Here is a 112040-nt window from a genome sequence, read left to right as displayed (position 1 = left end):
CCTGTTCATCGTCGGCGGCGTCACCGGCGTTTTCCTGGCCGTGATCCCCGTCGACGTCATCTATCACGGGACCTACTACGTCGTCGGTCACTTCCACCTCATCCTCATGGGGATCATCCCACTGATGATGTTCGCCGCCAGCTACTACTGGTTCCCCGTGCTCACCGGCCGGATGTACGACCGTCGGCTCGCGATCTTTCAGTCGTCGCTGCTAGTCGTCGGCTCCGCGCTCACGTTCACGACGCTGATGGCGCTCGGCTTTCTCGAGCTTCCACGTCGGTACGCGACGTACCCGCCGGCGTACTCGGGGCTGCAGGTCGTCGCGACTGTCGGGTCGTTCATCATCGGGCTCAGCGTCCTCATGTGGCTGTATAACCTGCTCTGGTCGTCCGTTCGTGGGACGCCGATCGAGACCGCCGACCCCTGGGAGCTCAAGGCGACCGAACAGTTCACGCCGGAGTGGCAGTGGTTCGAGGACCGTCTCGAGCGCGAGCGTGGCGTGCCGCCGAGCGAGCCCGAGGACATCCGTCCGTCGTACGTGCCCGCACAGGGTGAGCGGCCGCTGTCGATCTACGGCCGGATCAAGCCGGTGGCCCGGACCGTCGCGAACGACGCCGGTATCGGTGCGGTCGGCGGGTTCGTCGGGACGATGTTGATGACGGGCGTTCTGCTTCTGGCAGTGGTACTCGGCGTGTTCGACCTCGAGTCGTTCGCGACCCTCGCGACGTTCGTCGGGTTGCCGGCGAACCTCGGGCTCGGATACGCGCTCTTCGTCGCCGGTGGAACGACGGTCTGGCCGCTCCTGTTCCTGTCGCTGGGCGAGTACCTGCCCGGGACGCTCACGCTCGTAACGGGGCTGTGGTATGCGACGGTCATCGCCTCGGGGTTCGCACTCGCATTCTACACCGGGCAGCCCGGCCTGCAGTTGGTCGCGTACCTGCTGTTCGTCCTGCTCGGTCACTGGAGCTACGGACTCGGGCTCGCCGGCACGATCGCAACTCTCGGCGGTCGGCAACGTCGCCCGTCGGCCGGGGAGGGCGAGTAGCGATGAGCGCCGGCGACGACAGGTCATCCGACCCGACCGAGCCGCCCGCGACCGACGAGGCGGGNTGGAGCTACGGACTCGGGCTCGCCGGCACGATCGCAACTCTCGGCGGTCGGCAACGTCGCCCGTCGGCCGGGGAGGGCGAGTAGCGATGAGCGCCGGCGACGACAGGTCATCCGACCCGACCGAGCCGCCCGCGACCGACGAGGCGGGACCGATCGAGCCGACGGCGTCGTCCGAGTCGCTGGTGTTGACTTACGCCGCGCCTTTTCTGGGTGTCCTCCTGATCGCCGCCGGCATTCCGCTGTCGATCGCGGGGGGCTACGTCGTGATTCAGGACGGGATCGGGCTCTGTGGGGACCCGAGTATCACGGTCGACCCGATCGCCGAGGGTGAGACCCCACCGGAGACCGTCGAGACGCTGCCAGCCACGTCACTTTCGGCGGCCGAGCGAGCGGCCCTCGAGGAGGCGATCGACAGCCCGCTCCGGGAGGCGACAGTCGACGGCGAGATGAGAAACAGGGGGACGCTACTCGAGGGAGCAGTCGTCGAGTACGACGGGGACCGCTACTACGTCCGGATCGCGTCCCAGAACTCCTGTCTCGATGTTGCACCGTTGCTGTTCCCGATCGGTGCGATCGCGATCCTTATCGGGGGGATCGGCGTCTTGACACCCCCGATATACCGGAAAATGGCGGGCTTCGAGGAGCGGATGCAACGCGATCGAACGGACTGAACGGCCGCTCGCAGGCGGCGCGACCGCGGCTGGCGACGACACGATGCGACGGTGTCGCGCTTACTCGTTCGAGTCCGCGGCGTCGGCCGACTGGGTGTCCCTGTTCGGATCGTTGTTCGTCATGGGAGCAGGATCGGGGGCGACGACGTTGCCGTCACCCGGCTGCTCGGCGGCGTAGGAGAACTGGCCGTTGCCGTCCGGTGTCTCTCCCTGGGTCCACGGGTACTCGGGGTTCGGTTGTGCTTCGCGCCTCGTCGAGATGAACGTGTAGTTGACGTCCTGGTTCTCCTGGTCTTGCGGGAAGCTCGCGGGCACTGGGACCGGGTCGTCGAGCGTCTCCAGGACCTGGAGCCACTGGTTTTGGTGCATCGTGTCTCGAGCGATGAGATAGGAGAGCATGTCCTTCATGCCGGGGTCGTCGGTGTACTCCCAGAGCCGCGTCGCGAGGGTGCGGCCGGTCGCCTCGGCCATCACGTTCGCGTAGAGGTCGCCGGCGAGGTTGCCCGACGCGGCGATGTAGCCGCCGGTGAACGGGACGCCGTTACTGTCGACCGGCATCGCCGACTGGCCGGCCGAAAGGAACTGCCGCGGGTTCTGTCCGGTCATCGACGCCGCGGCCGCCGGTTCCCGAGCGTCGGCGTCCATTTCCGTGGACGACCCGCGCAGGTTCTTCGTGACCGCGGTCGCGAGCATCTCGATGTGGCCGAGTTCCTCGGCTGCGGTCTCCATCAGCAGGGTCCGATACTCCTCGTACTCCTCGGGCAGCGCCCAGGCCTGGAACATGTACTGCATGGCGACGCGCATCTCGCCTTCCTGGCCGCCGATCGCTTGCTGGAGGAGTTTCGCGAAGTGCGGGTCGGGTTGGTCGACGGTGACCTCGTATTGGAGTTCCGGTTTTTGGAAGAACATCCACTGGGCCCTGCCCACAGCCAGTCGGATAAACCACTGGGACGATCGCCAGTGACCGTTCCCCGTCCTGTCTGATGACGTGATGTCAGATACTGGGCCAGCCGACTACGGCGTCGTTCGTTCCGGACAGCCCCGTCACCGTCCTCGAGTCGATGCCCGACTGGCTACCGGAGCGGTTCGAGGACACCCATCGAACGACCGTGATCGCCGACGATCACGTGCCGTCGTACCGTGCGTTCCTCTTCACCGAGTCCGATGCGATGTCACCTTCGAGTCGGACCGATCGCTCGAGTTCGGGGCCGTTCGGTGGACGTCCGAATCCGCCGGGCAACAGTTTGTTACCGTCGCCCTCGAGTGGCCACGGACGCGCGGAGAGTCGAACCGCTCTCACCGTGCGGAGTGCGGACTGGCGGCTACCGATCGGACCGGGGTTTTTCGTCGGTGGCTGTGGTATGGCCCAGCCCGAGAGGTGAGCCTAGTGGGAACGAACGACGGGAAACAGCGAGCGGCGGCCGAGTGCGACGGGTGCGGGACGATCGGTATCGTTCAGATCTGGCCCGACGGACGTCTCCAGCCCCTCGGGCAGTCGGATTTCTGTGACTGCGACGCATCGACGCTGAGAGTCCTCGAGACGGAGCTCGACCACGACGAGATACCGTGAGTTCGGTTTTCCGGCGGCGGTCCAATCGGCGGCGGTCCGCCTACACCGACGCGCCGACGTAAAGAACGACGACGAGGAAGAGCCAGACGGCGTCGACGAAGTGCCAGTACAGGGACACGGTCGTGATCGACGTATCGCGATCCCGACCGTAGTGACCGCGGACCGCTCGCCACCAGAGCACGGCGATGCCACCAATGCCCAGCGCGACGTGGAGCCCGTGCAGTCCGGTCAGTCCGAAGAAGGCGGTCCCGAAGAACCCGCTCGTGAGGGTGAACCCCTCGTGAGCGACGAACTCGTAGTACTCGTAGGCCTGCCCGGTGAGGAATAGCAGGCCGAGCGCGAGCGTCGCTCCGAGCAGCCCGAGAAATCGCCGTCGGTTCTCGTGCTCGAGCGCCCTGTGGGCGTAGTGGAAGGTGACGCTGCTGGCGACCAGGAGGCCGGTGTTGACGATCACGAGCGAACCGAGCAGCGGCGGGAGTTCCGCAGGCGGCCAGGCCCCGATTCTGACGACGAAGTAGTAAATAAACAGCGCGCCGAACGTCGAGACGTCAGTCGTGAGGAAGAGCAGCGTCGTCGAGACGTACGACGCCCGTGACTTTCGCGGTCTGCGTTCGTCGCGGGCGGGTGCCAGAAACGCCTGGTCGACCCAGCCCGCGATGCCGGCTAGCAGAACGATCGTTCCGGTGACGGCGAGGCCGACGCCGAACAGCGGCTGGACGAGACCGGTTTCGTCCCCGAAAATGGAGACCGCGACCCCGCCGTAGAGGCCGGCCGCTCCCGCGGCGGCGACGAGCGGCCAGCGACTGCGGTGATCGTGTTCGTCGTGATCGCCGCGATCGCGGTGGTCGCCGTACTCCTCGGGGGCCTGCCCCTCGGGAACGCGGTGGCCGGACCCGTCGGCTCGAGGAGGATGCTCGTCGAGCGGCTCGGAACGTCCACCGGAGTCCATAGGGCCGCCTTCCACGCCGGGCCGGAAAAAGGACCGCTACGTACGGGAGGTGCCGTCATCACGCGACAACGAGTCGCGATCGAAACGCGCTCGCCTGTCCCGCGAGCATGCGAGAGCGCGAATGGCCGGCGGGCCGACGAGCCGGTCGGCTCAGTAGAAGTAGTCGTCCGCCGAGAGCTGTACGTAGTCGCCGTCGCGATAGGTGTACTTCCGGCGCTTGTACGCCGCCATGATCTTCGCCGCGCCGAGGCCGGCGGAGTACGTTTTGTTCACGAGACCGTCGCTCGAGCCGGTGCCCTGCATGTCGTTGATCGTGTCGAACACCCGGTCCCAGTCGTCGGGTCCGTAGTCGGCGACGATATCGGCGAAGGCGACGTTGCGCAGGATTTCGTCGCCGATCGCGCGTTTCCAGACATCGTTGTAGTTCGCGATGGAGTCCGTCGCGGCGAGCCGTCCGGCGATCTTGCCGGTGCGGACGGCGACGTGATAGCCCCCCTCGTGGAAGGCGGAAGTGGTACCCATCGCGCCGCCGGCGACGGCGATGTTCGCGCCGACGGGCGACTCGATCGGTCGCGTCGAGGAGATCGGATAGGTTTCGGTCCCCTTCGACTTGCCGCGGTCCTCGACGCGGGGGATGTCCTCCTCGATGTCGTACTCGTCGCCGAACTCCTGCTCCAGGAGGCGGCTGATGTACTCCGCGCCCGAGGGAATCCCCTCGTCGTCGGGCCGCAGGAGCTTGTAGGAACCGGGATCGTCGACGTCGTCGAGGTCCATGCCGATGGGCATCGTCAGCCCGACGCGGGCGACGGTGCCGTCGTTCGGGAAAATCCACGGGTAGGCGGTCTCGCCGGGCATGTGTCCCCACCAGAACAGCAGTCGATCCTCGAACTCCTCGAACAGTTCGGGCGGGAACTCCCGGTACTCCTGGTAGGCGATGTGGTTGGCCTCCGGCGGCGAGAGGTGATCGGAGACGCTCCGGCCGGGGGCCGTGAACTGGTCGAGCGCGTCGAGCGTGATCCGTCGCTGGGGGCCGTCCGCGAGGACGACGTACTGGGCTTCGAGTTGCTCCCCGTTCGAGAGCGTCAGCGTGTGGATCGGCCCCTTGGGACTCGCGGCCCGCAGGTCCGTCTCGAGGTCCGAGACGCCGGTCCCGACGCGCAGGTCCGCGCCGGCGTCGGCGGCGCGGTCGTAGAGCCAATCGTCCATGCGCGCGCGGTGGAAGGTATATCCGAAGTTCGGATAGCTGGCCGCCATCCCGGTCGACGTCAGTTCGACGTCGCTGTTCGGGCCGACGAACTCGGTCGCCTCGAGTTCCCGGTGGATGACCTCGTCGGGGATGTCCCGGTAGTCAAAGCCCATGATGTCGATCCAGTAATCGAGCATGCCGGCGGCGTCGGTCGAATCCGGCCCCGGTCCCTCGCGGTCCTCCCGCGGGACCCCCTGCTCGAAGAGGACCGTCTTTGCGCCGTGAGCGGCGGCCCGTTCGGCCGCTGACGCACCAGCGGGGCCTCCGCCGACGATCGCGACGTCTACGCGTTCCATACGCCGTTTGGACTCATTGGGTCATTATAAAAACTGCGAGGTGTATTTTCGACGCTCGGCGTCGCCCACCGTCTCCGTCCGGATCGGTAACTGCGGTGGAGCGGTCCGCGCTGTGTCGCGGTGCGCGAGGTCTGACCGAAACGGACTGCGGCCTCCCGAGACGGCCCGGGCGACGGCCGATTACAGCGGTGCGCCGACCAGCACGAGTTTCGCGCGTTCGTCGCTCCGGTTGTGGATCTGCCTGGTTTCCGCCGCGTCGAGTCGGATCGCCTCGTCCGCCTCGAGCGTTACGGTTTCGTCGGCGTCGCCCAGTTCGATGTCGATCGTCCCCGCGACGACGTAGTAGACCTCCTCTTGGCCGGAGTCGGTCTCGTCGTGTTCCATGCCCTTCCCGTCCGGCTCGAGTTCGAGGACCGAAATGCCCAGTTCCTCGGTGTCGAGATCGTCCTTGAGAAACCACATGCCGCCCCACTCCTCGTCGATGACTGATTCCGGATCGGTCTTGGCGACGGTATCGTAGCCCATGATCGATACTTCGCGTTTCGAAACTTAAATCGACGGGACGACGACTCCGCCGTCGCTCGACGGCGGAAGCACATCCCCGTGCGTTTTTGTTCCGACACGCATAGCAAACGAACGATGTACGATCTGGTCCACCGCTATGCCCCCGCGAGTCCCGCGGGCCGGACCCTCGTCGCGATCAGCGCCTCGGTGATCGGGGTCCCGGCGCTGGTGCTCGGACTCCTCGGAGTGGCCGGCAACACCGCTGCGGGACTCCTGTTCCTTCTGATGAGCGTCGTAACCCTGACCGTCGCCGGCCAGTTGACGCGCGGTGTCGTTCGACAGGCCGCCTCCGCGGGCCCCGAGGCGAGCCCACACGAGACCGGGATGCCGGACGAGTCCGACGAACGCCCGGTCGAAACCCTGCGGCGACGGTACGCAGCGGGTGAAATCAGCGACGACGAGTTCGAACGCCGACTCGACCGACTGCTCGAGACCGAACGGCAATCGCGATCGGCGGACGAGCGGGAGCGCCTGGTCGAGTGACTCGGTTCCCGCTGGCCCGTCTCGAGACGCCACCGGGTCCGCCACAACAACTGCTAAACCGCGGCGGCACACAGTGAGACGTGTATGCGATCGACGGCAGGGAACGCACAACTGGCGTTGCTCCTCGAGGTCGCGGCGACGCCCAAACCGGGGAACGTCGACCGCCATCGGGACCTCCCGGACCTGCGGTTCGCCCACTTCATGGCCGGCGCGGTGGGGGCCCGTGAGGGACTCGAGATGGCGGCCGACGGCGCGGCGGTCGGGCCGGCATTCGAGCGGGCCGTCGAGAAGATGGCCGCTCAACAGGGGGGAAACACGCAGTTCGGCGCGCTTCTGTTGCTCGTCCCGTTAGTGCGGGCCGCCCAGCAGGATCTCTCACGGCCCGTCGCCGAGTCCGTCACCCGGGGGACGACCGTCGACGACGCGGCATCGTTCTACCGCGCGTTCGAGCACGTCGACGTCGCCGTCGGCGACCCGCCAGACGACATGGCGGCCCTCGACGTGCGCCGCGGCGCGGACGCGGTCCCAGCCGTCGACGCCCGCGGGTTGACGCTTTTCGACGTGATGGACCGGAGCGTTCCCGGCGACGATGTCGCTCGCGAGTGGGTCCACGGGTTCGACCGCTCGTTCGCGGCGGCCGAGCGACTCGCCGCGGCCGACGGCCCGATATCGGATCGGACCGCGGCCGTCTTCCTCTCGCTGCTCGCCGAGCGACCCGATACGCTCGTCGCGACGCGTCACGACGAGGCGACTGCACGGGCGGTGACCGACCGCGCTGCGGCCTTACACGACGCGGACGCCCTCGAGACGGCCCCCGAAGCCGTCGACTCCTTCGCCGACGATCTCGTCGAGCGGGGGATCAACCCGGGAACGACGGCCGACGTTACCGCAGCCGGGCTGTTCATTGCGCTCGAGCGCGAGGCGGTCGACGTATGATCGACGAGCGAGAGGCCATGACCGACGACGCAGTGACCGGTCGCGAGGACGACCGGGCGGACCTCACGGAGTGGCCGGTCGACCTCTCGGGGGTCACCGAGTCGATCGTGACCACGCTGGGGCCCAACGGGCTGTGGAACGCCGCTGCGCTCGGCCTCCACGCCGGCGATCCCGTCACCGCCCGAACGTGGGGCAACACCCGCACCCGCCGGAACTTCCACCGACAGGGGACGGGCTACGTGCAGTTCGTCGACGACCCCGTCGACTTCGCCGAGGCCGCTCTCTCGATCGTCGAGCGCGAGGAACCGGTTCTGGCGTCCGCGACCGCCTGGGTGCACGTCGCCGTCGACCGGGTCGAGAGCGGTCGCGAGGGCGACACCGACTGGGAGGACTGGACGCTTCGCCCGCTCGAGGCGACGATCGAGCGAGAAACCGTGCCCACGATCGATCGCGGGTTCGGAGCCGTCGTCGAGGCGACCGTCGCCGCGTCGCGACTGTCCGTCTCGGGCTACGACGAGACCGAACTTCGGGACCGCCTCGCGTACTGTGCGTCGGTCGTCGACCGCGCCGGCGGGCCACGCGAACGCGAGGCCATCGAGCGCGTCCGCGAGCGGTCGTCGTGGTAACCCGGAACCGAAACGGCGGGCCGACGGATCGATATCTCGGAGCGCCAAAGAGAAAGGGATTAAGAGCCTCTAGACGGAACCACCCTACATGGCAATCAAACCGGCCTACGTCAAGAAGACCGGGAACCTCCTTCTGGAGCGGTACCCGGAGGCGTTCACGACCGATTTCGAGCAGAACAAAGAGAGCGTCACGAAGCTCACGAACGTCGAGTCCAAGGGCGTCCGCAACCGCATCGCGGGCTACGTAACGCGAAAGAAAGGCGCAGAAGTTCCCGCATAAGTCGATCTTTTCACCTCGAGCGAGTGACCCGACGGCAAGCGACCGCAGTCGATCGTCCGACTCGAGAGCCGGGGCTTCGCCGATAGAGCGGAGCGCTTCGCGGTCGAGCGCGCGCGGAGAACAGTCCGACTCGATACCTGCCTTACTGGTCGAAACCGGGTTCCATGTAGACCGCGGCGACGAACGCGACGGTCGCGATCCCGAATCCGAACAGGAGCCCGATCATGCCGGTCAGAATGCTCAGTTCCAGGCCGAGTACCGGGAGCATCCCGCCGTTGTAGCCCGTCCACGCGAAGGCGACGCCCAGCAGCGCCGCGACGGCCGCGATGGCCGCCGCACCGATACTAAAGCGGGTGTCGAACAGTCCTCGGTCGCTGGTGTTCGCGGTCGAACTCGTCATCGGGACCACCTCCCGTCGGCGGCCTCGAGTCGATCCTGTCGATAATGCATCGGTCGACAACTGGCGCTCCCGTTTCTTAATATCTTCTATCCGTTCACAGCGCTCGCGACGACCGGCTACCGGTCGCACGCGGGCCCGACGCCGGCCAAGTGATTCCGACCATTGACACGCGCTACCGTAAACCCAAACGGTTTTGCGGACACGACTCGGAGTGGCGAAAAATGGCAGTACGAGTAGGCGTACTCGGTGCAACCGGTGCCGTTGGACAGCGACTCATTCAACTACTCGATCCTCACTCGGACTTCGAGATCGCGACGCTCACAGCCAGCGAGGCAAGTGCCGGCAAGACGTATCGACAGGCCGCGAAGTGGCGCGTCGACAGCCCGATTCCCGATGCCGTCGCCGATATGACCGTGACGGCGACCGATCCCGACGCGGTCCCGAACGACGTCGACATGCTGTTCTCGTCGCTCCCCTCGAGCATCGGCGCGGATGTCGAACCCGGCTTCTGTGAGGCGGGGTACGTCGTCTCGTCGAATTCCTCGAACGGGCGTATGGACGACGACATCCCGCTCGTGATTCCGGAAGTCAACCCCGACCACCTCGACCTGCTCGAGGTCCAGCGCGACGAGCGCGGCTGGGACGGCGCGATGGTCAAGAACCCCAACTGCTCGACGATCACCTTCGTTCCCACGCTCGCGGCGCTCACGGAATACGGCCTCGAGAAGGTCCACGTCTCGACGCTCCAGGCTGTTTCCGGCGCGGGCTACGACGGGGTGAGTTCGATGGAGATCATCGACAACGCCGTCCCCTACATCGGCGGCGAGGAGGACAAACTCGAGACCGAGTCGCGGAAACTGCTCGGCGAGTTCGACGGGGCCGAACTCATGCACAACGGTATGGACGTGGCGGCCTCCTGTAACCGCATCCCGACCATCGACGGCCACCTCGAGAACGTCTGGGTCGAGACCGAGGAGGACCTGACCGCGGACGCGGCCGCCGAGGCCATGCGGGAGTACCCGTCGCTGGACCTGCGTTCCTCGCCGGACCCGCTCATCCACGTCTTCGAGGAACCCGACCGTCCGCAGCCCCGGATGGACCGTACCCTCGGCGACGGGATGGCCATCGCCGCCGGCGGCCTTCAGGAATCGCCCTTCGGCTTGCAGTACAACTGTCTGGCTCACAATACGATCCGCGGTGCCGCCGGTGCGAGCGTGCTCAACGGCGAACTGCTGCTCGAGAACGGATACATCTAATCGCGCGAAGCCGTCCCGTGGTCGACGGACGGTCGGCGTCACCGTTCGATCGCCGTCATTTGCCACGGCTCTCGAACCGCTCTCCGGTCGCAGTGCTCCCTCAAAACTGTCGCTCGGCCGTGCTGTGACGGGGTCGGGAGAGTGCGATAATATAAGCCCCAGCGCCACGTAATGAGAGCGTACGCCCCGCATGGTCCTGATCGTCGAGTTCGAAATCGCGACGCCGATCCTCCGGCGAACGGTCGACGACGTCGCGAAGATCGACGTCGATGAGATCTACCAGTCCGAAACGGGGGCGACGAAACTCATCTGCTGGGTCTACGGCGACGACCTCGGGCATCTCGAGGCGGCGCTGGCCGCGGACGATACCGTACGGACCGCCTCGCTGCTCGAGGAGCAAGACGACTGTCGTCTCTACAGCGTCACGCTCTCCGAGCGTGGCGAGGCCCACCTGACGTATCCCACGGCAGCGGAGTACGATATCGGCTACCACGAGATCACGGTCACGAAGGATACGAAGATCCGGGCCCGCGTTCCCACGCGAGCATCGCTGTTCGCGTATCGCGACGCCTGTCGGGAGAAGGGCATCCCGTTTCGGATTCAGCGAATCTTTCGGGAATCGGACCCCTCCGGCGATCGGTACGGAATCACCGACAGGCAGCGAGAGGCGTTGCAGGTCGCCCTCGAGGAGGGCTATTTCGACGTGCCGCGGGAGACGACGTTATCGGCGATCGCCGAGAAACTCGAGATTTCGGACCAAGCCCTGTCCGCGCGCCTTCGACGGGGACAGGCCAATCTCCTCCGCAATACGATGGGTGAACGGTCCCCCATTTAACGGGTTGGCCATTCAATCGTGTTCGCTTCCCGTCTCCGACTGGTATCCGGAGTATGGAAACCGAACCGTCGACCGTCGAATCTCGCCCGCACGACGGGGACAGGACGTATCAGTTCGAACCGGAGACCCCACTCAGCGAAACGGTCATCGCCGCGGTCGCGGCGGAATCGGGGTTAGACGAACTCGAAATCGCCGACGAGTTCGGGCCGCTCTACGACGCGGTCGATCCGACCGCGTTGGATTCGCTGTTTCGGTCGACGCCGCGGACGGACCGGTCCGTCGGGTCCGTTACGTTCGCGTACGCCACCTATCGAATCACGGTCGACCAGACGGGACAGGTGTTGCTCGAGGACCGGGACTAATCGTTCTTTGAACGAGCGATCGGACCTATTCCTCAGGACCGTCGGAAGCGACTGATCGACGAGCGAAGGGTGGCGGTACGTCGCCGCTTAGTCGTCGGTTCGTGGCAACGCGACCACCGGGACCGATGCTTCCGTCACTAACCGTCGCGCCACGTCGCCGGTGAGTAGTTCCACGAACCGGCTCCCGCCGCGGGGCTCGAAGACGACGGCGTCGACGTCACGTTCGGTTGCCGCCTCGAAGATCGTTTCGACCACGTCGGTTCCGAAGAGGATTGCCGTCTCGACCGCGCCGGCTCGCTCCTCGAGCGGCCCGCGAGCGCGCTCGAAGACCGTCCGTGCATACTCCTCGCGCTGTTCGACCGAGGCTTTGTCGGGCGCACCCCCTGCTTTCTCGATCACGTTGACGACGATCACCCGACTCGACGGGGAGAGATGCGGTGCGAGCGCCGCCGCGGTCCGTTCCCCGTCTTCGGGATCGGCCACGGGAACGAGCACTGTCCCGTCGAAGGTCAGCGACACGGGACACCTCCCGCGTTCTCCGCTTGCGCGGCGTCTTTCGTGCGACTGTCGACGACTGCTGTGAGCTTCATACACCTGGTTCGTCACAGGGGGGCAAAAAAGTAGAGTCGATCGACGGCTCGCGCGGCGGTCGTCCGGGATCGTCCGCGGCCGCAGTTCCGTCAGGGGAGGACTACGTTTTCGAGGGCCGCATCGGGTCCGGATTCGTCGAATCGACGGCGGTTTTCCGCGACGATGTCGGCCAGTCGATCGTAGTACGCCGGCGTGTGGCCCGCGTTGTGTGGCGTGATCTGCACGTTTTCGAAGGTCCACAGCGGATGGTCCTCGGGCAGCGGTTCGGGATCGGTTACGTCCAGTGATGCGCCCCGAATCCGGTTCGAGCGCAGCGCCGCGACGAGCGCGTCGGTGTCGACGACCGGCCCGCGGGCGATGTTGACGAGCACCGACTCGGGGTCCATCGTGATGAACGCCTCGCGATCGATCAGACCGCGCGTCGTTTCCGTGAGCGGACAGGCGAGGACGAGGTAGTCCGTCCGTGCGAGTGCGTCGTCGAACGCCGCGTCCTCGAAGCCGATCACCTCGTCCGTCGGCCCACCCTTCGCCGGGGTATAGCGCACGCCGATCGTGTCGACGCCGAACGGCTCGAGGCGCGTACAGACCGACTGCCCGATCGCGCCGAGGCCGACGATGGTTACCGTCGACCCCTGCAGTTCCGTGGCCTTGTAGTGGCGCCACTCGCGGCGACGTTGGCGGCGCTCGCCGACGTGAAACCGCCTGGTGAAGTGGAGGATCGCACCCACGACGTGCTCGCCGATGTTCGGTCCGTGAACACCCGAGGCGTTCGTCACCGTGACGCCCCGATCCTCGAGGTCCGCGAGCGGCAGGTGGCCGGTCCCCGCGTAGGCACACGCGAAGACGTCGAGGGAATCGGCGGCCGCGAGCAGTTCCTCCTCGAGCGTCATGCCGGTGACGAAGCGTACGTTTTCGATCGCCTCGCGCTCCTCGGCCGGCGTTCTCGCCAGGTCGACGGTGTGGTCCGGCAGCCGATCGCGGATCGCGTCGGCGTACTGTTCGATCGGCGTTCCGTGGGTGCCCGTTCGCAGGACGAGCACGTCCGGCGCATCGTCGCTCATGTCACAGTCCTCGACCGATGCCGGCAAAAGCGTTCGTCTCGCGGCACCGCTTGGGTCCCAACGCCGTCGAACCGATCCGGACTGCGACGCACGCTCCGTTCACGCTGGCACCGCGTCCCGCCACGACCACCCGCCGAAGCGGTTCGCCGTTGACGCCCGCGCCGTCCCGGTCTCGCCGGCCGTTATCGGCTCGTCTCGCAGCCCAGTCGTCGCTCCACCGCGTCGCGAACCCGCTCGAGCACGACGGGAGTGTCGCTCGGGCGACCGACGCTGACCGCGTCCGCGCCGTAGCCGACGTACTCGCGGACGGTCTCGTCGTCGCGGACGCCGTTGTTGGCGATCACGAACAGGTCGGTGGCGTCGGCGATGGCGGCGACGACCGATTCGGTATCCATCGCGTCGACGTGGACGAAGGCCGCTCCCGCCGTCTCGAGGCGACGGGCCAGTGCCGGCAGGTCGACGCCCGGGACCTCCGCGCGGACCTTCACGCCGACGGTCGCACCGGTTTCGGCCGCCCGCGCCACGTAGCCAGCGAGTCGCTCGCCGTCCCGCAGGAGCGTCTCGCCACAGCCGACGTCGCGGAGTTCGGCCTGTCGGCAGTGGGCGTTGATCTCGAGGTACGCGTCCCGATCGCGACAGACGCGAGCGGCGTCGACGACGGGGTCGACGGTCGCACTTCGGACGTTGACCCCCGGTTGGATCGGCGTCCCGGCGAGCGACTCGAGTTCGCGGGCGACGAAGGCCAGCGGATCATCGGGCAGGAACTCGGTGCGATCGCGAGCGACGAGTTCGCGGGCGGCCGCGCGGGAATCCGCGTCGATGGCGATGCCGCCGAGGAACGCCGCCCCGGCGTATTCGGCACCGGCCCGTGCCCAGTCGGCGTCTGCCTCGCCGCTGAGGCTCGCGAGCGCGAGCGGCGGCGTAAACGACACTGTCGATGCCATTTCAACTCACGTGTCCGATCGCATCGTCGATCGCGCGGATCACGCGCGCGGCGTCCGCGCTGGAGTCGATCGCGATGTCCGTCCGAACCGTCGGCCGGTCGAAATCGGCGTCGTCGCCGTCGTCGATCACGAACGCGTCCGCGAACGGGTAGGCGGTCGCCAGCCCTTCGGTGCTCGGCTCCGCGTTGACGGCCTCCATGAGGTCGCCAGCGGGCCCGGAGAACGCGTCGTCGCCGAGGAACGGTGAGACGGCGACGACGGTCGTCTGGGCGAGCGCGTCCGCGACGCCCGGGAGCGCGAGCATCGGTCCGATACTGGTGACCGGGTTCGACGGGCCGATGACGACGGTATCCTCGAGCGCCTCGAGGACGCCCGGAGCGGGGTCGGCCTGCGAGGAGCCGCGGAACTCGACGGTGTCGACGGCCGGGTCGCCCCGATGGGCGACCCAGTACTCCTGGAAGTGCATGACTCCCTCGTCGGTGTGGACGAGGCTTGCCACGGGATCGTCGCTCATCGGGAGGAGATCGATCGTCAGTCCGAAGGCGTCGGCGAGTCGCTCGGTCGCCTCGCTCAACGTCTTCCCCTCGTCGATGAGGCTCGTCCGCGTGATGTGGACGGCCCGGTCGCGATCACCGATGGTCATGAATTCGGCAACGCCCGAAAAGCGACGCCAGTTCGCGAGCGTCCGGCCCTCGGTCTGCCTGTCGTCGGGGAGATACTGCGGCCCCTCGGGCAGCCCCGCGGCCGATGCGATATCGGAAAGCGCCGAGTTGGTCCGCTGCGTATCGCCCTCGATACCCCACCACGTCTCTCGGTCGAGGATTCCACCACCCTGAAACAGCAGCGTATCGACGTCCGGCGAGACCAAGAGCCCGCCGATCTCGATGTCGTCGCCCGTGTTGACGACGACCGTGGTCTCCTCCGGCGAGAACGCGGCGGCAGCGCCGTCCAATAGCTTCGGCGTTCCAGTGCCACCGGAGAGGAAAGTTACCATACCTACACCTCTCGAGCGAGGCTACTTAATCGCTTATGGCCGGCGTTCGGGACCCGGAAATATCGTCCCGAACCGCTTCGTCGAACGACGACCGGCGGCCAGGGTGGCGGTTCAATGCAGTAGACCGGGGGGATCGCGCGGTTACTCGACGACGATCGTTCCGGTCATGAAGCGCTCGTGGGGGATGCAGACGTACTCGTGTTCGCCCGTCGTCTCGAACGTGTGGACGTACGATTGGCCCGACTGGACCGCGCCTTTGCCGTTCTCCCATCCCTCGCGAGCACCGTCTTCGCTGTCGAACCCGCCCGACGTCCAGTAGGCCGCGTCGCTCGGGATCCGATCTTCGAAGGCCGTCACCGTGTGCGGTTCGCCGGCCGCGTGTTTCCAGGCGACGGTCTCGCCCTGCTTGACGGTGAGCGTCTCCGGAGCGTACGCGGTCGCCTGCATCTCGACGACGTGGTCGGCGTCGTCGGGGACGCCCTCGACGACGTTCGGTCCGCCCTGGAGGTCCGGCGCTGATTCGGTCTCGTCGGCAGTGTCAGCCGACCCGTCGACCGGCGCTGCGTCGGCCGCGCCGGCGACCGCGAACTGCGCCCGCAACGCCGCCGTCGCGAACGCTTCGGCGGCCTCGTCGACGTCCATCTCCGTCTCGTGGGCGGCGTCGCTCTCGGCGTCGCTCGCCTCGAGCGCGGCGGTGTACTCCTCGAGCGCCGCCTCGAATCCCTCGTAGGCCTCCCGGTCGGCTTCCTCGAGGAGTTCGTGAGCCTGCGCACTCTCGAACGTCTCGTACACGTCATCCATGAGTGACGCGGCGGCGGCACCGAACGAGCCGCCGGCGGCCGCGACGACGGAATAGGTCGCCGCGACCGCGTGCTCGTTGAACGCCCGGGCCGTGGCTCCGACAGCCGCATCGTTCCCGGCGGCGGTCTGCGCGTCGCCGAGCGCGCCCTCGAACGATTCGTACCGGTCGTGATCGGCGTCTTCGAGTGCCTCGTGGAACCCGCCCGCACCGTTTTCGAAGTACTCGAACGTCTCCCCGACGACGGTTTCGGCTCGGTCGGACGCGCCGAGGGCGTCCAGAACGCCGGCGTCGAACACCCGCGCGGTCATGTACCCGCTTTCGACGGCGCTGACCTGTGCGGTCGAGCCGACGGTCGTCTCGAACTCGAGGAGGGTCTCGCGGATCCCCGTCGCGTGTTCGTCGACGGCCGCGTCGTCGCCGTTCTCGCAGGCCTCGATGAGGCCTTGCAGGTGCTCCTCTTCGAAGGTCTCGTAGAGCGATTCGTCAGTCTCCTCGAGCGTTTCGTGGAAGTCGGCTTCGTTGGCCTCGAACGTCTCGAACAGCCCGCGGACGAGTTCGGCGGCGGCCGCGTTCTCGCCGAGCCGATACCGTTCCACCGCGTCTTCGGTTCGAGCTTTGAAGAAGCCAGCCTCGATCAGTGCGGCCTCGCTGCCGGTCCCCAGGGCCTCGATCCCGGTCACCAGCCCGTCGTCGACCGCATCGACGGCGGTGTCGACGCCCGCCGAATCGTCGTTCTCGATCGCCGTCGCGAGTGCGTCCAGACCGTCCTCCTCGAATCGGTGGTAGGCGTCCTCGCTCGCCTCCTCGAGTGCCTCGTGTGCGCGAGCGCCCTCGAAGTGTTCGAACGCGTTCTCGACGACCCGCGCGGCTGCATCGTGCTTCCCGTGCTCGAAGAGCCAGGCCGCGTCGTGGGCCCGCGCCCGATACACGGTCAGGGCAGCGGCGTGAGCGAACGCCGTCGACGGCCCGCCCAGCCCCGCGAGCGCCGCAGCGTCCCAGCCTCGTGCCTGATAGGCGGCGATCTGTCCGGCACCCGCTGCCGACTCGGACGGTGCCAGGGCGTAGCCGCCGTCGATAGCCGCCGCGAGCGCATCGCTCGCGCTCGAGCGGACGCCCTCTACGTCCTCGTCGCCCGCGGCCGTGGCGACGCTCTCCATGGCGTGTTCGAATCGCTCGTAAACGTCGCCGTCGGCTTCCCCGATCGCGTCGTGGACGGCCGCCCCCTCGAACCGTTCGAACGCGTCGTTCGCGACGGTTTCGGCGGCGTCGAAGGCACCGGCCGAGGCGAGCATGACACTATCGGCGACCGTCGTCCCGAACGCCTGCAGATCGAACGCCTGGGCCGTCGGCTCGCCAACGAGGGTCTGCTGGGCCCCGCGGAGTTGCTCGTCCGCGATACCGGTTTCCTCCCGGCCGCGTGCGATGTCGTTCCGCTCCAGCCCCTCCGTCCGGAGTTCGACGAGCGCCTCCTCGAACGCCTCGTAGCGTGACTCGTCGGTTTCCTCGAGCATTTCGTGGGCGTTGTACTCGCCGCTGGCGTGCTCAAAGCGATCGAACGTCCGGCTGGCGATAGCAGCGCCGGCACCGGTCTCACCGGCCTCCCCCGCGGCGAGCGCGTCCCACAGCCGCGCTCGCATCGCGTTCCACTCGGCGGCGACGGCCGTCTTGGCCGGCTCCGCGACCGTCGATCCCTCGTCGGACTCCGGAGATGTCCCGTCTTCCCCCGAGTCCGATTTGGGGTCTTTTTCCTCGGTCGTCTCGGAACACCCGGCGAGTCCGAGACTCGCGATTGCAGCGCCGCTCCCCTTCAGCCACGCGCGTCGTGTCTGTCGCATGGTTTTAGGCTCGCCTAAATATATAAATGCGTTCCGATTTTGGATGGCCTAAAACGGTGCCTCACGGCGTCGCTCGCGCTGCTGTGCTGTGATCGCAGCCCCGTCGGTCCTGAATCCGGTTCGAACGACCGGCCTCCGATCGGAGCGTGGGCCAGTTTGCAGGCGTGCGGCGCGATCCGGATTCCCTCGAGCCGTCCCGTGATCTCCCCGGTTCCGGGCACCCCTCGATGCAACATTATATAATCATTGATGATGGTATCCATATCCGCGAGCGAGGCCTACGACTACCGAGGACCGATGGCAGTAACGACCACACCCGTAGACGACGGTGCAATGGACGGACTCGACGAGGAACTTCGCGGCGAGTTGTTCCGGCCCGGTGATCCGAACTACGACGAGAGGCGAACAATCTGGAACGGCATGATCGACAGGCGGCCGGCGCTCATCGTTCGAGCGACGGGTGTATCGGACGTGATCGCAACGGTGGACTTCGCCCGCGAGCAGAACGTACTGCTCGCAGTTCGCGGCGGCGGACACAACATCGCCGGCAATGCCGTCTGCGATGGCGGCGTGATGCTCGATCTCTCGGCGATGCGGTCGGTTCGGGTCGATCCGGCGGAACGGACGGCTCGCGTCGAGCCGGGCGCAACCCTCGGTGATTTCGACCACGAGGCGCAAGCGTTCGGACTGGCGACGCCGACCGGAATCAATTCGACGACCGGCGTCGCGGGGCTCACGCTCGGCGGCGGGTTTGGCTGGCTGACTCGCAGGTACGGAATGACGGTGGATAACCTGCGCTCCGTCGATATCGTCACCGCGGACGGCGAACTGCGTCACGCAAGCGAGGCGGAAAACTCGGACCTCTTCTGGGGGATTCGAGGCGGGGGCGGTAACTTCGGCGTGGTCACCTCGTTCGAGTTCGATCTCCACGAGGTCGGCCCCGAAATCCTCTCCGGACCGATCGTCTACGCGGGCGACGATGCGCGGGAGGTCATCCGACACGTTCGGGACTTCAACGAGGACGCACCGGTCGAGTACGCAGCCGATCTCCCGTCGCCACTGTCCGAGATCGTCTTCGGGCAACTCGGCGGCGAGATGGCACGCGTCCCGTCGGACGCGATGGCCTACCCCCACCGGGACGCCGCGTACGCGATGAACGTCTACACGCGCTGGGAGGACCCCGCGATGGACGACGAGTGCATCGCCTGGTCCCGAACGTTCTTCGACGCGATGGCTCCGTACGCGACCGGCGGCGTCTACGTGAACTTCATCAGCGAGAACGAGGGCGAGGAAACCCTCGCTTACGGGCGGAACGGGGACCGGCTGGCCGAGGTCAAGGCCACGTACGATCCGGAGAACCTGTTTCGGCTGAGCCAGAACGTCGAACCCGCCCGATAACTCTTTTTTCGAGCCGCTACTCGCCGATCCAGTCCGCGAAGCTCCCCTCGAGCAGCGTCTCCGACTGCCGGCTGACGTATGCGCGTTGCATCGTTGCGATCGCCTCGTCGAAGTCTGCTCCGTCATCGAGAGCGGACCGAACCTGCTCGCGCTTCCAGCCGGCTGGCGTGACTGCCTGCCGGACGCGCCGCCGGAGCGGGTAGAGATACTTCGCGGCGTCTTCCTCGCTCAGACCGCGGTTGGTCAGCCCGTCCTCGGCGTGAGCCAGCAGGTCCTCGTAGAGCGCGAGGCGATCGGCCGTCTGCTTGCCGTCGTTGGTGATCCAGGTCAGGTCGGCCTCGAGACCGTCGACCATCGCGGCGTAGAAGTTTCCGCGAGCGAGCTGCCAGTCGAGTTCGATGACGGGGTGCTCGAGTCGGGTCAGACTCTCCATCAGGCCGGCGAAGGCGGCGAGGAAGGCGATCGAATCGCGAACCGTGGGCTGGGCAGGAATCGGCCGGAACTCGATGCGGGCGTTCGCAGCCGATCTGGTCGGGCCGCCGAAGACCGGTCGGACCCACCGCCAATACGTGCCGTGTTTGCGGCTGAAGTGGGGGAACTGATCGTCGAAGCGCTCGCCGGGCTCGATCGGCATCGGGACGATAGTGTCGTCATCGGCGACCCGGTCGATCGCTTCGTCGACCGTCTCCAGGTCGTGTGGGAAGCGGACCTTGCCGTCTCCCGTTGTGGGATCGTTGAGGACGGTCTCGAAGATGCTGATCCGGTGTTCCATCCAGGCGTCCCGGAGGATGTCGTCAGCGGTGGCGTCGTCGTCGTAGAGGTCGACGGGGAAAAACGGGGAGTTGACCCCGAGCGCGAGCAGCGGGCCGGCGACCCGGAGCGCGTAATTGAAGTACTCGGGGAGATCGGGGGCGTGAGCGACCTGATAGTGGGGCTGAATCGACGTAATGAGGCTCTCGGGCATGACGGTATCGCCCTGCACGGAGACGTTCGGGGCCTCGATGCGCATTCCCGCGGCGTCGGCCTGCTCGGTGTTGGCCATCGCGTGATACCGCGCGGAGTCGCTCATGTTCGTCGCGATGCGGATCGCCCGTTCGGTCCCGTCCGGAGCGGTCGCCGTCCGCTCGACGCTGTCGGTGAGGTAGGTCCCCGCCGCCTCGCCTTCAGGGGGGAGCGTCCAGAGCGCGTCGCTGACTAACCGCATTCGCTCGGACTTCGTCACGTCCAGTGCCGTCTGTAACCGGGCTTTGACCTCCGACTCCTGGGCGGCCAGTCCGGGGGCGTTCAGCGGCTGCGGGCTGGTCGTCATCTCCGCGTTGTGCAGGCCCAGTTCCTTCTCGAAACCGATCAACTCGAGCAGTCGACGCGGGACCCGCCGCAGCGCACAGTCGTCGGCCTTGACCGCGTAGAACTCGTACTCGAGGCCGACGATCGCCTGCGGATTGTCGAAGACCCCCTCCTCGACGGCGTCTTTGATGACCGCCGCGTCCGCCTGGGCCCGCTCCCGGAAGTCGGCGGCGTCGACCGCCAGCACGTCCGCGACCCGTGCGGCGAGTTCCTCCTCTGGCATACCACCGAGTGTGTGGCCGATTGTCTTTAAAGCACGTCTCTCGAGGGGACGGTAGCGGTCCGTCTCAGAACCGTTTTACTCCCGGCGGCGATACACGTCCCCGATGGAGTTCGCCACGTTCGCCGACCGCGCCGCGACGATCGATGCCGAACCCGCAGACCTCGAGATCGTCGCCCACGTCAGGGACCTGCTCGCGGCGGCCGAGGGAGAGATCGAGGTCGTCACGCGGTTCGTTCAGGGGCGGGTGTTCCCCGCCTGGGATTCGACGACGCTCGATATCGGTCCGAGCGCGTGTTACGAGGCGATCGCCCGCGCGGCGGGGCGAAACGTCAGCAGCGACGACATCGAAGAACGACTCGCCGAGATGGGCGAGATCGGCGACGTGGCGGCCAGCTACGAGTTCGGCGGCCAGCAGGGCCTCGGTGCGTTCACGGACGGCGACGGCGGCACCGGTGACGATCTCACCGTCCGTGAGGTCGCCAACACCCTCGCGGAACTGGCCGCCGCCGAGGGGTCGGGCAGCCACGACCGGAAGGTCGACCTCCTCTTTGGCCTGTTCAATCGCGCCTCGAGCGAGGAGGCGCGCTATCTCGCTCGGCTCGTCCTCTCGGAGATGCGCATCGGCGTCGGCGAGGGGACGGTCCGAGACGCCATCGCCGCGGCCTTCGAGGTCCCCGAGGACCGCGTCGAACGCGCCCTACAGGTGTCGAACGACTACGGACGGGTCGCCCGAATCGCACGAGACGAGGGCGTTGTGGGGCTCGACGCCATGGACCTCGCGGTCGGCCGCCCCGTTCAGGCGATGCTCGCCCAAGCCGGGACCGTGACCGACGCGCTCGAGGAGTGGGGGACGGCCGCGGTCGAGTGGAAGTACGACGGGGCGCGGATCCAGTTGCACCACGACCCCGCGGGCATGGACGACGGCGATGGCTCGACGGTCGAGACCCGCGTCTTCTCGCGGAACATGGAGGACGTCACCGATGCCCTCCCCGAAGTCGTCGAGTTCGCCGCGGAAACCCTCGATGCCCCCGCAATCCTCGACGGCGAGGTCGTCGCCGTCGACGACGACGGCTCGCCGCTGCCGTTCCAGGAAGTCCTCAAGCGGTTCCGCCGGAAACACGACGTCGCGAAGGCCCGCGAGGACGTCTCGGTGCGCCCGGTCTTCTTCGACTGCCTGCACGCCGGCGGCGAGGACCTGCTCGAGGACCCGCTGACGACCCGCCACGACGGGCTCCGGTCGGTGCTGGCCGATTCCGGTACCGATGGCGATGCGGGCGACGCGGTCGCGGACGAGGACATCGAGGGTCTCTCCCTGCTCTGGACCACCGACGACCCCGACGAGATCGAGTCGATCGACGCCGACGCGCTCGAGGCCGGCCACGAGGGGATCATGCTCAAGGACCCCGGGTCGACATATTCGCCGGGGCGACGGGGGAAACACTGGCGCAAGCGCAAGCCGGACGTGGAAACGATCGACTGCGTCGTCACCGGTGCCGAGTGGGGCGAGGGCCGACGGGCGACCTTCCTCGGGACCTTCGAACTCGCCGTGCGCACGGGCGACGATTTCGAGACCGTCGGCAAGGTCGCGACCGGGATCACCGACGAGAAACTCGCGGAACTGACCGACCTGCTCGAGCCACACATTGCCGCCGAGAACGGACAGGAAGTCGACCTCGAGCCGGAAGTCGTCTTCGAGGTCGGCTACGAGGAGATCCAGTCCTCGCCGACCTACTCCTCGGGCTACGCGCTGCGGTTCCCGCGGTTTCAGGGCGTGCGATACGACAAGGACCCCGAGGGCGCGGACTCGCTCGAGCGCTTACAGCGCCTGCAGGCGTGACGAGTCGGGGTGGAATCGACGTATCGCCCTCGTTCTCGGACCGAGTCGACGAGTCACGGCGACCCAACTGGGACGGATATATAGAAGAACTAGTTATTTTTATGCTGTCATACGCGGACCGGTGACCTATGCCCTCCAGACGAACGTTTCTGAGTACTATCGGTGCTGTGTCAGGCGGTCTCGGAGCCGGCTGTCTATCGTCTCTCCGTGCTGTCAGTGGATACGTGCAACTGAAGTCGATCGAGGGGTGGTACGCTGCGGCTGACGGCGGGGGAAACGATCCCATCATGTCCGTCCAGCTGAGTTCCCCGCCGGGTGGCGAACCGGAGCTGGGATATCTCGACCCCGAGTGGGAGGACCGCTTCGACACGCCCCGAGAACCGGTCGTTTCCGACGACTTACACGACGACTTCGATCGAACCTACGACACCATCGTCTACACGGTCGGCGTTTGTAGCGAGGAATGGATCGACGGACGGGACGACGACGACGGGGAGGGATGTCATAACGATTCGGTGTCTCGAGAGGAGTTCAACATGGTTCAGGTCCACGATCAGGCGAGCGCGTCGTTCGAGGATCACGATCTCTCCATTCACTCGCGGGAAGGGACGTGGGCGTTCGAATCGGAGTGACCGACGACTCAGCCGGAATGTAGCGTTCGCTGACGTATTCGCGGCGCACCTGTCTGTGAGTTCCACGCTCTCCGCGCACTCCCGAACTGAGCCATCGCCGAGCGGGCGTGTCGTCGGCGGGGCCGCGGGATTCGGACCCGAGCGTTCCGGACCGTGACGATCACCGACGATCCCCCGCGTCGAAGACAGGTAAGCACCCTTAAGACCCACGACCGACAGGATTCCCGTATGCAACCGCGCGACCTGTCCGATCACGTCGCTTACGAGGCGGGTCGAGGCATCGAGGAGGTCGCCCGCGAACTCGACCGGGACCCCTCCGAGTTCATCAAACTCGCCTCGAACGAGAACCCGCACGGACCCTCGCCGGCCGCGGCCGTCGCCATCCGGGAGACGGCCTCGAGCGTGAGTTCGTACCCCAAAGCCGCCCACGCCGATCTCACGACCGCCGTCGCCGGCCGCTGGAACGTCACCGACGACCAGGTCTGGCTGGCAAACGGCGGCGACGGGGCCATAGACTACCTCCACCGGACGACGCTGGACCCGGACGACGCCGTCCTCGTTCCCACGCCCGGCTTCGCCTACTACGGAATGAGTTCCCGCTTTCACCACGGCGACGTTCGGGAGTACGAACTCTCGAAGGCCGACGACTTCACGCAGGAGGCCGACGCGGTCCTCGAGGCCTACGACGGCGAGCGCGTGATCTGGGTCACGAGCCCGCACAACCCGACGGGCTCGACGATGCCCCTCGCGGAAATCGAACGTCTCGCCGACGAGACCGACGAGGAAACCCTGATCGCAGTCGACGAGGCCTACGGCGAGTTCGCCGACGGCGAAAGTGCCATCGCGCTGCTGGACGGCTGGGACGAGTTCGAGGCCCGCGACGATGTCGCGGTCCTCCGGACGTTCTCGAAAGCCTACGGATTGGCCGGCGTTCGGCTGGGCTACGCCGTCGTGCCCGACGAGTGGGCCGACGCCTACGCCCGCGTGAACACGCCCTTCGCGGCGAGCGAACTCGCCTGCCGGGCCGGGCTTGCGGCCATCGACGACGAGGAACACGTCGTCCGGTCCGTCGAAACCACCCGCGAATCCCGCGCATACATGCGCGACCACATCGACGCACACGTCTGGGAGAGCCAGGGCAACTTCGTCCTCGTCGACGTCGGCGATGCCTCGGCCGTCGCCGCCGAAATGCAGGAACGCGGCGTCATCGTTCGTGACTGCTCGAGTTTCGGGCTGCCGGGCTGTGTCCGTATCACCTGCGGAACCGAGGACGAAACGGAGCGGGCCGTCGAGACGCTCAACGACGTGCTCGACGACCTCGACGTCGAGCCGGAGTCGGCGGGCGAGCCCGAGAACCCGGATGCGGAGGTGGCCGATCCATGAGGATCGCCGTCACCGGGACGCCGGGTACCGGGAAGACGACCGCGACGGAACTGCTCGAGTCCCGGCTGGCCGCTGCGGGGACGGATGCCGGCGACGAGTCGCCACCCGAACTCGAGGTGATCCACCTCAACCGGGTGCTCGAGGACGAGGGACTCTACACCGAGGTCGATGCCGACCGCGAGAGCAAGATCGCGGATCTCGACGCACTGACCGAGTGGCTCGAAGGGCGTGACGGGATCGTGATCGAATCCCACCTCGCCCACCACTTCGATGCCGACCGGATCGTCGTCCTCCGGTGTCACCCCGAGACGCTCGAGCAACGCTTGCTCGAGCGCGGTGAAACCGAGGCGAAGGCGGCCGAAAACGCCGAGAGCGAGGCGCTCGACGTGATCCTCTCGGCAGCCGTCGAGGAACACGGCCTCGAGTCCGTCTACGAGATCGACACGACCGACCGCGCTCCCGCAGCGGTCGCGGACGAACTGACGGCGGTCGCGACGGGCGAGCGCGACCCGAGCGCCGGCGAGGTCGACTATATGGAGTATCTGACATGACCCTCGATAGGTTCCGCCCGTACGTCTCGCGGTTCCTCGACCCGTTCGTCAGGGGGTTCGATCGCGTCGGCATGACGCCCAACGGGGTGAGCGTCGTCGCGTTCGGGATGGCGATCCTGGCGGCCGGCGCGTTCGCCCTCGGCGGACTCGAGGAGCCGATCTGGTACGCCGTGGCGGCGGTACTGGTCTTCCTGAACGGCTGGCTGGATATCGTCGACGGCGCGCTCGCGCGCGAGCAGGAGGTCGCCTCGGCCGGCGGCGACCTGCTGGATCACGTCCTCGACCGATACGCGGATATCGTCGTCATCGCCGGGCTGGCCGCGGGCATCGAGGACTACCTGCTTGGCTTCGCGGCCGTGACCGGCGTCGTGATGACCTCGTATCTGGGCACGCAAGCCCAGGCGGTCGGTCTCGATCGGGTCTACGGCGGCCTCGTCGGTCGAGCGGACAGGTTGGCGATCATCGGTCTCGCCGGCTTCCTCGCGTACCCGCTGGCGGACGCGACGCTCGCCGGGTTCTCGCTGGTCGGCTGGCTGCTTGTCTTCCTCGCGGTCGTCGGCCACCTGACGGCGCTCCAGCGCTTTTATTACTCCTGGATCGCCCTCGAGTAGGCCCGTTTCGACCCGGCCTCCGGGTGATTCGACAGCGTGGAGCCGCGCCGCATGCTTTATCCCTCACCGCGATATAGAGTCCGACATGGTTCAGTGCGAGATGTGTGGGGCCGAGACGTCGTCCCCGAACACCATCAAAGTCGAGGGCGCGAAGCTAGACGTGTGTTCGAACTGCACGGACTTCGGCACTGAAGTCAAAGACACGTCGAGTTCGAGCGGCTCGACGAAGTACTCGACCGGGTCGAGTTCGTCCTCGTCGAGCGGGGGCGGCCAGTCGAGTGGCTCGAGTCGGAGTTCCTCCAGTTCGGGCGGCTCGAGCCAGCGCCGCTCGGACATGTTCGACGACATGGACGAACTCGCGACCGATTACGACGACCGCGTCCGCAACGCACGCGAGGACGCGGGGCTCAGCCAGTCCGATCTCGCGAACGAACTCAACGAGAAGGCCAGCCTGATCCGCAAGATCGAGCGCGGTGATACGCTGCCGAGCGACGAGGTACAGACCGAACTCGAGGACTTCCTCGAGATCAGCCTGAGCGCACAGGGGAGTTCCGGCGAGGACTCGGAGTGGTCCGGCGGCTCCTCGACGGGGAGTTACACCCTGGGCGACGTCGTCAAACGCAAGGACTGACTGCGACGGCCGTCTCCGTCCTCGATACCGCCGCCGACTCGCAAACTATTTCTTTCGGGCGGGTGCGGTTGCCGATATGTTCGTCCTCGTTAATCTGAAGACGTATCCGTGTGACCCGGTCGACGTCGCGGAGGCCGTTCGCGACGTCAACGATGCAACTGACGCTCGTCTAGCCGTCGCACCGCAGGCGGCCCACATCGAGCGCGTCGCCGAAACGGGCGTGGAGACGTGGGCGCAGCACGTCGACGCGATCGAACACGGAAGCAACACCGGTCACACGCTCGCCGAGAGCGTCGCCGACGCCGGCGCGGTCGGCACGCTGATCAATCACTCCGAGCGGCGGCTGAAGCTGGCCGACATCGACGGTGCCGTCCGCGCCGCCGAGCGGGCGGACCTCGAGACGGTCGTCTGTGCGAACAACCCGGCCCAGATCGGCGCGGCCGCCGCGCTGGGACCGGACGCCGTCGCCGTCGAACCGCCCGCGCTCATCGGTACCGGGACGCCGGTCAGTCAGGCAGATCCCGACGTCGTCGAGGACGCTGTCGAGGCGGCGGCGAACGTCGACTCCACGGTATCGGTCCTCTGTGGTGCGGGCATCAGTACGGGCGACGACGTCGTCGCGGCGGGCGACCTGGGTGCCGAAGGCGTCCTGCTCGCCAGCGGGGTCGCGAAGGCCGACGATCCGCACTCCGCGCTCGAGGACCTCGTCGAACCGCTCTGAAGCAGGCACCGACGCCGACCGCGTCTCGAAGACGCGGCCCGTCGACCGACTTTTCTCGATCCCCGCCGAAGGGTGCGTATGACTGATCAGGGAAGCGATCCCGGCGTCGGCGACGAGTCCGCGGCGGGGGCACGACCCGTGGCCGTCACGCTCGAGAATCGGCTGATGAGCCACGGGCTCTATCTGACCGCCTTTCGGTGGCTGGACGAGCACGAACCACCCGGAGCAGACGGAGCCGGGATCGAACTCGAGTACGAGGCCGTCTCCGACGCGCCCGCCGTTACGAGCGACGAAGTCGGGGCCGTCCTGCGGACGCTCCTGACGATCGGCGATGAGCGGGAGTGGACGCCGGGCCGTCTCGAGGTCACGTCGCTGACGACCGACGGGGATGTCCGCGGCTGGTGGTACGTCGAACGCGAGTGGTTCGACCGACTCGGCGACGAACTCTCTCAACTCGAGTTCTCCCAGCGCGTGCTAAGCACCGTTAGAAATCGACAGAACTTGTGAGGTCGTCAGCCGATGTACCCGGTAGTGTTCAGATACACTGATTCCATGCGAAGGCGAACGCTTGGAGCCAATTTTTGACGGTATCTGCTTCGGCATGACTGAAATAGTTTGAGAATTGGTCAGTTCGACGCTTTAGTTCTGAAAGACACGTTCAACACTGTTCCGATTCCCGTGTTTTTCGTCTCTGTAATCGAGACTGTATTGATGGAGTGCCGCTTGCAGCCACGGTGCAGAACCGACGAGAGTAGTTGGATAGCGGTGCTGTTTCGTTAAGCGTGAAAAGTGAGGCGGTACGATTTTGTGGTGCTCTATGCCAAAAATCGACCGCCACAGCGGGTATAGCGACTGGATCGATTTGAGTTTTGTGGAGCGAGAACGGACACCGCGTCGGCTGATGGAGCTCGGTATTCGACTCCATCTTGCTGGTCTCTCGCTTTCGAATACCGTTCGGGAATTGGAGAAGTTTGGTGTCAAACGCAGTCGCAAGGCCGTCCACGATTGGGTTCACAAGTGCGATCTACAGCCAGCAGATGACGCAAAGCCGAATCACGTCGCGCTTGACGAAACCGTGATTCAACTTGATCAACACCGCTATTGGCTGTACACTGCTGTTGATCCGGAGACGAACAAAATCCTCCATATACGGCTGTATTCGACGACTACAACCGCGTTGACAGAACGGTTCCTGCAGGAACTCACTGAGAAACATGACCTCGACGATGCCATGTTTCTCGTCGATGGAGCACAACACCTTCAGACTGCACTCCGTCGATCTGGGCTCCGATTTCGATACGAAAAACATGGAAATCGGAACGCTGCTGAACGTGTCTTTCGTGATATAAAACGTCGCACCTCTTCGTTCTCAAACTGCTTCAGTCACGCAAAACCATCAACAGCAGAATCGTGGCTCCAAGCCTTTGCCGTCTGGCACAATGCTACAAACTAAACACGACCGCGTTGGCCCCGCAAAGGTTTAACTCCGCTCGAGGCCTCGTCCTGTACGAGTAGACACATGAGTTCCGACGACACCGACGAGGGCCCGATCGACGGCGCGGACGATCGAGACGAATCGCTCGAGGCACCGGACGAGTTCGTCGACCACGACGGGGACGCTGGCGGTCGCAGCCCGCCCGTCGAGGAACTCGACCAGCGGATCGTCGACCTGCTTTCGTGGATCCTGGACACGGAGACCCGCGCGAAGATCTACGTGTACCTGTTGGCCACCCCCGGAAGCACCTCCGAGGAGGTCGCGAAGGGAACCGGCCTCTATCCGAGCACCGTCCGTGAGGCGCTCGCGGAACTCCACGAGGAAGAGCGGGTCACCCGAGAGAAGCGGGCCAACGAGGGGGCCGGGAACAACCCCTACGAGTACACGGCGATCCAGCCAAGCGACCTCGTCGGTGGCGTCGTCGATCAGGTCCAGCAGGAACTGAACACCATTTTCACGCTCGACCGGGTCCTCGACCGCGAGGCTGAGCGCGAGCCACGAACCGGACTCGAGAACGACATCGAACCCGTCACGATCACCGTCGACGACACGGCTCCGACGGCGGACACCGACGCCGACTCGAACGCCGACGACGCCGATGTCATCGAGTTCGATGACGACACGCGGCTCGAGTCCGCCGACGAGGCGGACGGCGACAGGGCCGAAAGCGACGGCTCGGACGCGCAGACGGACGACGAGTAACAGTAACGCCGCGGCCGTCAGCCCCCTCTCGTCACTCCTCGAGCTCGAGGACGTCGTGTCGCTCGAGTTCCAGTTCGTGCCCGACCGCGTCGACGGTCGTCGTCGGCCAGCGGTCCATCGACGTCAGCACCTCGATGCCCTCCTCGGTGACGAGCGCCGTATCCTCGCTTTTCGCGCCCTGTACCGTCGGATTCCATGCGTAGGCCATCGGTGCGTCGACCGGCGCATCGTGGCCTGGCGTGGCGATCCACTCCCGGCCCGCGAACCCGGCGGCACCGCCCTGATGGTGGCGCTCCCACTCGCCCTCGTAGCCGACCGCGTCGTATGCGTCCTGAATCGCGGCGAAAACGTCGCCGGCGGTGCCGGCGCGTTCGGCCCCGCTACCCCCGTTTGCGGCCGCCGCTTGCGTCGCGGCCAGTGCCGTTGTCTCGACGCGAGCCGCGGCCTCGTGGCGCGATGCCAGCCATGCGGGCGGATCGAAGGCGACGGTCCGGGTACAACTGGCGTGAAGGCCGGCCCGCTCGGCGGTCACGGAGACGAGCGCGTAATCGCCGAGTTCGGCCTCGGTGGGCGTATAGTGGCGATACTGCTGGACCCGTTCCGATCCGCCGACGAGCACGACCGGAGCCTCGATCCCTCGAGCGGAGAGCGCGATCCGCAGCGCCGAGGCGGCCTCGTGTTCGGTATCGCCGGATTGCAGTTCCCGACAGACGGACTCGACGGCGGCCGCCGTCTGCGCGCCGAGTTCGCGATACCGCTCGCGGTCGCGTTCGGTCAACGGCTGGCGCAACGGCGTCGGATCGACGGACTCGAAGCCGGGGATGTCGATATCGGCCGCGGCTCGTTCGTCGGTCCCGACGAACTCGGCGACGGCGTCGGCCAGCGATGACGCGTGCCACGGGAACCGCTCCACGGAAACCGCGTCCGCTTCGAGGTCGGGAAGTTCCTCCGCGACGATGCGGTCGGCTTCGATGGTGTCCGTCACCAGGGTCAGGCCGTCGCCGTCGTACCCGACCGCCGCGACTCCACTCTCGCTCTCGCGGTCGATGACGCTGTTTCCACCGGTGAGCCACGCAAACGAGTTCGGCCGGGCGAACCAGACCGAATCGAGGTCGTGGGACTCGAGGTAGGCCTCGAGTCGCGCGCGTTTGTCCATGTCAGATGCTGGCGAGGGTGGACCTTGAAAGCGGCGAACGCCGAGCAGGCGATCGGCGTGACTATCGAATATCGACAGTCGCTCGGGGTCGAGTCGCGACCGTACGCTGTCCCTACTCGCGCTCGGTTCGACCCTGTCCGCCGCCGGGTGGCCGAATCAGCATCTCTCACGCACGTCATCGTTTCCGTCGTTTCCGAGCGTGAGGGGCTGCCCTCGGTCGTCTACCGGCCGTCTAGCGGTTCGTTAGCGGGATCGCACGGCACTGTCGCCGTGGGCTGGGTGGCTCTCGAGGTCGGGTGGCCGCGGCTTCCACGAGACGGGGACGGTCGGCGGCTCCTGGACGACCCGTTTCGATGCCGATATAACAGGTAAATTCGCCCGTTGCCGTGGAACGACAGCTGTAGGCGAAAGTGAACGTTGGACGCGGAAACGATACCCCGATACTTAGCGTCGATTCGTGGAAGGTCGGGGCGGGTAGTACTCATCCGATGACTGATCACAATTCGAACCGCTTCGACCTCGGTCGGCGACCGGTCCTCGGTGGCCTCGCCGGAGCAGTAGCGACTGGTGCGATCGGAACCGCGGCGGGCAGTAGCCAACAGCAGGACGGATCGACCGACGACACGGGACAGGACGACTCGGGGGGCGGACCGCCCGATGCAGTTTCCAACGAGTTCGAGAGCGACCTCGAGATCATCAATTACGCGCTCACCCTGGAGTACCTGGAAGCGGAGTTCTACACGCGTGGCATTCAGAACATCGACGACGCGGCCCTCGAGCAGCAGTTCGAGGGCTGGGGCCCGATTCAGGAGCGGGTCGCGGACCGACTCCGCGTCGTTCGGGATCACGAAATCACCCACGTGGGCGTCCTCGAGCAGTCGATCGAGACGCTGGGTGGCGACCCCATCGAGCGGCCGACGTTCGACTTCGGCACGGCCGTCCAGGAGCCGGCGGAGTTCATCGCCACCGCGGCCACGCTCGAGGATGTCGGCGTCTCGGCGTACGCGGGTGCAGCGCCGTTTCTCGAAATGGCCGAACTCGTTCCCCCGGCGCTCAGCATCCACAGCGTCGAGGCACGACACGCCTCGTACCTGCGGGAGTTGAACGGCGAGGTCGGGTTTCCGATGGCTTTCGACCAGCCCCGTTCCCGCTCGGAGGTACTCGAGCTAGCGGGCGATTTCATCGTCGAGTAGCCGACGGACCCGGTATGCGGTCTTTTTTGCATCGTCACTCGAGCGCCGATCACGGCCCCTCGTCGGCGACGGAGACGCAACTCCCACGGCACTGCATAACTCGGTCAACCTAAGTACGGCCCGTTCTAACCTCCGACAGAACGCCCGTGTCGTACGATAATCACGCGCCAAACTCGAGGTTTCGGTCGTTGATCGATCGGTTCGGTTTTCCACACCTGCTGAGCGCGACGCTCGTCCTCGTCGCGGCGACGATCCTGCTCGGTATCGCGGCGAAGGCGACGGGTTCAGGGTTGGCTTGCGAGGCCAACTGGCCCCAGTGCGACGCCGGACCGTACAACCTGTTGCCGGGGAGCCTGCCGAGTTTCTACGAGTGGTTCCACCGCTTCGTGGCGATGTTCGCCGGGTTCGCCATCATCGGCTCTGCGGTCGCGGCCTGGCGACTGCCCGACGTCGACCGGCGTATCGCTGGACTGGTCGCCCTCGGGATGGTGCTGACGCCGGTGCAGGTCGCACTCGGCCGGGAAACCGTCCAGCAGTACACGATAGATATCCTCTCGCTGCACTTCTGGACGGCGGTAACGATCTTTACGCTGTTCCTCGTCGCCACCGTCCTAGTCTGGGCACCGCGGCTGACGGGAACGCATGTCGTCGGCGCGCTCGCGCTCGGAACCGTGGCCCTACCCACACACGTCGTTCTCAGCCCTGTCGTCGGGTCCGAGATATCGACGTACTCCCCGACGATGCAGATGACACAGTACGGTGTGACGCTAACGTTGTTGGGTGCGGCCATCGTCGCGGCCATGGTCGGTCGCCGACGGTTTACCGGCCGCGCCCTCGCACCGCTGCTCGCGGCACCGCCGCTCGTAGTCGGCGTGCTCTTTTTCGGCCGCCAGGCGGTCAACCCGGCGCTCGAGGGGCCCTACCTCGCGACCGCGGCTGCGCTTCTCGTCACGTTCGTCGCCGGCATCGTGCTCACTCGCGGTGCCGACACCTCGAGCGGGATGACGGACGCGCGCTCGCGGTAGCGCGGGCGTTGGAGCCGCTCGGCGCGCAGCCGAACTCAACCGAGAGCGACGACGAGAGCGGCCCCGGCGAGGACGGCACCGAGTCCGAGACCGAACAGACCGTAGTTAGCAAACGGGTTCGCCGCCGTGGTGATCTCGAAGGAGTAGCGGCGGCGCGAGAGCGGCCAGAACGGACGAACGCCCATCGGCGTCAGTGCGTCGACGAGGAGGTGGGACCCGATGGAGACGAAGCCGACGAGGAACGCGAGGGAAACGAACCCGAGATCGGCAAACGCGGACGAGGCGTCGATGAGAACGGCGGCCAATGCGGCGAGGCCGGCACCGACGAGCAGCGCGAATGGAACCGTGTGGGTCGGACCGCGATGGTCGATCAGCGGCAGTCGGTGATCGCAGTCGGGCAGCGTCGACAGGCCGACACAGACGAGGCCGCAGACGATCGCGACCTCGGCGTGGCTCGCGAGTGCAACGACGGTGCCGACCGGGGCGTACGCCAGGAGTGCACCACCGTAGTGCCCCTCCTGATACATACATAACACGTTTTTAGGGATGAAATATAAATCCACCGTCACCAGCCGGACCGGCGGACCGGTCAGCCGAACGAAGGGCGCGCGGACCCTGTCGTCGGTCGGCCGCTACCGTGGCGGTTTTGACCGCGGGTCCCCTCCGGTCGCGCGTGCAAAACGTCACCGACAGAACGAGCAATCCGTTCGGACTTCGACCGCCGTTCGACCGCTCCGATCCCGGCGACCGGGCGGCCGTCTTCGGCTACGGTGACGCCAACGCCGACTTCCACGTTATCGGCGACTATCCCGGCATCCACGGCGGCGAAACCACCGGCGTTCCCTTCACCGAAATCGAAGCCGGGCGCGCCGTCCAGAGCGTCGTCCGCGAACTCGACTTTGCGAGCGGACCGCGGGACGCACCCGACCTCGAGAACTGCGTCTTGAGTTACATGTACATGTGTACGCTCCCCGCGGGACGGACACCGACCGACGCGGAGTACGCCGACCTCGAGCGGTTCTTCGACGCCGAACTCCGGGCGATCAACGCTCACGTTCTGCTGCCGGTCGGCGCTCGCGCGACCGATCACGTCCTCCGGACGTACACGACCCAACGTCGCCGGGTCGACCTCGACATGGCGTCGCTTCACGCCCGGGACATTCGCGGTCGGGGCTTCATGGTCGTCCCGATCAGGGAACCCGGTGAGTGGGCCGACGGCGACCGCGAGACCATCGTCTCGACGCTCGAGGAGTTGCTCGCAAGCGATTACCGCCAGACGAAAGGCGTCGCGACGACGGTCGGCTGACCCCGGCTGCGCTACTGTTCTTTCGGTGCGAAGACGACCAGCGCCGTACTGTCGTCGACCGCGGAGGGCGAAATATCCTGATCGCCGTCGAACTGGACGGCGTCGCCAGACTCGAGGTCATAGACCTCGTCGTCGAGCGTGAGTTCGATCGCGCCGCTGCGGACGTACAGGACGACGTTCGACTCCGGATGGCGGTGTGCCGGGATGCGCTCGTCCGCGGAGAGCCGCAAGCGGACCGTTCGCGGGCTGTGGTCCTCGAATACCTCGGCGTGCGGTGCATCCTCGAGCCGGTCGATGGACGTGACCTCGGGCATACGAAAACGGAGACGGGTCGTGGGCTTGTACCTGCGGACGAACACGTTCGACTCTCCGACGACGTCCGGATCGGACCGCGGGACCCGATCGGGACGCTCGCCGTCGCTAACGTATACGTCAATCGAGTCGAAACATTCGACCGGAGCGATGACTGCAACCCGGAGACGAGTGCTCAGGGGCAGCGCCAGTGCACTGCTCGCCGGACTGGCCGGGTGTGCTGCGATTCCATCGGGCCCGGACTCCTCGGACGACACATCGCCCGACGCGCCGTCGACCGTGGCCGGCGAAACGTACGCAGCGGTCTACGAGGACGCGATCGACTCGATCGTCATGATTCGGACGGGGAAGGGACGGGGGACCGGATTCGTGTTCGACGACACATACGTCGTCACGAACGCCCACGTCGTCGGGCGATCGACCGCGGTCGACGTGCGGGTCACCGACGGACAGTGGCGGGCGGGGTCGGTCGTCGGAACCGACCCACACAGCGACCTGGCCGCGGTCGCGGTCGACGCCCTCCCGGCGGCCGCGACGCCGCTCCCGTTCGTCGACGAGCAGCCCAGCGTCGGACGGGAAGTGGTCGCGATCGGGAACCCGTTCGATCTCGAGGGAACGGTGACGACGGGGATCGTCAGCGGTACCGATCGATCGATTCCGGCACCGACCGGCTACAGCATCCCCGACGCGATCCAGACCGACGCCGCCGTCAATCCGGGCAACAGCGGCGGTCCGTTGGTGACACTAGGGGGACGCGTCGCGGCGGTCATCAACTCCGGCGGCGGGGACAACATCGCCTTCGGCATCTCCGCGGCGCTGACCGAGCGCGTGGTGCCCCACCTCATCGAGACCGGCGACTACGATCATCCCTACGCGGGTGTCTCCGTCACTGCCGCGACGCCGGACATCGCGGCAGCCAACGGCCTCGGGGAATCGCGCGGCCTGCTCGTGGTCGAGATCGCCGACGGAGCCCCCGCAGAGGGGGTCATCGAGCCGAGTACCCGCGCGCGATACCGCGACGGCGAGCGGGTCCCGGTCGGCGGTGATGTCCTCCTCGCGGTTGACGGGACGGAACTGACGACCAAGGAGGAGTTGGGGAGCTATCTCGCGCTCGAGACGCGACCCGGCGATACGGTCGAACTGACAATCCTCCGATCCGGCTCCGAACTCACCGTCCCGCTCGAACTCGGAACGCGGCCGCTGCGTCGTGGGCCGTACCGATAGACGGCGTCGACGGGTGTTCGAAATCGGACTGCTATGACCATCGCTAGCAATGGTCATACACGAGGTCGTTTAAGTAGTATCGGAGAACATGTTCTCGGTATTTCTCGGTCCGTAAGAACCGGTTCACCCCGTTATACGTCGGCTATTCTTACGTATGATTGTTATGAGCGATCGAATCGGCGCACCCGGACTGGGGCTATCGCGACGCGAATTCGTTGCTGCGACTGGCGGGGCGGCGGCATTGACCGGGCTGGCGGGCTGTACGGGTCAAGGGGCACAACAGGACACACAGCCCGAGCAGTCGTCAGAGGGGGCGGCAGGCGCGTCGGAACCGACGCTCCCGTGGACGAGTTCACCGGAGGTCGTACAGGTCGACGAGCAGGGCGGGAGCGTAACGCTCCAGTCGGTGACTGCCCAGCACGCCGTCCATCCGATGGACTCGATGGGCGGGCCGGTGGAACTCCCGCGGGTCTGGGCGTTCAAAGCCGATGACGGCCAGCCCAGCGTTCCCGGCCCGATCCTCCGGACGACCGAGGGCAACGATATCGAGGTCACGCTCGACAACACCGGCAACGATCACCCTCACACGCTGCACTTCCACGGGGCACGGAAGACCTGGGAGAACGACGGCGTGCCGACGACGACGGGGATCACGGTCAACCCCGGTGAGAAACACACCTACACGATCCCGGCGAACGTCCCGGGGACACACCTCTATCACTGCCACTACCAGACCCATCGCCACATCGACATGGGGATGTACGGCATCTTCCGCGTCGATCCGAAGGGGTACGAGCCCGCCGACAAGGAGTACTTCTTCACGCTGAAAGACTGGGACTCCCGGGTCAACCGCCGGATGGCCGGCGAGGACATCGACTACAGTCCCCGCAGCCGCAATCCGGACGTGTTCACGATCAACGGCAAGAGCCTCCCGCGGACGCTCCACCCGGAAGATGGCTCGCCGATCATCGTCGACCACGGCGATACCGTCCGCCTCCACATGGTCAACGCGGGCTACATGTCCCACCCGATGCACACCCACAACCACCGCTTCCGTCTGATCGAGAAAGACGGCGGTCAGATTCCCGCGGCTGCCCAGTACGAACAGGACGTCACCAACATCGCGCCTGCAGAACGTCACACCGTCGAGTTCGAGGCCGACGCCGACCCCGGCATCTACCTCATGCACTGCCACAAGGTCAACCACGCGATGAACGGCGAGTCCTATCCCGGCGGCATGGTCAACGGCATCGTCTACCGCGACGCGATGGACACCGACGTCTTCGCCGACCTCATGTCGTACGCCGGCTACGAGGGATAGGCGACACCGTATCGGCGACCACGCTCGAGGGCGGGGTCGTTCGCACCGCTACCGTGACACATCGTGAATAGATAGCAAGTACATAATCAAAAACGAGTTATTCATGGGTTGAGATAGGTGGCTTATGAAGCTCGCGACAATTGGCGTTGGAAACGCCGGCAGCAAGATTATCGACCGGATGCTCGAGTTCGAAGATAAAACCGGTCGCTCCCTCTGTCGGCACGTTCTGGTGATCAACTCCGCCAGGACCGACCTCGCCAAACCGGACTACGTACCCGAAGACAGGCGGATACTGATCGGCGACACCCACAAGAAGGCGAAAGGACACGGCGTCGGCGGCGACGTGGAGGTCGGCGCGGAGGTCGCCAAACACGACATCGACGAGATTCGACGGGCGTTCGACGACGTGGAAATCCACGAAGTGGACGCCATCATCGTCGCGGCGGGGCTGGGCGGCGGGACCGGAAGCGGTGCGGGCCCGGTCGTGATCGAGGAACTTCAGAAGATGTACGACGAGCCGGTCTACGGGCTCGGGATTCTCCCCGGCGAGTACGAGGGTGGACGCCCCGCGCTGAACGCCGCGCGATCGCTGCAATCGTTCGTCCAGAAAGTCGATAACTTCATCGCCTTCGACAACGACGCCTGGCGCTCCCGCGGGCAGACCATCGAAGAAGGCTACGAGCAGATGAACCGGGAACTCGCCGTCCGTATCGTGACGCTGCTCGCCGCCGGGGAGATCGACGAGACGGATGTCGCGGAGAACGCGATGGACTCGAGCGACATCATGCGGACGCTCGACACCGACGGCGTCTCCTCGATCGGCTACGCCTCGACGACCATCAGTAACGACGCCGACGACGGGCTGTTGAACAGGTTCCGCGAGGACGAGAAGCCAGTCGGGGACGCCACCGACGCCGCGAAAATCAAAGGGCTCGTTCGGCGCGCCGTCAACTCCCGGCTGACGATCCCCTGTGAAGTCACCAGCGCGGACCGGGCGCTGATCATCCTCTCGGGGCCCTCGGAGCTGATCTCCCGAAAGGGGATCGAGAGCGCTCGGCAGTGGCTCGAGAACGAGGCCGACACCGTCGATATCCTCGCCGGCGACGATCCGCGGCCCAACGCGTCCGAGCTCTCGGCCGTGGTCTTGCTCTCGAACGTGACCGAGACCCCACGTGTCGACGAAATCCAGAGCCAGGCGGTCGACGCACAGGACAAGATCGCGGAACTCGAGGCCGCCCGCGAAGAGGAGATTAACGAACTGATCACCGACGAGGACGACGAACTCGATCCGGTCGTGTAACACGGCGAGGCTACCATGTCAAGGAACATTTACCAATGAAGCTCGCTCTCATCGGCGTTGGTCACGCCGGCTCACGGATCGTCGACCGGGCGCTCGAGCGGGAGTTAGAGACCGGCCGGGACCTCTGTAACGGGAACGTCCTCGTCTTCGATACTGCGGCGGACGCCTTCGACGACATCACCCACGTCCCGTCGGACTGTCAGGTACGCTTCGGGGACATCCACCCGGATGTCGACGCCGACGGCGTCGGGGGCGATCCGGACCTCGGTGTCACGGTTGCCCGCGAGGACGTACAGGAACTTCGCCGCGCGTTCGATGCCGTCGACTTCAACGACGTCGACGGCCTGTTGCTCGTCGCGGGACTCGGCGGCGGCACCGGCGGCGGTGCCGGGGCGGTACTGCTCGAGGAGTTGCAGGCGATCTGTGACAAGCCCATCTACGCGCTCGGCGTGTTGCCGGAAGCCGACGAGCCCGATCGCTGCGCGCTCACCGCGTCCCGAGCGCTTCAGTCGTTCGTCGAGATCGCCGACAACGTGATCTGCTTCGACAACGACGCGTGGCGCTCGACGGTTTCGTACACCGACACGGCGGAGTCCGAGGCGGACCGGCCCTACGACGAACTCGACCGCACCGTGGTCTCGCACGTCCTGACGGCGTTCGGAGCCAGCGAGTCGGCGGCGATGACGACGGCCGCCGAGAACCGGATCGACGCCAGCGACATCACCCGAACGCTCGAGACCGGCGGCGTCTCCTCGATCGGCCGGGCGACCCTCGAACTCGACCGGTCCGACGACGGCCGCTCCTGGCTCCCGTCGTGGCTCCCGCTCCCGTCGTGGCTCGAGGGGGACGCCGTCGACGGCCCGGCCGACGCCGCCGAGGTCAAACGACTCGTTCGCCGGGCGATCGATTCACAGCTCACACTCCCCTGTGCGGTCGACAGCACGTACCGCGTGCTGGTCGTCCTCTCCGGGCCGCCGACAGCGGTCTCCCGAAAGGGGTTCGAGAGCGCCCGCTACTGGCTCGAGCAAGAAACGGGGACCGTCGAGGTCCTCGCCGGTGACGAACCCCGTCCCGATGCCTCGACGCTCACGGCGACGGTGTTGCTCTCGACCGTCACGGATGTCCCCAGAATCGACGCCCTCCAGGAGCGCGGTCGCACGGCAGCGGAGGCGGCCGACGAGTCCGAGTCCGGCGACGCCGAATTCGTTTGGTGAGCGGTTACGAGCCGCGTCGCCGCCGCTTAGACGGGGTCGTCGTCGGTTCCATCGGTGAGCTGTCGCCGGCCCGCCGCGGTGATGTCGTACCGCCGGTAGCCGATCGACCGGCGGACCCCCGGTCGCGGAGGCTGGCACAGACCGTCTCGACCGCGACCGGATGCTCGTCGATCGCAGCAGCGAGGTCGACGACGTAGCAGGGGAGACTGTGTTGCCAGCGCTGGCAGAACCGCCCGCTCGAGCTCGCGTCGGGTCATCCGCGGTCGCACCTCTCCTCGTAGGCGTCGAGGAGTTCGCGATATCGGTTCCGGACCGTCACCGAACTGACGCCGGTTTCTTCGCCGACGGTCGCCTGCGTGACCCGTTCGTTCGTCAGCCGGGCCGCGCCGTAGATCGCCGCGGCGGCCAATCCGGCCGGACTCCGCCCGCTGTGGAGGTCGCGAGCCTTGGCCGCCTCGAGTATCTCGCGGGCCAGCCGTTCGGCGTCGTCGCTGACCTCGAGCGCCGAGGCGTACTGTGGGAGATAGTGGATCGGGTCGGCGGGTTCGATCCGTAGTCCGAGTTCGCTCGAGAGGTACCGATACGCGCGCTGAACCGGGAGCTTCTCGACGCGGCTGACCGATTCGAACGCGACGAGCGTCCGGGGGGTCCCGTGTTGGCGCGCGGCCGCGTACAGGCAGGCGGTCGCCATCGCCTCGATCGATCGCCCGGGGAGCAGTTCCTCGTCGACGGCACGCCGGTACAGGACGCCGGCGGTTTCGCGACACGGCTCCGGCAGGCCGAGCGCCGACGCCATGCGTTCGATCTCGCCGAAGGCCTGTTTCAGGTTCCGCTCCTGGGCGTTCTTCGAGGAGAACCGCTCGTTCCAGGTCCGCAACCGCCGGAGTCGATCGCGCTTGCGCTCCGAAACCCGGTTGCCGTACGCGTCCTCGTTTCGCCAGCCGATCGTCGTGCTCAGCCCCCTATCGTGTTTGACCGACGAGACCGGCGGCCCGACCCGGCGTCGGTCTTCCTCGTCGTCGAGACACAGCCACTCCGGGCCGTAATCGATCGCGTCCGCGTCGAGGACGAGCCCGCACTCCGCACACGTCCGCTCGCCGTGTTCCGCATCGTGACGGATCGAGCCGGTACATTCCGGACACTCCGCCCCCTGTCGCTCGGGGGGATGCTCGCGCTCTCCGTTCCGGGTCGATCCCTCGGCAGCCGTATCGACAGTCGTCTGACTCATTGGTTTCTCTCCGCCGGACTCCGTGCTCCGGCCGTGTGATGCCGTCGCTTGGACTGGCGTGAAGCGGAGGTATCAACGACCGGTGGATTCCCACAGTGTGGGAACGGCTGCCGGCGCTCTTCGCTCCCAGACTCGTAGCGATTGAACTCGAGAGCGACAACGTTTATTCCGACCGAGCCAACAGCACAGATCGATGGATCACGACGGCGACCGGAGCGGCACCGATGGCGACGCCGACGGCGACCCGTTCGAGGCCGACGACGACCGCGTTGCCCTCGGCTTGGCGTTGCTCGCCCGCCTCGAGCACGACTCGCTCTCGCTGGCCGATGCCGTCGACCGAATCGAGACGGTGACGAGCGACCCGACGATAACGCGGACGATCCTCGACGAGGCCGAACTCCGAGGCATCATCGACCGCGACGACGGGATCGTCCGGCCGAAGAGTCGCCAGTACGTCCGCTTCGGACAGGACATCGTCACGAAAGAAGGGGAGTTCTCCTGTCGACGCTGTGGCTCCGGCCTCTCGACCGGCTACTTCATCGATCTCGAGGCCGGTGAGCTCGGCCCCTTCGGCTCGTCGTGTATTCGAAAAGTGACCGGCCGGGACGGCTAACGTCCCTGTCGGAGTTCCGCGATCAACTGCTCGATCGTCTGTTGTTGTCGCTCGATGATCTCGCCCTGCCGGTCGACTGCCTCCTCGAGCGCCTCGAGTCGCTCGAGGAGTTCGGGATCGGTTTCGGTCACGACCGCCCGGTCGGGTTCCGCAGTCGCCGCACCGGCGTCGTCAGCGGACGATGGATTCGCTTCGGCGGCCTCGAAAACCGATCCCGTCTCCGCCTCCGCGATATCCGCCGTGCCGTCGCGGCTGGACGCGTGGTCGTGATCGGCAGCCGGCGTCGCCGCCCGCGATGCCGACGGTGCCGGTTGGCTCTCGGTCCCATCGGACCCGGTCGTCGCCGACTCGCTACCGGCGGTCGCGGTCTCATCTCTGCTACCGCCGGCCAGCGACTCGGTCGAGCCTGCTCCTCTCGTCCCGGCCGCCGGCTCGCCGGGCACGTCGCGGTCGTCCGGTTCTGGCGGGTCGGCATCGAGCGGGTCCACGCCACCGCCGAAATCGACCGCCCCCTCGCTACTGGCCGGCGGCTCGTCGTCGTCGCCAACTGCCTCGTTCAGTTCCGCCAGTGAGCCGACGTCGTGGTAGTCGAACAGCGCCCGCTTGAGTCGCTCCCGGAGGTCGTTCGCCTGTTCGTTCGGAGCCTTGATCCGCTGTGGCCGACCGTTCGCGGTGAGAACGATCTGGGTGGCAACGCTCCCGTCCTCGAAGTCGAGGTTGGTCACGTCGCCGAAGTGATACTCCTCGTAATCGCCATCCCAGACGGCACTGCCGATATGTTTGACGAGTCGATCGCTCGTGATGATGAGTGTCAACTCGCTAAAGCGGTAGGTCTTGACGACCGTCTCGCCCGGATCAGTGATCCCGTTCCCGTTCAAGACGCCGGCGAGGACGGGGTGGAGCACGTCGTCGGTCTTCCCGCCGGGCACGGTAAACGTTCGCTCGCCGTCGAGGGGATACTCGAGCACGAATTTCGTCTTGCGCCGGCCCTCTGAGATGGTCAGTCGGTCGGCGTCGTGGGGGAATTCGTCTGCCGATTCGTCGCTCAGAAGTCCGTCGGCGCGGTACACGATCGTCCTCGTGGGGGTAATGAAGAGTTCGTCATCGCTTCCAAGAGAGACACGCGCCGCGATCTCCTCGCCATCGAGAGTAGACTGGACGATACCGGGAACGCTCATGCAGCGGAGTTCGTAATACCATGTGATAAATCCGTGGGTCCACGTTGCACGGCGACTCCGAATACAAAGCTTAAAGAAACACACCCCACTACTCGTAATCGAGCCCGGGTGGCTTAGCTGGACATAGCGCCGCACTCATAGGGTTCAGAGATTCGGTGCGGTTTCGCCTTGGAAGCCTCCGTGTCCCTCGAGGACTGCCGAGCCTCGAACCTGGGACATGCGGAGATCGAGGGTTCGGAGCCCTCCCCGGGCACTACTCAACTTCGTCGTATTACCACGCAAGTACACCAGTGGTGGGTACTCGACTCCAGAGACCGTCTCGGTAGATGTCTCACACCTATCCGAGGGCATACGGCAACAACCTAGTTCTCGAATAACATCGGGCCGACGGGAGGTGTTCCGGACGACGATCTCGGCGCTGTCGAGCGGTGGCCTCTCGAGGACCGACACGCAGGCGCTCGAAGCGATATCCTCTTGCAGGGCGGGTCATCGGCAGCGAGATCGGCGTCGTCGTGACGGATCCAGGCCAGGGAACGGCCGATATCGTTCACGCTCGAGGAGATGTCCCCAGAGATTCGGGTACCGAAACCGAGCTAACCGCGTCACCCCCAAAGAGGACAGTCGGATCGCCATAGTCATCGACGAGAAAGACGGTGTTGGAAAACCAGTGGTTCTCGGACACTTGCCCGAGGAACGGCGCGGCCGGGTCGGTACCTCACCGACGCCGGACGACCGCCGGGCAGGGTCGACCGATCGCACTCGAGTATCGGAGTCACTGAAACGACCCACAGATCGATCAGACAGCCGTCCTGCGAAGCAGGTTCGTAGTGACGTTCGGTGGCGACTGTAGCGGCTTCCGGCCGGCCGCCAACCGCGTTCAGAGAAGCCTGATTCCGTAGTCCGGACCAAATTCGATTAGGCTAGATTTTTATTTACTGATGTGTAGTATGTTAGTTCGCATATCGGATGAAAGTGCACCAAGTCGGAGATCGTTCGTAAAGAGGACGGCAGCGGTACTGGCTGTCGGAAGTGTGGCTGCCACCGGAACGGCGGCGGCAGCCTACGAGAACGAAGTCGTCGTGGAGGCACCCGGGTCCGCAAGCGGGCAGTTCGATATCGAAGTCCCTGACGCAAGCGCCGAGTACAGGGACAAGGAACTCCTCCAGCGGGATCATCTCGAGCGGGACAACTACAACGATACTGCGGTCGCGAAGGGGTACGTGAGCAGCGGCCAGGACCGCATCCTCTTCGACGGCGACCCTGCAGATGTCGTCGAACGGGACGTGCCCGGCAGTCTCGAAGTCACGATTCGGTCGGCATAGAAACGCGACCCCTCGACGCCGGCCGCTTTGCGCCGCGCGGCACGTCACGACGCATCGGCGCGAGATACCGTCCCCGCACTCATCATTTTTCGCACCACCGGCGTTCTCGTAGAGGTCCCGCCGGTCACGACTGAGACGAGTTACACCCCGATCGCACGGCCGTCGTGCGAGCAGGTGCGCGGTGACGTTCAATGGCGACGATAGTTCGTCGTCTGCCAGTCGCTCTCAGCCGGTCCACGGGACCTGATAGCCGGCCGTTGCTGCCGCTGGGTTGCTGCGCTGGGCGTCTTCGAGCAGTCCCTGAACCGGGAACACGTCCTCGAGCACGGCGAGACGGATGGGTGTGAGACCATCGGACAGAACGCATCAATTATATCGCCCTAACACATTCGTTCAACTGAGTGTAGCGATGACTGACACGAGCTCGGAGGGGCCGTCGATCGGGCCCGGCGACATCGTTATCGACGCCGATGATACGTCGCCCAGTCCCGCGGTCGTGGTCAAAACCCCGAACGCGATCGCGGCGGACTGGCGTGTTCCCGGGGGCACCGTCGCGGACTCGAATCCGGACTACCCAGCCACCGATCCGGTCGTCGTTGTCGTCTTTCGGGACGACCTCGAGGACGCGTATCCGCGCTACACCGGCGGGCTCCCGCTCGCACTCGCCCAAATAAACCGGGACGGGCTCCGCCACTACTCGTTTCCGAAGTCGAGACTCCGCCGGATCGACCAATTGGAACCGACGCAACTCACGCTCGACGCTATCGATCCGAATCCGTACCATTCGCGGAACTTCACCGTGGATGAAAACCGCGATTACATCGCCGCGATCCGCGACCGCGGTCGTCCCGATCCGCCCCCGATCGTTCGGGATTGTGGAGACCGCTTCGAACTCCTCAACGGTCACAAGCGCGTCTGGGCCAGCTACGTCGCGGGACTCGAATCGATACCCTGTGACGTCCATTACGAGCGGGAGCTGTACGCGGCGAGAACGTGGGCTCGGTACCATCTGCAGGGCTACTCCGAGCCCCAGCGCCAAGCGGCACTCCGCCGGATCGAGTCCCGTCTCGATGGGCAACAGGCTGCGTACATCCGGCGGGAGTACATCGACAGTGAAGAGACCGGCCCCGAAACGGAGGACGCGGCGGACGGCAAGCGGACCGAGGCCTGACTACTCCCCCTGTCCGATTCGGACGACGAACCGTTCGGGTCCCGTCTCGGGCAGTTCGGACAGGAAAACGACCCGCTCATCGGACTGGGAGGGGACGGCGAAATCCCGGGCAACGTCCGACGGAGGTCCATCCACGCTAATCGCGGGTTCCTCGGCTGCGGTCCAGTAGACGTGCGCTTCGTCTCCCGATTCGAATGCCGCCGGGAAGGAAGCCCCTCGCTGGGGCTGCGAGACGTTCGCATCCTGGAGTATGAGTTCGGTATCAGCGGACACGGCGGGGCCCCCTGCGTGGTCGAGGACGAGCGTCGAACCGTCCTCGGAAAGGTCACCCTCGATCCGAACCGCGTCGCTGACGAATTCGGGCTCGGAAACGGATACGTCGCCCAGTTCGGTCACGTCGTACTGATACATGGTCGTAGTCGCTTGCTCAGCGTCAGCGGGCTCTGCAGCGGTGAGTTCCGTCTCAATCGAGCGGATATAGCCTGCTGCGGCGATCTCCATCCGAACGTCGATCGCGTTGACATCGAGATCGAGTTCCCGTGCCGTTTCCTCGTCGGCGCTACTTGCCTCGAACACGTACACCTCGTTGTCGTCACCGGTTACGTCGACCCGCTCGAGTTCGGCCACCGAAACGATTCGCGACACGGTCTCTGCATCGATATACGGCGGCGTGATTCCGCCCGGATTGTACGTGTGAGTGATCCGACTGATACGCGCAGTGCCGGTAAACCACACCGCTTGCTTCCCGTCGCTACTGAGATTTCTGGCGATGTCGTCCGCTTTGACGAGCGTCCCGGCCTCACCGCTGCGGATCGTCTGTGCGGTCGACTGAGAGGCCCCGATCGTGGAGGCGTTTTCGATGCGTTCCTCCTCGGAGACGAAGGATCGGTCGTCGAGCGTGCGCCGATGCTGGGTTAGTACCGCCTCGGGTTCGGGGAGGTCCTGCAGATCGGCGAACGGCCCCTCCGGTCCGTCCGACTCGTCACTGCTGCTGTTACACCCCGCAAGCGCTGCCGTCGCACCGCCGATCCCCATCAGTAAATATCTTCGTTCCATACTCTCCCGTTACGTTCACCTCACTTGATCCTTCTGTGAGATGAGTGGTATCGCGTGTGTCCCATCGCCGGTCGTCGTACCTCCGTCTCCTCTCGCGATATTCGCCGCCCGAATCGGGGCAGCGTTCGATCCGCGTTCAGGCTCGAGGTCGGCCGGTCGGCATCGCCGGCGTTGCCCGTCGCTTCGTATCGACTCGTCAGGAGCACGGGCAGCGCAGGGACCGACATACGACATCCATCCGGTGCGATCCGACTCACTCGCAGAGATGCTCGAGAAACGTCTGTCGGAGGCTGTCGTCAGGGTCCCAGCCCCTGCCGAGGTGGGGGGCAGGGGTGGGAGAAACCGAGATCGGAATACATCATGGCTATTGACGTCCGGGCCGATCTCGGGAGGCGAGGACCGTACGTCTCGGATTGGCTGATTCCGTCAGGGCAACGACTGAATCGTTCCTCGCCGGTTACGGCTTCGTCGCTATGCGACATAAACTTGTTGGCCAACTGCTACGTCAGGCGAGCATACCCGAACCCGAACGAACGGCGGCGGACCTATGAACGAGCGGGGCACTGATCGGAACTGCCGGCCAGAGGCCGGCAGCGGGACGGCACCGTCATGGTGTGTCCAGTGGTGGGTGAACCTGGGATCGGGCGGTGTCGGGTGTGCCGACCCGACCGCAGATGCGGCGAGAGGATGCCGATGTCTCGGAGCGGATCGACGGTGGAGTCTCGCGTCTCTCGCCATCGATACCTCGCGTCGAGGCCCCATTAAATTCATTCCCCACATAGACAGGTAACAGCGGTGTTACCGGTCTGTTCCGACTCGTCTCCGGCTACTTCGTCCTCGTGCTGGTCTTCGGTGTGGCGGTCTCGAGTCGGCCGTTCGGCTGGACCCCGCCAGCCTGGCTGCTACTGCCGTCCTCGACCGATCTCCGGAGCGATTTCGAGAACAGCCGTGAGTGCTCTCGATGGCAGGTCGATGTACTGACCGTTCGAAAGGGGAGGACGATTCCGAATCCGTTGGAATCGGCCGGAAGTTGATATAGATGCCACCGAACGTGTCAACTGTCGCGTACCTGCTGTGCGCGACAGATGTCGATCCAATCAGCCCCTTGGCATCACTTCTGGACTCGGCGGCGGGCGCATCCCAACCGTCACCGGACCCGCCGCTTTTCCGAAACGCGCCGGTCCGAGCAGACCCGGAGTTGTCCCGAAAGGGTGTCCGGTGGCTCCGCGTCGAGACACGACCGGACGATGGACACCTCGACCGTGAGCCCTGCGATCGCCGGTGACCGAGGAGACGGGGCCAGTGAACCGCGCCGGACAGTGCGTTCCGGACCGCGATCGTCGAGTCGGAACCGCAGTCGACTCACGGTTACTCGACCTCAAGGGACCAGTCGCCGTCGGCCTGGACGTCGATCCAGACGGTACCCGGATGGTCGACCGTCGCGTCGCTCTCGACTGCGCCGATCTCGTTGAACACTTCCTCGCCGGCGAACTGACCGCTATCGTCCTCGGTATAGGCCATGACGATGAAGTTACGCTCGCCATCGTGTCCGCCGCTGACGGTCGCCGTGTCCTCGATCCTCACCGGTCCGACGACGGCCGGACCCGTGCCACTCGCCTCGACGGGCGGTGTATGTATCTCCGCGTCGGGTGCACGCGGCTGCCCGACGTGGAGGGTCCAGTCGCCGTCAGCAGTGATGTCGAGCACGTAGTCGCCCGCCGATGTCGCGATTGCGGTCGCGCCCTCCACCATCCCGGTCTCGTTGACGAGGACGGCCTCCTCGTCGCCGCCGAGCATCACGACGAAATCCGCGGTGCCGTCGTGCTCGAAGGCGACGGTCGTGAGTCCGTCGTCGAGCGAGAGGTCGGTCAGGTTTTCCCGGCCGCTGCCCTCGTAGCGCTCCGCCTCGGGATCGAACAGCGGCTCGTCGCGATCGATCGTCTCGCCGATCGAAAGCAGTGTGTCGACGTCCGATCCCGCCGGCTCGTCACCGGTATCGGTCCTGTTCCCGCCGTTGCCCTCGTCGGCAGCTTCGTCACTCGAGCACCCCGCAAGCACGGTCGATACTGCGACGCCGCTTCCCAGGAGCAGTGTTCGGCGGTTCATATCACCCTAATTGGATGGGGCGCTGATACGTGTTTCGGGCGGCTCGCCGTCCGAACTGCCACCCGGCTCGGATGGGTGGAACGTCTATCACGGTGGCGTCGGCTTTCGTCGACGAGCACGACGCACTGCGAGGACATCGGCACAGTCCTCGGCCGCGAGTCGGACCCACCGCCGCTGGACCGGTCACCGTCGGCGATCAGGTGTCGGCGGACGACTCGTCCCAGTCAGCGAAGCAGTCCGCGGGCCGTACGTCCCGTATGGCATCCATGCCCTCGCTCGGGATGTGTTTGAAACAGCGCGGTTCCCCCTCCGATTCGGCGATCCACGCCGCCTCGTCGCCGCACTCCGTACATCGTGGCGCTCCGCCGACCCGTAAGGCGATCCACCACCGAAGCCCCTCGAGACGATCCCGTATCCGGGTGCGGAGACGCGAGAGAGCGCCGTCGGTCATCGTCGGTCGCCCCCCTCGAGCGAGTCGCTGTCGTCGGCCATGAGATTTCGATCTGTCGTGGGTGAGCCACTTGGTAGTTCCCGATCCGCCCCGCCAGCGGCGGTCGGTGGCGTAGCGATCACGGCTCCGAGTCGGTGTCTCGCAGCGTCCCGGCAAGTACCTTCGCGGCAACTAGAACCGGGTCCCACGTGGTATTGAACGGCGGCGCGTACGCGAGGTCGTAGTTCTCGACATCGGTGACGGTCGCCTTCGCCTCGAGTGCCGCGACGATGGCGTGACTCCGATGGACCGCGCCCTCGCCGTACTCGCTGACGAGGCTCGCACCGAGGACGCGACCGGAATCGCGATCGGCGGTCAGCGTGACGATAACGGTCCCGTCAGCGGGGTAATAGCCGGCACGTGATTTCGCCGTCACCGTCTCGGTTACCGGATCGAACCCCGCCGCACGGGCCTCCTCGGGATCCAGAATGCCAGTTCGAGCGGCCTCGCTGTCGAAAGCCTTGACCGCCGCCGTGCCGGCGATGTCGCCACCTTCGGTCGGCGTCCCGGTGACGGTCCGGCCGATCGCACGGCCGTGCCGGTTCGCGGTCAACGCCAGGGGAACGTACGCCGGCTCGCCGGTAACGACGTGTGTCGCCTCGGCGCAGTCGCCCGCGGCGTAGACATCGGGGACGTTCGTCTCGCGATAGGCATCGGTGGCGATCGCCCCGGTCTCGCCGAGTTCGATCCCGGCGGCCTCGGCGAGGTCGGTCCGGGGACGAACGCCGGTGCCGAGCAACACCATCTCGACTTCGATCCGGTCGTCGGCCGTGACGACCGCCTCGACGCGGTCATCGCCCGACAACGCCCGGACCTCGGCATCGAGATGGAGCACGACGTCTTCGTCTCGGAGGTGCTCGGCGACGTATTCGCTCGTTTCGTCGCTGAACCCCTTCAGGACTCGGTCGCCGCGCTGGAACAGGTTCACTTCGAAGTCGTTGGCCGCCAGCGCCTCGGCCATCTCGATCCCGATGTAGCCGCCGCCGACGACCGCAACCGGACCGGTACAGTCCTCGAGGTATCGACAGGCCGGTCCCCGGTCGGGTTGCTGGAAGCCCTCTCCGTCGCGCGCTCTGGCAACGTACTCGCGCAGTTCCTTGCCGTCGCTCATCGAGCCGAGCGTGTACACGCCCTCGCGGTCGATGCCGTCGATGGGCGGGACGACCGCCGCCGCACCCGTCGCGATCAGCAGGTGGCCGTACGGCTGGACGACCGTTCCGGACTCGCTCTCGGCGGTGACCGTCCGCTCGTCGGTGTCGATGGCGACGACCTCGTGGCCGGTCCGGAGATCGATGTCACGTTCCTCGCGGAACTCCTCGGGCGTCACCGAGACGAGCGCCTCCAGCGACTGGATCTCCCCTTTGACGTAGTAGGGGAGCCCGCACGCGCCGTAGGACACCCACTCTCCCTTTTCGAAAACGACGATTTCGCGGTCGGGATCGTCGCGTCTCGCCTTGCTCGCCGCGGACATTCCGGCTGCGTCACCGCCGACGACGACGAACGGGTCGCTCATCTTGCTGTAGCGAGGAAACCCCGCCCCTTGGGGCGGGGAGGAATCGCGTTCGTTCGTGTCTCAATTCGCCCTGTTATGGCTCCCCGGTGTTCAACGCTTCGACACCTTCGAGCATCAGCCCCTTCCAAGTGTAGCCGCGCTTGTCTTTGATCGCTTTCAGTCGCTCGTACTGTTCGTCGTCTACCTCGAATCNCCTTCGAGCATCAGCCCCTTCCAAGTGTAGCCGCGCTTGTCTTTGATCGCTTTCAGTCGCTCGTACTGTTCGTCGTCTACCTCGAATCTGATTTCTGTACCCATACATACGTGTACTATCCGTGTGGTTTATGTGGGTTGCGATCGTAGCCTGTACTGTCGAATGGTCGCTGAAACTACCGCCACGAAAACGCTCGAAGCTACTCTCGCGCCACCCACTACGGGCAAAGAGCAACGTCTCGAGCGCACTGTGGCGACTTACCGCCGTGCCCTTGAGGATGCCTTCGAGAGTGGCGCGGATACGCAGAACGCAGTCAACGATATCGTCACGCCGTACACGCTCACGTCCTACGCCAAGGACGCGCTCAAGAGCTACGTCCCACAACTCCGCCGGACGTACAACGCGTCGGAACTCGGGGACGACCACCCGGTTCGATTCACGAACCGTGGCTTCCGAATCGATCACTCCGACGAGCGTGCGTACGAGTTCTGTTGGCGCGTTCCACAGGCTGGACGTGGCAACGCGTTCTGGATTCCACTTCGAATTAACCCCGAGCAGGAATCGCTGTGGTTCGATCTGCTCAACGGCGACGTGTCGGTCGGCGAGTTCCGACTGCAACAGCACCGAACGAACTGGGTGCTTCACGTCACCGTCGAGTACGACGTGGCCGAACCAGAGACGCCGGACGACCCGACTCGAATCGGCTTCGATATCGGCGAGTCCAAGCTTCTGACGGGCTGTGCCTGTCAGAACGACACTCCAACCCAACCGTACATCTACGACGGCGGCCGTGCGCGACACCTCCGCAAAGAGATGTACACGACCCTGAAGCGCCTTCAGGAGCGTGACGTCGAGCAGTGGCGTGTGGACGAACGTTTCGAACACTACCAGAACGCCTTGACCGATATCGTCGAGAAAGCGTCTCGCGAAGCCGTCAAGTACGCCGAGTCCTTCGAAGATCCGGTGATCGTACTCGAGGACCTCTCGTACATCCGCGAGAACCTTGATTACGGCACGTACATGAACCGACGCTTGCACTCGTGGGCGTTCGCCCGACTCACCGACCGCATTGAGGACAAGGCCCTCGACGCCGGCATCCCGGTCGAGTTCGTGAATCCGCGCTACACGAGTCAGACGTGCCACGAGTGCGGGCACATCGGTTCTCGTGGGTCGCAAGCCGAGTTCAAGTGTACGAACAGCGAGTGTTGGGTTACGGAGTACCAAGCAGATATCAACGCGGCCGCGAACATCGCCGGTCGCTTTGATCCGTGGGGAGAGAGCCTGCCTTGGAAATCGGCGGGCGATGACTCGCCACGGAATGGGAGCCGTTGTGACACGGCCACAGGACACCGCACGCCGAGTCGGCAATCCCGACAAACGACGCTTGCGGCGTTTCAGTCCTGAAACCTCCCTCGACGCGAGGCTTCCCTTGTAGGAAGCCCCGCCGTTTACGGCGGGCGAGGATGTCACACCGACACTAGAGCCCAGCGATCCATATAAGTGCTAACTGGCAACGCACCGCCAGCGCCAGGGCACTGACGGGACATCGATCGGAGCCGGAACAGGTCACCACCCCGGCGACGAACCGACCGACCCGGCGTTATCGCCGGCGACGGAGGAGCACCACGCCTGCCGCTGCGATCCCGACGACGCCGACGGCGACGGCAGTGGTGGTCGCCGATGCGAAGCTGGCCGACTGCGTTCCGTTCCCGTCGGGCTGTGATTCGTCACTGGTGGCGCTGGACTGAGCATCGGCACCCGGATACTCCAGGGCGGCGCGGTCGTCGACCGTTTTCTCGAAGTGCGTGTGAACCGCTTCCCCGTCGATGGTCCCTTCCAAGTGGACGACGTAGTCGCCCGCCTCGGTGAAGACGACCGGCGCTTCGTAGACGCCCGGCTCGCCGTACTTTTCGCTGCTCTCGAGGGCCGTCTTCTCGTGACCCTCCAACTGGACCGAGACGGTCAGGTTCTCGGAGACGTTCTCGACCGGGTCGCCCGTCTCCGCGTCGACGATTTCGAACTCGAGCCACATTCGCTCGCCGGTGACCAACGGCTCGTCCGCCCCGCCGAAGGTCACGTCGTTCCCGGCGACGTCTTGGGTTTCGTGAGCCACGGCCGGCCCGACGGCGCTGAGCAGCACTAGCGCGGTCACTCCGATAGCAAGCAGGTATCTCGTCCGTTTCATCGTATGCGAGATGACGTACCTCGGTATCTATGTCGTTCTGGTTCGATTCTCGGACGGGAATGTGACTCGGCGGACAGGTTCACTGACGAGGGATCGTCGGCACCGAAAGCCCGGCGACCGAAAAAGCGGATTCGACTCCGGGAACGACCGCTCCGATGGAGGGGCAGTTACGACCGATCCTCCGGAGCTGGCGATACCGTCGTCGCTTCTCCGGTGCAGACGGTCGGTCTCCACTGCAGACCGGCTTGGGATGGACCCGAACACCGTCGGGGACGGGGTTTAGCTCCGCTCTTCCTCGGAGAACCGCCACGGACTCTCGACGTCCGTCGCCGCCTCGTCCCTCGAGAGCGGTACGTTGTGATACAGTTGCTCGAGGTGGTCCATGGTGTACCCCACGGAGTAGCGTTCGACGGCCGCCCTGGTCTCGCGGTCGGTCGCCAAACAGGTCTCGATGGCTTCGACCATCGAACCGAGATCGCCGTACGCGAAGCGCTCGCCGTTGTCGGTGCCGATCGTTCGGTCGAACGGCGGCGCGTCGGTGGCCGCGACTGGCGTCCCGCAGGCGTTCGCCTCGAGCGTCGAGAGGCCGAGCGTATCGGCGGTCGAGGCGGTGACGAAGGTATCGATTGAGGAGTAAAACGTCGGCAGCTCCTCGCGGGGGAGGAAGTCCCGAAGTTCGACGTTGTCCGGTGCTGCCCGCTCGAGGGAGTCGCGGTACGGGCCCTCGCCGACGATGACGAAGTCGTACGCCGGGAGCTTTTCGGCGGCCCGGAGGATCTCGTTGACGTTTTTCTCCATGCTGAGCCGGCCGCTGTAGCCGATGACGGTCCGGTCGGGATACCAATCCTCCGCGGTGGGCTGGAAGAAATCCATATCGATCCCGACCGGGAGCTGGACGTGTTCGACGTCGCGCTCGATCCGCTCCGTCGACGCGGTCACGACGTCGAAACTCCGGAGGAAGGCGTTCTCACCGGGGACGTACAGCTTCGAGAGCAGCCCCGCGACCGACTCGAGTTTGATGCTCTGGTGGAAGTACTCCTCGAGGGGCGTGTGATGCGTGTAGATCGTCGGCAGATCGTGTTTCCAGGCGTAGTACCGGCCGAGGATGCCGATCGGTGCGGGGCCGTGACAGTGGACGACATCGAGGTCGGGGAGCGTCGAGGTCCGTCTGGCGAGCGGGATTCGGTAGCCGGCGTAGAACGGGTTCGGCAGCGATCTGACGGGGAACTCGCGATCGCCGGGCTCGTAGTCGCCGTCCGGATAGACGACGTACACCTCGTGGCCCTTCCGTTCTAACTCCTCGCGCCAGAGTTTGATCGTATACGTTACGCCGTCTATCTCGGGAAAATAGCTGTCAGTAAAGAAGCCGATTTTCATTCAGCACACCTCGTCGTACAGCGACTGATATCGGTTCGCGACCGTCGACAGCGAGAACGCCTCGCTGCGGCGGGCGGCGTTCGTTCCGAGCCGGTTCCGGAGCGCCGGATCCTTGAGTCGCTCGAGCGCATCCGCGAACCCGTCCGCTCCCGCGTCGGCAACTTTCAGACAGTCCTCGCCGTCCTCGAGCCACGAGAACGTCTCGATATCCCGAATGAGGAGGGGTTTGCCGGCGGTCATCGCCTCCAGCAGCGCGATCCCCTCGTTTTCCTCGTGGGTCGGAAAACAGAAGATGTCGCCCGCCGCGTACGCACCGCGGATGTCGTCGACGAAGCCGGTGAACGTACAGTTATCCGGAGCGTCCTCGATCAGGCTCGTCGTTTCGCGTCCCTTCAGGGAGAGATCCAGCGGCCCGAACCACGCGAAGTCGAGGGCCGGCAGCCGACGCGCCAGTTCGACGAACGTCTCGAGACCCTTGCGCTTGATGACGTGGCCGACGAGGAAGACGGTCGGCGGGCTGAGATCGTACCGCTCGCGGTACTCGGTCTCGAGCGACTCGAACCCCTCGAGTTTCTCCCGGTCGACGCCGTTCGAGATGACCGTCGTCGGCACGTCGGTGTAGGTTTCGATGAGGTCCCGATTGTACTCCGACGGGCAGACCAGTGCGTCGGCCAGCCCGTAGGCCCACCGGAGGTAGGGTGACAGCGGTTTCGCGAGGGCGTTGGTAAACCGAAAACTGTCCCCGAAGTCCTCCGCGGTCACGTGTGTGTTCGCGACAACGGGCACGCCCCGCGACCGGGCCCGCTTTGCGTACCAGACCGAGCGCGGTCCCATGAGATTACAGTGGAACACGTCGGCGTCGAGCGTCGGCTCGACCGTATACTCGAGATCCAGTCGATCCAGCATCTTCCGCTGGTGGACGACGGACTCGTGAATGCCGCCGGTGACGTGGTCCTCGAACTCGAAATAGTGGCTGATCTTCATCCCGGATCCCCTGTCTGAATGCGATTACCGTCCGATGCGCGAGCGTTTCGGTCCGGACCGGCGGTCGGCCGCGCCGACCGACCGAGCGGGACTTACTCGACTTCGAGCCACGGTACCTCCATCAGCGGCGGAATGTGTGTTTCGATGTGGTGTTCCCAGACACCCTCTTCGCCGAACGCCTCGCCGTGGTCGGCGGTCACGACGACGCGACCGTCCAGTTCCTCGACCAGGTCGGCGACGGACTCGAGCGCGATCCGGAGGTTCTCCTCGTAGAGTTCCAGCGCCGCCTCTCGCGTGCCGTTCTTGACGAGTTCGGTCGGATCGAGTTCAAGCCACAGGCCCGCCTTCTGCGCGAATTCGCTCCCCTCGAGCGTGTTCTCGACTTTCGGCCGGATCGAGTCGCCGAGCGATGAGAGCGCACCACTATCGTCGCCGCCGTCCGTTCCCTTCTCTACTTCCTCCTGTTTGCGGATCCCCTTCTGAATCTGTTTGAGTTTCTGCCCTTTCCCACGGGAGAGGTAGGGGGCGTGTGGCTGCATGTAGTGCAAGACCGTCCGGTCGGCCTCCGCGACGGCCTCGCGGTTGTTTCGGAACGCCTCCGCGAGGCTCTCGGGCGGGACCGTTCCGAGGTCGTCGTCCCACCCGGACTTCCAGACGTCGAAGACGTCGCTGATGTGCTCCGACGCCGACCACTCGTAGTCACAACTCGCACCCCACTTGAGTTCGTTCAGCGGAATCCCGAGATCGTTGATAAAGGGGTTCCCCGAGAAGTACGCGATATCGTGCTCGCCGGTAAAGGTCCGATACGCCCACTCCGGCGTCGAGGATCCCGTACTCCAGCGCTTCTCCAAGGCCCCGTCGAGATACTCGTCGTACACCTCGCTGAACACGTCGTACCGACACGCATCCAGCACCAGACAGTAATCCCACTCCGACTCGAGGAAGTGCTGGTCGTCCATTCGTTGCGGCTACCTTTCGAGTCGACCCCTGTATTCTTATTGGTTCTTGAAAGTCACTGCTACCGCCCTAATCGGCCGATTTATCGGAAATCACCGTATTTCGCCGACGATCGATACGGCGGGTCATTCGAGATAGCCGAGTTCGCGCAGCCGATCCCGAGTCGCCTCGTCGGCCTCGGCGAAGGCGTCCGACTCGTCGGCGGCCGGGTCGCTCGGATCGTCCCACGCGCCGCCGACGGCGTCCTCGAACCTGGCGAGCGCCTGCTCGGCCGCGGCGACGATGTCGTCGTCGGCCGGATCGACCGGCGATTGCTCGCGTGGATCGTCTTCGAGCCGATACCCTTCGTCCGCGACGAGATCCGCGCGGACGTATTTGCCGTCGGTGCTGCGCGCGGCCCGGAATCGCGAGTAGGCCCGGTGATCCGCCGGGAGCGTGATGCCGGCCTCGCTGGCCTTCTGCTCCAAGTGGTGGCGTTCGATAACCGGCCGGGCGTACTCCACGAACGCGTACTCGGCCCCGTCGCGCCCGTCGATGACGGCTCGCTGGCCCGGGTCCGGGTCCGCGACGTCGTCGGCGGCCCTGTACTCGCTCGAGAGCAGCGAGCGCGTCGGATCGCGGGCGACGGGGCCGTTTTCCGTCCCGGACCCGACGACCCCGATGGGCTCGACGGCCAGCGCATCGAGGGTCGTGTGATAGAGATCGAGCAATTCGACGAGATCGTCGCGCCGCCCGGCCTCGAGGGCAGGGTGTTTCACCAGCAGCGGGACGTTGATCAACTCATCGTAGAGGGCGAACTCGTGGCCGTAGAGACCGTGTTCGCCGTGGAGTTCGCCGTGGTCCGAACAGACGATGACCGCCGTCTCCGCCCACCGGTCGGTCGCGCGCAGCCAGTCGAACAGGCGTCCGAGTTCGGCGTCCATGTGGGCGATCTCGGCGTCGTACAGCCCGCGAATGGCCGCCCACTCCTCGTCGTCGATCTCGCGGACGCCGGCGTTGTATTCCTTCGAGTGCTGACAGACGGCGTCCGGATCGACGCCGGGCGCGAACGTCTCGCGATACGTCGCGGGCGGATAGTAGGGCAAATGCGCGTCCATCAGGTTGATGAACGCGAACCAGCCGCGGTCGCTCTCGCTGCCGTCGATGAACGCTGTCGTCCGATCGATGACCGACGGCGTCTTCGTGTCGGCCCCGTCGCCGCTGGCCAGTCGCTCGTGGGCCATCGCCCCGAGCCTGACGAGCGTCGACGCCAACTCGCGCAGATAGTCGGTGTCGTTGACGACCCGCCATGCGCCGGCCAGCGGCCCGGAGAGCACGTCTCGAGGGAGGACTTCGAAAAACGAATCGTGTTCGTCGAACCCATCAGTCAGACCGGTGTAGGGCGTGATCCAGGCGTTCGAAGAGAAACACGCCGTTTCGTACCCCGCGGCCGACAGGACCGACGCGAGAGTCGCCGCATCGTCGAGGTACGGACTTCCCTGATCGGCCCCGTGCTGGCTCGGATAGCGCCCGGTGAACAGCGAGGCGTGGACCGGCAGCGTCCACGGGGCGGGCGCGACCGCCGACTCGAAGACGGTGCTCTCCGCGGCGAACCGGGAAAGGACCGGCGTCGTCTCCCGGTCGTATCCGTACGGCTCGAGGTGGTCCTTCCGGACCGTGTCCAAGACGACGAACAGGACGTTCGACGGCGGCGTCTCGCCTCGCCTCGCGCGGCCCGCTGTGCGTCCTCGAGCCGTCGACCGCGAGTCGGCTCCGTCGCTGGCGAGCGGAGACGACGCTCCCGGGTGCGCGAAATCAGTCATCGGACCACTGGGGCACTCGGCGGGTCGGCAATTCGTTATAGAGCACGTACAGCGTGCAAACCGCTTGTACTCCGTCGTAGTGGAACATTGATCCGCGGCGGTCGCCGTCGCTCCCCGTGCTCGAGTGACAATCCCGGATTACAGCGCTTGCCGAGCGACCGCGGGCGTCGGAGCGAGTTCGACCGAGAGCCCGTCAGCCGATCGACGAACGGCTGACACTGATCAGACGTTTCAAGTCGGACGATGATCCATATCAGCTATGGACGAGCGAAACCGGCGCGCGTTTCTCATCGGCGTCTTCGGAGCGATCGCGATCCTCGCCGTCCTGTTTTTCGTCGTTGGTGCGCGCCCGATTCTCGACGCGCTGCTCTCGGCCGACCCCGTCCTCGTCGCGGCGACGTTCGGCCTCGCGATCTGTTGGCTCGCCGCCTGGAGCCTGATGCTTCGAACCGTCCTCGCCACGCTCGGCGTCGAGATACCGCTCGGCAAGTCGTTTTTCGTCTACGCCGGGGCCGTCTTCGCCAACAACGTCACCCCGTTCGGCCAGGCCGGCGGTGAACCGGTCGCGGCGCTGCTCATCTCCCGAGTCTCCGACTCGCGATACGAAACCGGGCTCGTCGGAATCGCCAGCGTCGACGTCCTCAACGTCATCCCGTCGATCTCGCTGGTCTTCGTCGGCGTCGGCTACTACGCGACCACCGCCGCCGTCGGCGACCGCCTCGAGACGGCCGTCGGGTCGGCCGTCGTGTTACTCAGTGTCATCACGATCGTGATGGTGCTCGTCTGGCGGTCCCGGGAGACGCTCATCGAGCGACTCCCGGCCATCGTCGCGCCCCGTATCGGACGACTCGGCCTCGAGCGGATCGATTCCGAGACGCTCGAGGACGACCTGACGGACCGAATGGGGCGGTTCTTCGAGAATATCGAGCGGATCGCGACGAGCCGATGGCGTCTCGGCGCGATCATCGGGCTCTCGCTGTGTGGGTGGCTCTTCCAAGCCGCGGCGCTGCTGGCGGCGTTTGCCGCCCTGGGGCACAGCGTCCCGGTGTACGTCCTGCTGTTCGCGATTCCGCTCGCGAACATCGCCGGTGCGGCCCCGCTCCCGGGCGGCCTCGGTGGGATCGAAGCCGCGTTCGTCACGCTGCTGGTCCCGACGACGGGTGTCGCGGCGTCGGTCGTCACGGCGGCCGTCCTGCTCTTCAGGGGCGCGTTCTACTGGCTGCCGATCCTCATCGGCGGCGCATCCGTGTCCGCGTTCGGCATTCGGACCGTCACCTGAGCGGGTCGGTCCCGAGCAGTTAACCCGCCGGAACCCCGAGGGCGAACGACCGATTGCGATGTACCGGGACGGCCACGCCGGATTCAACGCGCTCCTGTACGCGCCCGTCCTCCCCGCGATCAGCGCCGGCTACTCGCTCGAGGTGGCGCTCTGGGGGGCGGTGCTGGCGCTCGCCGCGGCGACCCTTCCCGACTTCGATCAGGGGCTGCCGTGGATCGACCACCGCGGGCCGACGCACACCGTCTGGTTCGCCCTCCTGGTCGGTCTGGGTGCCGGTGCCGGAACGATACTCGTCGCTCGCTGGGGATTCGGTTCCGGTGGCGAGTTCGGATTCGGGTTCGGGTTCGTCGTGGGGACCTGCGGTATCCTCGCTCACCTCGCGGGCGATGTCGTGACGCCGATGGGAATCAGCCCGTTTGCGCCCGTTTGGCGGGTCCACGTGACCCTCGACTGGTTCAAATCGAAAAACGAGCGGGTCAATCGGACGTTCCTGCTCGCCGGCACGGTCGCGTTGCTCACGTCACTGCTGCTGGCGATCGGCCGCGCTCCGGCGGGCTGAGCGACCGCCCCACTCGAGCGCCGGTTGCGGTTATGCGATCCACGAGACGTCGTCAGTTCGGGACGCGAGGATACCGATCGAGAGCGTCCAGAGCAGGAGCGTCCCGATCGGACCGTGTACGTCGAGACCAGCGTTCCAACTCAGCCGCAGCGGGAACAGCCACGGGACGCCCAGCGTCGAGAGCGAATCGATTACGAGGTGTGATCCGAGTCCGAGGGCGACGGCGAGCGCGACCGATCGCCGTCGGGACACGGCGTACGCTCCGCCGACGACCGCCAGCGCGAACAGCGGGGCGTGTGTGATGCCGCGGTGAACGAACGGCCACCCCCAGTCCGCCGGAAAGAGGAAGTCCGCGTCCGGTGCGAACCCGAACCAGAGTCCCAGCCACGCCCCCGTTCGCTGGTCGACGCCGGTGAAGCCGCGAACGAGCGCGTAGCCGACGACTGCATGCGTGACGAACGCCACGGAGAGAAACAGTAGCCGCCCGAGGTCCATCGATGTCTCCCCCTACGTCCATCCATCAAGTATAGTTTGTGTCGTTGATAGCAGTGTCATCGGCTCCGATCGAAGCGCGTCGATACTTCCGCAGGTAGCAAGCGCAAGCCGATGATTTCAGTCGTCGAGCGGAGTCAGATCCGAGACGGACGACTGGCATGGTCCCGCTACAACTAACCGAGACGCCGGACTGGCTCGAGTCACTGTTCACGTCGAAGCTGGGGTTCGTGGTGTTGTTCGGGATCTGCATCCTCGAGGGCGCGATGTTGTTGCGGTTCATGCCGAGCGAACTCGTCGTACCGGCTGCGCTGGCGCTGATCGGATCGTCGATCGTCGAGGCCGTCGCGATCGTCGTTCTCGCGGTCGTCGGGACGACGGTCGGACAACTCCTCCTGTTCGGGGTCGTCCGGCGGGCCGGCCGGGAGTACGCTCTCCGGACGCGCTGGGTCCCGATCACCGAATCACGACTCGAGCGGTTCGACGGCTGGTTCGACCGCTGGGGTCCGCTGGCCGTGCCGGTGAGCAATACGTTGTTGTTCGTCCGGGGGTTGCTCACCATCCCTGCCGGCCTCTCCGAGATGGATCGGCGCTCGTTTCTCGTGCTGTCGGCGGCCGGCTCGCTGTCGTTCCAGTCGATCCTTGCGGCCCTCTACCTGCTCGGCGGCTATCTCCTCGTCTGACGGCGGATTCGAACACTCGGTGACTACCATTCGGCATAGGTGAGGTACTCGACGCCGTCGTACTCGAGGAGCCACGTGCCGTAGAACTCATCCTCGCGAATGCTCTCGTGCTCTCGAATCCGGTCGACTACCGACCGGAAGGCATCGTCGTCTTCGAAGTAGCCCTCGTTGATCGCCTCCTCGACGACCGCGCGTTCGGCGTCGGAGAGGCCCGTGAGCGTGAACAGATACTGTGCTCGAACGCGATCGGCGAACGGTTCGACGCCGGACACGACCTCGGTCACCTCGTACCGGTACTCGGTTTCGGAGGCGGTTCGTGAATCGACCGTAACCCGATACCGACTCCCGTCGTGGACGACGATGTCGTACCGTTGGGTCGGAACGAACACCGACTCGTTCCCGATGTCCGCTGCCGTTCCGTAGTCGACGCCCATGTCGTCGCCGTCCTGGGTGGGTGGATCGGCTGCCGAGACGATCGGGGCAAGGCGCTGGCGATCCGCGTCGGGCAGGTCGTCGTAGTCGATCGCACCGAGTTCCGTCGCCGCATCGGCCGGGTCGAAATCGATGCGAACCTCGTAGACCGTCACCGGCTCGCTCCCGAGTCGCGTCTCCGAGATGTCGTAAAAGGAGTCGTCGATCCGGACCGTGTCGGCGCGGTCGAACAGTTCGGATCGCCCCCTCCGCACGGCCGACCCGTTCTCGATGGCGGCCGACACGAGCGTGTCCTCCTCCGAACCGGGTTCGGCCGTTATCGAAACCGCATCCGCGATTTCGTCCGCCGTCGCCTCGTCCATATCGAGGACGACGGCGGGATGGCCGCAGCCGGCGATCGGGATTGCGAGACAGAGCGTCCCGCTTGCGAGGAGCTGACGACGGTGCATGCCCCACCTGACAGACAGGATGAACGAAAGGCTTCCGGTTCCCACACCCCCGTATCGATCGATAGACCTGCACCGGTCGGTATTACAACGTCACTGACCGGGTGAGAACTCGCTCGCCGTCCGTACCGTTGCATCTCGACCGACCACGAAACGAACCCGACTCGCCGCCGCTGTGGCCTCAGTCGCCCTTCCGATAAATCGGCCGCCGAACCCCGATCCCAGCGTCCCGGAGTTGCCACCTGACCTCGAGCCCCGCCCAGAGCAGTCCCGTCAGGAGTCCGATGGCGACCGCCGCGAACTCCGAGGGCCCCATCCAGACCGGCGTCGCAAAGAGGAGGGCGTTGTAGATCCGGTGAGGGAGAATCGACCGAATGAGTTCCCCCAGAACGCCGAGCGGATCGATCCCGAGGACATCCCCGCCGTCGCCGCCTTCCGTTTCCGTCCGCGACTCGAGGCCGGGTTCCCGGGCGCTGTGCCCGCCCGCGCTCTCCGCACCGGTCTCGAGGCGTTCGGCGTCGTAGGGGAGCGTGGATTCGACCTGCCAGACGATCTCGCCTGCGTCGTCGATTTCCATGACGCGGTTGCCGTGCGTGTCGGTGACGAGCGTGTTTCCGTTCGGTAAGCGGTCGGCGTCTCGCGGCCACTGCATCCGGTCGTCTGCCCACTCCCAAGTGCGGGTCCACGCGCCGTCTTCGCGTTGGAACTCCTGTACGCGGCCGTTCTCGGAGTCGGCGACGACGACGGCCGGCCCGCCACGACTCTCGGGGATGTAGTCTGGATTGTGCTGCTCGTACTGAATGTCGTACTCGTCTTCGGCACCGAGCGTCCAGTCCTCGAGAAGCCCCGCCTCCCGGTCGAGGAAGACGACCTGATCCTGATTGCGCAGGCTGGCCATGATCCGGCCCGCCATCTCGCCGCGTTCGATGTATTCGACGTCGTTGATATGCGCCCAGTCGCCGGGATACCCGCCGCCGCCCTCGACGGGGAAGTCGCTTTGGGCGTCCCAGAGCCACTCGACGATCTCCGTCTCGGTGTTCACGACGAACACCTGGTCCGCGACGATGTCGGCGACGACGACGTGGGTCTCGTTGATGCGATCCGCGTCGTGCCACTCGCCGGCGGTTTCCTTGTGGTCGTAGCGCTCGTAGAGCACGTCGACTTCGCCGGTCGAGAGGTTCGCACGCTCGATGACGTTCAGCGCACAGGGCGGATCGGAACAGGTCGGTCCCGCGGTGTGGATCGTGTCCGTCGCGGTGTACTCGACCGTCAGCGGCTCGCCCTCGACCGGATCGACGTCGAAGTACTTCGTCCGCGTATTGTTGTAATAGCGGACCTCGCCGTCGGGCGCGTACGCGGTGATCGTTCCCGCTCGGCCCGACTCGGTTACGACCGTGTGGTTCCCCGTCGGCGGCGCGTCCGGAACGTCCTCGGCCGACGCCGTCGAGAGACTGTTCGTGGACGCGACGGCGACCGCAGCAGCCGAGAGAAGGATCACGACGACGAACGCGACTCGGAGCCGATTTCGCGAGAGGTGCGAGCCGGCGCGAGCGAGCGCGGCGTGCGATCGGGCAAACATCTCACTCCTTCCTCCCCCGTCGTCCGGGGTAGCATTGTTCGTCGTTTGCAGTTCCTGACAGTCGTGGCCGGCGACCGAGCGCGGTTGACGGGCCCGTCCGGCGCAGTCAGTCGTCCACTTCGGCCTTCCTCGTGGTGAGGACTGGAACCGGCGACGTCCGGATCACGCGCTCGGTGAAACTCCCGAGGAGGTAGCGGTCGAGTCCGGTGTGTCCGTGGGTCCCCATCACCACGAGGTCGATCCCCTCCGCGTCGGCGTACGACGAGATTTCTCGCGGGACCGACCCGGCTTGAATGGTGGTCTTGATCTCGTCGACGCCCGCTCGTCGAGCGGTCGCTTCGGCCTCGTCGAGTACCCCCTGTACGTTCTCCTCGAGTTGCTCGGGGAGCGCCGTCGATCCCGCATCGATCACTTCCGGCAGTTCGTCGACGACCGACAACAGGTGTAACGTCGCGCCGTGGCGTTCGGCGAGCGCCGAGCCTAACTCCAGTGCCGCCCCCGCGTGGTCGCTCCCGTCCGTCGGGACGAGCACGTCGGTGTAGGGGTACGTCCGCGTCGCGTCCTCGGCCGCGCGAACGGTCATGACGGGGACCGAGCACTGGTTGACGACGGCGTCCGTAGTGCTCCCGAGGACGTATTCACTGATGCCGCGTCGCCCGTGGGCCCCCATTACGACGAGTTCGAACTCGTTCGTGGCGGCATAGTCGGCGATCACGGTTCGCGGGTCTCCCTGCACGACGTTCGTCGCGACGGACACGCCGCGGTCCGCCGCCAACGCGGCGGCATCGTCGAGGATTTCTGCTCCCTCTAGCTCGAGGGCGTCGACGACGTCGGTGCCGAGTCGGGTCAAACTCGGCTCGTTCGTGTCCGCGACGTAGAGCAACCCGACCGTCGCGTCCCGATCGGCGGCGATAGCCAGCGCGTGCTCGAGGGCCGCCCTCGCAGGGTCGCTTCCGTCCGTCGGGACGAGTATTCGACTAATCACGGGTTCGGATTCAACGTCGATCCGCTTACGTTTAGTGGAAAAACAAGCGGCGGTCAGCGGGTGAAACGGTCGAGCGTCGTCGCTGGATGCTGGGTGCGATGGCGAGTTAGGTGTGGGTCACTCGCACGTGATCGACTCGGCGACCTCGATGCTCTCCTCCTTCGAAAGGTCACCGGAGATGCCGTAGTCGGTGGAGTCACAGTTCACGTTCAGGATGGACGTGGTCGTCCCTTCGTGCTCGAACTCCGCGTAATAGCCGGTGTGATTGCCGACCTCGACCGCTTCGTATCGGTCGGTCTCGTCGTAGTCGTAGCCGGTCGAGCTGTTCTGGCGTTTCGTGACGTGGAACACGTCGTCGCTGTCGGTCACGTACTGGAGCGAGAGCAGCGAGAAGTCGGTGTTCTCGATGATGCTCGCTTCCGCGAAGCGGTATCCGTCGGGGACGTCAGGCGAGGGCACTGACTGCGTCGTGTCCGTCCGGAGTTCGGAGAGCGAATCGTAGGTCGTCCGATCGAGCGGCGAGTCGTCCGGCGTTTCCGCGTCCGCTGGGATGTCGATCGTGAACCGCTCGTCGGCGATCGGCTCGTTCAGGCTGACGTTCCGAATGTCCATGACCATCTCGTACTCGTAGTTCTCGCCGCTGGCGTCGTGTGCCAGTTTGGTGGGGAAGTAGGTGTCCGCATCGAGCCAGAGGGTCGTATCGGTGGAGTCAGCCATCGTGTCGGTTTCCGTCGGAGTCACGGCCAGACGATAGGTCTCCTCGCCGTTGATCATCTCTTGCCCGTCGTAGGTAAATTCGTTTTCGGTGACGAGTCGGTCGATCAACGTCTGCTGACCCATCTCGTCGGTGTGATCGAACCGGCTGACCTGGTTGTTCTCGACGTCGTAGGTTACCGTCTCGCTTTCGTTCCTGACGGTGATCGTTTCCATCCGCTCGGAGTTGGTTTCCGTCCGAACGCGGTTGTTCTCGGCATCCAACCACAGTCGATTTTCGGCGGACGACGTCCGGTCGCTATCGAACGTCATGTTCATTTCGTAGGTCATCACGACCGTGTCCAACGAGGACATGCGATTCGTGAACGTCTCGACGACCTCACCGTCGGCGGACGGTGAATCGGCGGCGTCCGTCGCCGTCGACTGCGTCGCTTGCGTGGGCCGTTCGACAGTTGTGGGCTGGCTGGAAATCGCGCCCGCCCCGGTGGCAACGCTCGAGAGGACGAGCAGCGAGCCGAGGGTGACTACGATCAGCGCAGTACGGAGTGAGTCGGGAACCATTGCATCCCACTCTGGCGTCGCTAGTCCAATAAAGAGGGTCAGCGACATTCCGGATCTGAACGCACCACCCAAAATATAAATATACCCAGGTTTTTGAATGAAAGTTAACTTGGGACTATCTCGGCAAGAGTGCTCGTGATTCGGACCGGTGGGAGTACGATGGGTCCGACTCAGCGGGACGGCGCGTGGACTCCGCCACCGTGTGGTAGGCGGTCGGTTTCGTCGCGGTCCCGAGCGGAAGCCGTCGCGTCTGCGAACGCTCCGACGAGACTCGGAAGAACGTTACGTGGATTCGACGCTGATCTCGCCGTCCGCAGTGACAGTGACCAGACAGTTGCTGTACTCGAACGTGACCGATCCGTCGGATCGAAGTCCATCCGCTCGAGGTTCGAACAGTCGCTCGAGCGCGTCGGCGTTGATCGAGTAATGGAGCGGCTCGAGTTCGGTGACGGCTTCGTCGCGGAACGTTGCGACGGCGTCCGCTACGGCAACGCTTAGCGGTTCGTCGTCGAGTCGATCGTACTGCACCGAATAGTGATCCTCCATGGCCGTCGATGGTGATCGTGAACTCATCTCAGTCATTGGTAATACGTATCCCCAGCACGTCCGTGGGAAGCTACCCGTCCGTTCACGAGTTGTCGCAAAGAGCCTGATCGTTAACTGTGTAATGACTGCCGACTGAAGTGGTTAATCAGTTAACCCCGTCGTGGTCGATCCCTCGAACAGCGCCGCGAACAGCTTCCGTTCGGCGGACCGAACGTGTTTGTGGAAGGCGGGTGATGAGATACCGAGCGACGAGGCGATCTCTTCGCCGTTGGCCCGTCGGGGCCACTCGAAGAACCCGCCGTGGTAGGCCGTCTGGACGACCTCGTGCTGTCGGTCGGTGAGTTGCTCGAGCAGGGTACTGCGCGCGGGGCCGCCGAGCGTCGACCGGTTGGCGGTCGACTCCTCGCGCCGAGCGATCAGTGACACCGCCGGACCGCTCCGGGAGATTCCCGAGAGGACGTCGCGGACCTCGGCCGTCTCCGGAACGTCGATGATCGCGCGCCCGCCGGAGGGGGCCGCACCGAGTTCCCGCAGCCGAGCGCCGTGGGTATCGACGATCGAGCCGAGGAAGGGCTCGGTTAGTCGCACCTGGAGGAGCATCTCGTCCTCGTGCTCGGCGATCGTCGACACCGCGGCGACCCCGTCGATCGCGGACCGATCGACGGTCGCCGCGGGATCGTCCGCCGGGTCCTCGACGGCGACGAAAACGATCTGCGAACCGTCCGCCCGCCTCGTTGCACCCTCGTACGTGAGCGCATCGTCGAGTGCATCCGCGAGCCGACACAGGGTCGCGTCGGCCGCGATCTCGAGTTCGACTTCGGTGTGGTCGTCGCCCACGTGCGCGTTCTTTCGCTTGACGGCATCGATCGCGTAGGCGACGGTTTCGCCGAGTTCGGCCAGCATCGACCGCAGCGTCTCGTCGAACGCGTTCCGTTCCTCGCCGTAGATCGACAGGACGCCGTAGAGGAAGCCGTCGTAAACGAGCGGCACTGCGTACGCGGACTGGAAGTTTCGCGACAGTGCCTTGCCCCGCCACTCGCCGTCATGGATCGACTCGGCGACGTTGTCGACGTAGACCGGGTCCCGCGTCCGAGCCGCCCGTCCCGTCGGTTCGGCGGCCGACTCGGCGACCGTCGTCACCGCGACGGCATCGAGATATCCCCGATCGGACCCGGCACAAGATCGCGACCGGAGTTCGTTGCCGCTGGGGTCCGGCTCGCCGATCCAGGCCAGCGAGCACGACTCGAGGTCCGCGAGACGCTCGGGAACGCCGCGTTCGATCTCGGCCCGGGAATCGGCCAGCAGGAGGTGCTGTTCGATCTCCTGGCGTGCCTCGTTGGCGGCGTTGAGTCGCTCGAGGTGCCGGTTTTGCTGCTTGAGTTCGTGCTCACGGTCGTGGAGCCGGCGCGTCCGACCGATTCGATCGAGCGCGGCTTCCGCCGTCGCCGCGAACGACTGCACGAGTTCGACGGTGTCCTCGTCATACTCGCTGGCGGCAGTCGACAGGGCGACCAGTACCCCGTGTTCGCCAAGCGGAACGTAGAGCCCGCTCCGTGCGGCCGTCGTCTCGTCGTAGACGTTGTTTTTGTCGGTGATATCGTCGTAGACGGCCGGTTCACCGGTGACAAACGCCTCCCAGGCGACGCTTTCGTCGGGCCGGAGCCGCGATGGCGGATCGAGCGCGGGCTCGAGGGTCGGCGAACGCGCCTCGGCGGCGAGTTCGTTGTGCTGGTCGTCGTACCGGTAAACGACGCTGTCGAGGCCCAGTACGTCGGTCGCGACGTCGACGATGTACTCGCAGGCAGCCGCCTTCGAATCGACGCTCAGCAGATGGCTGGTCGCCTCGTGTAACGCGTTGAGCGTCTCCTGGTACTGCACCCGTTCGGTGACATCGTTCGCGACGCCGAGAACCCGATCGACGGCCCCGTCGTCGTCCGTGATCGGCCGATACCACGCCTCGAAGACCCGATCCCCGAGCGGTCGCTGCGAGTGGACCGCCTCCCCCTCGAGCGCCGCCCGAATGTCGGCACAGGCGTCCGGATACTCCGCAAGCAGGTCGGTGAACGACTGCCCAACGATGTCGGTCGAATCGAACCCGAGGTTCGTGAGCCCGCGTCCCTCCGAGAGCGTGAACGTTCCCTCGTCGTCGAGGACGAACAACACGACCGGGGCGTTCTCGACGAGGGTCTGCAGGCGTTCCGTCCGTTCAGTCAAGTCCCGCTCGCGTTCGACGCGCTCGGTCACGTCCTGCCAGTAGACGGAGAGGCCCGCCGGCGACGGATAGAGACGGGCTTCGATCCAGCTCTCACAGCGCTCGAGATACCCCTCGAACGTCCGGCGTTCCTGGTGTTCCATCGCCTCGAGCGCCTCGCGCTGGAATACCGTCCCTTCCAGTTCCGGGAACACGTCGAGTATCCGTCGGCCGAGCAGATCGGACCTGGTGAACTCGAGGTGCTCGAGGGCGCGATCGTTGACGTACGTGAACCGCCAGTCCCCGTCGAGGGCGTAGAACGCGTCGGTGACCCGTTTGAACGACTCGTCTAGCTCCTGTTCGATGCGGTGGTGCTCGGTGATATCCCGAATCGAGGCGACGATGCCGTCGACGATGCCGTCATCGAGCCGATTCGTCAGCACGGCTTCGTGGACGTACCAATACCCGTCGGAATGTTGGCACGTGTAGTCGATGGTCCGTGTCGTTCCGCAGTCGGCCGCGCGGATGGCCTCGAACTCGTCGGCCACCGACTGGCTGTCGTCGGGGTGGACGTGCTCGAGGATGTCGTTACCACAGAGTTCGTCCGTCTCGAACCCGCCGACGCGCTCGACCGACGGACTGGTGTACGTGATCTCGCCGTCGGTGTTGACGACGAGCAGGAGATCCGACGACTGTTCGATCAGCGTCTGGTACCACTCCGCCTGCCGCGTCGCCGACCGCTGTATCGCGGCGAACTCGACCGCCCGCCGGAGTCGTCGGTCCAGGATCGCCGGCTCCTGAATCGTCGTCTTGGCGATCACCTCGGGATCGCCGCGGAGGTCGTCGATCGACTCGGTGCGGGCCGGCTCAGCGGCATAGACGACGGGAGACGCCTCGTCGACGAGACCGAGAACGTCCCGGTCGTCAGTCAGGACGCAATCGACATCGTCGAGCCGATCGGCGGCGAGCGCGGCTGGAGCCGGGACCGAGTCCATCACGGTTACCGATTCGTCGGCGAGCCCCGCCGTCGCCCCCCGAATCCACTCGGAAGAACCGACGGGGAGGACTCGGACCGGGGTCGTCTCACCGTCCTCGAGACCGCAGGTCATAGTGTTGCGTACACGGGAACGAATAAAAAGCCCGCGTCGGTTCAGAGACGGCTCACTCGAGGGACAGCGGCGCGTGTTCGACTCGGTAGCCGTCCTCGATTCCGTCGACGGCGCGCACTTCGCGCAGACGAATCCCGCGTTCCATCTTGGTGACGACCGGCGTATCGTAGTAGTCGGCCTCGTACTCGAATCCCTTCCCCTCACCTCGTCGGCGGTCGACGAACGCCCGATGGCGCTCGAGGCGCGCGCGACCGACCGACCGCGACAGCGCCGGGACCTCGTCGATGCCGTCGTCGAACACCGCGAGGAAGGCGTCCTCGAGTTCGGAGCCGACGGAGTTCCGACCGGCACACATCGCCGCCAGCGTCGTCGTCCCCGTGCCCCAGAACGGATCGAGGACGGTGTCGCCGTAGGCCGAGTACATACAGATCAGCCGATAGGGGATTTCGAGCGGATAGGCCGCGGACCGCTCGCGGAGGTCGTCGTCGGCCGGCCGGTCGATCGCCTGTAGCTCGCCGGTTACGTCGGTCCAGACGTCGGTAAACCAGCGGTTGCGTTCCTCCCAGAAATAGGCGGCCTCGTAGCGCCGATCGGCCCGCGGTTCGAACTCGCGGCTCCGGGCTCCCTTCCTGAAGACCAGAATGTACTCGTGTTCCAGCGTGACGTAGGCGTTCGGCGGGATCATCCCGCTGCCCATGAACTTTGCCGCGCTGTTTGCCGGCTTGCGCCAGAGCACGTCCGGCAGCGGCTCGAACCCTCGCTCCTCGAAGGCCTCGAGTACGCGCGCGTGGTTCGGATAGACGCGGAAGCTGCCGTCGACCGACCGGGTCGCGTCGCCGACGTTGATGCAGGCGATCCCGCCGTCGACCAGGACGCGCTCGAGTTCGTCCCAGACGCGCTCGAGTTGGGCGTGCATCGCCTCGAAGGCGTCGTAGCCGTCCCCGGCTGCCAGCGCGTCGCCGATCGCGGGATCGAGTTCGGTAAACAGGTCGTCCCACATTTCGATCATCGGATACGGCGGGGAGGTCACGACGAGTTCGACGGACTCGTCGTCGACTGCCGAGAGGTCCCGGGAGTCGCCGACGAACACGCGATGGGTCGTCTCCATTGGCACACACTGTCGGCGTGGCTCCCTTATCTCCTTCGTCAAGGCGGCGACTCGAGCCGTCGGCGGGAGACACGGCCGTCCCGAGACGACGGCACGGACGTGACGCGACACCGGGACACCGGTCCGAAAACGCGGCGAGCCCACGCCAAAACAGGTCTGCCACGGTGCGCCCACCGGCGGTGATCGCTACTCCTCCGTTTCCTCGTCGGCCGCCTCGCTCTCGGCCGCGCCGCTCTCCGGTTCGGGTTCGTCTTCGTCGTCGGTCTCCCCGGTCGTCGCCGGTTCGAACTCCTCGATCGGCTCCCACTCCTCCTCCTCGCTGGACGAGAGGCGACGCCGGAGCACCACGGCCCCGACGACGGCACCGACCGCCAGGAGGAGTTTCGGGAGTCGCGAACGGGATCCGCCTTCGGTCTCCTCGGATTCACTGGTCATGTTGGATGGCGTCTCGGTCGATTCGTCGGGCGTTTCCATTACGTCTTCGATGAGTTTCGGTTCCGCTAGCTCCTCGACCGGCGACTCCTCGAGTTCGGGCGACTGGCGTCCCACCAGAAAGCCGACGGCCGCACCGAGGCCGAACAGCGCCCCCGCAAGCGGCAGGCGGCCGCCGGAGCGGGACCCGTCCGCCTCCTCGACGGCCTCGAGAATCGACTCGCGCATCGGCGATTCCATCCCCCTACTGACCGCTTCCTTGACGAGGAGTTCCGACAACGTTTCGTCTTGTTGTTCCATCTCGGGCATTAATCCGCCACGACCACACCACCGTACATAGTTCTATTCCCCGTTTCCGTGTGCCGCCCGGCTTCGGTGCGGCGTATCCGAACATTACTCACTGCGACGCGGCGGCCACCACCACTCTACCGCCGGCCGCCGCGGCTCCAATGCCGATCACGAGCGCGGTTCGTGGCGGCTGTCCGCCCCGATCAAGCAGCCGTCGCGAGAGATAAAGCAGTGCTTCCAGCGGTCGCAGAGCGTCTCGGCGCGACGCGTCGTCGCTCGGGAGAACGCCTCCCATAACGAAAGGGAGCGGGCTGAAACCGGTCGCGATATGAGCGTCATCCGCCAGCCGGAGGTGCTCGGCCGAACGACGCGGCGGCGCATTGTCGGCATCACCGCCGCACTCTCGGCTGCCACCGTCGAGACGGTCGGCGTCGGGCTCTGGTTCGGTCTCGTGGTCGGCTCGCGGACGACGGCGACCGCGCTGGCGGGGCTGGGCGCTCTCTTCTGTGGAGCGCTGCTCAGAACGGGCGTCTTCGGTGCGACGGTCACCGACCTCGAGACCCTCGTGGAACCCACCCGGCTCGGTGCGGCGCTCGTGCTGACGGCCGGCTGGATCGTCTGGCTGCTCGTCGCCGAACTGATCGGAGGGAGCGTCGGTATCGCCGTCGGAACACCCGTTCTCGCGGGCATCCTCACCGGACAGTTCGCTCTCGAACGCCGCGTGTTTCGACCGCGGGCGGGCGACGGGGCGGCGGTCGTCCCCGGAGTGGTGCTGGCCGCCGGTGCATCGGTCCTGCTCGCGACGGCCTGGTTTTTCGATGGGGGGCTCTCCTCACCGCCGCTCCCACTGGGGTTCACGACGGTCGTCGTCGAACTCGCCGCCCTGCACATCGGACTCCTCGTCTTCGCGCTCTCGGGCGTGCTCGCCCACCAGCGCCGATTGCAGCGCGCTCTCGACCCCTGACGGCGACGCGCTCACTTGCCCTGTGCGCCAACGTTCTGATCGCTCTCGAAGGAGTCCGGGTCCGGTTCGATCCTCGCGTACTGGACCGCGCGCAGACCCAGTGTTCGGACCCGTTTCTCGAGGGACGGATCGACGAACTCGTCGTCATCGAGAGCCGCGCTCGCGTTCGGTACCGCCGCCTCGTGGGGGATCACCCAGGCGTTCAGCGCTCGACAGACCGATCGCATGTGCTCTAAGGCCGTGACGGGGAAGGCCCCGCCCGAGACCGCGAGCAGGCCGACGGTCGTATCCGCGAACTCGTCGAAGCCACAGTAGTCGAGCGCCGTCTTGAGCGGCGAGGCGTAGGAGCCGTGGTACATCGGCGAACCCAGGATAATGGTATCCGCCGCACGGACGCGCTCCGCCAGGCGTTCGGCGTCCCCCGCGTCTTCGCGGTCGCGGTCCGCGTCGAAGATCGGTAACTCGTACTCCCGAAGATCGAGCAGTTCGGTGGTCGCACCCGCCCCTGCGGCGGCGTCGAGGACGACCTCGAGTGCGGCCCGCGTGTGGCTCTCCGCGCGGAGGCTGCCACAGAGTGCAGCCACGTGAATATCGCTGTCGCTCATACCCGTCCCGACGACCAGCAGCGGGAAAAGACGCCCGAAAAACCGGTCGCTGTGACGATGACGATCCGCCGCGGTGGGTCGTCTCGCTCGCCCGATTCGACGCCCATTTCGCTCAGGAATTCGAACGGGTCCCCGTGCAGTCGATCCTCCCCGTGCTGCTCGAGGAAGCGCTCCCGCGCGTGCTGATGATCAGCCTTCTGATCGGCGCGGGCGTGGGACTGGCCACCCTCGCGGTCGAGTACGGACTCGTTACGGTCATCGCCCGGGTCGGCCGCTATCTCACGGAGCCAGCGAACCTGCCACCGGAGGTCGGGACCGCCGTCCTGACGAACACCGTCTCGGTGACGGCGGGGTACGGGATGCTCGCGGAGTTCCGCGAGGACGGCCTCCTCGACGATCGCGCCACGCTGATCGCCGTGGTCATCAACACGTTCTTCGGCTTCCTCCAGCATCTCTTCACCTACTACGGGCCGGTCCTCGTGCCGATCCTGGGGCTCCAGGTCGGGCTCAGGTACGTCGGCGCTCGAGCCGGGATCTCGCTTGCGATCTCGCTCGTCGGCCTACTCGCCGGCTCCGTCCTCCTTCGCGGCTCCGAGTACGACCGCGGCGTCGTCGAGCCCGAAACGCCCGACGCGGACGTACGGACGCATCGGGAGAAGATCCGAACCGCCGGGGAGAGCACGCTCGAGCGCCTGCGTTCGATCGTCCCGCGACTGACGATCGTCTACTCGCTTGTCTTCGTGGCGCTCGCGCGCTCGGAACGGATTCTCGACGGGATCGCGGCGGTCGGGATCGACGATCCGGGGATGCTCCTCGAACCGGTCGCCGGCCTGCTCGGGCTGCCGGGTGCGGCGGTGCCGGTAATCCTCGTCTCGCTGGTGGACCCGACGACCGGCGCGATCACCGTCGCGCCCCTGATCGGCGACGTGTTGACGCCGGACGAGGCGGTGATCACGCTGCTGGTCGGCAGCCTCGTCTCGCTGACAATCGGGACGGTCAAGCGCTCGATCCCGTTCCAGTTCGGTATCTGGGGGGCGAAGTTCGGGACGAAAGTAATCGTCGTCAACGTCTGTCTGAAAGCCGCCTTCATTCTCGTCGCGATCGGCGTTTTCCTCGCGTAGGCGTGTTCGGCGACGAACCGGATGACCACATCGGAAGCCGACGCGAGCGCTACGCGGCGATCGGGCGGTGAACCGAAAAAGCGGACGCCCTTACGCGGCGGTCGTGTTCGCGCTCGAGGTCTTGATGCTGCCGTAGATGCCGGCGAGTGAGAGAATCGCGATGAGGGCTCCCGCGACGCCGTTGATGCCGAGCACCAGTTCCCGTTCGACGCCGAACGCGACCGTCGGCGCGACCGCGATCCAGATGCCGAGCACCGCGAGGATCGCCGCGAGCACGATACTCGGTGACCGCTTCTCACCGGTTCGATACGCGTGTACCGACGCGAGGAACGCGGTCAACCCACCGACGAGGACGTTGTGAATCCCCATCGTCCCCGTGACCGTGAAGACGGCCGTCGACACCATGACAAACGCGCCAAGAGCCGCCGATAATCCGGCCGTTCGTTCGACTAACACCGACGAACTGTCCGCTGGTCGTGTCCGACTCATACGTCGGATGTAGTGAGCGCCACCTATTTGAGAGCGTCGATCGTATCCGCTAGCTGGTATCTTCACTGGCCGCGAGAGATGCGGGATCGGTCCGGAGCCGACACTGAACCGGCTGCTCGCTGTTGTTCGCTCGCCACGTCATCTTTCGAGCGGCTGTCGTTCCGAGACGACGCCGATACCGTCCCGAACGGGAGAGCAGTACGGGTCGTCCGTTCGTGACCGCCGTCGTGGTCGTATCGGAGCCCGCCGAAAGCAGTTCGGCTCAACTCGATGGGGCGGGGACGCCGAGAAACTCGAACGGCTCGGTCTCGACGAGTTCGGCAGCGACGTCGCCAGCGAAGACGTTCGTCTGATTCTCACCGAGCGACAGCGATCGGCTCCCGGCAGCGGCGGCGAAGTCGATCCCGTCGAGGTCCAGCCAGAAGACGTTCGGCGAGAGCGCCGACTCGAAGTAGTAGCGTCGGTCCCGGTGATCAGCGACCGTCCGCCAGCGCGTCGCGGAGATATGCGGTTCGTCCGGCGTGCCGATCCCGTACGGCACGGAGACGTTGCGGATTGCACCGAAGACGCTCGCCGTTGCGGTCCGACGGTCCCGGGTCTGGGGCATCGCATCCACGTAGAAACTCGCGCGGGCGAACCGATCGGCCGGGCGGTTCGTTCCCGGCAACATGACGGTGCCACCGATCTCCGCCCAGTACTCGTCGAGTGCGAGTTGCTGATCGAACGGCGGGGAGTTCGTCATCACCTGATACTCCCGGCCGTGATGGATCGTTAACTCGCCGTCGACGTACTCGAGGACGGCGCTGTCACCCGTGGCGTCCGACATGGACAGATGCAGGGTGGCGAGCCGACCCTCGTCCGGGATGTCGTCGGACACGACGACGAAGTCCTCCTGTCGGTGGTTCGCAACTGCCTCGGCCACCGTCGCGAAGTTGTCGAGGACGTACTGCGCCCACAGCGAGATCGAGAGACCGGGCCTGTCGCCGTCCCACTCCGGATACTCGGATTCGGTGAGCCACAGGACGTTCGCAACCAGCCCCGCCTCGTTCATCCCGTCGGTCGTCGCGAGATCGTACGCGGAGGCGATGACACTGCCGTACTCGGCGGTCCACGCCACCGAGGTCGGGCCGACGTTGCCCGTTCGCTCCATTCCGCGCGGGAAGACCCAGACGTTGGTTCCGATCTCGCTGTGCCAGTCCATCGACCGGCCGGTGAGCACGATGTTTTCGGGTCCGAGATACACCAGTCGCGTACACATCTACGGCCTTCCTCCGCTCTCTCGACCGGCGTGCGTTCTACGCCCGAACATACTCCTGCCGTACCTCGAGCAGGAGCATAAATTGCGGCCGGTCCGAACTGATACGTCACGGCTGGGCCACGGTCTCCCCCCTCGAGTTTAGCAGCGAGCGTGACGACCGAGTTGCCAGCGCGACAGCTGGAACTGGCGGGGAAATTCGACCGCGATAGAGACGCATACCGCCGAGCCGTCGGCTCACGGATTCGGGGTGGTGGCTCGGCGAGTCAGTTATCGAGCATCGAGAGGACGTACAGCACCAGCCGCAGGATGTGGATGAAGACGCCCATTACGGCGACGTAGATACCGATGGCGTTCCGGATCGGGCTTCCGTATCTGTTCTCCTTGACGGCCCAGATTTCGTATGTGAGGTCCGTGACGAACCCGAGGAAGAACAGGACGGAAGCGAAAACCATGAGCATGGGATTGATGAAAAACCCAACACCGCCAGCGGCGAACCCGGCGATGAACAGCCCCTTGGAGTAGGTCTGCCAGCGCGCGAACGACCGCTCAGTGCGGAAGACGACTACCACGATGCCGGCCGTGAGGAGCCCCGTGACGACCGTCGTAATGGCGAGGGCCGGGACTCGAAGCGCTGCCGGTGCCATCGTCAGGATCGCGGAGCCGAGAAGCGTATAGCCGAACTGAATCAGCGTGATGCCCGCGCCTGCGATCGGGATGGTCCCCTTCTTGATCCCCGTATTCGAAATCCAGAAGCCGCCACCGATCGTGGCGGCGAAGGTGGCGATACCGACGAAGTAGTTCGAGAAGAGGACGAGGCCGAGGTCCGCAAGCGGCGTGTAACTCCCGACCAGCATCAACAGGATGTTCACCGCGACGAGCGCGGTTGCGATCCCCGCGACCTTCGAGACGTTGACTGTCGGGGCGTGCTGTTCAGTCTGTGTACTGCTGTGAACTGATGACATATCCGTGCACACAACTATCGAATTCATTCATAAATATTACCATATCACTTTCGGAGAACAAAGTGCTGTGCGAGACGGGTACGGACGTAGTATCCTCGGGTCATGGACCACAATTACCAATGGCTGGCCTCGAGACAAGACATGTATACTCAGTTACCGGTGGGGAATTCTGTTAGAAATACTATTCTGCATCACTGGAGACGCGTGACGACATCCCACTCTAGTACCACCGAAACGAGTTACACACGAATCGCAACGCCGTCCATCGATTAGGTGTGCACTGACGTTCAGTGGCTACTATCGATTCTCGAGGCGACTCGAGGCAGAGACGAACTGACTGACTCGCGGATCACGTCGGGAACGCCGCAGGCGCTCACCACAGCTATCGTCTTGCTACAGTCACAAATCTCGGCTGCACCTCACTGGCATCTCGTCGGCATACACAGCATCACCGGTTCCGAGTTGCATGCTCGTACACATGTCCCTCGAGAGCCCGTCTTTCCCGACCGCTGGCGGAACTATTCTAGCTTTCGAACGGGAGAACTCGTCCGCTCCCTCGAGACGGACCTCCTCTTACACGCTGGCTCGACTCGAGAGATGCACACGAACCGTGACCTCTCGTGTACAACTTGAAGATTGAATTCTGCCGGCGTACAACTTCAGGACGTCACACCGACACGGTATTTCGCGCGGTTCTATTCGGCTACGACTCGTTTGAACGGCTCGGTAAGTGTAATGCTGATTACCCGGACAGCTACGATAGGTGTTGACACTTACTGAGGAGTGTTCAACCCACATTGCCACCGCTGTAACAAACGGGTACGGACTGGCGACCCTGTACGAGCGTATAGTACGCACGATGACCGAGACCGGTGGGAGCCTTCACACCGTCTTCGTGATCGAGTCGGTCTCGTTGTCGTCGTCCGTGATGGTCAGTTTAACCTGCGTTCCGCTCGGTATCTTCTTCTTCGACACTGTCTGACCAGTATAATCGATCGTACCGTCGGCCCCGACATCCCACTCGTAGCTCTGGATCGTCCCCTCGTCCGAAGACGCCGAGCCGTCGAGATCGACTTTCTTGTTCTTTCGGGAGTACGTGAAGTCCGCGGTCGGCGGGCTACTGCTGTCGGTGATGTCAACCGTCGTTGTGTCGGTGTCAGTGTTGCCTTTTTTCCCGGTGACGGTCAACTCGATGGTTGCGGTGTCGTCACTGGTGACGCCACTCGCGTCGAAGGTCGGCGTCTGCGTCGAGGCGTTCTGGAGGGTCCCAGGACCGCTCGTGATCGTCCACGAGTACGTAAGCTGCTTGCCGCTGCTGTTGGAGCCATCGAGACCGATCGTCCCACCGGTAGCGACAGTGTACGGGCCACCCGTGTCGGCCGTCGGTCCCTTCGAGTTGGACACCGCCTGCGTGGATCGCGTGGCCGTCAGCCCTACTTCTCCGATGGTAGAGACGGTAAAGGGGATCGTTTAGTTCTTGACTGCGGCCTCGATGTCGACGGTTCCAGTCGCACCCGGCGACAGCGAAAACGACGTGTTGTACAGCGTCCCCTGCGTGGAATCGTCGAGTGCCACGTCGACTGTGAGAGACGCCGTGGTATTGTTCGTGACTTCGACGAGTGTCTGACGAGTGTTCTTCTCGACTTGGTCCGTGATGGTTAGTCCGATAAGGGCGACGGGATCATTCGTGACGGTGATATCGACACTACGGCCACCCGTTACCGACTCAAACGCGTCTGTGGGCATGAGACCAGTGCCGATCAAGCCAGCCCCGACGCCCATCAGGAGAGTCCGGCGGGAAACCACTCGTCCGGTATCCCGACCCATAATCAGTTTAGACGGGCAGAGAGTATGATAAACCTACTGGCGGACATTCTGCTATATTGAACGGTGACTCGCTCACCGATGGTTCAGAACTACCCGACCATCGTTTCGTGTGCTCCAACTGAATATCTACGTGCGGAGCGGGTGATGCACTGTGATTTTTGCACTGGCTCCTTGGCAATTCCTACCAATGAAGGCGTTCGCGCGAAGCGTGAACCGACGACTCCGGTCTCAGTCCCACCGCCGGGAGCCGCCCACGTCAATTCGACACCGCGGAGTGTGGCGGATCGTTCCCCGACTTCGACCACCTCTCGAGGGCGTCGTTGCCGACCGTCGCGACGCGCTCGACGCAGTCAGCCGTCAATTGAGAGCGAATCGCATTAATCCACGTCCATCGAGAATCGCCATCGGTGTTGAACTCGAGGAGTACGCGTGAACAGATTGGGGTCGGCGGGATTTAAACAACGCCTGCGAACCCGCTTTCCGGTGCAGAACCGTAGTTTCGTTCGAACCCGTCTCTTGCATACCTGTCGCTCGCGGATTAGCTCGCGAGAGAAGTATGGGGTCGGAGGGATTTGAACCCCCGATCTACTGATATCTCCGGTGCGCCTCGGAACTCCAGAGGGTCATCACACGAGCACTGATCAGGTGCCCGATCAGTATATCAGTCTGGAGTGTCGTCCCGGGCGCGTTGCCTCTGGAGTCAGCCGCCATGCCTGGCTTGGCCACGACCCCTCGAGTCATCGTTGGGGTATCCAACCTAAAGTGGTTTCGATTCAGAATCGCCCTACAGCCACGGGGCCCGCCCCGCGGTGTCCGTCCCGTCGTCGCCCGGATACGCGTTCGGCTCCTCGTCGCGCTCCGCGGCCGGCGGCTCGCTCGAGGCGCTTGCACCGCCGCCGTCGGTCACCGCGCCCATCCGTGCGACCGTCTCGTCCGCGTCGGCCTCCGGCTCGGGGCTCGAGTCGGCGTCGTCGGACTCCCGGAACGGGAACTCGATGGCGAACAGGGCAGCGACGAGCAGGGCGACCAGCGGGGCCTGCCCGAAGGCCATCCAGAGCAGGGACGGCGGGAGCAGGCCGAGCGCGACGGCGCTCCCGAAGCGGAACCGGTCGATGTCCATGTACTCCCGCAGGTACGGCCCGGTCAGCGCGATGGCCAGTGCGAAGGCAACGCCGACGGCCGCGGACAGCGTCGCGTTGGCCACGAGCGCGGGCTCGGTCATCAGCGAGAACGTCGCCCCGGAGGGCTCGAGACTCGCGACCAGTCCCAGCCCGATGATGACCGCGGGGTTGGGGAGGTAGTCGCCGATCGTCGCGCTGGCGGTTTTGGCCGCGATGGCGGCGATCACCAGGGCCGCGAACCGCTCGAAGATGACGATATCGATCACGCTCGCGATCGCCGGCGCGAGTGCGGCCTGCACTGCCGACAGCAGTATCAGTGGGATGCCGACGAGCAAGACGACCGCCGACTGCTCCCGGGGCGTCCCGTCCATCTCCGCGAGGATCACGGCGACGGTGGCGCTCCCGCCGAAGATCAACAGCCCGACCTGAATCGCGTCGAGCGGTTGGTCGAGCGCCCCGGCCAGGATCAACGCGGGGAAGACGCCATCGACTAGCGGCAGCATCATGACCAGCGCGAGGAGCCTGGCGTTACCCCCGATGATGCGCTCCATCTGGAGCGCAACTGGGTGTTGTGACGTACTCATCGATCAGAGTCGATGGCCGTGACCCGAGGCCTGCGGGTGATATGATGGACACTCCCCTTCCGATCGGTCCGGGTGCCAGTCGATCGGGGTGGGAATAAGGCCTCGAGCTGTGAGTTTCTGTGTAAAATTCCCGAAAGTGGCAGCGGAGTCGGCACTCATCCGGCCAGCGGTTCGGGCGTCGGCTGCACTCACAGCGAACATACTCCGACAGATGGGTGGATTGTCAATAAACGTTGCGTGGGACTCCATTTCACGATCCGGTAGCGTTCCGACAGTGGCGGCCAGATCCGAACGGAAATGGACAGGTCTGACTCGGATGTGGGCACTCGTAACCGAGATTGCCCCGCGTCCAGGCAGACACAATGTGTCCCATTCGCACACGAAAGTTCAGGAAGGAAGCCGACCGCTCGAGGACGACGGCCGTCTCGACCGCGACCACGGGTCCCGACACCAGTGGGCCGCATGACCCGTTGCTGGGGTCGTCAACCGTTGACACCCGCGGATATCTCGCAACGCTTTTTGCCCGGGGGGCCGGACGGTTTACATGGCGAACGACGTTCCCGAGCACGAGCCCTATTCTTCGAAACTGCAGGTACCGGAAGCGCTAACGTTCGACGATGTCCTTCTCCGCCCCAAGGAGAGCCGCGTCGAACCCGACGACGCTGACCTCACGTCGAACGTCTCGAAAAACGTCGAGGTCTCCGTCCCGATCCTCTCGGCGGCGATGGACACCGTCACCGAGAGCGACATGGCCATCGCGATGGCCCGCCACGGCGGCCTCGGCGTGCTCCATCGGAACATGAACGTCGACGAGATGGTCGAGGAGATCGGTCGCGTCAAGAGCGCCGACGAACTCATCATTCCGCTGGATTCGGTCGTCACCGCCGCTCCGGAGATGTCCGTCCGCGAGGTCGACGAACTGATGGCCCGCCACGGCGTCGGCGGCGCACCCGTCGTCAACACCAACGGCGAAGTCCTGGGGATCATCTCGAGTACGGACATTCGGCCCCACCTCGAGGTCAACGAGGACGATCCGGTCACCGAAGCGATGACCGACGAGGTCATCACGGCTCCCGAAGACGTCGACTCACGCGACGCCTTCGAGTTGATGTACGACCACAAGATCGAGCGCGTCCCGGTCGTCGACGACGAGAACCTCCTCGTGGGACTGGTCACGATGCAGGGCATCCTCCAGCGCCGCGAGTACAAGGAGGCCGTCCGCGACGAGGACGGCCGCCTCCGCTGTGGCGTCGCCGTCAGCCCGTTCGAACAGAACCGTGCGGCGGCCGCCGACGAGGCCGGCGCGGATGTCATCTTTATCGACACCGCGCACGCGCACAACCGGAACGTCATCGAAGGGGCCCGCGAGATTACGGACGCCGTCGACGCGGACGTCGTCGTGGGCAACATCGGGACGCGAGAGGCGGCCGAGGCTCTCGTCGACTTCGCCGATGGGCTGAAAGTCGGCATCGGACCGGGGTCGATCTGTACCACCCGCGTCGTCTCGGGTTCGGGCATGCCCCAGATCACGGCCGTCGCGCAGGTCGCCGACGTGGCCGCCGAACACGACGTGCCCGTGATCGCGGACGGCGGTATCCGCTACTCCGGCGACGCGATCAAGGCGATCGCCGCCGGTGCGGACGCGGTCATGCTCGGCTCGTACTTCGCCGGCACCGACGAAGCGCCGGGCCGCGTCGTCACGATGAACGGCAAGAAGTACAAACAGTACCGCGGGATGGGGTCGGTCGGCGCGATGAAGTCCGGCGACGGCGACCGCTATCTCAAGGACGAACCGGAAGAAGAAGACGAGTACGTCCCCGAAGGCGTCGAAGCGGCAACGCCCTACAAGGGAACGCTCAAATCCGAGCTCCACCAGCTCGCCGGCGGCATGCAGTCGGGGATGGGGTACGTCGGTGCCGCGACGATCCCCGAATTCAAACAACGGAGCGAGTTCGTCCGCGTCTCCTCGGCCGGACAGGCCGAGAGCCACGCCCATGACGTCGTGATCACCGACGAAGCGCCGAACTACTCGCCCGACAGCGAGTAACCGCTGACCGACACGGCACTCGAGCCCTCAGGTGTACAGCGCGATGGGCCCGCGATGACCGTCGCTAGATATCCATCGCGGGGGTGGTGAACGCGCCCTCGTCGAGTTCCGGATCGTACTCCTCGATCGCCGCGCGGACCAGCCGAAACACGCCGGCCTTGCTCCAGCGGGCGGTGTTGACGTGCAGATCGTAGAACGAGCGGTCGCCGATGTCGATCTCGTAGTACGACTCGTATCGGCCCGCTTCACTGACCTCCCGAACTCGCATCTCGGCCTCAGTCTCCGTGCGGTCGTCGATCCGGTCGAGGCGGACGGTCTCCGGGGCATCGAGCCAGATGCGCAGGTCCGCCCGATCGCCGGCGAGCCAGCCCGCCAGCCGGGACTCGAGGATGAACGGTTTGTTGGCCATGCCCCACTCCTCGGCGATCTGTTGGAGTCGCTGGTCTAACGCGCGGTCGATCTCGTCGGACTCGTCGGCCTTCGCGGTCAGTTGATTGAGGCTCAGCTCCCGGTCGTCGGCGAGTTCGCGGAAGATGTCACCCCCCGAGACGTACGGACAGCCGATCGCATCGGCGAGTCGCTCACAGAGGGTCGTTGCACCGCAGCCCGGTGGCCCGGAGACGGTGATGAAGAGGGACGTGTCGATCTCCGCACTCGAACTGTCTTGTGCAGCCATATTCGATGGTCTCGGCCCCGCATCAACAACGTTCCGCTCTTTCGGGACCGGACCGCTCTGGTTGCCGCGCGGAATCGGGAGCCGAACGCGTCACACAGGCGCGTTCGATCGTGACCTCGCGACCGCTACTGCGGCACGAACGCGTTTCCACACTCGGTACAGGTCAGCCGGAAGTTCCCGTCGTCGGTGAGTTCGAGGCCGTGGCCGACCTCGGCCTCGCAGTCCTGACAGTAGATCAGTGACTCGAGTTGATCCCAGTCGTGTTTGGACTTGGGCGCGCCGAAGGCGAAGCCGACGATCTGCTCGTCGCCGTCGTTGTAGCCGTGCTGGAAGTCGCCGGGCTCGAACCGGATGACCTCGCCCTCGTCGACGGTGACCGTCCCATCGTCCGTGTCGAACGTCGCGGTCCCGGCCTGGATGTAGAAGACTTCTTCCTGGTCGTAGTGGGTGTGCATCCCGCCCGAGAACGACTCACCGGGCTCGAGTTCGAAGTAGTTCATCGCGAAGTCCGAAAAGCCGAGCGCGTCCGAGACCGGCCGTCTGACCGAATGGACGTCCATGGGATTGGTTTCGATGTCGACGTCGTCGATTGCGACTTTCTCCATGCGTGGTCGTTCGTCTCCCGAGACAAAAGTCCCGTGGGTGGTGATGTCTGACGGTGTACGGGACTGCGTCCACCGTGGGTCGCGTTCCGAGAAGAGTAACGCATACCGTCCACCGTGGGTCGCGTTCCGAGAAGAGTAACGCATACAGTCGTCCGCCCCGGAGACGCACACGTGAACCGCCGTACGGTACTTCGGACCGCCGGGATGGCCGCGATCGTCGGGCTCTCGGGCTGTCTCGAGGCGCTCGAGGAGCACTATCAGGGCAGTTTCCAGGGGCTGGTGCCCATCGAGATTCACAGCGAGGCCGAGCGCCACTACGACCTCACGCTCGAGGCCTACGAATCCGGGACGAACCGGCAGACCTACGACGAGAGTTACACGGTCACGGCGAACCAGTCGGCGTCGCCCCCGCATCTCGATGCTGTCGAGCAGACCCTCCGCGTGGTCAAGTACGGCCGGGACGGCGAGGAACTGGCGTTCAGGGAGGCCACGATCACGCCGAACACGAAGTTCGTGAACGTGCGGCTCACCGACGACAATCTCATTCTGGATGTCCAACGGAGCGGGGAAACGGACGGCCCGGGGCCGACCGCCGAGCCCGAACCGGACGAGTCCGTGACGAACGGCTCCGGATCGGCCGGACCCGCGATGAACGAATCCGAGCCGGGCGACGACGAGACGGGAAACGGGGACGCGCCGGCAACCGAACGCGAGTCGCCGTCCGATCGCGCTAGTACTAACTGAACCGATTCACACACCATCGCACAGCCGTTCTGCGAGCAGGGATGCAGTGTGACGATGCCGGCTTCGATACCGGACGGGATCGGCGACCGCGTCAGGGATACGGGTGGAACGCCCGCTCGAGGCGCGGTTCGAAGCCGAGTTCCGTCGGGACCGTCCGCGCTCGCTCGCCGAAGAACGGCTCGTCGGTGAACAGCGGTTGTGCGCCCGGCACCAGTACGCGGACGGCCTCGAACCCGAGTTCGTCGATATCGCGGGTCGTCAACCGAGCGGCGTACGGCGTCAGTCCGACGGCGGCCGTCCGCGAACACAGCGCCTCGAGTCGGTCGCGGCCGGTCGGCACGGGATCGGGCCCGACGCTCGCCGCCGGAACCGTCCGCTCGGTATCGACGAAGGCTCGCACCCGAGCCGGGAACGAGGCGTACTCGCCGATCTCCCCGCCGGCATCGTCGGCGTCCGCCGGTCCGAGACTTCGGAGTTCCATCCAGTTCTGGAGCGCTTCCTCGAGCGCCGACGCCGCGGCCGCCGCGGCGTCGAGTCCGGCCGCCGAGCCGACGGCGAATGCCGGCCAGGAGTCGTCGTCGGCTCGGACCTCGCGTCCCTCGAGCGCGTCCGGGTCGCGGTGAACCGCGACGGCGACGACGGGAACGTCGATGTCCTGTGTGACGAGCAGCGGCGTCACCGACAGCCCCTCGCTCCGGGCGCGGCGCTCGAGCGCGTCGAAGGCGTCCGTCTCGACCGACAGTCCGAGCGGGTCGAACGTCGAGTACCACGCGAGCATCGTCGCGTCGCGCTCGATGACTTCTGTCAGCCCCGAACACAGCGCATCGACGGTCGAGGACCCCAGCCCCAGCCCGGTCGTGATCGCCGGGAGCAGCGACGTGCCGGGCTGGGGGAACTGTACCGCCGCGGCGGGGAGGTGCGCGGTCTCGCCGGTCGCGAGGTTCTCGCCCGGAACCCAACGGCGGTCGTCGCTCCCGTCGTCGGCCGGCGCGTCGTCCGGCCGAACGAAGTCAGTCGGTGTGACCGCGTTCTCGAGGGCGGTCTCGCTCGTGCGGACGAAATCGGCCTCGCGGTAGACGCCAGCGCAGTAGCGCTCGAGGCCCTCGCCGACGGCTTTCATCAGTGCTGCGTTCCAGTCGGTCGCGACGCCGGCCGCCTGTCGCGGCGCACTCGCGTCGCTGTATGCGGCGGTGTCCGCGACCGTCGACAGGTAGTAAGGGGCCGGGAACGACTCGATCTCGCCGATACTGGCGATCGGTCCGACGCGGTCGTCGATCGCTCCCTCAGCGCTGTCGACAGCGGCGTCGAGGGCGAGCGACGCGGCATCGCGGTCGAGCGAACGATCACGGCCGCCCTCAGCACACACGCACCCGGGCACGGGCAGCAGCCGACGTCGGGCGTGGGGCACTTCGAGTACCTGTCCCATGATCGATCGTTCGTCGCCCGAGAGGACGCGCACGCACTCCCGGCCGGCGACCGCACCGGCGAATCGCGCTTCGCTGCGGTCGGCCTGTGGGACGTCGGCTCGCTCTTCGACGTTCGACGCGACGCGGGCGCGCAGACAGTCGAAACACCCCGTCGCAGGCGCGAACCCGGTGATCGCGGCGTCGACGCCCGGCATGGGGTGCCCTCCGACACCGCCGATCTCGACGGCGATCCAGGGCGTTCCGCCCGTGCTGGCGGCCTCGTTCGCTCGGTCGAACGTCTCCGAACCGGCGACATCGCTGACGACTGCGAAACGAGCGTCCGTGAGCGCTGCCGGCTCGGCGTCGCGGACACCGATATCGACGTCATCGAGCGCGGTGACGACCGCCTCGCGGACCGGATCGTCACCCACGACGTGGACTTGCATACTCCTCCCTGCTGGCGCGGGCGGCAAAAACGCCCCGCTCGAGAGGCGGCGGGCCAGGATCAGTCCTCGGCCGCGGCCGCCGAGTCGACGTAGACGAGTTCCCCCCGCGCCTCGAGCAGGCGGACGCCCCAGGTGACGGTAACGGGGACGAGCGCGGTCGTGAACACGGCGATGAAGACGAGGATCGATAACAGCTCCGCGTCGATAATCCCGGCTTCGAAGGCGACCTGCGCGATGATGATTTCGACGGTCCCGCGGCCGTTCATGCCGAAGCCGACGACCAGTCCCTCGCGGGAGGTAAGCGACGTCGGTAAGGAAAACAGCCACGAACCGACGATCTTCCCGACGAACGCGATGACGACCAGACCGGCGAGGACGGCGACGGAATCGGAGAAGACGCTGAACGTGATCTCGAAGCCGACCGTGACGAAGAAGATGGGGGCGAACAGCCCCATCGCGAGGTCGTACATAACCGTGTGCATGTGCTCGTAGAGCCCGGTCTCGACGTCCGCCTGCCGGAGGAACATCCCCGCGACGAACCCGCCGATGATCATATGGAGGTCCGCGAGCGTCGCGAGGTGGGCGAACAGCAGGGAGACGAGGAGGGCGAACGTAAACGCGGTGGTTCGGTCGACGAACCCGTACCGTTCGCGCTGGCGCTCGATCGATCGCCACGCGATCGGGAGGAACTGATAACCGATCAGGAGCGTCACTGCGAAGAACCCGATCGCCTGCAGGAGGATCATCGCGATCTCGGCCGGGTCGAGTGAGCCCACGGTCACGTAGCTATCGACGCCCGCGAAGGCGATGAGGACTCCCACGTCGGAGGCGAGCGCGCCGCCGAGCAACACGTTCGCGATCCGGGTGTCCAGCAGCTCGAGGTCGGCGAGAATGCGGGACTTCGTGGCCAGCGACGTGGCGGCCATTGCGAGCCCGATGAACAGCGCCGCGCCGACGGAGACGCCGAGCCAGATGCCGGCCACGTAGCCGAGGCCGAACGGAATGACGAACGCGCCGAAGGCGATCAGCAGCGACTGGGGGCCGAGTTCGAACAGCTCCCGCAGATCGACCTCCATGCCGACGTAAACCATCAGGAGGAACACCCCGAGCTCGGAGAGGACCGAGAGGAGTTCCGAGGGACGCAGGAGTCCGAACAGCGCGGGACCGAAGGCGATGCCGGCGAACAGTTCGCCCATCATCGTCGGATAGCCGACGCGCTCGGCGATCGCACCGAACACCCACGCAACCGAGAGAACGAGGAGGAGGCTCAGGATATCGATGGAAACGGTTTCGACCATCGTTACGGCCACCCGTCGTCCGGCGGTCGAACGTATCGTGGGACTCGCGGTCGGCCCTGCCGGTGTGGACTCATTGTTGATTCACCTCTCGAAACTGGGCTCGGTCAGCTGTGACGGCACACAGCCACTTTACTGGACAGGGCGGTCAGTCGTCGGTGCTGGTCTCGAGATCGTCACCGATCGCCGGTCCCGACGGGCCTTCGGTGACGGCGACGTCTCGCCAGGTACCCCGTCGGTACCAGCCGTAGGCGAGGCCGGCACCGACGACGTTCGAGACCGCAAAGGCGATCCAGATGCCGCGGTACTCCATCGTCGTCCGCGAGAGGGAGTAGGCGATCGGGAGCCGGACGGCAGCGTATGTGACGAGGACGATCGCCGCCGCGGTGAGCGTCTTTCCGGTTCCGCGGAAGCTACCGTTGTAGGCCCGCATGACGCCGATGAAGCCGAAGGACGGCGCGACGTACCGGAGGAAGGTAACGCCCACCTCGATGACCTGGGCGTCGTCGGTGAAGGCAGCGGTGATGGGTCGTGCGCCGAACCATGCGACGATACCCATCGCACCGAGGACGAGGAACATGATTCGGGCGGCGAAGTCGGCGGCGGCCGCCGCGCGGTCCGGTTTGTCCGCCCCGACGTTCTGGCCGGTCATCGTCTCAACGCCGCGGGCGACCGCGATCGCAGGGAGGAAGACGACCGAGAACACGCGGGTGCCGATGCCGTAGGCAGCGACGACGTAGGTCGGGAACAGGCCGACGATCACCAACAGCAGGTTGATCGACAGGGCTCTTCCCATGCCTTCGATGGACGCGGGAAAGCCGATCGAGACGATTTTCTTGGCGAAGGCGAGGTCCGGACGCATCTCTCGGAGCCGGATCTTGACCCCTCGCGTCCCGCGGAACATGATCGCGAGTCCGACGATGAGTGCGAGTGCGCGGGAGAAGACCGTCGCGATCGCCGCCCCCTCGATCCCCAACGTCGGGAACGGCCCCCAGCCGAAGATCAGGAACGGGTCGAGGACGACGTTGAGCAGGACGGAGCCGAACATCACCAGCATCGGCGTGATCGTGTCGCCGTAGCCACGCATGAGCGCGATAAAGACGAAGAACCCGAACATGAAGGGCATCCCCAGCGAGATAACCTGCATGTAGTCGGTCGCCAGCGGTAACACGTCCTGTGACGCGCCGAAGAGTCCGAGCAGTCCCTCGACGAAAACGTAGCCGATGAGCCCCAGCCCCAACGCGCCGAGCAGCGACAGCGCGACGGTCTGGGAGGCGGCGTACTCGGCCTCGGCCTCCTCGTCGGCACCGATATGCTGTGCAACCAAGACGCTACCGGCGACCGATAGCCCCATCCCGACGGAGATGAGCAGGAAGACCATCGGGAACGCGAAGCTGATCGCCGCGAGCGCCTCGGTGCTGTACTGGCCGAGCCAGAACGTATCGATGAGATTGTAGGCCGTCTGCAACAGGTTCGTTACGATGATCGGCAGCGACAGGTAGAACAGCGGCTTCGCGATGCCGCCCGAGGTGAGATCGAACTCGTCGCGACCTTTGAACAGTCTGGAAATCCGATCCAGAAGGCTCATTCGGCGGCCTCCATTTCGTCGTCGACCGTCGTGTCCGTGTCATCCGCCAGGAGGTATTCATCGATGTACTGGTGGACGTGACGTTTCGTCCGCTCCGGGGACCGATCGACCGCGGCCGCTCGTGTCTCCGACCCGTTCGAGACCGTGACGAGAAAGTCGGCCGTCTCGTCCGGGTCGACATCAGCGCGGAACTCCCCCGCCTCGAGCCCGTCCGCGACGAGGCTCGCGAGACGCTCGTGGAGCGCCCTGTCGAACTCGGCCAGTTGCTCCCGATAGGCCTCGTTGTACGGCGACTGGGCCTTGATCTCGAGGATCGCCGTCCGGAACTCCTCCGCGGACTCCTCGTCGGTCGGAGTCAGCAACTCGTCGAGGAACTCGTGGAGCCGCTCGGTCGGCGTCTCCCCGGGAATCGTCCGCGTCCGCTCCTCGAACCTGTTCAGGAGAAACGCCAGAAACGACTCGAGGAGGTCCTGTTTCCCCTCGAAGTGATAGTGAAGGGTTCCCTTGCTTTTGCTCGATTCCTCGGCGATATCCTGCATCGTCAACTCCGCGTAGCCGTGCTTACACAGCGCGCCGTACGTTGCGTCCATTAGATCGTCGATCGTCCCATCTGTCATTCAGAAAATCTCTACACGGGCTTACTGACTGGCCAGTCAAAAGCCCTTCGCAACCGGGCGATCACGTTCGGTCGAATCGGACGGAATCACCCCGGGAAGGCTGGGACGCATCGAAATCGCTCTCGGAGACCGGACTGAGACGGTGCGTTCCGGATCGATCGCCGAGGCTGGTTACGCCCGGTCGCGCAGGCGCTCGAGAACCGTTTCGGCGTTCTCGACGGCCTGTTCTTTCTTCGCCGGGTAGGCCTCGACCTTCCCGCGGAAGGTGATCCCCTGTCCGAGGCGGACGTCCCCCGCGAAGGCCGCCTGTTTGTCGAGTCGCAAGAAGAGTTCGGTGTTCTCGGTGACCCGTTCGTCGAGTTCGTCGGTCAGTTCGTCGAAGCTCTCGAGGTCGGCCAACCGCGAGAGGACGTGTCGGAGATCGTCGGCGTTCTCGACGCGGGCCGAGAGGACGAGGATACGGTCGCCGTAGTGGCCCTCGCTCTCGGTGCGCTCGATCTCGAACGGCTCGTCGTCGCCGTCGGGGAGGAAGGTGCGAAGCGCTTCCTCGACGCGTTTTTCGTCCTCGGTGGCGTAGCAGAACGTCCGTAAATCGACGTAGTGAAGCGGTATTTGTGGCATCTGCGATTCGAAAGTCGGTGTGATGAGTGCGGGCGCGGTGGTGACGGGACTCGAGAGGCCGAGCCGCAGGCGGTGTTTACTCCTCGTCGGCGTCGACGTCTTCGGCAGCAGCCGCCTCGAGATCGTCCTCGGGGACGCCGGCCTCCTGCCCGTCGTCGAAGCTGATGGTGTAGGTAACGTCGCCGAACATCGACTCCATCGTCTGGGAGACGGTGCCGGTTTCGCCGTCGAACTCGCTGTGCTCGTCGTGTAGGACGACGCGGTCGTCTTCCTCGAAGCTCATGAGTTGTGATTCCCCGTCTGCGTGTAAAAAGGGACTGATTTGGACGTACTGGTATTGTCGCCGTCAGGCAGGCGTAACCGGGGTTCAGGCAGCGTGACGAGGGAGTGGGACCGATCCGTTCGGCGAAGCTCGAGCCCGCCAGGAGTGGACTGCAACAGCGGGAGCGTCACCACTGACCGTCACTGCACACCGGAGTACACGACGACGGTGCGTTCAGTGTGTCAATCGTTTCAGTTGCTACGATATTCGAAGGAGGCAAAACCGGCTCATTCGAGAACGACTCGCTCGGCATCAACGGTCACTGTGAAGTCCTGATAGTCAAATGCGACGCGGACAGCGCCATTACCGGTGACGAGCGTATTGAGGGCCTCGGGATCGATCGTATCGTACAACGGTTCGAGTTCCAGGACCGGTGTATTCGTTTCCGTAGCGACAGCGCGAAGGACGGTCTGGCTCGGGGAATCGCTCCCCTCGATCTGGCGTACGATCATGGGTGTCGGATTTGATGGGGATGTCCCCCGTGTTTTCAATCGTGTGTTGCCGGCTAAGCGTTTTAAACATTTTGAACAGTTCAATAGAGCAATTATAAATGTACATTGTACGCAATATAACTAAAAAGGCGTATCTGCGTATCGACGCCAACAGGACGTACGATGGTGAAGAAGACTGTGAAGGTGCGTGGGCGAAAAGGGACCGCGACGATGGACCTCTCCATTCCAGCGGCAATTACCCGAGAGTTCGACATTGAGCGTGGTGATGTCCTTTCCGTGGAGACCGACACGGATGAGAAAGATCGGTTAGTTTTGCAGTACACTCGAGTCTACGACGGAGAATAGCGGTGGTCAAACGCGGTCGCACGCCGTCACAGCCGACCCGGAGTGGCGCTCATCGGCCCGGCGACACGGCGGCCTCCTGACACGGACTCGCGGGGACGGACGCCTCGATCGAGGAAACCGACCGCGGCGAATCGGCTCCCGATCCGTTCAGGCCTCTGATTCGACGTCGAGTTCCTCGAGGAGGGTTTCGGCGGCCGCGCTCGAGGAGCCGGGCCCGCGGGCGGTGAGCAGGTCGCCGTCGACGGTGACGCTGGTCGCCGACTCGAGTTCGGCGTCCCAGTTGCCGCCGGCCGCTTTCACTTCGTCTTCGGTCCAGTAGGGCAGTTTGCGGCCGTCGGGCATGCGATCGGCCTCGTCGACGATGCCCTCCTCCCACTCGTTGGGGAAGCCGGTCACGTCGCGTCCGTTGACGATGAACGCGCCGTGGCTGTCGCGGGCGAACCCGAGCATACCGACGGCGTGGCAGACGACGAGCGCCTTGCCGTCGCCTTCGACGATGTCCCGGAGGAGTTCGCGAGCGTGTTTGTCCTGGTTGATGTCCCACGCGGTGCCGTGGCCACCGGGGAAGACGACGGTGTCGTACCCCTCGGCGTCGGCCTGTGCGACCGGGATCGGGTCGTTCAGTCGCTCGTCGGTCTCGTGGACCTCGCGGACGTGTTCGGCGGTCTCCTCGCCGACCTCGTCGGGGTCGAGCGACCGCTCGTCGATGACCGGCGGACTCCCCGACGGCGTCGCAACCGTGATCTCGACGCCCGCGTCCGAGAGCGTCTCGAGCGGCTCGACGCATTCCTCTCCCCAGTACCCTTCTTCGCTGACGACGAATAGTGCGTCCGTCATGCATCACTTCTAAGACGGGGAGCGTAAAAACGACCAGCCCACCCCTCGGTTCTGCCGCAAGTCGCTGCGCTTACAGGTCCGTCTGGGGGAGCCTCACGGTGATCGTGGGTTGCTTTTTTCGCCGTCGACGCCCTACCTTCGGGAGGTGATCTCATGGCAGACCGACCGCGTCCGTTCGACGGTATCGACGACCTGCTCGACCGACTGAACCGGCAGATCGAAACGGCGGCCCGATCGTGGGAATCGCAGGTCGACAACCGAAGCCAGTTCGATCTCTCGATGAGCGGTGCGGAGACGAGTCTGGACCTCGCGGATGAGGGCGACGAGTTCGTCGTCACCGTCGACGTCCCCGGCTACGAGAGCGACGACCTCGAGTTGCGCCTCTCCGGGCAAACGGTGGCGGTGTCCGGCGAACGGGAGCAACGGCGGGAGGCCGGCGGCGACGAGGAGACGTACATTCGGCGCGAACGGAAAACGCAGTCGTTCAGCCGTCAGGTTCGGTTGCCGGAGCCGGTCGATGTCGACGCGGTTCGAGCGAGCGTCAACAACGGCATCCTGACGGTGCGACTGCCGAAGCACGAGCCGTCGGCCGACGCACACTCGATCGACATCGACTAGTCCGCGTCGACGAGTCGCTCGCTCGTCGCCGCCGGCCCCAAGCGTCCCGACGGTTCCCGTCGGTATCACTCGTCGAGGTTCAACGCGTCGAAAAACCGGCGTGTGAGTCGTCCGCCCACGAAGGACAGCAGTTCGTCCTCATCGCCGCCCTCGTCCGCGAAGAGGCCAAGTTCGATTCGGCCGCCCGCCATGTCGTGGTGACCGCCGACGGCACCGAGTTCGTCGAAGCCCGCCTCCAGCGTCTCGCCCATGTGGACTCGCGGATCGATCGACCGGCCGCTCAGCCGGATCGCGTCGCCCACGACGCCGTAAACCAGTACCGTATCGACGCCCTCGAGGTTGAGCAGGTAATCCGCCGCCTGTGGTAACGCGTCGGTTTCACCGGTCTTGCCCACGCTCGCGACGAGCGACGACCCCCGGCGTTCGCGGCTGACGATCGCCCGACCGATCGCGTCCAGCGTTCCGGGCGAGAACGCGCTGCCGTACAGTTGCTCCAGGATTTCGAGTTCCGCGTCGGGGTAGACCGCGAGCGCCGCCTCGTACTCCCGTCGCGTGGGTTCGCGGACGAAGTCCAGCCGCTCGCGGTGGAGCGCGAAGAGCAACGCGGAGGCCAGCCGCGACGTCAGATCGACCTCGAGTTCCTGTAGGTACTCGACGAAGATCGTCGCCGTCGCGCCGTAGTCGGCGCGAACGTCCTCGAACGCGGCATCGGCCGGCTCGCCCGGATGGTGATCGATGACGACATCGGGAGTGACGCTCGCCGGGACCTCGGTGTTCGCTCCCGGTCTGGTGTGGTCGACGAAGCTCACGCTGTCGTACTCCTCGATCGTCGTCTCCGAGAGCGTCCGAAGACTGATCTCGAGTAAGTTGACGAACGCACGGTTTTGCTGGTGAGAAATCTCGCCGCCGTATGCGATCGCCACGTCCGCGACCGCGTGTTCGGACGCGATCGCCTCGAGTGCGAGCGCGCTGGCGAGACAGTCCGGATCGGGATTGTCGTGACAGACGATCGCCAGCGAGTCGGTCCGCTCGAGGACGGACACGAGGTCGGCCGCACGAGACATATTCGACGTACGGGAACGAAACGCTTGAATCCCGCGTCGCGTCTCAGGAGCGACGAAACTGAGCGGGGACGCGTCGGCTCCGACCCCCGCCCGACAGGAACGTCGTTGGGTCGTGCGTGACGGTGGGGTCGAACCCACCGGGGTCGTCCCGACGGATCTCACGCATCGGCACAGTCGTCACCCCGTTCGAGACCGGCTGTCCGGCGCGAACCGTGCGTATCGGACACTTATTTCATCCGGCTCACTAAACGGAGTGTATGCGAGACGCATATCTCGTCGGCGCGGGACAGTCGGACTACGGGGCCTTCCCCGCGGAGAGCTACCGCTCCCTGTTCCGCACGGCGTTCGATGCGGCGACGGACAGCGTGCCGAAGGGGCTCGAGGCCGGGGACGTCGACGAGGCGTTCGTCGGTACTCTCGGCGTCGGCGGCCGCCAACTCGGTCTTTCCGGCCCCGCAGTGACCGAACACGTCGGCCTCGACGGCGTGCCGACGACGCGCGTCGAGAACGCCTGCGCGGCCAGCGGCTTCGCCGTGCGACAGGCCGTCCAAGCCGTCAAGTCGGGGATGGCGGACGTCGTTCTCGCCGGCGGCTTCGAGATCATGTCGGACATGAGTTCGGACGCGACGAAGTACTGGCTCGGCGTCTCCGGGGAGACCGAATGGGAACGGCTCTCGGGGACCACCTTCTCGGGTGTCTACGCCCAGATGGCCTCGGTCCACATGGCGCAGTACGGCACCACGCGCGAGCACCTCTCGCGGGTCGCCGTGAAGAACCACGCCAACGGCGCGAAAAACCCCCACGCACAGTTGGGATTCGAGTGTTCGCTCGAGGACGCCCAGTCCGCGCCGGTCGTCGCGGACCCGTTGAACCTCTATCACTGCTGTCCGACCTCGGATGGGGCGGCCTGTGCGCTGATCGTCAGCGAGGACGTGGTCGACGACTACACGGACGATCCGATCCGGGTCGCCGGCGTCGGTGCCGGCAGCGACACCGTCGGCCTCTTCCAGCGCGACACCTACACCGGCGTGCCGGCGAGTCAGCGCGCCGCCGAGACGGCCTACGAGATGGCCGACATCGAGCCCGACGCACTCGACTTCGCGGAGGTTCACGACTGCTTCGCCATCGCGGAACTGCTGGCGTACGAGGACCTGGGCTTCTGTGAACCGGGCGAGGCCGGTCAGTTGATCGAGTCCGGCGCGACGGAACTCGGCGGCGAGCTCCCCGTGAATACGTCCGGCGGCCTCAAGTCCAAGGGCCACCCCATCGGCGCGACGGGTGCCGGACAGGTCGTCGAAGCCTACAAACAACTCTCCGGGAACGCGGGCGCACGACAGGTCGAGACCCCCACCCGCGGGCTGACCCACAACGTCGGCGGCAGCGGTGGTGCCGCCGTCGTTCACGTGTTCGAAAAGGAAGGGGAGGTGAGCGCGTAATGGCCGCGATCACCGGCGTCGGCGCGTACGCACCGCGGTTCCGCATCACCAGCGAGGCCTTCGAGGACGCCTGGGGCCAGTTCCACGCCGCCGGCGTCACCCAGAAGGCCGTCCCCTCGGCCGACGAGGACGCCCTGACGATGGGCTACGAGGCCGCGACCCGCGCGCTCGAGGCGGCCGAGACCGACCCCGACGAAATCGATTGGCTCGCGTTCGCCTCCTCGCGGCCGCCGACTGCCGAGGAGGACCTGACCGCCCGCCTCGGTGCGATGGTCACGCTCTCCGAGTCCGCGACCCGCCACGCGTTCACCGGCAGTACGCGCGCCGGAACGCGGGCGCTGTGGGCCGCGCTCGACGCGCTCGAGGCCGATTCGACGACCGCGCTCGTCGTCGCCGCCGACGCGCCGCAGGGCGATCCCGACGACGGGATCGATCACGCCGCCGGGGCCGGCAGTGCGGCGTTCGTCCTCGAGCGCGAGGGCCCCGCGGAGATCGTCGACCGCGCCGAGTATTCCGCGCCGTATCCCGGCACCCGGTTCCGCAACGCCGGCGAGGACGAGACGCAGGGGCTCGGCATCACCCAGTACGACCGACGGGCGTTCACCGAGACGATCGGCGGTGCCGTCGCCGGGCTCGAGGACGAACCCACCCCCGATGCGGTTGCGATCCAGGCCCCCGACGGGAAACTCCCCTATCGCGCCGCAGGCGCGGCCGGCGTCGGGACCGAGGAGATTCGAGCCGCCGCGACGGTCCACGAGCTGGGCGACCTCGGCGCTGCGAGCGTCCCCGTCTCGCTGGCGACCGCACTCGCGGACGGGTACGAGTCCATCCTCGCGGTCTCCCATGGCAGCGGCGCGGGGGCCGACGCGGTCGTCGTCAGCGTTGCGTCGGAGACACGCCAAAGTGACGGCGACGTGCCGGCAGTAACGGCACTCGAGGGTGACGACCCGCTCACCTACGCCGAGTACCTGCGCCAGCGCGGCATCGTGACTACGGGGCCGCCATCGGGCGGTGGTGCTTACGTCAGCGTCCCTTCCTGGCGGCGCTCGATTCCCCAGCGATACCGGCTCGAGGCGGGCCGCTGTTCGGAGTGCGATGCGCTTTCGTTCCCGCCGGACGGTGCCTGTGACGACTGCGGCGCACTCGCCGACTATGAGCCTATCGAACTCGCGGGCGAGGGGACGATCGAGGCCGTGACGACGATCTCCCAGGGCGGCGCGCCACCGGAGTTCGCCGAACAGCAGGCCCAGTCGGGCGACTACGCGGCCGCGATCGTCGCGCTCGAGACGGACGGTGCGTCGGAGACGCACCGAAAGGACGGTGATCACGCGGAGCGAAACTCCGCGGACCGTTCGAGCGGGCAGCGCCAGCGAGAAGAAGGCGTCGATAGCGGCGACGAGACCGTTAGCGTCCCCGCGATGGGCACCGATGCCGACCCCGCCGATTTCTCCGTCGGTGAGCGGATTGAGACGACGATTCGCCGGATCTACACGCAGGAAGGCGTCACCCGCTACGGATTCAAGATTCGGCCCGCGGGCGAGTAGCGGGCTCGAGCCGTCGAAACTGGGGTTTCGGCTCCGTCGAAGAGCGGAACTCGTCTTGGCGAGCGTAGTACTCACTGCACACCTGGCCGCACGACGGCGTTGCAGTCAGTGTGTCAACCGTTTCAGTGACGAGAATAGTCGGTCGCTACGTGTAGATGTCGATCGCTGGACGTTCTATCGGCCGCGAACGCCGTCCAACCGGTCGTATCGAGAACGGTCGAGCGCAGTTACGGCTGGAAATGCGGCCAGTTTTTCTCCGGGACCAGTTCGGATTCGCCACAGCAGCCACACTCCGCAGGTGCCTCGTACTCGTGTCCGCTCTCGGTTCGTTTGGAGACCGTACCGGCGTGTATCATCTGACAGGCCGTACAGACGTACTTTTCCGGCATTTCTGGGGCGTGGGCCATGTCAATTCATACCCGTGCTACCGATATATAGTCGGGGTGAGAAGGGGTCACAGAATAGCTGACGGACGGATGTGCTGAACGACCTCTGAGCCCCTCGAGTATCTAATTCCCCGTCAGCGCCTCGCTCGCCGGCGCGAACTCGATCGTCTGGCCGAGTCCCTGTTCGCTGGCACGCTCGTAGAGCAGGTACGCCGCGGCGACCGTCTCGATCCCCGTCCCGCCGCTATCGAAGACCGTGAGTTCGTCGTCGCTCGTTCGGCCGGGTTCGGTCCCGGCGACGACCTCGCCCAGTTCGGCGTGGACGTGATCCTCGGTGATCGCGTCCGCCTCGAGCGCCTGGATGAACGAGCCGGCGTCGAGCGTTGCCCGGTCGCGGAGGTCGGGAACGTATGTCGCCCGAGCGATCGTCTCCGCATCCAGCTCACGCTTGTCCGGCGAGTACTGGCCCATGGCTGTGACGTGGGTTCCGGGCTCTAGATCGTCGCCGTCGATGACCGGCTCGCTGGCCTGTGTCGCCGTGATCACCACGTCCGCGTCCGTTACGGCGGCGGTGCTCGAGTCGACCGCGCGGACAGCCGCCTCGAGGGCGTCGTCGAAGTCGGACGCGAAGGCCTTGCGGTTCTCGGGTGTCGGCGAGTAGACCCGGACGTCGGTGAACTCGCGGACGGTCGCAGTCGCGTGGAGCTGCCCCCGGGCTTGTGCGCCGCTGCCGATAATCGCGAGGGTGTCGGCGTCGTCGCGGGCGAGTTCGTCGACGCCGACGGCACCCACCGCACCGGTCTTGAACGGGTTCATACTCGCGCCGTCGAGCAGAGCGAGCGGCGCGCCGCTCTCGGCATCGAACAGTGGCGTCATGAACCAGGCGTCGGCCGCGCCGAAGCCGGCGCTGTACATGTATCCGCCCATGGCACCCGTGTCGGGGAGGATGGCGGCATAGGCCGTGAACATCCCCGCCGGATCCTCACGGAGGAACTTCGACCGCGGCTGGGCGGGCGCGCCCTCACCGCGCTGGCGATAGCCCTCGCGGACGGCGTCGACGTATTCGGCCGGCGTTGCGAGCGAATCGACATCCGAACTTGCCAGAAACAGCGTGTCAGTCATCGTCGATAATAGGATTCGGAGACGTGAAAAAGGACCGAAAGCGGGGATAGAGACCGAAATCGCAAGATCAGTCCGCGTTGATCGGCGGGCGCGCGGATCGGGATTCGTCGCCGGAGTCGACTGGCGTATTGACGAACATTGCGTGCCCGATAATTCCCATCGCGGCCAGCGAACCGAGCGGTATCGCCGTCGTCAGCGACAGTCCAACGAACAGCAGGGCGGCGGTGATACCGAGCAGTGCGACTGGGATGAGGCCGAGGACAATGTCGTAATATCCAGTCATAATCTATTCTATAGTATGCTAAATAACCATATAAGTGTTTCCCATAATCGGTTCGTGGTGTACTCATAACAAACCAGAACCCAACAGATATGGCCTTCATAACTTATGAAGAAGTTACATCGTCCCAGTCCGATAATGTGTTCGCGATTGAGACACCGACGGCAGCGAATCAAACGGTACGGCCGGCAGTATTAGTCCGCGAGAAGCCGCATTACCGTCCGTTTCGTCCAAGGGTGAGAGAGGAACGATGACGCTCAGTTCGGCTCACAATGATGACAGCAACCGGTATCGCATCAACTTACTCGGTTACTGATAGGTACAGCGAGAGCCCGAGCCGCCAGCCGAGCAAAACGACGAGGACGGAGACGGTTATCACAACGGGGAACGGCCAGATGGTGCTGCCGTGTAACGGTGGAGACCCCCTGAGCATGAGTCCCACGTTTGCCGCCGCGATCCAGGCGGTCGCCGTTACTCGGAGTCCGTCCCGGCCCAAGAGACGGTCACGCGTGTAGACGCCTGCGAGCGCTGCGACGGCGAGCCACCCGATCACGAACGGAGCGATCGTCTCGAGCGATTCGAGCGGGGTGGCGACCGGGTCGCCCCCGTGGTGGACGTAGCCGTAGAGGACCATCGCGGCGACGAGGCCGACATCGATTACGCCGGCGGCGATCCGCTTGCGGCCGGCTGCGCTGTCACGGACGCCCGTCTGAACTGCCGTGTCCATAGTCGACCGTGGGTGCCCCGTTCCTATTGATTCCCCGGTTCCGATCGACGGCGTGGCCGGCGGCTACGCGAGCGCGAGAAACGGATCCGGCCGCTCTCCGGACCGACGTCGATACGGTCGCGGCGGCCACCGGTATCCCTGACAGGAGAGGAGGAACTCGGCGACCGGGGCCGCCGAGTGTCGTCCAACGGACAGAGCGCCTCCGTGCGAGGGGAGCCTCGCACGAACGAGCCATCGGCCGGGGGGCACTTTGTTATCGACACCGTTCAGCAGCGACGGCCACACGGTCGGCTTCCGACCGACGGGTAAGCGAGTCCTACGGCCACACCCACTCCGTGCAACGTTCCCGTTGCGACGACCCTCGAGACGGTGACGACAGTGACGAGGCCGGCAACCGATCGTCGCCGACGCCTGCGAACCGTTCCGGCGGATGACGGACGAGGGCTACCCGTCTTTCCGGCCCGAGAAACCGATCGTCGCCGGATCGAAGTAGTACGTCGATCCGCAGCCGTTACACGAGGCGGTCAAGTGTTTGCCGTGACTGTGGAGTTTCCAGAGTTTCGTCTGCCCCCGCTCGAGTTCGAGCGTGACCGGCTGGGTGCAGTCGGTGACCGTACAGGGGAACCGAATATACCAGTTCGGGACCGACAGCGCTCCGAGCGGCGCGAGTTCGCTTCGGAGCCGACAGAGCAAGTTGAAGATGGTGACCGAGAGGTCGTCCCGATCGATCGTCACGCCTTCGACGTCACTGATGAACCCGCGACAGCTGACGCCATCATCACGGACCGGCAAGACGGGAATGCCTTTCGCCACCGCGTAGCCGACCTCCTGATTGATCCACGTGTTTCCGGCCGCGTCCTCGGTCAGCACGGCGACGACGAGATCGCTGTTGGCGAGGCGACCCTCGAGTCGCTTTCGGGAGCGGCCGGACTCGATCTCCTCGAGCGCGATGTGGACGCCGAAGGGGAAGTTCTTGACCGTCGAGAACAGGTCCTGCACGAGGTCGAGATTCCGTGGCGCGTGTGAAACGTACACCTGCTCTCCAGTCATGGGATCGTCTACGATACACACGCGTATGGGACATCATTAATCTATCTTTCCGATCAGATGATTAGGGTGGGTTCTGGGTTGAGAGAACCGTCCGAGCGTATCACCACTGACCAACCCTCGTAATTATTTTGTGTTATTTATTAGAAAAGAAGCCAATTTCGCTCCTCGTTACTATGGGGCGTGCTTTGGATCCAATTGGATCTATTTGGCGAATACATAGTACGCTCTCCCCACTGATTCTCCCAGAAGAAATGAAATCGTTATAACCAAAACTAGTACAGTCGAGACATTCAGCGCAAGGGCGGCACTCCCTAGTCCGATTAGCACACCAATGATAAGTCGGATGAAAATATTGTTACCATGTAATTGCTGTAACCGTTTCTCGATCACCGAATACGCATCAAGGATGCCAAGCACTGCGCTTACAATCATACTTGCCGCAAGGACCGGGATAGTAAGCGGTTCAAGACTCCCGTCAGTGAACCCTTCTGTCATGTACCAGAGTACACTGATTGCTAGTATTACCAGTAGACTTGTGAGTATGAGGATTTTCTCATTTCCAGGCCCGTTGCTGGTTGAGATAGGTTTAAGCGAGGACATCTATTAGCATAATATTATTCGCTAGTTTAAATATCATTCCGGCAAATCGGTCGCGTTTAGTTTATAGCATTCTGACAGATGGCGTAGGCGTGGAGCCACGATTCTGCGGTTGGTGGGTTAGCGTGACTAAAACAGTTTGAGAACGAAGTGCTTCAGTGTTTTATATTTCTAAAAATACCTTCGACAGCGTTCCGATGTCCGTGTTTTTCGTATCGAAATCGGAGTCCGTATCGACGGAGTGCTGTCTGGAGATGCTGTGCGCCATCGACGAGAACCACGGCGTCTTCGACATCGTGTTTCTCCATGACTTATTGTAGAAACCGTTCAGTCAATACGGTCGTAGTCGTCAAAAATAGCCGTATATGGTGAACTCTGTTCGTTTTAGGATCGACTGCAGCGTACAGCCAACATCGGTGATCATCGATTTGAATCACGATCTCATCGAGCACAACGTGATTCGGAGTCGCGTCAGTTGCTGGCTGTAGATTGGCTTTCTGTACCCAATCATGGCCGGTCTTTCGCGAACGCTTGACACCGAACTTCTCGAGTTTTCGATTAGTATTTAAAAGAAATAGTCCACCAAGATGAAGTCGAATACCGAACTCCATTAGCTGACGCGGTGTCCGCTCTCGCTCCAACACTCAAATCGATCCAGTCGCTATACCCGCTGAGGCGGCTGATTTTTGGCATGGGCTCCATAAAATCGTACCCCTCACTGTTCACGCTGAACTAAACACGGCCGCCAACGCGGCGGTGCTCGGAGACAGCCGAACGAGCCAGGCGTGGCGGTTTCAACGCGTTCTATGCCGGTGGCAGGCGACTCGATCGGGCGATCGATCGGCTCGGATTTTGTACGGCGGGACGTACCACCGCGGCTGTTGCTGATTCCTAACCCGGAAGAATTATCATCCGTTTCCACAAAATTTTATATTGAAGGTCAGAATTGGACAACTCATGTCAATTTTGAAACAATACCGATCAGTTCCGATCGTTTACCGAATCGCAGTCGCGTTCGTTCTCGGTGCTCTCGTTGGGCTGGTAGTCGGTCAGCCAGCAACGTCGCTGCAGCCGGTCGGTGATCTATTCGTTCGCTTACTCGAGATGATCATCGTCCCCATCATCATCTTTACGTTGCTGATGGCGACGCGGGAACTCTCCCCGAAGAATCTGGGGAAGGTCGGCGGACAGGTCGTCGTCCTGTATCTCGCCACGACGGCCGTCGCTATCGCGATGGGGCTGGGCGTGAGCAATCTCATCGATCCCGGGACGGGAATAACCGTCAAGCAGACCGATGTCCAGACCGAACAGACGCCGTCGCTCGTGGACCAGATATTCAGTATCGTCCCCGAGAACCCGTTCGCCGCGATAGCCGAGGGGAACATCCTCGCGATCATCTTTTTCACCCTCATCTTCGGCCTCGGGATGACGATGGTACGAGCGGAAGCCGAACCGGATTCGGCGGTCCGGAACGGCATCGAAACCATCTTCGACATCGTCGACGCCGGCGCGGAGGTTATGTTCAAAATCGTCTGGGGGATTATGGAGTTCGGCGTCATCGGTGTGTTCGCACTAATGGCGGCGTTGTTCGGGGATGTCGGCGTGAAAGCGATCCGTGCGTACTTCACCCTCTCGCTGACTCTCGCGGTCGCGATCGCCCTCCAGATCACCCTCGTCTACCTCCTCTTGCTCATCCGCGGGGCGGTCGGCGCGTCGCCGGTGGCCTTCCTGCGCGGTATCAAGGAGGCGCTCATCACGGCGCTCAGCATCCGGTCCTCGACCGCGACGCTTCCCATCACGATGTCGGACGCCGACGAGAACCTCCGCATCGAAGAGCGCGTGTACGGCTTCTCACTGCCGCTGGGTGCGACCATCAATATGGACGGAACATCGATGTACCTCGGCATCGTCGCGGTTTTCGCCGCGAACATGGCCGGTGTCTCCCTTACGCTCGCCGAGCAGTTCGCCATCCTGCTTACCGCACTCCTCGCGAGTATCGGCACCGCGGGCGTTCCCAGCGCAAGCCTCGTCATGATGACCGCGGTGTTGACACAGGTCGGCCTCCCGCTCGAGGTCATCGGGATGATCGCGGGAATCGATCCGCTGCTCGACCGCCTTCGGACGATGAACAACATCGCCGGCGACCTGGCAGTGACGACGGTAGTCGCAAAGTGGAACGACGCGATCGATCTCACGGGCGGCGTCTGGACCGACGGATCGGTTGGCCTCACCCAAGAGTCCGTGAGTACGACGGACGACTAACCGAGACCGCGATAGACGACCCTCCGAAATCCGACTCGAGACGAGTCGATCCCCGATCGCGACCGCATCGTATCCGCGCGTCGCACCGAACGGCGCTGCGGGTATTCTCCGGATTTCTGCGCGACCGCCACGGACTCAGTGAGACTGCAACATGAGCGATTCACAGAGCGCGTCGGGACCATCCTCCTCGAGCAAGCGGCGCTGTCTGTCCGCACCGCTCTCCCGCTCGTAGACGTCTTTGATGCCGTCGATCCCCAGTCGCTCACACTCCCGATCGACGAGTTCGCCGAGGTCGACGGTGCCGTCGAGATCACGATCGATGAAGGCGGCATCCTGGCCGTAGCGGATGGCTCGCCACTTGTTTTCGTCCAGTAGTTCCCGGCGGTGGCGATGACCGCTCGTCCCGTCCTCGTACGCCTCGGCGAGGGCTTCGACGAGCGCATGGGTGTACTCGACGAACGCAAGCACGGTTTCGGGATCGGCCTGCCCGTCCGGCGTGCGCACTTCGACGGTTCCGTGGGCGGTGTGTGGCCGCACGTCGTACCAGAGTTCGCCGCGATCGTTGATCGACTCGGTCTCGAGCATCCGTCGCTCGAACCGGTCGAACGTCTCGAAGTCCTCGAAGTGGGTCGGCATGCCGGTGTTGGGGAGCGCTTCGAAGATCTTGGCGCGGGCGGACTGGAGCCCGGTGTCGAACCCGTTCCAGTACGGCGAGTTCGCGGAAAGGGCGAGCATGATCGGGACGTACCACCGCAGTTCGTTGGCGATCCAGACCGCCTTGTCGGCGTCGTCGACGCCGACGTGGACGTGGACGCCCGCGGTCGTGTTCCGGTGTTGTGGGTACTGAATCCGGTCGAGCTGCGATCGGTAGCGGGGTTTCTCCGCGTGCTCGAGTTCGCGCCACTTCGCGAGCGGGTGGAGGCCGGCGGCGGCGATGCGATAGCCGTGGGCCTCGGCGTGTTCGACCAGCGCCCGCCGGATCTCGAGCAGCGAGTCACGGGCGTCGTCCGGGGTTTCGATCAACGGCGTCTGGGTCTCGATGACGAACTTGAACAGTTCGTGATCCAGGCGGTCCGCGAGGATTTCGGGCGGGTCGTGTTCGTAGACGAGTTCGTCGGTCCCGCTGGTGGGGCGGCCGTCGTCGTCGACGACGAAACACTCTTCCTCGATCCCCAGCGTCCCCATGCGCGTAAACGATTCCCGCGACCCGCGTTCCATCGTGCCCTGCTTTCGTCGCCGATAGTAAATACGGTTTGGAGTCGGAGCGTCCGGCCGGGAACCGAACGACGCACCGCCGTCGACCGATCGGGACGCCGACCCGCGTCGCGACGAGCGCTCGAGTTGGGCCGGGCGTCAGCTCTCCTCGAGATGAGGGATCGCTACTCGGCGTCGACGGTGACCACGCCTTCGGTAGCGTTGAAATGGACGCGTCGCTCCGCGCCGACGGTGAGGCTCACGCGGGCGAGTTCGAACGTCTCGGGGCGCTCGACGCGAACGACCGAATGCCGCGCGGTGAGGTCGCTCGTCTGCTTGAACGGCGTCGTCTGACAGCCGTGGAGGTGGACGCCGCGGTCGGTCGCCTCCGCGCGCTTCCAGTGATGGGTGACCGAGCCCGAACCGAAGCCGGATTCGACGACGAGCAGGACGGTTTCCTCGAAGTCGATCGCGTCGATGGGCTCTTCGGGACCCTCATCACTGCCGCCATCTCCGAGTTCGAACACCTCGCGGACCTCCGCCGCGCTCGTGAGGGCGCGAACGGCGTACGCCTCGTCCTCGGTATCGGCCGTCCGGAGCAGCAGGTCGGCCCGGGGAGCCGATACCGTCTGGAACTCGAGGTCGGAGTCCCCCGGCATGTTCGCACAGAGGTACAGCTGGTTCCATTCCTCGGGCTCGGTCGGTTGCGACTCGATTTCGTACGGCGGCTCGTCAACGCGCGGGTCTTCCGGAACCGCGCTTGTCGGTTCCGAATCGGCGTCGCCGTCGTCGTTCCCGTTTCCGTCGCCGGTCTCAGTCTGGTCGTCGGCCTGTAGACAGCCGGCCGATGCGACCGTCGCGAGGGCGGTTCCGGCGAGGAATCGTCGTCTGTTACACGTCATCTCCTTTCCCCTACAGTCGAGGTTTGTAAAACTCTTCTACTGGGTGAAAGACGCACTTGAGCTATCGTCGCCAGTGAACGTCACTGCACACCCGCTCGCACGACGGCTGCGCGATCAGTGTGTCCCTCGATTCAGTCGTTCCTCTCGGATCGCGATTCCACGGGTTCCGTGTGTTCGACCGCCATCCCGCGTCCGGCGGGGCATCCCGACGCCGCGCCCTCGGCTGTCGCGAGGTCAGCCACCGCTCTCGAGGAGACAGGGACGTCACACCTCGGACCGTTTCCAACGCTACTGTGGGGGTGGCTCCCTCGAGACGCACCTCAGCAGAACGCTATTACACCACTGAGTGAGGTCGGAATAGATCTCTTACCCCAGTCGTCCGATCCATCGAATTCGGATGTTTCTACTCCTGAAACGCTCGAACGAAACCACCGGTTTTTGCCGAACTGTGACGGTATCACCGATGGTTATGCTACCGCGTGCAAGAACCGTCGGCGTCGCAGTCATCGCGACGCTCGTCCTCCTCTCGGGGGCGAGCATCGCGTTTGCCGCGATCGACGCCAGCACGGCCCAGGACAACGAAACGGGGAACCAAACAGCGACAGTGACGTTCGAGAACCAGACGTCGAACGGGTCGGCAGTCGTGGTCAATAACACGACGCTCCCCGAGGGCGGCTTCGCCGTCATCCATGCGGCCGCGCCCGTGGACGAAAACGCGACGGACAACATGACGGCGGACGAGAACGAGACCGTGACGAACGTCTCCGAAGAGTACGAGCCAGGGGCGGTCCTGGGTAACTCCTCTTACTTACCGTCCGGCGACCACGAAAACGTGACCGTCGAACTCAACGACTCCCTCGAGGAGAGCCAGGTCCTGATCGCGATGGCCCATCAGGACACCAACGACAACCGGACGTACGAGTTCCCCGAGGCCGACGGCCCCTACACGAGTGACGGCGAGCCGGTGATCGACGACGCGCTGATCACGCTCGAGGATGGGATGAACGAGACGATGGCCGACGAGATGATGGACAACGAGACGATGGACGACGAGATGAGGGATGACGAGATGATGGACAACGAGTCGGAGCCGTAGCGATCACCGTCCGTTTTTCCCACCGGTTCGTGCGTCTCGAGTGACCGTCTCAGATGATCCGCGTCCCGTCGTCGGCGACCGCGAGCTGGGTGATGCGTCGTGCCAGCAGCGCCCGCCCCGCGTCGGTGGCGGTCACTTGCCCTATCTTTAAACAGCGAGAGAATCCCGCCGTTTACGGCGGGCGTGAATCGTATCACTCGACAACGTAAACCACCGTCACCGGTCGGTACGAAACCCCAATACTTAGTACACACCGTACCGTACGTATTTGCAAGGGTTACGTCGGCTTTCGGCACTTGCGCGGAAGTACGAGACGCGCTGAAACCAACGTCCTGGGTTTTCCAGGGCGAAGGTTCCCACGGTCGGATGGACCACGGTTCATCGGATGCGGGGTTCGCGTCGTTCGCGAGCACGGTAAACCGACCTGATAGGTACGGGCGGCTAAGTGTGACCGGACCGTCGATACCGTGAGGCATGACCGCTTGGGTGAGAGACGCTCTGAGAAACCAAGCGTCAATGACACGCTTGCGGATGGGAGCACACGTGGCGGTGCCACAGGACGCTCCCGAGCGAGGAACGAAACCCGTTCCATCGACCTCGGGAGAGAGGGTCCTGAAACCTGCTCGGCAACAGGCCGGGTTTCCTCGTGCTGGGGAAGCCTCGCCGTTTACGGCGAGGAGGACGTCACTCACCGCGGTCGCGCCACGATGCCGAGATGATCCGCGTGGTAGTTCTCGAGTAGTTCCGTCTCCAGAATGTCGTACCCCTCCGATAGCTCTTCGCGAACGTCCGCGAACACAGCAGCAGGCTCCCGCGTCACGTCCTCGCTCCGGGCCTTGACGGCCAACAGGAGCCGGCCGTCGTCGGCCAAGAACCGCCGGTTCTCGAGCGCTACGCGGGCCTGCCCCCGCGTTGCCACGTCCTGCACGATCACGTCCACGTCCGACTCGACGATGTGGGCGTAGGTCTCCGGCTTCCGGGCGTCCTTCAGGAGCGGAAAGAGTCGCTCGCGTGAGTCCGCGGTCTCGAGCAAATCCCGCACCGGCCGCGCGGCGAACTCGACTGCATAGGTCGGGCCCGCGAAATCGGCGACGTGGCTCACCGTCGTCCCGCTCGCGGCTCCCAGATAGAGGACCGTCTCGCCGCCTTCGAGGCCGGTGTCCATGCCCACCTCGAGCATCGCGCCGAGCTTCGACCGGTGTGGGTTCCATGCCCGCCACTCGCCGTCCGTCGGTTCGCCGTAGACCGGCTCCCCTCGCGTCGCGAGGCGGTCGGTCCCGTCGAACGCGTGGCGCTCGACCCCCGCCGGAAGCTGCTCACTCATCGGCGGCACCCCCGTCGCTGCCGGCGTCGTCTCCCGTCGTCCGCGCCTGGATCGTCTCGATTCGCTCGGCGAGTTCCGCCTCGAGTTCGGGCTTCAACTCGCCCGAGTAGTGATCGACACGAGCGGCGATGGAGAGTTTGCCGGCCACTGCGCGCGCCGCCGAGCCGCGATTCTCGGGGTGGGTACCCCGAACCGCGTCGTGCGTGTAGATGATCCCGTGTTTGGGAGAGGGCGCGTGCCCGCGCAGGTGGGCGAACAGGGCGTCCTCCGCACCCAATACCTGTACCGTGCCGCTGGGTTTCTTCGCGAGTTCCTCTAAGCCGCCGGCAAGCGCGATCAACCGAGCCGCGAGGACCGGCTCGGCCAGCGCCGAGAGGTTCGGCGCGACGGCCGGGGTCCGACGGTCGACGAACTCCCGGAGTTCGTCGGCCTCGTCGGCGAGGTCGGCGACGCGCTCGGCGAGCGACCTGATCGCGGGCTCCGCGAGGTCGTCGTCGGCCTCCCCGCGTGCGAGCGTTCTGGCGTACTCGATGCCGGTCCCCGCATCGGGGTCGACGGTTCCGGCCCACTCCGCCAGCCGCTCGGCGAGTTCGTTGGCCGTCCGACTGCAGTCGTCCATGGCCCGAATACTATGTTTTAGCTGTTGATCATCTGCCTTTTCTCGCTCTCTGACGGCTTCGCGGGTGGATTCGACCGTGGACTCGTGGAGTTTGGCGTAATAGTCGACTTCGTCGTCCGCGAAACCCGCGTCTACGGCTTCGGCAGGCCAATCTCGAGGTTCCTCAGCAGTCTTCTCCCGAATAGCCTCTGTAGTCGCTTCTACATCCGCTGGATCGATGTCCGCGAACCACCCCGTACTCGTGGCACTCCTATCGTTCATGTCTCTCCTAAGAAACCGGTCCCGTATATGCGTTCTCGAAATACGAGGCTGTGCCGCCCTTCGTAGTGGTTTCCGTAACGACGTTCTCCGTGAATCGCGGGAAACAATCGATCTACGATATGCTGGAAGACACCGACGATTCTCTACTCCTGGACTAACTTTCTCCGGTCTCAGTCGTCGGGCCGCTACCTATTCTCCAGGTCTCTATCGGTCGGCACCGGTAGAGACGTTCATGAGAAATCCGACCCATTCGACGAGATGGTGGCGAACGTCGTCGACGAGTAGATGCATTATCATCGGGCCGGTCCCTCCGTTACGGGACCGCTCCGATAATAGGTATTCACCTAGTCCTGAGTCCTTGCTCGGTGAGGTTATCTTCGAATGTATCGCTGTCTATGCCCACTCGAGTACACGGTGTAATACCTCTAGTCGAGGGGTTCGCTCCGACTCCCAATAGCCGCCAGGCCCGGCGAAGTCGGATCGATTCCTAGCAATCGGTGCTACCTCTTCGATTATTCCGAAGTCCCATCGAAGATGTGCGCTCGAGCGCAGACTTGGGTCTGTCTGAAACCGTCGCGGTCGCGATCGTCACGAGGTCGGTCTTCATATTCAACCACACAAGGGTCCGCCTGAAACGAGCGGTAAGCTCGGTCGAAGCCTCGTCAAACCAGCTTCGACCCCACAAGGGTCCATCTGAAACGCGAGAGCAGTAGTAGCTCCACATCGAAAAAGAAAAAGCTTCGACCCCACAAGGGTCCATCTGAAACGCGAGGCGATCACCTCCGACGACGACGGTGGTGACGGCTTCGACCCCACAAGGGTCCATCTGAAACTTTCCCCCATCTAACCTAAGCAATCTTGTTCATGGGCTTCGACCCTACAAGGGTCCATCTGAAACCGTGCCGTGCTCAACCAGACTCGCGACGCGGAGGCCGCTTCGACCCCACAAGGGTCCATCTGAAACGCGGCGCAAGCCGGACGATCTCGAGCATGAGGACGCGCTTCGACCCCACAAGGGTCCATCTGAAACCGCCTGCCCCAGTTGTGGTAAACAAGCCCGCGTATCCGCTTCGACCCCACAAGGGTCCATCTGAAACCGGCGATCTCACCCTCCTCGTGTTCGATACTCTCGTGCTTCGACCCCACAAGGGTCCATCTGAAACCGGCACTGGTGACGCAGATACGCCAACCATGTCGAGCTTCGACCCCACAAGGGTCCATCTGAAACCGGCCAGCGTCTCGGCTAGGTCCTCAAGTGGGGCGTGCTTCGACCCCACAAGGGTCCATCTGAAACATGTCAGTAATCCCGTTGTGCGGTCCGACGTTGGAGCTTCGACCCCACAAGGGTCCATCTGAAACAGGATCGCCCACAACTCGTCGGCGCTCTCGTACTCGCTTCGACCCCACAAGGGTCCATCTGAAACCAGCTCTGCTTGGAGGCTATCCGGGTCACCGACGAGGCTTCGACCCCACAAGGGTCCATCTGAAACCGACATCGACCGCCCCGCGAACGAGGCCAGCGTCGCTTCGACCCCACAAGGGTCCATCTGAAACACCGGAGCGAGAACCAGAGTACGTTGGCGCTTACAGCCCTTCGACCCCACAAGGGTCCATCTGAAACCCGGTAGTACTTTGGTAAGTCTTTGTCAAGTGGGACCTTCGACCCCACAAGGGTCCATCTGAAACTCATGGAGGCGCTCCCGACCGCCGAGGACATCGGCCCTTCGACCCCACAAGGGTCCATCTGAAACCGTCGACCGTCGACGGCCCGTTCCTGCCGCTCCCTCTTCGACCCCACAAGGGTCCATCTGAAACCAAATGCGGGTGTCTGGGGGGGTCGGGAAGTTAGAGGGCCTTCGACCCCACAAGGGTCCATCTGAAACGAGGTTCTTAAACTCGCCCCCGCGGAGCCCGGCATCCCTTCGACCCCACAAGGGTCCATCTGAAACTAATCAACGGACATAATTCGTCAGGCAATATTGCCGACCTTCGACCCCACAAGGGTCCATCTGAAACCTGGGAAGTGGAGGGGGAGTGATTGCCGGCGTCGACGCCTTCGACCCCACAAGGGTCCATCTGAAACGAGTGCGCCAGCCACGACGACCGAGCGTACCAGACCCCTTCGACCCCACAAGGGTCCATCTGAAACAAATGGCTGGAGCATCCGTCTTTAGCTAAGACGAGAACCGCGTGACAGCGACGGCTTATCGAGGCTACTTTTCGAGAGGAATGAGGAGGAGAAGTCTGTGNCATCCGTCTTTAGCTAAGACGAGAACCGCGTGACAGCGACGGCTTATCGAGGCTACTTTTCGAGAGGAATGAGGAGGAGAAGTCTGTGCACAACCCTCGCTCCTCAACGAGAATCATGCGTCGGCTCACTACACTGTTTCCCTCCGAGTTCCTCGAAGAGCACGCCGAGGAACTCGGCGTGGTTGAGCGAGAGGGCAAGCTTCAGATTCCCGTCCTCGTGTGGGCGCTCGTGTTCGGCTTCGCCGCAGGCGAGAGCCGAACACTCGCCGGGTTCAGACGCTGCTACAACTCCACAGCTGATGAAACGATCTCTCCCGGTGGATTCCATCAGCGGTTGACGCCGACGTTGGCAGAGTATCTCCGCGACCTCGTCGAGCGTGGTCTCGACGAGGTCGCTGTTCCCAACGCTGTTGACGCTGATATCGACCGATTCAGAGACGTGATGATCGCTGATGGAACGGTGTTGCGGTTGCACGAATTCCTCTCTGATGAGTTCCAAGCCCGTCACGAGGAGCAGGCTGGAGCGAAGCTCCACCTGCTCCACAACGCCACCGAGCAGACGATTGAACGACTCGACGTGACCGACGAAAAAGCGCACGACAGCACGCTGTTCAAGACGGGTTCGTGGCTCCAAGGACGGCTCGTTCTGTTCGATCTAGCGTACTTCAAGTACCGCCGGTTCGCGTTAATCGACGAGAACGACGGCTACTTCGTGAGTCGGCTGAAGCAGAACGCGAATCCGGTGATAACGGAGGAATTACGGGAATGGCGCGGGCGCGCCATTCCCTTAGAGGGCAAGCAGATCCACGATGTGGGCGATGATCTCTCTCGGAAGTACATCGACGTTGAGGTCGAAGCGGAGTTCAAGCGAGGCCAGTACGAAGGAACGCGGTCGCTGGACACGAAGCGGTTCCGCGTCGTCGGCGTCCGTGACAAGGACGCCGACGACTACCATCTGTATATCACGAATCTATCGCGAGAGGAGTTCTTCCCGGAGGATTTAGCAACGCTGTATCGGTGTCGGTGGGAGGTAGAAACGCTGTTTCGTGAACTGAAGACGCAGTACGAGTTGGACGAGTTCGACACAAGCGACCCGGATATCGTGAGAATTCTGCTGTATGCGGCGTTGCTGTCGCTGCTGGTGAGTCGTGAGCTGTTGGATCTGGTGACCGAGCAGGCTGATGACGAGATCGTGTTTCCGCCAGAACGCTGGGCGGCGACCTTCCGGTCGCACGCCCAGCTCATCCTCCACGAACTCGGTGAGTATCTCGGTTACTCACCACCGCCGTTGCTGGAGCGGCTGATCGAGGATGCTCAGAAGATTCACCAGCAACGTCCGGTCTTACAGGAGACGCTCGCTACCGCTACGCAACCGAGGTGTGAGTCTTAGCTAAAGACGAATGA

The 112040-nt window shown here is 64.9% G+C and carries 107 protein-coding genes, 2 tRNA genes, 2 pseudogenes and 1 CRISPR repeat array (1 of these 112 running past the window's edge); of the genes and pseudogenes, 48 read left to right on the top strand and 63 right to left on the bottom strand.

Features of this window, described 5'->3' with window-relative positions:
* A pseudogene (locus tag C487_RS03515) lies at positions 1–1045 on the top strand (DUF6789 family protein) (its annotated part extends 469 nt beyond the left edge of the window); the annotation flags it as partial.
* Between the two features lie 151 nt (positions 1046–1196).
* On the top strand, positions 1197–1781 hold the full coding sequence (locus tag C487_RS03510) for a hypothetical protein (protein WP_006184293.1): 585 nt from the start codon (positions 1197–1199) through the stop codon (positions 1779–1781).
* Positions 1782–1841: 60 nt separating this feature from the next.
* Here the strand turns inward: C487_RS03510 and C487_RS03505 are convergent, their stop codons facing one another.
* The gene (locus tag C487_RS03505; RefSeq protein ID WP_006184292.1) at positions 1842–2690 is read right to left on the bottom strand and encodes a manganese catalase family protein; all 849 of its coding nucleotides are present in this window, start codon (positions 2688–2690) and stop codon (positions 1842–1844) included.
* A gap of 478 nt (positions 2691–3168) precedes the next feature.
* Between C487_RS03505 and C487_RS03495 the strand changes: the two genes are divergently transcribed.
* A complete protein-coding gene (locus C487_RS03495) occupies positions 3169–3351 on the top strand; it encodes a hypothetical protein (RefSeq protein WP_006184290.1) in 183 nt (60 codons plus the stop codon).
* Between the two features lie 40 nt (positions 3352–3391).
* On the opposite strand, the gene C487_RS03490 is transcribed toward C487_RS03495, so the two are convergent.
* The 3 genes from C487_RS03490 to C487_RS03480 form a co-directional block, all read right to left on the bottom strand.
* Positions 3392–4300: a cytochrome c oxidase subunit 3 gene (locus tag C487_RS03490; RefSeq protein ID WP_006184289.1), complete on the bottom strand. Its 909-nt coding sequence runs from the start codon at positions 4298–4300 to the stop codon at positions 3392–3394.
* 150 nt (positions 4301–4450) lie between these two features.
* A complete protein-coding gene (locus tag C487_RS03485; RefSeq protein WP_006184288.1) occupies positions 4451–5842 on the bottom strand; it encodes an NAD(P)/FAD-dependent oxidoreductase in 1392 nt (463 codons plus the stop codon).
* Positions 5843–6022: 180 nt separating this feature from the next.
* Entirely contained in the window at positions 6023–6367 is a 345-nt protein-coding gene (locus tag C487_RS03480) for a cupin domain-containing protein (protein WP_006184287.1), read from the bottom strand.
* Between the two features lie 114 nt (positions 6368–6481).
* Between C487_RS03480 and C487_RS03475 the strand changes: the two genes are divergently transcribed.
* From C487_RS03475 to C487_RS03460, 4 genes are all read left to right on the top strand, one after another.
* Entirely contained in the window at positions 6482–6889 is a 408-nt protein-coding gene (locus C487_RS03475) for an SHOCT domain-containing protein (protein ID WP_006184286.1), read from the top strand.
* Between the two features lie 84 nt (positions 6890–6973).
* Complete coding sequence (locus C487_RS03470) at positions 6974–7825, top strand: triphosphoribosyl-dephospho-CoA synthase (protein WP_006184285.1); 852 nt, start codon at positions 6974–6976, stop codon at positions 7823–7825.
* On the top strand, positions 7822–8451 hold the full coding sequence (locus C487_RS03465) for a DUF447 domain-containing protein (RefSeq protein WP_006184284.1): 630 nt from the start codon (positions 7822–7824) through the stop codon (positions 8449–8451). Before C487_RS03470 ends, C487_RS03465 begins: the two co-directional genes overlap by 4 nt.
* An 88-nt stretch (positions 8452–8539) precedes the next feature.
* Positions 8540–8731 carry a 30S ribosomal protein S17e gene (locus tag C487_RS03460; RefSeq protein WP_006184283.1) on the top strand — a complete coding sequence of 64 codons (192 nt, stop codon included), beginning with the start codon at positions 8540–8542 and terminating at the stop codon, positions 8729–8731.
* A 142-nt stretch (positions 8732–8873) separates the two neighbouring features.
* Here the strand turns inward: C487_RS03460 and C487_RS03455 are convergent, their stop codons facing one another.
* Positions 8874–9140 carry a hypothetical protein gene (locus tag C487_RS03455; protein WP_006184282.1) on the bottom strand — a complete coding sequence of 89 codons (267 nt, stop codon included), beginning with the start codon at positions 9138–9140 and terminating at the stop codon, positions 8874–8876.
* Positions 9141–9352: 212 nt separating this feature from the next.
* On the opposite strand from C487_RS03455, the gene asd reads away from it, so the two are divergent.
* The 3 genes from asd to C487_RS03440 all read left to right on the top strand — a co-directional run bounded on the left by asd (position 9353) and on the right by C487_RS03440 (position 11584).
* The gene (asd, locus tag C487_RS03450) at positions 9353–10387 is read left to right on the top strand and encodes an aspartate-semialdehyde dehydrogenase (RefSeq protein ID WP_006184281.1); all 1035 of its coding nucleotides are present in this window, start codon (positions 9353–9355) and stop codon (positions 10385–10387) included.
* Between the two features lie 190 nt (positions 10388–10577).
* Positions 10578–11222 carry a helix-turn-helix domain-containing protein gene (locus C487_RS03445; protein ID WP_006184280.1) on the top strand — a complete coding sequence of 215 codons (645 nt, stop codon included), beginning with the start codon at positions 10578–10580 and terminating at the stop codon, positions 11220–11222.
* 53 nt (positions 11223–11275) lie between these two features.
* Positions 11276–11584: a HalOD1 output domain-containing protein gene (locus C487_RS03440; RefSeq protein ID WP_006184279.1), complete on the top strand. Its 309-nt coding sequence runs from the start codon at positions 11276–11278 to the stop codon at positions 11582–11584.
* Between the two features lie 87 nt (positions 11585–11671).
* On the opposite strand, the gene C487_RS03435 is transcribed toward C487_RS03440, so the two are convergent.
* The 5 genes from C487_RS03435 to C487_RS03415 all read right to left on the bottom strand — a co-directional run bounded on the left by C487_RS03435 (position 11672) and on the right by C487_RS03415 (position 17811).
* Entirely contained in the window at positions 11672–12103 is a 432-nt protein-coding gene (locus tag C487_RS03435) for a universal stress protein (RefSeq protein WP_006184278.1), read from the bottom strand.
* Between the two features lie 161 nt (positions 12104–12264).
* Positions 12265–13236, bottom strand: coding sequence for a D-2-hydroxyacid dehydrogenase (locus C487_RS03430; protein ID WP_006184277.1), 972 nt, complete (start codon positions 13234–13236; stop codon positions 12265–12267).
* Between the two features lie 182 nt (positions 13237–13418).
* Positions 13419–14180 carry a beta/alpha barrel domain-containing protein gene (locus C487_RS03425; protein WP_006184276.1) on the bottom strand — a complete coding sequence of 254 codons (762 nt, stop codon included), beginning with the start codon at positions 14178–14180 and terminating at the stop codon, positions 13419–13421.
* Between the two features lies 1 nt (position 14181).
* The gene (cofD, locus tag C487_RS03420) at positions 14182–15174 is read right to left on the bottom strand and encodes a 2-phospho-L-lactate transferase (protein WP_006184275.1); all 993 of its coding nucleotides are present in this window, start codon (positions 15172–15174) and stop codon (positions 14182–14184) included.
* Between the two features lie 141 nt (positions 15175–15315).
* On the bottom strand, positions 15316–17811 hold the full coding sequence (locus tag C487_RS03415) for a DUF5059 domain-containing protein (RefSeq protein ID WP_006184274.1): 2496 nt from the start codon (positions 17809–17811) through the stop codon (positions 15316–15318).
* A 297-nt stretch (positions 17812–18108) separates the two neighbouring features.
* Here C487_RS03415 and C487_RS03410 point away from each other — a divergent pair, with 297 nt between their 5' ends.
* The gene (locus C487_RS03410) at positions 18109–19209 is read left to right on the top strand and encodes an FAD-binding oxidoreductase (protein ID WP_049907861.1); all 1101 of its coding nucleotides are present in this window, start codon (positions 18109–18111) and stop codon (positions 19207–19209) included.
* Positions 19210–19225: 16 nt separating this feature from the next.
* Here the strand turns inward: C487_RS03410 and C487_RS03405 are convergent, their stop codons facing one another.
* Positions 19226–20779: a hypothetical protein gene (locus C487_RS03405; RefSeq protein WP_006184272.1), complete on the bottom strand. Its 1554-nt coding sequence runs from the start codon at positions 20777–20779 to the stop codon at positions 19226–19228.
* A 103-nt stretch (positions 20780–20882) separates the two neighbouring features.
* Here C487_RS03405 and ligA point away from each other — a divergent pair, with 103 nt between their 5' ends.
* The 8 genes from ligA (at position 20883) to C487_RS03360 (ending at position 27652) form a co-directional block, all read left to right on the top strand.
* Positions 20883–22616 carry an ATP-dependent DNA ligase LigA gene (ligA, locus tag C487_RS03400; RefSeq protein ID WP_006184271.1) on the top strand — a complete coding sequence of 578 codons (1734 nt, stop codon included), beginning with the start codon at positions 20883–20885 and terminating at the stop codon, positions 22614–22616.
* Positions 22617–22840: 224 nt separating this feature from the next.
* Positions 22841–23248: a hypothetical protein gene (locus C487_RS03395; RefSeq protein ID WP_006184270.1), complete on the top strand. Its 408-nt coding sequence runs from the start codon at positions 22841–22843 to the stop codon at positions 23246–23248.
* A 228-nt stretch (positions 23249–23476) separates the two neighbouring features.
* Positions 23477–24631 carry a histidinol-phosphate transaminase gene (gene hisC / locus C487_RS03390; RefSeq protein ID WP_006184269.1) on the top strand — a complete coding sequence of 385 codons (1155 nt, stop codon included), beginning with the start codon at positions 23477–23479 and terminating at the stop codon, positions 24629–24631.
* Positions 24628–25182: an adenylate kinase family protein gene (locus C487_RS03385; RefSeq protein ID WP_006184268.1), complete on the top strand. Its 555-nt coding sequence runs from the start codon at positions 24628–24630 to the stop codon at positions 25180–25182. The genes hisC and C487_RS03385 overlap by 4 nt, the downstream gene beginning before the upstream one ends.
* Positions 25179–25793, top strand: a complete 615-nt coding sequence (locus C487_RS03380; RefSeq protein ID WP_006184267.1) for a CDP-alcohol phosphatidyltransferase family protein — start codon at positions 25179–25181, stop codon at positions 25791–25793. The genes C487_RS03385 and C487_RS03380 overlap by 4 nt, the downstream gene beginning before the upstream one ends.
* Positions 25794–25878: 85 nt before the next feature.
* Positions 25879–26424: a multiprotein bridging factor aMBF1 gene (locus C487_RS19240; RefSeq protein WP_083864476.1), complete on the top strand. Its 546-nt coding sequence runs from the start codon at positions 25879–25881 to the stop codon at positions 26422–26424.
* Positions 26425–26500: 76 nt separating this feature from the next.
* Positions 26501–27145, top strand: a complete 645-nt coding sequence (gene tpiA, locus C487_RS03365) for a triose-phosphate isomerase (RefSeq protein ID WP_006184264.1) — start codon at positions 26501–26503, stop codon at positions 27143–27145.
* A 78-nt stretch (positions 27146–27223) separates the two neighbouring features.
* On the top strand, positions 27224–27652 hold the full coding sequence (locus C487_RS03360) for a hypothetical protein (RefSeq protein ID WP_006184263.1): 429 nt from the start codon (positions 27224–27226) through the stop codon (positions 27650–27652).
* 28 nt (positions 27653–27680) lie between these two features.
* On the opposite strand, the pseudogene C487_RS21400 reads toward C487_RS03360, so the two are convergent.
* Positions 27681–27856 (bottom strand): annotated as a pseudogene (locus tag C487_RS21400) (IS6 family transposase); the annotation flags it as partial.
* A gap of 106 nt (positions 27857–27962) precedes the next feature.
* Between C487_RS21400 and C487_RS19230 the strand changes: the two are divergent.
* Positions 27963–28598, top strand: a complete 636-nt coding sequence (locus C487_RS19230) for an IS6 family transposase (RefSeq protein WP_006184262.1) — start codon at positions 27963–27965, stop codon at positions 28596–28598.
* Between the two features lie 66 nt (positions 28599–28664).
* On the top strand, positions 28665–29342 hold the full coding sequence (locus C487_RS03350) for a helix-turn-helix domain-containing protein (protein WP_006184261.1): 678 nt from the start codon (positions 28665–28667) through the stop codon (positions 29340–29342).
* A gap of 31 nt (positions 29343–29373) precedes the next feature.
* Here the strand turns inward: C487_RS03350 and C487_RS03345 are convergent, their stop codons facing one another.
* A complete protein-coding gene (locus tag C487_RS03345) occupies positions 29374–30498 on the bottom strand; it encodes a M24 family metallopeptidase (protein WP_006184260.1) in 1125 nt (374 codons plus the stop codon).
* 488 nt (positions 30499–30986) lie between these two features.
* Here C487_RS03345 and C487_RS03340 point away from each other — a divergent pair, with 488 nt between their 5' ends.
* Complete coding sequence (locus tag C487_RS03340) at positions 30987–31691, top strand: ferritin-like domain-containing protein (protein WP_006184259.1); 705 nt, start codon at positions 30987–30989, stop codon at positions 31689–31691.
* Between the two features lie 146 nt (positions 31692–31837).
* Positions 31838–32716, top strand: a complete 879-nt coding sequence (locus tag C487_RS03335) for a COX15/CtaA family protein (protein WP_049907855.1) — start codon at positions 31838–31840, stop codon at positions 32714–32716.
* 35 nt (positions 32717–32751) lie between these two features.
* Here the strand turns inward: C487_RS03335 and C487_RS03330 are convergent, their stop codons facing one another.
* The gene (locus C487_RS03330) at positions 32752–33243 is read right to left on the bottom strand and encodes a metal-dependent hydrolase (RefSeq protein ID WP_006184257.1); all 492 of its coding nucleotides are present in this window, start codon (positions 33241–33243) and stop codon (positions 32752–32754) included.
* A 146-nt stretch (positions 33244–33389) separates the two neighbouring features.
* On the opposite strand from C487_RS03330, the gene C487_RS03325 reads away from it, so the two are divergent.
* Positions 33390–34022 carry a uracil-DNA glycosylase family protein gene (locus tag C487_RS03325; RefSeq protein WP_175416966.1) on the top strand — a complete coding sequence of 211 codons (633 nt, stop codon included), beginning with the start codon at positions 33390–33392 and terminating at the stop codon, positions 34020–34022.
* Between the two features lie 11 nt (positions 34023–34033).
* On the opposite strand, the gene C487_RS03320 is transcribed toward C487_RS03325, so the two are convergent.
* On the bottom strand, positions 34034–34336 hold the full coding sequence (locus tag C487_RS03320; protein WP_006184255.1) for a cupin domain-containing protein: 303 nt from the start codon (positions 34334–34336) through the stop codon (positions 34034–34036).
* Positions 34337–34355: 19 nt separating this feature from the next.
* On the opposite strand from C487_RS03320, the gene C487_RS03315 reads away from it, so the two are divergent.
* The 4 genes from C487_RS03315 to C487_RS03300 all read left to right on the top strand — a co-directional run bounded on the left by C487_RS03315 (position 34356) and on the right by C487_RS03300 (position 39393).
* On the top strand, positions 34356–35558 hold the full coding sequence (locus tag C487_RS03315; protein ID WP_006184254.1) for a S1C family serine protease: 1203 nt from the start codon (positions 34356–34358) through the stop codon (positions 35556–35558).
* 163 nt (positions 35559–35721) lie between these two features.
* Positions 35722–36879 carry a multicopper oxidase domain-containing protein gene (locus tag C487_RS03310; protein ID WP_006184253.1) on the top strand — a complete coding sequence of 386 codons (1158 nt, stop codon included), beginning with the start codon at positions 35722–35724 and terminating at the stop codon, positions 36877–36879.
* 124 nt (positions 36880–37003) lie between these two features.
* The gene (locus tag C487_RS03305) at positions 37004–38179 is read left to right on the top strand and encodes a tubulin/FtsZ family protein (protein WP_006184252.1); all 1176 of its coding nucleotides are present in this window, start codon (positions 37004–37006) and stop codon (positions 38177–38179) included.
* Positions 38180–38214: 35 nt separating this feature from the next.
* On the top strand, positions 38215–39393 hold the full coding sequence (locus C487_RS03300; protein ID WP_006184251.1) for a tubulin/FtsZ family protein: 1179 nt from the start codon (positions 38215–38217) through the stop codon (positions 39391–39393).
* A gap of 253 nt (positions 39394–39646) precedes the next feature.
* Here the strand turns inward: C487_RS03300 and C487_RS03295 are convergent, their stop codons facing one another.
* On the bottom strand, positions 39647–40621 hold the full coding sequence (locus tag C487_RS03295) for a transcription initiation factor IIB (protein WP_006184250.1): 975 nt from the start codon (positions 40619–40621) through the stop codon (positions 39647–39649).
* A 193-nt stretch (positions 40622–40814) separates the two neighbouring features.
* Between C487_RS03295 and C487_RS03290 the strand changes: the two genes are divergently transcribed.
* Positions 40815–41234 (top strand): DUF5830 family protein, encoded by a 420-nt coding sequence (locus tag C487_RS03290; protein WP_006184249.1) that lies wholly within the window; start codon positions 40815–40817, stop codon positions 41232–41234.
* Here the strand turns inward: C487_RS03290 and C487_RS03285 are convergent.
* On the bottom strand, positions 41231–42412 hold the full coding sequence (locus tag C487_RS03285) for a DUF7115 domain-containing protein (protein ID WP_006184248.1): 1182 nt from the start codon (positions 42410–42412) through the stop codon (positions 41231–41233). The two genes, C487_RS03290 and C487_RS03285, sit on opposite strands and share 4 nt — an antisense overlap.
* A 102-nt stretch (positions 42413–42514) precedes the next feature.
* Between C487_RS03285 and C487_RS20085 the strand changes: the two genes are divergently transcribed.
* From C487_RS20085 to C487_RS03275, 3 genes are all read left to right on the top strand, one after another.
* Positions 42515–42665: transfer RNA gene (locus C487_RS20085), tRNA-Met, on the top strand.
* A gap of 778 nt (positions 42666–43443) precedes the next feature.
* Positions 43444–43734: a hypothetical protein gene (locus C487_RS03280; RefSeq protein ID WP_006184247.1), complete on the top strand. Its 291-nt coding sequence runs from the start codon at positions 43444–43446 to the stop codon at positions 43732–43734.
* A gap of 409 nt (positions 43735–44143) precedes the next feature.
* Positions 44144–44905 (top strand): ParB N-terminal domain-containing protein, encoded by a 762-nt coding sequence (locus C487_RS03275; protein ID WP_006184246.1) that lies wholly within the window; start codon positions 44144–44146, stop codon positions 44903–44905.
* Here C487_RS03275 and C487_RS03270 read toward each other — a convergent pair whose 3' ends face one another.
* From C487_RS03270 to C487_RS03250, 4 genes are all read right to left on the bottom strand, one after another.
* A complete protein-coding gene (locus C487_RS03270; RefSeq protein WP_241431058.1) occupies positions 44906–45961 on the bottom strand; it encodes a hypothetical protein in 1056 nt (351 codons plus the stop codon).
* A gap of 1368 nt (positions 45962–47329) precedes the next feature.
* Positions 47330–48067 (bottom strand): hypothetical protein, encoded by a 738-nt coding sequence (locus C487_RS03260; protein WP_006184243.1) that lies wholly within the window; start codon positions 48065–48067, stop codon positions 47330–47332.
* A 196-nt stretch (positions 48068–48263) separates the two neighbouring features.
* Positions 48264–48518: a hypothetical protein gene (locus C487_RS03255; protein ID WP_006184242.1), complete on the bottom strand. Its 255-nt coding sequence runs from the start codon at positions 48516–48518 to the stop codon at positions 48264–48266.
* 118 nt (positions 48519–48636) lie between these two features.
* Positions 48637–50070, bottom strand: a complete 1434-nt coding sequence (locus C487_RS03250) for an FAD-dependent oxidoreductase (protein ID WP_006184241.1) — start codon at positions 50068–50070, stop codon at positions 48637–48639.
* A 355-nt stretch (positions 50071–50425) separates the two neighbouring features.
* Here C487_RS03250 and C487_RS03245 point away from each other — a divergent pair, with 355 nt between their 5' ends.
* The gene (locus tag C487_RS03245; protein ID WP_083864472.1) at positions 50426–51667 is read left to right on the top strand and encodes an RNA-guided endonuclease TnpB family protein; all 1242 of its coding nucleotides are present in this window, start codon (positions 50426–50428) and stop codon (positions 51665–51667) included.
* A gap of 196 nt (positions 51668–51863) precedes the next feature.
* Here the strand turns inward: C487_RS03245 and C487_RS03240 are convergent, their stop codons facing one another.
* The 5 genes from C487_RS03240 to C487_RS03220 form a co-directional block, all read right to left on the bottom strand.
* Positions 51864–52403 (bottom strand): FixH family protein, encoded by a 540-nt coding sequence (locus C487_RS03240; RefSeq protein WP_006184239.1) that lies wholly within the window; start codon positions 52401–52403, stop codon positions 51864–51866.
* A 324-nt stretch (positions 52404–52727) separates the two neighbouring features.
* Positions 52728–53825, bottom strand: coding sequence for a glycosyltransferase (locus C487_RS03235; protein ID WP_006184238.1), 1098 nt, complete (start codon positions 53823–53825; stop codon positions 52728–52730).
* The gene (locus C487_RS03230) at positions 53826–54809 is read right to left on the bottom strand and encodes a glycosyltransferase family 4 protein (RefSeq protein WP_006184237.1); all 984 of its coding nucleotides are present in this window, start codon (positions 54807–54809) and stop codon (positions 53826–53828) included.
* 92 nt (positions 54810–54901) lie between these two features.
* Positions 54902–55768, bottom strand: coding sequence for a hypothetical protein (locus C487_RS03225; protein ID WP_006184236.1), 867 nt, complete (start codon positions 55766–55768; stop codon positions 54902–54904).
* Between the two features lie 123 nt (positions 55769–55891).
* Positions 55892–57568 carry a sulfatase gene (locus C487_RS03220; protein WP_006184235.1) on the bottom strand — a complete coding sequence of 559 codons (1677 nt, stop codon included), beginning with the start codon at positions 57566–57568 and terminating at the stop codon, positions 55892–55894.
* 259 nt (positions 57569–57827) lie between these two features.
* On the opposite strand from C487_RS03220, the gene C487_RS03215 reads away from it, so the two are divergent.
* Both C487_RS03215 and C487_RS03210 read left to right on the top strand, forming a co-directional pair.
* Complete coding sequence (locus C487_RS03215) at positions 57828–58847, top strand: lysylphosphatidylglycerol synthase transmembrane domain-containing protein (RefSeq protein ID WP_006184234.1); 1020 nt, start codon at positions 57828–57830, stop codon at positions 58845–58847.
* A gap of 58 nt (positions 58848–58905) precedes the next feature.
* Positions 58906–59406, top strand: coding sequence for a metal-dependent hydrolase (locus C487_RS03210; RefSeq protein WP_006184233.1), 501 nt, complete (start codon positions 58906–58908; stop codon positions 59404–59406).
* Between the two features lie 30 nt (positions 59407–59436).
* On the opposite strand, the gene C487_RS03205 is transcribed toward C487_RS03210, so the two are convergent.
* Entirely contained in the window at positions 59437–59901 is a 465-nt protein-coding gene (locus C487_RS03205) for a metal-dependent hydrolase (RefSeq protein WP_006184232.1), read from the bottom strand.
* A gap of 158 nt (positions 59902–60059) precedes the next feature.
* On the opposite strand from C487_RS03205, the gene C487_RS03200 reads away from it, so the two are divergent.
* The gene (locus C487_RS03200) at positions 60060–60581 is read left to right on the top strand and encodes a DedA family protein (protein WP_006184231.1); all 522 of its coding nucleotides are present in this window, start codon (positions 60060–60062) and stop codon (positions 60579–60581) included.
* Positions 60582–60604: 23 nt separating this feature from the next.
* Here the strand turns inward: C487_RS03200 and C487_RS03195 are convergent, their stop codons facing one another.
* The 8 genes from C487_RS03195 to C487_RS03160 form a co-directional block, all read right to left on the bottom strand.
* Positions 60605–61462 (bottom strand): hypothetical protein, encoded by an 858-nt coding sequence (locus C487_RS03195; protein ID WP_006184230.1) that lies wholly within the window; start codon positions 61460–61462, stop codon positions 60605–60607.
* A gap of 178 nt (positions 61463–61640) precedes the next feature.
* Positions 61641–63038 (bottom strand): aryl-sulfate sulfotransferase, encoded by a 1398-nt coding sequence (locus tag C487_RS03190; RefSeq protein WP_006184229.1) that lies wholly within the window; start codon positions 63036–63038, stop codon positions 61641–61643.
* 106 nt (positions 63039–63144) lie between these two features.
* Positions 63145–64023: a universal stress protein gene (locus C487_RS03185; RefSeq protein WP_006184228.1), complete on the bottom strand. Its 879-nt coding sequence runs from the start codon at positions 64021–64023 to the stop codon at positions 63145–63147.
* 117 nt (positions 64024–64140) lie between these two features.
* Positions 64141–65298 carry a DUF4367 domain-containing protein gene (locus C487_RS03180; protein WP_006184227.1) on the bottom strand — a complete coding sequence of 386 codons (1158 nt, stop codon included), beginning with the start codon at positions 65296–65298 and terminating at the stop codon, positions 64141–64143.
* Between the two features lie 282 nt (positions 65299–65580).
* Positions 65581–65844 (bottom strand): HalOD1 output domain-containing protein, encoded by a 264-nt coding sequence (locus tag C487_RS03175; RefSeq protein ID WP_006184226.1) that lies wholly within the window; start codon positions 65842–65844, stop codon positions 65581–65583.
* 141 nt (positions 65845–65985) lie between these two features.
* Positions 65986–69144 (bottom strand): PAS domain S-box protein, encoded by a 3159-nt coding sequence (locus tag C487_RS03170; RefSeq protein ID WP_006184225.1) that lies wholly within the window; start codon positions 69142–69144, stop codon positions 65986–65988.
* 52 nt (positions 69145–69196) lie between these two features.
* Positions 69197–70252 carry a DNA-methyltransferase gene (locus C487_RS03165; protein WP_006184224.1) on the bottom strand — a complete coding sequence of 352 codons (1056 nt, stop codon included), beginning with the start codon at positions 70250–70252 and terminating at the stop codon, positions 69197–69199.
* Positions 70253–70438: 186 nt separating this feature from the next.
* A complete protein-coding gene (locus C487_RS03160; RefSeq protein WP_006184223.1) occupies positions 70439–70993 on the bottom strand; it encodes a hypothetical protein in 555 nt (184 codons plus the stop codon).
* A 307-nt stretch (positions 70994–71300) separates the two neighbouring features.
* On the opposite strand from C487_RS03160, the gene C487_RS03155 reads away from it, so the two are divergent.
* Positions 71301–71936 carry a hypothetical protein gene (locus tag C487_RS03155; protein WP_006184222.1) on the top strand — a complete coding sequence of 212 codons (636 nt, stop codon included), beginning with the start codon at positions 71301–71303 and terminating at the stop codon, positions 71934–71936.
* Positions 71937–71947: 11 nt separating this feature from the next.
* Here C487_RS03155 and C487_RS03150 read toward each other — a convergent pair whose 3' ends face one another.
* Entirely contained in the window at positions 71948–72541 is a 594-nt protein-coding gene (locus tag C487_RS03150) for an NADPH-dependent FMN reductase (RefSeq protein ID WP_006184221.1), read from the bottom strand.
* A gap of 134 nt (positions 72542–72675) precedes the next feature.
* Here C487_RS03150 and C487_RS03145 point away from each other — a divergent pair, with 134 nt between their 5' ends.
* The gene (locus C487_RS03145) at positions 72676–73662 is read left to right on the top strand and encodes a hypothetical protein (RefSeq protein WP_006184220.1); all 987 of its coding nucleotides are present in this window, start codon (positions 72676–72678) and stop codon (positions 73660–73662) included.
* A gap of 90 nt (positions 73663–73752) precedes the next feature.
* On the opposite strand, the gene C487_RS03140 is transcribed toward C487_RS03145, so the two are convergent.
* The 6 genes from C487_RS03140 to C487_RS03110 form a co-directional block, all read right to left on the bottom strand.
* Positions 73753–74151, bottom strand: a complete 399-nt coding sequence (locus C487_RS03140) for a hypothetical protein (RefSeq protein ID WP_049907851.1) — start codon at positions 74149–74151, stop codon at positions 73753–73755.
* A gap of 262 nt (positions 74152–74413) precedes the next feature.
* The gene (locus C487_RS03135) at positions 74414–75409 is read right to left on the bottom strand and encodes a linear amide C-N hydrolase (protein WP_006184218.1); all 996 of its coding nucleotides are present in this window, start codon (positions 75407–75409) and stop codon (positions 74414–74416) included.
* Positions 75410–75672: 263 nt separating this feature from the next.
* Positions 75673–76371, bottom strand: a complete 699-nt coding sequence (locus tag C487_RS03130) for a hypothetical protein (protein WP_006184217.1) — start codon at positions 76369–76371, stop codon at positions 75673–75675.
* 882 nt (positions 76372–77253) lie between these two features.
* Positions 77254–77775 (bottom strand): PKD domain-containing protein, encoded by a 522-nt coding sequence (locus C487_RS03125; RefSeq protein ID WP_006184216.1) that lies wholly within the window; start codon positions 77773–77775, stop codon positions 77254–77256.
* Between the two features lie 980 nt (positions 77776–78755).
* Positions 78756–78930: transfer RNA gene (locus C487_RS03115), tRNA-Trp, on the bottom strand.
* 52 nt (positions 78931–78982) lie between these two features.
* Positions 78983–79903 (bottom strand): DUF5794 domain-containing protein, encoded by a 921-nt coding sequence (locus C487_RS03110; RefSeq protein ID WP_049907849.1) that lies wholly within the window; start codon positions 79901–79903, stop codon positions 78983–78985.
* Between the two features lie 544 nt (positions 79904–80447).
* Here C487_RS03110 and guaB point away from each other — a divergent pair.
* Positions 80448–81950 (top strand): IMP dehydrogenase, encoded by a 1503-nt coding sequence (gene guaB, locus C487_RS03105; RefSeq protein WP_006184213.1) that lies wholly within the window; start codon positions 80448–80450, stop codon positions 81948–81950.
* A 64-nt stretch (positions 81951–82014) separates the two neighbouring features.
* Here the strand turns inward: guaB and cmk are convergent, their stop codons facing one another.
* The gene (cmk, locus tag C487_RS03100) at positions 82015–82626 is read right to left on the bottom strand and encodes a (d)CMP kinase (protein ID WP_006184212.1); all 612 of its coding nucleotides are present in this window, start codon (positions 82624–82626) and stop codon (positions 82015–82017) included.
* 125 nt (positions 82627–82751) lie between these two features.
* Positions 82752–83231 (bottom strand): cupin domain-containing protein, encoded by a 480-nt coding sequence (locus C487_RS03095; RefSeq protein WP_006184211.1) that lies wholly within the window; start codon positions 83229–83231, stop codon positions 82752–82754.
* 204 nt (positions 83232–83435) lie between these two features.
* Here C487_RS03095 and C487_RS03090 point away from each other — a divergent pair, with 204 nt between their 5' ends.
* Positions 83436–83975: a hypothetical protein gene (locus C487_RS03090; protein ID WP_006184210.1), complete on the top strand. Its 540-nt coding sequence runs from the start codon at positions 83436–83438 to the stop codon at positions 83973–83975.
* Between the two features lie 91 nt (positions 83976–84066).
* Here C487_RS03090 and C487_RS03085 read toward each other — a convergent pair whose 3' ends face one another.
* The 7 genes from C487_RS03085 to C487_RS03055 form a co-directional block, all read right to left on the bottom strand.
* The gene (locus C487_RS03085) at positions 84067–85827 is read right to left on the bottom strand and encodes a YcaO-like family protein (protein ID WP_006184208.1); all 1761 of its coding nucleotides are present in this window, start codon (positions 85825–85827) and stop codon (positions 84067–84069) included.
* Between the two features lie 59 nt (positions 85828–85886).
* Positions 85887–87125: a cation:proton antiporter gene (locus C487_RS03080; RefSeq protein WP_006184206.1), complete on the bottom strand. Its 1239-nt coding sequence runs from the start codon at positions 87123–87125 to the stop codon at positions 85887–85889.
* 145 nt (positions 87126–87270) lie between these two features.
* Positions 87271–88710 carry an MATE family efflux transporter gene (locus tag C487_RS03075; RefSeq protein ID WP_006184205.1) on the bottom strand — a complete coding sequence of 480 codons (1440 nt, stop codon included), beginning with the start codon at positions 88708–88710 and terminating at the stop codon, positions 87271–87273.
* A complete protein-coding gene (locus C487_RS03070; RefSeq protein ID WP_006184204.1) occupies positions 88707–89300 on the bottom strand; it encodes a TetR/AcrR family transcriptional regulator in 594 nt (197 codons plus the stop codon). The genes C487_RS03075 and C487_RS03070 overlap by 4 nt, the downstream gene beginning before the upstream one ends.
* A 198-nt stretch (positions 89301–89498) precedes the next feature.
* A complete protein-coding gene (locus C487_RS03065; RefSeq protein WP_006184203.1) occupies positions 89499–89948 on the bottom strand; it encodes an RNA-binding protein in 450 nt (149 codons plus the stop codon).
* A 76-nt stretch (positions 89949–90024) separates the two neighbouring features.
* Positions 90025–90231 (bottom strand): hypothetical protein, encoded by a 207-nt coding sequence (locus C487_RS03060; protein ID WP_006184202.1) that lies wholly within the window; start codon positions 90229–90231, stop codon positions 90025–90027.
* Between the two features lie 266 nt (positions 90232–90497).
* Entirely contained in the window at positions 90498–90722 is a 225-nt protein-coding gene (locus C487_RS03055) for a HalOD1 output domain-containing protein (protein WP_006184200.1), read from the bottom strand.
* Positions 90723–90884: 162 nt separating this feature from the next.
* On the opposite strand from C487_RS03055, the gene C487_RS03050 reads away from it, so the two are divergent.
* A complete protein-coding gene (locus C487_RS03050) occupies positions 90885–91067 on the top strand; it encodes a hypothetical protein (RefSeq protein ID WP_006184199.1) in 183 nt (60 codons plus the stop codon).
* A gap of 147 nt (positions 91068–91214) precedes the next feature.
* Here the strand turns inward: C487_RS03050 and C487_RS03045 are convergent, their stop codons facing one another.
* Positions 91215–91904 carry a type 1 glutamine amidotransferase domain-containing protein gene (locus tag C487_RS03045; protein ID WP_006184198.1) on the bottom strand — a complete coding sequence of 230 codons (690 nt, stop codon included), beginning with the start codon at positions 91902–91904 and terminating at the stop codon, positions 91215–91217.
* Positions 91905–92057: 153 nt separating this feature from the next.
* On the opposite strand from C487_RS03045, the gene C487_RS03040 reads away from it, so the two are divergent.
* On the top strand, positions 92058–92522 hold the full coding sequence (locus C487_RS03040) for an Hsp20/alpha crystallin family protein (RefSeq protein ID WP_006184197.1): 465 nt from the start codon (positions 92058–92060) through the stop codon (positions 92520–92522).
* 65 nt (positions 92523–92587) lie between these two features.
* Here C487_RS03040 and C487_RS03035 read toward each other — a convergent pair whose 3' ends face one another.
* A complete protein-coding gene (locus tag C487_RS03035) occupies positions 92588–93586 on the bottom strand; it encodes a DHH family phosphoesterase (protein ID WP_006184196.1) in 999 nt (332 codons plus the stop codon).
* 257 nt (positions 93587–93843) lie between these two features.
* Between C487_RS03035 and C487_RS03030 the strand changes: the two genes are divergently transcribed.
* Entirely contained in the window at positions 93844–95022 is a 1179-nt protein-coding gene (locus C487_RS03030; protein ID WP_006184195.1) for a thiolase domain-containing protein, read from the top strand.
* Complete coding sequence (locus C487_RS03025) at positions 95022–96566, top strand: zinc ribbon domain-containing protein (protein ID WP_006184194.1); 1545 nt, start codon at positions 95022–95024, stop codon at positions 96564–96566. Before C487_RS03030 ends, C487_RS03025 begins: the two co-directional genes overlap by 1 nt.
* A gap of 227 nt (positions 96567–96793) precedes the next feature.
* Here C487_RS03025 and C487_RS03020 read toward each other — a convergent pair whose 3' ends face one another.
* The 6 genes from C487_RS03020 to C487_RS20080 form a co-directional block, all read right to left on the bottom strand.
* Positions 96794–96973, bottom strand: coding sequence for a hypothetical protein (locus C487_RS03020; RefSeq protein WP_006184193.1), 180 nt, complete (start codon positions 96971–96973; stop codon positions 96794–96796).
* 102 nt (positions 96974–97075) lie between these two features.
* Positions 97076–98074: an ornithine cyclodeaminase family protein gene (locus tag C487_RS03015; protein ID WP_006184192.1), complete on the bottom strand. Its 999-nt coding sequence runs from the start codon at positions 98072–98074 to the stop codon at positions 97076–97078.
* Between the two features lie 67 nt (positions 98075–98141).
* Positions 98142–98357, bottom strand: coding sequence for a hypothetical protein (locus C487_RS03010; RefSeq protein WP_006184191.1), 216 nt, complete (start codon positions 98355–98357; stop codon positions 98142–98144).
* A gap of 298 nt (positions 98358–98655) precedes the next feature.
* A complete protein-coding gene (locus C487_RS03005) occupies positions 98656–99081 on the bottom strand; it encodes a DUF3054 domain-containing protein (RefSeq protein WP_006184190.1) in 426 nt (141 codons plus the stop codon).
* A gap of 444 nt (positions 99082–99525) precedes the next feature.
* Positions 99526–100131, bottom strand: coding sequence for a toll/interleukin-1 receptor domain-containing protein (locus tag C487_RS03000; RefSeq protein ID WP_006184189.1), 606 nt, complete (start codon positions 100129–100131; stop codon positions 99526–99528).
* 201 nt (positions 100132–100332) lie between these two features.
* Entirely contained in the window at positions 100333–100731 is a 399-nt protein-coding gene (locus tag C487_RS20080) for a hypothetical protein (protein WP_152422461.1), read from the bottom strand.
* 147 nt (positions 100732–100878) lie between these two features.
* Between C487_RS20080 and C487_RS21955 the strand changes: the two genes are divergently transcribed.
* Positions 100879–101100: a ferredoxin-thioredoxin reductase catalytic domain-containing protein gene (locus C487_RS21955; protein WP_152422460.1), complete on the top strand. Its 222-nt coding sequence runs from the start codon at positions 100879–100881 to the stop codon at positions 101098–101100.
* Positions 101101–101685: 585 nt separating this feature from the next.
* Complete coding sequence (locus C487_RS02995; protein WP_006184188.1) at positions 101686–102990, top strand: dicarboxylate/amino acid:cation symporter; 1305 nt, start codon at positions 101686–101688, stop codon at positions 102988–102990.
* Between the two features lie 135 nt (positions 102991–103125).
* On the opposite strand, the gene C487_RS02990 is transcribed toward C487_RS02995, so the two are convergent.
* The gene (locus C487_RS02990; protein ID WP_006184187.1) at positions 103126–104208 is read right to left on the bottom strand and encodes a glutamate--cysteine ligase; all 1083 of its coding nucleotides are present in this window, start codon (positions 104206–104208) and stop codon (positions 103126–103128) included.
* A 161-nt stretch (positions 104209–104369) separates the two neighbouring features.
* The gene (locus C487_RS02985; RefSeq protein ID WP_006184186.1) at positions 104370–105086 is read right to left on the bottom strand and encodes a hypothetical protein; all 717 of its coding nucleotides are present in this window, start codon (positions 105084–105086) and stop codon (positions 104370–104372) included.
* 463 nt (positions 105087–105549) lie between these two features.
* On the opposite strand from C487_RS02985, the gene C487_RS02980 reads away from it, so the two are divergent.
* Positions 105550–106182 (top strand): DUF7282 domain-containing protein, encoded by a 633-nt coding sequence (locus C487_RS02980; protein ID WP_006184185.1) that lies wholly within the window; start codon positions 105550–105552, stop codon positions 106180–106182.
* Between the two features lie 688 nt (positions 106183–106870).
* Here the strand turns inward: C487_RS02980 and C487_RS02975 are convergent.
* Positions 106871–107506, bottom strand: coding sequence for a fibrillarin-like rRNA/tRNA 2'-O-methyltransferase (locus C487_RS02975; protein WP_006184184.1), 636 nt, complete (start codon positions 107504–107506; stop codon positions 106871–106873).
* Positions 107499–108386: an NOP5/NOP56 family protein gene (locus tag C487_RS02970; RefSeq protein ID WP_006184183.1), complete on the bottom strand. Its 888-nt coding sequence runs from the start codon at positions 108384–108386 to the stop codon at positions 107499–107501. Before C487_RS02970 ends, C487_RS02975 begins: the two co-directional genes overlap by 8 nt.
* A gap of 606 nt (positions 108387–108992) precedes the next feature.
* Positions 108993–110535: a CRISPR direct-repeat array (repeat unit 30 nt; unit sequence CCTTCGACCCCACAAGGGTCCATCTGAAAC).
* 216 nt (positions 110536–110751) lie between these two features.
* Here C487_RS02970 and C487_RS02965 point away from each other — a divergent pair.
* A complete protein-coding gene (locus C487_RS02965) occupies positions 110752–112026 on the top strand; it encodes an IS4 family transposase (protein ID WP_006184182.1) in 1275 nt (424 codons plus the stop codon).
* Positions 112027–112040: the final 14 nt, after the last annotated feature.

It is taken from the genome of Natrinema pallidum DSM 3751 (assembly GCF_000337615.1).
GTDB lineage: Archaea > Halobacteriota > Halobacteria > Halobacteriales > Natrialbaceae > Natrinema > Natrinema pallidum.
The sequence above is the reverse complement of the archived record's forward strand: the minus strand, read 5'-3'. Positions and strand labels throughout refer to the sequence as shown.

Excerpts from the sequence above, each read along its gene's own strand:
- C487_RS03430 (WP_006184277.1), bottom strand. The coding sequence starts at position 13,236 with ATGAGCGACGATGCGCCGGACGTGCTCGTCCTGCGAACGGGCACCCAC.
- C487_RS03460 (WP_006184283.1), top strand. The coding sequence starts at position 8,540 with ATGGCAATCAAACCGGCCTACGTCAAGAAGACCGGGAACCTCCTTCTG.
- C487_RS03225 (WP_006184236.1), bottom strand. The coding sequence starts at position 55,768 with ATGGACGACCAGCACTTCCTCGAGTCGGAGTGGGATTACTGTCTGGTG.
- C487_RS03150 (WP_006184221.1), bottom strand. The coding sequence starts at position 72,541 with ATGAGCGACAGCGATATTCACGTGGCTGCACTCTGTGGCAGCCTCCGC.
- C487_RS03235 (WP_006184238.1), bottom strand. The coding sequence starts at position 53,825 with ATGAAAATCGGCTTCTTTACTGACAGCTATTTTCCCGAGATAGACGGC.
- guaB (WP_006184213.1), top strand. The coding sequence starts at position 80,448 with ATGGCGAACGACGTTCCCGAGCACGAGCCCTATTCTTCGAAACTGCAG.
- C487_RS03340 (WP_006184259.1), top strand. The coding sequence starts at position 30,987 with ATGACTGATCACAATTCGAACCGCTTCGACCTCGGTCGGCGACCGGTC.
- C487_RS03060 (WP_006184202.1), bottom strand. The coding sequence starts at position 90,231 with ATGAGCTTCGAGGAAGACGACCGCGTCGTCCTACACGACGAGCACAGC.
- C487_RS03250 (WP_006184241.1), bottom strand. The coding sequence starts at position 50,070 with ATGAGCGACCCGTTCGTCGTCGTCGGCGGTGACGCAGCCGGAATGTCC.
- C487_RS03095 (WP_006184211.1), bottom strand. The coding sequence starts at position 83,231 with ATGGAGAAAGTCGCAATCGACGACGTCGACATCGAAACCAATCCCATG.
- C487_RS03220 (WP_006184235.1), bottom strand. The coding sequence starts at position 57,568 with ATGACTGATTTCGCGCACCCGGGAGCGTCGTCTCCGCTCGCCAGCGAC.
- C487_RS03030 (WP_006184195.1), top strand. The coding sequence starts at position 93,844 with ATGCGAGACGCATATCTCGTCGGCGCGGGACAGTCGGACTACGGGGCC.
- C487_RS03035 (WP_006184196.1), bottom strand. The coding sequence starts at position 93,586 with ATGTCTCGTGCGGCCGACCTCGTGTCCGTCCTCGAGCGGACCGACTCG.
- C487_RS03510 (WP_006184293.1), top strand. The coding sequence starts at position 1,197 with ATGAGCGCCGGCGACGACAGGTCATCCGACCCGACCGAGCCGCCCGCG.
- C487_RS20080 (WP_152422461.1), bottom strand. The coding sequence starts at position 100,731 with ATGTCCTCGCTTAAACCTATCTCAACCAGCAACGGGCCTGGAAATGAG.
- C487_RS03085 (WP_006184208.1), bottom strand. The coding sequence starts at position 85,827 with ATGCAAGTCCACGTCGTGGGTGACGATCCGGTCCGCGAGGCGGTCGTC.
- C487_RS03130 (WP_006184217.1), bottom strand. The coding sequence starts at position 76,371 with ATGTCATCAGTTCACAGCAGTACACAGACTGAACAGCACGCCCCGACA.
- C487_RS03255 (WP_006184242.1), bottom strand. The coding sequence starts at position 48,518 with ATGACCGACGGCGCTCTCTCGCGTCTCCGCACCCGGATACGGGATCGT.
- C487_RS03345 (WP_006184260.1), bottom strand. The coding sequence starts at position 30,498 with ATGGACAAACGCGCGCGACTCGAGGCCTACCTCGAGTCCCACGACCTC.
- C487_RS03440 (WP_006184279.1), top strand. The coding sequence starts at position 11,276 with ATGGAAACCGAACCGTCGACCGTCGAATCTCGCCCGCACGACGGGGAC.
- C487_RS03045 (WP_006184198.1), bottom strand. The coding sequence starts at position 91,904 with ATGACGGACGCACTATTCGTCGTCAGCGAAGAAGGGTACTGGGGAGAG.
- C487_RS02970 (WP_006184183.1), bottom strand. The coding sequence starts at position 108,386 with ATGAACGATAGGAGTGCCACGAGTACGGGGTGGTTCGCGGACATCGAT.
- ligA (WP_006184271.1), top strand. The coding sequence starts at position 20,883 with ATGGAGTTCGCCACGTTCGCCGACCGCGCCGCGACGATCGATGCCGAA.
- hisC (WP_006184269.1), top strand. The coding sequence starts at position 23,477 with ATGCAACCGCGCGACCTGTCCGATCACGTCGCTTACGAGGCGGGTCGA.
- C487_RS03000 (WP_006184189.1), bottom strand. The coding sequence starts at position 100,131 with ATGACTGGAGAGCAGGTGTACGTTTCACACGCGCCACGGAATCTCGAC.
- C487_RS03260 (WP_006184243.1), bottom strand. The coding sequence starts at position 48,067 with ATGAACCGCCGAACACTGCTCCTGGGAAGCGGCGTCGCAGTATCGACC.
- C487_RS03475 (WP_006184286.1), top strand. The coding sequence starts at position 6,482 with ATGTACGATCTGGTCCACCGCTATGCCCCCGCGAGTCCCGCGGGCCGG.
- cofD (WP_006184275.1), bottom strand. The coding sequence starts at position 15,174 with ATGGTAACTTTCCTCTCCGGTGGCACTGGAACGCCGAAGCTATTGGAC.
- C487_RS03505 (WP_006184292.1), bottom strand. The coding sequence starts at position 2,690 with ATGTTCTTCCAAAAACCGGAACTCCAATACGAGGTCACCGTCGACCAA.
- C487_RS03285 (WP_006184248.1), bottom strand. The coding sequence starts at position 42,412 with ATGAGCGTTCCCGGTATCGTCCAGTCTACTCTCGATGGCGAGGAGATC.
- C487_RS03015 (WP_006184192.1), bottom strand. The coding sequence starts at position 98,074 with ATGACTGACACGCTGTTTCTGGCAAGTTCGGATGTCGATTCGCTCGCA.
- C487_RS03195 (WP_006184230.1), bottom strand. The coding sequence starts at position 61,462 with ATGCACCGTCGTCAGCTCCTCGCAAGCGGGACGCTCTGTCTCGCAATC.
- C487_RS03320 (WP_006184255.1), bottom strand. The coding sequence starts at position 34,336 with ATGCCCGAGGTCACGTCCATCGACCGGCTCGAGGATGCACCGCACGCC.
- tpiA (WP_006184264.1), top strand. The coding sequence starts at position 26,501 with ATGTTCGTCCTCGTTAATCTGAAGACGTATCCGTGTGACCCGGTCGAC.
- C487_RS03215 (WP_006184234.1), top strand. The coding sequence starts at position 57,828 with ATGGACGAGCGAAACCGGCGCGCGTTTCTCATCGGCGTCTTCGGAGCG.
- C487_RS03160 (WP_006184223.1), bottom strand. The coding sequence starts at position 70,993 with ATGCCCGAGATGGAACAACAAGACGAAACGTTGTCGGAACTCCTCGTC.
- C487_RS03380 (WP_006184267.1), top strand. The coding sequence starts at position 25,179 with ATGACCCTCGATAGGTTCCGCCCGTACGTCTCGCGGTTCCTCGACCCG.
- C487_RS02980 (WP_006184185.1), top strand. The coding sequence starts at position 105,550 with ATGGTTATGCTACCGCGTGCAAGAACCGTCGGCGTCGCAGTCATCGCG.
- cmk (WP_006184212.1), bottom strand. The coding sequence starts at position 82,626 with ATGGCTGCACAAGACAGTTCGAGTGCGGAGATCGACACGTCCCTCTTC.
- C487_RS03010 (WP_006184191.1), bottom strand. The coding sequence starts at position 98,357 with ATGACTGGATATTACGACATTGTCCTCGGCCTCATCCCAGTCGCACTG.
- C487_RS19230 (WP_006184262.1), top strand. The coding sequence starts at position 27,963 with ATGCCAAAAATCGACCGCCACAGCGGGTATAGCGACTGGATCGATTTG.
- C487_RS03090 (WP_006184210.1), top strand. The coding sequence starts at position 83,436 with ATGGCCGCGATCGTCGGGCTCTCGGGCTGTCTCGAGGCGCTCGAGGAG.
- C487_RS03480 (WP_006184287.1), bottom strand. The coding sequence starts at position 6,367 with ATGGGCTACGATACCGTCGCCAAGACCGATCCGGAATCAGTCATCGAC.
- C487_RS03075 (WP_006184205.1), bottom strand. The coding sequence starts at position 88,710 with ATGAGCCTTCTGGATCGGATTTCCAGACTGTTCAAAGGTCGCGACGAG.
- C487_RS02975 (WP_006184184.1), bottom strand. The coding sequence starts at position 107,506 with ATGAGTGAGCAGCTTCCGGCGGGGGTCGAGCGCCACGCGTTCGACGGG.
- C487_RS03305 (WP_006184252.1), top strand. The coding sequence starts at position 37,004 with ATGAAGCTCGCGACAATTGGCGTTGGAAACGCCGGCAGCAAGATTATC.
- C487_RS03465 (WP_006184284.1), top strand. The coding sequence starts at position 7,822 with ATGATCGACGAGCGAGAGGCCATGACCGACGACGCAGTGACCGGTCGC.
- C487_RS03230 (WP_006184237.1), bottom strand. The coding sequence starts at position 54,809 with ATGAAGATCAGCCACTATTTCGAGTTCGAGGACCACGTCACCGGCGGC.
- C487_RS03025 (WP_006184194.1), top strand. The coding sequence starts at position 95,022 with ATGGCCGCGATCACCGGCGTCGGCGCGTACGCACCGCGGTTCCGCATC.
- C487_RS03470 (WP_006184285.1), top strand. The coding sequence starts at position 6,974 with ATGCGATCGACGGCAGGGAACGCACAACTGGCGTTGCTCCTCGAGGTC.
- C487_RS03050 (WP_006184199.1), top strand. The coding sequence starts at position 90,885 with ATGGTGAAGAAGACTGTGAAGGTGCGTGGGCGAAAAGGGACCGCGACG.
- C487_RS03040 (WP_006184197.1), top strand. The coding sequence starts at position 92,058 with ATGGCAGACCGACCGCGTCCGTTCGACGGTATCGACGACCTGCTCGAC.
- C487_RS03295 (WP_006184250.1), bottom strand. The coding sequence starts at position 40,621 with ATGAGTCAGACGACTGTCGATACGGCTGCCGAGGGATCGACCCGGAAC.
- C487_RS02990 (WP_006184187.1), bottom strand. The coding sequence starts at position 104,208 with ATGGAACGCGGGTCGCGGGAATCGTTTACGCGCATGGGGACGCTGGGG.
- C487_RS03205 (WP_006184232.1), bottom strand. The coding sequence starts at position 59,901 with ATGGACCTCGGGCGGCTACTGTTTCTCTCCGTGGCGTTCGTCACGCAT.
- C487_RS03245 (WP_083864472.1), top strand. The coding sequence starts at position 50,426 with ATGGTCGCTGAAACTACCGCCACGAAAACGCTCGAAGCTACTCTCGCG.
- C487_RS03485 (WP_006184288.1), bottom strand. The coding sequence starts at position 5,842 with ATGGAACGCGTAGACGTCGCGATCGTCGGCGGAGGCCCCGCTGGTGCG.
- C487_RS03405 (WP_006184272.1), bottom strand. The coding sequence starts at position 20,779 with ATGCCAGAGGAGGAACTCGCCGCACGGGTCGCGGACGTGCTGGCGGTC.
- C487_RS03210 (WP_006184233.1), top strand. The coding sequence starts at position 58,906 with ATGTACCGGGACGGCCACGCCGGATTCAACGCGCTCCTGTACGCGCCC.
- asd (WP_006184281.1), top strand. The coding sequence starts at position 9,353 with ATGGCAGTACGAGTAGGCGTACTCGGTGCAACCGGTGCCGTTGGACAG.
- C487_RS03290 (WP_006184249.1), top strand. The coding sequence starts at position 40,815 with ATGGATCACGACGGCGACCGGAGCGGCACCGATGGCGACGCCGACGGC.
- C487_RS03360 (WP_006184263.1), top strand. The coding sequence starts at position 27,224 with ATGACTGATCAGGGAAGCGATCCCGGCGTCGGCGACGAGTCCGCGGCG.
- C487_RS03490 (WP_006184289.1), bottom strand. The coding sequence starts at position 4,300 with ATGGACTCCGGTGGACGTTCCGAGCCGCTCGACGAGCATCCTCCTCGA.
- C487_RS03190 (WP_006184229.1), bottom strand. The coding sequence starts at position 63,038 with ATGTTTGCCCGATCGCACGCCGCGCTCGCTCGCGCCGGCTCGCACCTC.
- C487_RS03410 (WP_049907861.1), top strand. The coding sequence starts at position 18,109 with ATGGCAGTAACGACCACACCCGTAGACGACGGTGCAATGGACGGACTC.
- C487_RS19240 (WP_083864476.1), top strand. The coding sequence starts at position 25,879 with ATGGTTCAGTGCGAGATGTGTGGGGCCGAGACGTCGTCCCCGAACACC.
- C487_RS03270 (WP_241431058.1), bottom strand. The coding sequence starts at position 45,961 with ATGGAACGAAGATATTTACTGATGGGGATCGGCGGTGCGACGGCAGCG.
- C487_RS03020 (WP_006184193.1), bottom strand. The coding sequence starts at position 96,973 with ATGGCCCACGCCCCAGAAATGCCGGAAAAGTACGTCTGTACGGCCTGT.
- C487_RS03065 (WP_006184203.1), bottom strand. The coding sequence starts at position 89,948 with ATGCCACAAATACCGCTTCACTACGTCGATTTACGGACGTTCTGCTAC.
- C487_RS03180 (WP_006184227.1), bottom strand. The coding sequence starts at position 65,298 with ATGGTTCCCGACTCACTCCGTACTGCGCTGATCGTAGTCACCCTCGGC.
- C487_RS03300 (WP_006184251.1), top strand. The coding sequence starts at position 38,215 with ATGAAGCTCGCTCTCATCGGCGTTGGTCACGCCGGCTCACGGATCGTC.
- C487_RS03110 (WP_049907849.1), bottom strand. The coding sequence starts at position 79,903 with ATGAGTACGTCACAACACCCAGTTGCGCTCCAGATGGAGCGCATCATC.
- C487_RS03445 (WP_006184280.1), top strand. The coding sequence starts at position 10,578 with ATGGTCCTGATCGTCGAGTTCGAAATCGCGACGCCGATCCTCCGGCGA.
- C487_RS03175 (WP_006184226.1), bottom strand. The coding sequence starts at position 65,844 with ATGGAGGATCACTATTCGGTGCAGTACGATCGACTCGACGACGAACCG.
- C487_RS03140 (WP_049907851.1), bottom strand. The coding sequence starts at position 74,151 with ATGAGTCGGACACGACCAGCGGACAGTTCGTCGGTGTTAGTCGAACGA.
- C487_RS03080 (WP_006184206.1), bottom strand. The coding sequence starts at position 87,125 with ATGGTCGAAACCGTTTCCATCGATATCCTGAGCCTCCTCCTCGTTCTC.
- C487_RS03165 (WP_006184224.1), bottom strand. The coding sequence starts at position 70,252 with ATGGAGACGACCCATCGCGTGTTCGTCGGCGACTCCCGGGACCTCTCG.
- C487_RS02995 (WP_006184188.1), top strand. The coding sequence starts at position 101,686 with ATGTCAATTTTGAAACAATACCGATCAGTTCCGATCGTTTACCGAATC.
- C487_RS03005 (WP_006184190.1), bottom strand. The coding sequence starts at position 99,081 with ATGGACACGGCAGTTCAGACGGGCGTCCGTGACAGCGCAGCCGGCCGC.
- C487_RS03350 (WP_006184261.1), top strand. The coding sequence starts at position 28,665 with ATGAGTTCCGACGACACCGACGAGGGCCCGATCGACGGCGCGGACGAT.
- C487_RS03070 (WP_006184204.1), bottom strand. The coding sequence starts at position 89,300 with ATGGACGCAACGTACGGCGCGCTGTGTAAGCACGGCTACGCGGAGTTG.
- C487_RS03155 (WP_006184222.1), top strand. The coding sequence starts at position 71,301 with ATGAGCGTCATCCGCCAGCCGGAGGTGCTCGGCCGAACGACGCGGCGG.
- C487_RS03330 (WP_006184257.1), bottom strand. The coding sequence starts at position 33,243 with ATGTATCAGGAGGGGCACTACGGTGGTGCACTCCTGGCGTACGCCCCG.
- C487_RS03310 (WP_006184253.1), top strand. The coding sequence starts at position 35,722 with ATGAGCGATCGAATCGGCGCACCCGGACTGGGGCTATCGCGACGCGAA.
- C487_RS03055 (WP_006184200.1), bottom strand. The coding sequence starts at position 90,722 with ATGATCGTACGCCAGATCGAGGGGAGCGATTCCCCGAGCCAGACCGTC.
- C487_RS02985 (WP_006184186.1), bottom strand. The coding sequence starts at position 105,086 with ATGACGTGTAACAGACGACGATTCCTCGCCGGAACCGCCCTCGCGACG.
- C487_RS02965 (WP_006184182.1), top strand. The coding sequence starts at position 110,752 with ATGCGTCGGCTCACTACACTGTTTCCCTCCGAGTTCCTCGAAGAGCAC.
- C487_RS03275 (WP_006184246.1), top strand. The coding sequence starts at position 44,144 with ATGACTGACACGAGCTCGGAGGGGCCGTCGATCGGGCCCGGCGACATC.
- C487_RS03170 (WP_006184225.1), bottom strand. The coding sequence starts at position 69,144 with ATGACCTGCGGTCTCGAGGACGGTGAGACGACCCCGGTCCGAGTCCTC.
- C487_RS03385 (WP_006184268.1), top strand. The coding sequence starts at position 24,628 with ATGAGGATCGCCGTCACCGGGACGCCGGGTACCGGGAAGACGACCGCG.
- C487_RS03425 (WP_006184276.1), bottom strand. The coding sequence starts at position 14,180 with ATGGCATCGACAGTGTCGTTTACGCCGCCGCTCGCGCTCGCGAGCCTC.
- C487_RS03415 (WP_006184274.1), bottom strand. The coding sequence starts at position 17,811 with ATGCGACAGACACGACGCGCGTGGCTGAAGGGGAGCGGCGCTGCAATC.
- C487_RS03135 (WP_006184218.1), bottom strand. The coding sequence starts at position 75,409 with ATGTGTACGCGACTGGTGTATCTCGGACCCGAAAACATCGTGCTCACC.
- C487_RS03200 (WP_006184231.1), top strand. The coding sequence starts at position 60,060 with ATGGTCCCGCTACAACTAACCGAGACGCCGGACTGGCTCGAGTCACTG.